Source organism: Moraxella sp. CTOTU47579, assembly GCF_032004885.1.
GTDB classification, from domain to species: Bacteria; Pseudomonadota; Gammaproteobacteria; order Pseudomonadales; family Moraxellaceae; genus Faucicola; species Faucicola tetraodonis.
In genome coordinates, this window is sequence record NZ_DALZOJ010000008.1 from 8,860 (window position 1) to 110,208 (window position 101,349).

The 101,349-nt window shown below is 44.0% G+C and carries 100 protein-coding genes, 3 tRNA genes and 1 pseudogene; 37 read left to right on the top strand and 67 right to left on the bottom strand.

Going from position 1 to position 101,349, the window contains the following annotated elements:
* From RTP55_RS07200 to RTP55_RS07355, 32 genes are all read right to left on the bottom strand, one after another.
* Positions 1-2,791, bottom strand: a 2,791-nt coding sequence (locus RTP55_RS07200; RefSeq protein ID WP_312385233.1) for a TipJ family phage tail tip protein, incomplete at its 3' end; no start/stop codon positions are given.
* A gap of 2 nt (positions 2,792-2,793) precedes the next feature.
* The gene (locus RTP55_RS07205) at positions 2,794-3,372 is read right to left on the bottom strand and encodes a tail assembly protein (protein ID WP_312385234.1); all 579 of its coding nucleotides are present in this window, start codon (positions 3,370-3,372) and stop codon (positions 2,794-2,796) included.
* The gene (locus RTP55_RS07210) at positions 3,359-3,676 is read right to left on the bottom strand and encodes a C40 family peptidase (protein WP_312385235.1); all 318 of its coding nucleotides are present in this window, start codon (positions 3,674-3,676) and stop codon (positions 3,359-3,361) included. Before RTP55_RS07210 ends, RTP55_RS07205 begins: the two co-directional genes overlap by 14 nt.
* A gap of 8 nt (positions 3,677-3,684) precedes the next feature.
* Positions 3,685-4,485: a phage minor tail protein L gene (locus tag RTP55_RS07215; protein ID WP_312385237.1), complete on the bottom strand. Its 801-nt coding sequence runs from the start codon at positions 4,483-4,485 to the stop codon at positions 3,685-3,687.
* Complete coding sequence (locus tag RTP55_RS07220) at positions 4,475-5,314, bottom strand: phage tail fiber protein (RefSeq protein ID WP_312385239.1); 840 nt, start codon at positions 5,312-5,314, stop codon at positions 4,475-4,477. Before RTP55_RS07220 ends, RTP55_RS07215 begins: the two co-directional genes overlap by 11 nt.
* A gap of 9 nt (positions 5,315-5,323) precedes the next feature.
* Positions 5,324-5,662 carry a phage tail protein gene (locus RTP55_RS07225; protein WP_312385240.1) on the bottom strand — a complete coding sequence of 113 codons (339 nt, stop codon included), beginning with the start codon at positions 5,660-5,662 and terminating at the stop codon, positions 5,324-5,326.
* Complete coding sequence (locus RTP55_RS07230; RefSeq protein WP_312385242.1) at positions 5,662-9,006, bottom strand: lytic transglycosylase domain-containing protein; 3,345 nt, start codon at positions 9,004-9,006, stop codon at positions 5,662-5,664. The genes RTP55_RS07225 and RTP55_RS07230 overlap by 1 nt, the downstream gene beginning before the upstream one ends.
* Before the next feature lie 66 nt (positions 9,007-9,072).
* Positions 9,073-9,765, bottom strand: a complete 693-nt coding sequence (locus RTP55_RS07235; protein ID WP_312385243.1) for a zinc ribbon domain-containing protein — start codon at positions 9,763-9,765, stop codon at positions 9,073-9,075.
* A 52-nt stretch (positions 9,766-9,817) separates the two neighbouring features.
* Entirely contained in the window at positions 9,818-10,123 is a 306-nt protein-coding gene (locus tag RTP55_RS07240; RefSeq protein ID WP_312385245.1) for a phage tail assembly protein T, read from the bottom strand.
* A gap of 35 nt (positions 10,124-10,158) precedes the next feature.
* A complete protein-coding gene (locus tag RTP55_RS07245; RefSeq protein WP_312385247.1) occupies positions 10,159-10,518 on the bottom strand; it encodes a hypothetical protein in 360 nt (119 codons plus the stop codon).
* A 55-nt stretch (positions 10,519-10,573) separates the two neighbouring features.
* Positions 10,574-11,014 (bottom strand): hypothetical protein, encoded by a 441-nt coding sequence (locus RTP55_RS07250; protein WP_312385248.1) that lies wholly within the window; start codon positions 11,012-11,014, stop codon positions 10,574-10,576.
* 10 nt (positions 11,015-11,024) lie between these two features.
* Complete coding sequence (locus RTP55_RS07255; protein WP_312385249.1) at positions 11,025-11,384, bottom strand: hypothetical protein; 360 nt, start codon at positions 11,382-11,384, stop codon at positions 11,025-11,027.
* Complete coding sequence (locus tag RTP55_RS07260; RefSeq protein ID WP_312385250.1) at positions 11,381-11,845, bottom strand: HK97-gp10 family putative phage morphogenesis protein; 465 nt, start codon at positions 11,843-11,845, stop codon at positions 11,381-11,383. The genes RTP55_RS07255 and RTP55_RS07260 overlap by 4 nt, the downstream gene beginning before the upstream one ends.
* Positions 11,842-12,162, bottom strand: a complete 321-nt coding sequence (locus tag RTP55_RS07265) for a phage head closure protein (RefSeq protein ID WP_312385252.1) — start codon at positions 12,160-12,162, stop codon at positions 11,842-11,844. The genes RTP55_RS07260 and RTP55_RS07265 overlap by 4 nt, the downstream gene beginning before the upstream one ends.
* Before the next feature lie 110 nt (positions 12,163-12,272).
* The gene (locus RTP55_RS07270; RefSeq protein WP_312385254.1) at positions 12,273-12,569 is read right to left on the bottom strand and encodes a head-tail connector protein; all 297 of its coding nucleotides are present in this window, start codon (positions 12,567-12,569) and stop codon (positions 12,273-12,275) included.
* Complete coding sequence (locus tag RTP55_RS07275) at positions 12,566-14,101, bottom strand: phage portal protein (RefSeq protein ID WP_312385257.1); 1,536 nt, start codon at positions 14,099-14,101, stop codon at positions 12,566-12,568. Before RTP55_RS07275 ends, RTP55_RS07270 begins: the two co-directional genes overlap by 4 nt.
* A gap of 4 nt (positions 14,102-14,105) precedes the next feature.
* Positions 14,106-14,306 carry a hypothetical protein gene (locus RTP55_RS07280; protein ID WP_312385259.1) on the bottom strand — a complete coding sequence of 67 codons (201 nt, stop codon included), beginning with the start codon at positions 14,304-14,306 and terminating at the stop codon, positions 14,106-14,108.
* A gap of 137 nt (positions 14,307-14,443) precedes the next feature.
* Positions 14,444-15,787 carry a phage major capsid protein gene (locus RTP55_RS07285; protein WP_312385260.1) on the bottom strand — a complete coding sequence of 448 codons (1,344 nt, stop codon included), beginning with the start codon at positions 15,785-15,787 and terminating at the stop codon, positions 14,444-14,446.
* A complete protein-coding gene (locus tag RTP55_RS07290) occupies positions 15,784-16,434 on the bottom strand; it encodes an HK97 family phage prohead protease (protein WP_312385261.1) in 651 nt (216 codons plus the stop codon). The genes RTP55_RS07285 and RTP55_RS07290 overlap by 4 nt, the downstream gene beginning before the upstream one ends.
* 6 nt (positions 16,435-16,440) lie before the next feature.
* A complete protein-coding gene (locus RTP55_RS07295; protein ID WP_312385262.1) occupies positions 16,441-16,722 on the bottom strand; it encodes a hypothetical protein in 282 nt (93 codons plus the stop codon).
* Positions 16,723-16,792: 70 nt separating this feature from the next.
* The gene (locus RTP55_RS07300) at positions 16,793-17,002 is read right to left on the bottom strand and encodes a hypothetical protein (protein ID WP_312385264.1); all 210 of its coding nucleotides are present in this window, start codon (positions 17,000-17,002) and stop codon (positions 16,793-16,795) included.
* A 65-nt stretch (positions 17,003-17,067) separates the two neighbouring features.
* Entirely contained in the window at positions 17,068-17,577 is a 510-nt protein-coding gene (locus tag RTP55_RS07305) for a hypothetical protein (RefSeq protein ID WP_312385266.1), read from the bottom strand.
* Between the two features lie 82 nt (positions 17,578-17,659).
* A complete protein-coding gene (locus RTP55_RS07310; RefSeq protein WP_312385267.1) occupies positions 17,660-19,381 on the bottom strand; it encodes a terminase large subunit in 1,722 nt (573 codons plus the stop codon).
* A gap of 16 nt (positions 19,382-19,397) precedes the next feature.
* Complete coding sequence (locus tag RTP55_RS07315) at positions 19,398-19,874, bottom strand: terminase small subunit (protein ID WP_312385268.1); 477 nt, start codon at positions 19,872-19,874, stop codon at positions 19,398-19,400.
* A 98-nt stretch (positions 19,875-19,972) separates the two neighbouring features.
* A complete protein-coding gene (locus RTP55_RS07320) occupies positions 19,973-20,278 on the bottom strand; it encodes an HNH endonuclease (protein ID WP_312385270.1) in 306 nt (101 codons plus the stop codon).
* A 138-nt stretch (positions 20,279-20,416) separates the two neighbouring features.
* The gene (locus RTP55_RS07325) at positions 20,417-20,824 is read right to left on the bottom strand and encodes a hypothetical protein (RefSeq protein WP_312385272.1); all 408 of its coding nucleotides are present in this window, start codon (positions 20,822-20,824) and stop codon (positions 20,417-20,419) included.
* A 137-nt stretch (positions 20,825-20,961) separates the two neighbouring features.
* A complete protein-coding gene (locus tag RTP55_RS07330) occupies positions 20,962-21,087 on the bottom strand; it encodes a hypothetical protein (protein ID WP_312385274.1) in 126 nt (41 codons plus the stop codon).
* On the bottom strand, positions 21,087-23,096 hold the full coding sequence (locus tag RTP55_RS07335) for a DUF5906 domain-containing protein (RefSeq protein WP_312385276.1): 2,010 nt from the start codon (positions 23,094-23,096) through the stop codon (positions 21,087-21,089). Before RTP55_RS07335 ends, RTP55_RS07330 begins: the two co-directional genes overlap by 1 nt.
* Positions 23,097-23,099: 3 nt before the next feature.
* Positions 23,100-23,435, bottom strand: coding sequence for a hypothetical protein (locus RTP55_RS07340; RefSeq protein WP_312385277.1), 336 nt, complete (start codon positions 23,433-23,435; stop codon positions 23,100-23,102).
* Positions 23,432-23,953, bottom strand: a complete 522-nt coding sequence (locus RTP55_RS07345) for a hypothetical protein (RefSeq protein ID WP_312385279.1) — start codon at positions 23,951-23,953, stop codon at positions 23,432-23,434. The genes RTP55_RS07340 and RTP55_RS07345 overlap by 4 nt, the downstream gene beginning before the upstream one ends.
* Positions 23,950-24,444: a phage regulatory CII family protein gene (locus RTP55_RS07350; RefSeq protein WP_312385281.1), complete on the bottom strand. Its 495-nt coding sequence runs from the start codon at positions 24,442-24,444 to the stop codon at positions 23,950-23,952. Before RTP55_RS07350 ends, RTP55_RS07345 begins: the two co-directional genes overlap by 4 nt.
* Before the next feature lie 41 nt (positions 24,445-24,485).
* A complete protein-coding gene (locus RTP55_RS07355; RefSeq protein ID WP_312385283.1) occupies positions 24,486-24,752 on the bottom strand; it encodes a transcriptional regulator in 267 nt (88 codons plus the stop codon).
* A 139-nt stretch (positions 24,753-24,891) separates the two neighbouring features.
* On the opposite strand from RTP55_RS07355, the gene RTP55_RS07360 reads away from it, so the two are divergent.
* The 13 genes from RTP55_RS07360 to RTP55_RS07420 all read left to right on the top strand — a co-directional run bounded on the left by RTP55_RS07360 (position 24,892) and on the right by RTP55_RS07420 (position 30,841).
* Positions 24,892-25,674 (top strand): XRE family transcriptional regulator, encoded by a 783-nt coding sequence (locus RTP55_RS07360; protein ID WP_312385284.1) that lies wholly within the window; start codon positions 24,892-24,894, stop codon positions 25,672-25,674.
* 7 nt (positions 25,675-25,681) lie between these two features.
* Positions 25,682-26,545: an exonuclease domain-containing protein gene (locus RTP55_RS07365; protein WP_312385286.1), complete on the top strand. Its 864-nt coding sequence runs from the start codon at positions 25,682-25,684 to the stop codon at positions 26,543-26,545.
* Between the two features lie 92 nt (positions 26,546-26,637).
* A complete protein-coding gene (locus RTP55_RS07370; RefSeq protein WP_312385289.1) occupies positions 26,638-27,003 on the top strand; it encodes a hypothetical protein in 366 nt (121 codons plus the stop codon).
* Between the two features lie 4 nt (positions 27,004-27,007).
* Positions 27,008-27,631 carry a hypothetical protein gene (locus RTP55_RS07375; RefSeq protein ID WP_312385291.1) on the top strand — a complete coding sequence of 208 codons (624 nt, stop codon included), beginning with the start codon at positions 27,008-27,010 and terminating at the stop codon, positions 27,629-27,631.
* Positions 27,624-27,983 carry a hypothetical protein gene (locus tag RTP55_RS07380; protein WP_312385295.1) on the top strand — a complete coding sequence of 120 codons (360 nt, stop codon included), beginning with the start codon at positions 27,624-27,626 and terminating at the stop codon, positions 27,981-27,983. Before RTP55_RS07375 ends, RTP55_RS07380 begins: the two co-directional genes overlap by 8 nt.
* Positions 27,983-28,471 carry a hypothetical protein gene (locus RTP55_RS07385; protein WP_312385296.1) on the top strand — a complete coding sequence of 163 codons (489 nt, stop codon included), beginning with the start codon at positions 27,983-27,985 and terminating at the stop codon, positions 28,469-28,471. The genes RTP55_RS07380 and RTP55_RS07385 overlap by 1 nt, the downstream gene beginning before the upstream one ends.
* Positions 28,462-28,722, top strand: coding sequence for a hypothetical protein (locus RTP55_RS07390; RefSeq protein ID WP_312385297.1), 261 nt, complete (start codon positions 28,462-28,464; stop codon positions 28,720-28,722). Before RTP55_RS07385 ends, RTP55_RS07390 begins: the two co-directional genes overlap by 10 nt.
* A 5-nt stretch (positions 28,723-28,727) precedes the next feature.
* A complete protein-coding gene (locus RTP55_RS07395) occupies positions 28,728-29,186 on the top strand; it encodes a hypothetical protein (protein ID WP_312385299.1) in 459 nt (152 codons plus the stop codon).
* A gap of 9 nt (positions 29,187-29,195) precedes the next feature.
* Positions 29,196-29,753, top strand: coding sequence for a hypothetical protein (locus RTP55_RS07400; protein WP_312385300.1), 558 nt, complete (start codon positions 29,196-29,198; stop codon positions 29,751-29,753).
* On the top strand, positions 29,750-29,968 hold the full coding sequence (locus tag RTP55_RS07405) for a hypothetical protein (RefSeq protein ID WP_312385301.1): 219 nt from the start codon (positions 29,750-29,752) through the stop codon (positions 29,966-29,968). The genes RTP55_RS07400 and RTP55_RS07405 overlap by 4 nt, the downstream gene beginning before the upstream one ends.
* Complete coding sequence (locus tag RTP55_RS07410) at positions 29,961-30,212, top strand: hypothetical protein (RefSeq protein WP_312385303.1); 252 nt, start codon at positions 29,961-29,963, stop codon at positions 30,210-30,212. The genes RTP55_RS07405 and RTP55_RS07410 overlap by 8 nt, the downstream gene beginning before the upstream one ends.
* Positions 30,199-30,558 carry a hypothetical protein gene (locus RTP55_RS07415; RefSeq protein WP_312385304.1) on the top strand — a complete coding sequence of 120 codons (360 nt, stop codon included), beginning with the start codon at positions 30,199-30,201 and terminating at the stop codon, positions 30,556-30,558. Before RTP55_RS07410 ends, RTP55_RS07415 begins: the two co-directional genes overlap by 14 nt.
* Complete coding sequence (locus RTP55_RS07420) at positions 30,551-30,841, top strand: hypothetical protein (RefSeq protein WP_312385306.1); 291 nt, start codon at positions 30,551-30,553, stop codon at positions 30,839-30,841. Before RTP55_RS07415 ends, RTP55_RS07420 begins: the two co-directional genes overlap by 8 nt.
* A gap of 22 nt (positions 30,842-30,863) precedes the next feature.
* Here RTP55_RS07420 and RTP55_RS07425 read toward each other — a convergent pair whose 3' ends face one another.
* Positions 30,864-31,934, bottom strand: coding sequence for a tyrosine-type recombinase/integrase (locus RTP55_RS07425; protein ID WP_312385307.1), 1,071 nt, complete (start codon positions 31,932-31,934; stop codon positions 30,864-30,866).
* 113 nt (positions 31,935-32,047) lie between these two features.
* Positions 32,048-32,124, bottom strand: a tRNA-Val gene (locus RTP55_RS07430).
* A 223-nt stretch (positions 32,125-32,347) separates the two neighbouring features.
* Between RTP55_RS07430 and RTP55_RS07435 the strand changes: the two genes are divergently transcribed.
* The 4 genes from RTP55_RS07435 to RTP55_RS07450 all read left to right on the top strand — a co-directional run bounded on the left by RTP55_RS07435 (position 32,348) and on the right by RTP55_RS07450 (position 35,473).
* Positions 32,348-32,623, top strand: a complete 276-nt coding sequence (locus RTP55_RS07435; RefSeq protein ID WP_007117114.1) for a PepSY domain-containing protein — start codon at positions 32,348-32,350, stop codon at positions 32,621-32,623.
* A 112-nt stretch (positions 32,624-32,735) separates the two neighbouring features.
* A complete protein-coding gene (locus tag RTP55_RS07440) occupies positions 32,736-33,275 on the top strand; it encodes a cytochrome b/b6 domain-containing protein (RefSeq protein ID WP_312385309.1) in 540 nt (179 codons plus the stop codon).
* Between the two features lie 43 nt (positions 33,276-33,318).
* On the top strand, positions 33,319-33,996 hold the full coding sequence (locus RTP55_RS07445) for a response regulator (RefSeq protein ID WP_007117116.1): 678 nt from the start codon (positions 33,319-33,321) through the stop codon (positions 33,994-33,996).
* Positions 33,997-34,030: 34 nt separating this feature from the next.
* Positions 34,031-35,473 (top strand): ATP-binding protein, encoded by a 1,443-nt coding sequence (locus RTP55_RS07450; protein WP_312385310.1) that lies wholly within the window; start codon positions 34,031-34,033, stop codon positions 35,471-35,473.
* Between the two features lie 93 nt (positions 35,474-35,566).
* Here the strand turns inward: RTP55_RS07450 and ppk2 are convergent, their stop codons facing one another.
* On the bottom strand, positions 35,567-36,580 hold the full coding sequence (ppk2, locus tag RTP55_RS07455) for a polyphosphate kinase 2 (RefSeq protein ID WP_312385312.1): 1,014 nt from the start codon (positions 36,578-36,580) through the stop codon (positions 35,567-35,569).
* A gap of 57 nt (positions 36,581-36,637) precedes the next feature.
* Between ppk2 and RTP55_RS07460 the strand changes: the two genes are divergently transcribed.
* Complete coding sequence (locus RTP55_RS07460; RefSeq protein WP_312385313.1) at positions 36,638-37,141, top strand: hypothetical protein; 504 nt, start codon at positions 36,638-36,640, stop codon at positions 37,139-37,141.
* A 1-nt stretch (position 37,142) separates the two neighbouring features.
* Here the strand turns inward: RTP55_RS07460 and RTP55_RS07465 are convergent, their stop codons facing one another.
* Entirely contained in the window at positions 37,143-38,384 is a 1,242-nt protein-coding gene (locus tag RTP55_RS07465; RefSeq protein ID WP_312385316.1) for an NnrS family protein, read from the bottom strand.
* Between the two features lie 275 nt (positions 38,385-38,659).
* Here RTP55_RS07465 and metH point away from each other — a divergent pair, with 275 nt between their 5' ends.
* Both metH and RTP55_RS07475 read left to right on the top strand, forming a co-directional pair.
* Complete coding sequence (gene metH, locus RTP55_RS07470; RefSeq protein ID WP_312385318.1) at positions 38,660-42,427, top strand: methionine synthase; 3,768 nt, start codon at positions 38,660-38,662, stop codon at positions 42,425-42,427.
* A gap of 17 nt (positions 42,428-42,444) precedes the next feature.
* Positions 42,445-46,344, top strand: a complete 3,900-nt coding sequence (locus tag RTP55_RS07475) for a restriction endonuclease subunit S (RefSeq protein WP_312385319.1) — start codon at positions 42,445-42,447, stop codon at positions 46,342-46,344.
* A 109-nt stretch (positions 46,345-46,453) separates the two neighbouring features.
* Here RTP55_RS07475 and RTP55_RS07480 read toward each other — a convergent pair whose 3' ends face one another.
* The 7 genes from RTP55_RS07480 to epmB all read right to left on the bottom strand — a co-directional run bounded on the left by RTP55_RS07480 (position 46,454) and on the right by epmB (position 56,541).
* Complete coding sequence (locus RTP55_RS07480; RefSeq protein ID WP_312385321.1) at positions 46,454-48,520, bottom strand: transglutaminase TgpA family protein; 2,067 nt, start codon at positions 48,518-48,520, stop codon at positions 46,454-46,456.
* On the bottom strand, positions 48,517-49,533 hold the full coding sequence (locus tag RTP55_RS07485; protein ID WP_312385323.1) for a DUF58 domain-containing protein: 1,017 nt from the start codon (positions 49,531-49,533) through the stop codon (positions 48,517-48,519). The genes RTP55_RS07480 and RTP55_RS07485 overlap by 4 nt, the downstream gene beginning before the upstream one ends.
* Before the next feature lie 106 nt (positions 49,534-49,639).
* Positions 49,640-50,599: an AAA family ATPase gene (locus tag RTP55_RS07490; protein ID WP_312385325.1), complete on the bottom strand. Its 960-nt coding sequence runs from the start codon at positions 50,597-50,599 to the stop codon at positions 49,640-49,642.
* A 125-nt stretch (positions 50,600-50,724) separates the two neighbouring features.
* On the bottom strand, positions 50,725-51,165 hold the full coding sequence (locus RTP55_RS07495; RefSeq protein ID WP_312385326.1) for a c-type cytochrome: 441 nt from the start codon (positions 51,163-51,165) through the stop codon (positions 50,725-50,727).
* A 42-nt stretch (positions 51,166-51,207) separates the two neighbouring features.
* The gene (locus RTP55_RS07500; protein WP_312385328.1) at positions 51,208-53,397 is read right to left on the bottom strand and encodes a GGDEF/EAL domain-containing response regulator; all 2,190 of its coding nucleotides are present in this window, start codon (positions 53,395-53,397) and stop codon (positions 51,208-51,210) included.
* 223 nt (positions 53,398-53,620) lie between these two features.
* Complete coding sequence (locus RTP55_RS07505) at positions 53,621-55,384, bottom strand: hypothetical protein (RefSeq protein WP_312385329.1); 1,764 nt, start codon at positions 55,382-55,384, stop codon at positions 53,621-53,623.
* Positions 55,385-55,539: 155 nt separating this feature from the next.
* Positions 55,540-56,541 (bottom strand): EF-P beta-lysylation protein EpmB, encoded by a 1,002-nt coding sequence (gene epmB / locus RTP55_RS07510; protein ID WP_065253445.1) that lies wholly within the window; start codon positions 56,539-56,541, stop codon positions 55,540-55,542.
* 155 nt (positions 56,542-56,696) lie between these two features.
* Here epmB and efp point away from each other — a divergent pair, with 155 nt between their 5' ends.
* From efp to RTP55_RS07530, 4 genes are all read left to right on the top strand, one after another.
* Positions 56,697-57,269, top strand: coding sequence for an elongation factor P (efp, locus tag RTP55_RS07515; protein ID WP_065253446.1), 573 nt, complete (start codon positions 56,697-56,699; stop codon positions 57,267-57,269).
* Between the two features lie 291 nt (positions 57,270-57,560).
* Positions 57,561-58,790 carry a toxic anion resistance protein gene (locus tag RTP55_RS07520; protein ID WP_312385333.1) on the top strand — a complete coding sequence of 410 codons (1,230 nt, stop codon included), beginning with the start codon at positions 57,561-57,563 and terminating at the stop codon, positions 58,788-58,790.
* Between the two features lie 86 nt (positions 58,791-58,876).
* Positions 58,877-60,562, top strand: coding sequence for a VWA domain-containing protein (locus RTP55_RS07525; protein ID WP_203172349.1), 1,686 nt, complete (start codon positions 58,877-58,879; stop codon positions 60,560-60,562).
* A 35-nt stretch (positions 60,563-60,597) separates the two neighbouring features.
* Positions 60,598-61,233 (top strand): hypothetical protein, encoded by a 636-nt coding sequence (locus RTP55_RS07530; protein WP_203172350.1) that lies wholly within the window; start codon positions 60,598-60,600, stop codon positions 61,231-61,233.
* A 25-nt stretch (positions 61,234-61,258) separates the two neighbouring features.
* Here the strand turns inward: RTP55_RS07530 and RTP55_RS07535 are convergent, their stop codons facing one another.
* The 4 genes from RTP55_RS07535 to RTP55_RS07550 all read right to left on the bottom strand — a co-directional run bounded on the left by RTP55_RS07535 (position 61,259) and on the right by RTP55_RS07550 (position 65,784).
* Entirely contained in the window at positions 61,259-62,416 is a 1,158-nt protein-coding gene (locus RTP55_RS07535) for a 5-(carboxyamino)imidazole ribonucleotide synthase (protein WP_312385369.1), read from the bottom strand.
* Between the two features lie 155 nt (positions 62,417-62,571).
* Positions 62,572-62,877: a hypothetical protein gene (locus RTP55_RS07540; RefSeq protein WP_095356629.1), complete on the bottom strand. Its 306-nt coding sequence runs from the start codon at positions 62,875-62,877 to the stop codon at positions 62,572-62,574.
* Between the two features lie 324 nt (positions 62,878-63,201).
* On the bottom strand, positions 63,202-63,840 hold the full coding sequence (locus RTP55_RS07545; protein ID WP_007117140.1) for a MarC family protein: 639 nt from the start codon (positions 63,838-63,840) through the stop codon (positions 63,202-63,204).
* 132 nt (positions 63,841-63,972) lie between these two features.
* Positions 63,973-65,784: an ABC transporter ATP-binding protein gene (locus RTP55_RS07550; RefSeq protein ID WP_409418427.1), complete on the bottom strand. Its 1,812-nt coding sequence runs from the start codon at positions 65,782-65,784 to the stop codon at positions 63,973-63,975.
* Positions 65,785-66,152: 368 nt separating this feature from the next.
* Here RTP55_RS07550 and RTP55_RS07555 point away from each other — a divergent pair, with 368 nt between their 5' ends.
* Positions 66,153-67,973 (top strand): acyl-CoA dehydrogenase C-terminal domain-containing protein, encoded by a 1,821-nt coding sequence (locus RTP55_RS07555; RefSeq protein WP_312115789.1) that lies wholly within the window; start codon positions 66,153-66,155, stop codon positions 67,971-67,973.
* Positions 67,974-68,074: 101 nt separating this feature from the next.
* Entirely contained in the window at positions 68,075-68,980 is a 906-nt protein-coding gene (locus RTP55_RS07560; RefSeq protein ID WP_260856510.1) for a polyprenyl synthetase family protein, read from the top strand.
* On the opposite strand, the gene RTP55_RS07565 is transcribed toward RTP55_RS07560, so the two are convergent.
* The 3 genes from RTP55_RS07565 to RTP55_RS07575 all read right to left on the bottom strand — a co-directional run bounded on the left by RTP55_RS07565 (position 68,981) and on the right by RTP55_RS07575 (position 70,170).
* Positions 68,981-69,607, bottom strand: a complete 627-nt coding sequence (locus RTP55_RS07565; protein WP_227715564.1) for an RDD family protein — start codon at positions 69,605-69,607, stop codon at positions 68,981-68,983.
* A 293-nt stretch (positions 69,608-69,900) separates the two neighbouring features.
* Positions 69,901-69,977, bottom strand: a tRNA-Arg gene (locus RTP55_RS07570).
* Between the two features lie 103 nt (positions 69,978-70,080).
* Positions 70,081-70,170: transfer RNA gene (locus tag RTP55_RS07575), tRNA-Ser, on the bottom strand.
* Positions 70,171-70,505: 335 nt separating this feature from the next.
* On the opposite strand from RTP55_RS07575, the gene RTP55_RS07580 reads away from it, so the two are divergent.
* Both RTP55_RS07580 and RTP55_RS07585 read left to right on the top strand, forming a co-directional pair.
* Positions 70,506-71,315: a hydroxymethylpyrimidine/phosphomethylpyrimidine kinase gene (locus RTP55_RS07580; RefSeq protein ID WP_312385372.1), complete on the top strand. Its 810-nt coding sequence runs from the start codon at positions 70,506-70,508 to the stop codon at positions 71,313-71,315.
* A 10-nt stretch (positions 71,316-71,325) separates the two neighbouring features.
* Positions 71,326-72,963, top strand: a complete 1,638-nt coding sequence (locus RTP55_RS07585; RefSeq protein WP_312385344.1) for a phospholipase D-like domain-containing protein — start codon at positions 71,326-71,328, stop codon at positions 72,961-72,963.
* A gap of 32 nt (positions 72,964-72,995) precedes the next feature.
* Here RTP55_RS07585 and RTP55_RS07590 read toward each other — a convergent pair whose 3' ends face one another.
* The 5 genes from RTP55_RS07590 to RTP55_RS07610 all read right to left on the bottom strand — a co-directional run bounded on the left by RTP55_RS07590 (position 72,996) and on the right by RTP55_RS07610 (position 78,933).
* Positions 72,996-73,628 carry a YggT family protein gene (locus tag RTP55_RS07590; protein WP_050324582.1) on the bottom strand — a complete coding sequence of 211 codons (633 nt, stop codon included), beginning with the start codon at positions 73,626-73,628 and terminating at the stop codon, positions 72,996-72,998.
* 105 nt (positions 73,629-73,733) lie between these two features.
* Complete coding sequence (gene proC, locus RTP55_RS07595; protein ID WP_312385345.1) at positions 73,734-74,573, bottom strand: pyrroline-5-carboxylate reductase; 840 nt, start codon at positions 74,571-74,573, stop codon at positions 73,734-73,736.
* A 236-nt stretch (positions 74,574-74,809) separates the two neighbouring features.
* Positions 74,810-76,309, bottom strand: coding sequence for a tRNA lysidine(34) synthetase TilS (gene tilS / locus RTP55_RS07600; protein ID WP_312385347.1), 1,500 nt, complete (start codon positions 76,307-76,309; stop codon positions 74,810-74,812).
* 165 nt (positions 76,310-76,474) lie between these two features.
* On the bottom strand, positions 76,475-77,284 hold the full coding sequence (locus RTP55_RS07605; protein ID WP_100274079.1) for an acetyl-CoA carboxylase carboxyltransferase subunit alpha: 810 nt from the start codon (positions 77,282-77,284) through the stop codon (positions 76,475-76,477).
* Positions 77,285-77,409: 125 nt separating this feature from the next.
* Positions 77,410-78,933: a Ppx/GppA phosphatase family protein gene (locus RTP55_RS07610; protein ID WP_312385350.1), complete on the bottom strand. Its 1,524-nt coding sequence runs from the start codon at positions 78,931-78,933 to the stop codon at positions 77,410-77,412.
* A 494-nt stretch (positions 78,934-79,427) separates the two neighbouring features.
* On the opposite strand from RTP55_RS07610, the gene trxA reads away from it, so the two are divergent.
* Entirely contained in the window at positions 79,428-79,751 is a 324-nt protein-coding gene (trxA, locus tag RTP55_RS07615) for a thioredoxin (RefSeq protein WP_036589854.1), read from the top strand.
* 414 nt (positions 79,752-80,165) lie between these two features.
* The gene (gene rho, locus RTP55_RS07620) at positions 80,166-81,434 is read left to right on the top strand and encodes a transcription termination factor Rho (RefSeq protein WP_060994528.1); all 1,269 of its coding nucleotides are present in this window, start codon (positions 80,166-80,168) and stop codon (positions 81,432-81,434) included.
* A 123-nt stretch (positions 81,435-81,557) separates the two neighbouring features.
* Here rho and ypfJ read toward each other — a convergent pair whose 3' ends face one another.
* Entirely contained in the window at positions 81,558-82,442 is an 885-nt protein-coding gene (gene ypfJ, locus RTP55_RS07625) for a KPN_02809 family neutral zinc metallopeptidase (RefSeq protein WP_100270536.1), read from the bottom strand.
* 576 nt (positions 82,443-83,018) lie between these two features.
* On the opposite strand from ypfJ, the gene RTP55_RS07630 reads away from it, so the two are divergent.
* A complete protein-coding gene (locus RTP55_RS07630; protein ID WP_312385355.1) occupies positions 83,019-83,324 on the top strand; it encodes a hypothetical protein in 306 nt (101 codons plus the stop codon).
* Between the two features lie 220 nt (positions 83,325-83,544).
* On the opposite strand, the gene ccmE is transcribed toward RTP55_RS07630, so the two are convergent.
* The 5 genes from ccmE to ccmA all read right to left on the bottom strand — a co-directional run bounded on the left by ccmE (position 83,545) and on the right by ccmA (position 86,680).
* Positions 83,545-84,030 carry a cytochrome c maturation protein CcmE gene (gene ccmE / locus RTP55_RS07635; protein WP_040404183.1) on the bottom strand — a complete coding sequence of 162 codons (486 nt, stop codon included), beginning with the start codon at positions 84,028-84,030 and terminating at the stop codon, positions 83,545-83,547.
* 84 nt (positions 84,031-84,114) lie between these two features.
* Positions 84,115-84,324 (bottom strand): heme exporter protein CcmD, encoded by a 210-nt coding sequence (gene ccmD / locus RTP55_RS07640; protein ID WP_062332181.1) that lies wholly within the window; start codon positions 84,322-84,324, stop codon positions 84,115-84,117.
* A 116-nt stretch (positions 84,325-84,440) separates the two neighbouring features.
* Positions 84,441-85,232, bottom strand: coding sequence for a heme ABC transporter permease (locus tag RTP55_RS07645; RefSeq protein WP_312385360.1), 792 nt, complete (start codon positions 85,230-85,232; stop codon positions 84,441-84,443).
* A 105-nt stretch (positions 85,233-85,337) separates the two neighbouring features.
* Positions 85,338-86,006: a heme exporter protein CcmB gene (locus RTP55_RS07650; protein ID WP_007117161.1), complete on the bottom strand. Its 669-nt coding sequence runs from the start codon at positions 86,004-86,006 to the stop codon at positions 85,338-85,340.
* Between the two features lie 11 nt (positions 86,007-86,017).
* Positions 86,018-86,680, bottom strand: a complete 663-nt coding sequence (gene ccmA / locus RTP55_RS07655; RefSeq protein WP_312385362.1) for a heme ABC exporter ATP-binding protein CcmA — start codon at positions 86,678-86,680, stop codon at positions 86,018-86,020.
* A gap of 285 nt (positions 86,681-86,965) precedes the next feature.
* Between ccmA and RTP55_RS07660 the strand changes: the two genes are divergently transcribed.
* On the top strand, positions 86,966-87,748 hold the full coding sequence (locus tag RTP55_RS07660; protein ID WP_219332185.1) for a YbjN domain-containing protein: 783 nt from the start codon (positions 86,966-86,968) through the stop codon (positions 87,746-87,748).
* 67 nt (positions 87,749-87,815) lie between these two features.
* Here the strand turns inward: RTP55_RS07660 and RTP55_RS07665 are convergent, their stop codons facing one another.
* On the bottom strand, positions 87,816-89,921 hold the full coding sequence (locus RTP55_RS07665; RefSeq protein ID WP_219332184.1) for a 2,4-dienoyl-CoA reductase FMN-binding domain-containing protein: 2,106 nt from the start codon (positions 89,919-89,921) through the stop codon (positions 87,816-87,818).
* Positions 89,922-90,226: 305 nt separating this feature from the next.
* On the opposite strand from RTP55_RS07665, the gene RTP55_RS07670 reads away from it, so the two are divergent.
* The 4 genes and pseudogenes from RTP55_RS07670 (at position 90,227) to RTP55_RS07685 (ending at position 95,105) form a co-directional block, all read left to right on the top strand.
* A complete protein-coding gene (locus tag RTP55_RS07670; protein WP_050324569.1) occupies positions 90,227-91,063 on the top strand; it encodes a DegV family protein in 837 nt (278 codons plus the stop codon).
* Positions 91,064-91,217: 154 nt separating this feature from the next.
* A pseudogene (locus RTP55_RS07675) lies at positions 91,218-92,849 on the top strand (acyl-CoA synthetase); the annotation flags it as partial.
* Positions 92,850-93,311: 462 nt separating this feature from the next.
* Complete coding sequence (gene recA / locus RTP55_RS07680) at positions 93,312-94,367, top strand: recombinase RecA (RefSeq protein WP_007115617.1); 1,056 nt, start codon at positions 93,312-93,314, stop codon at positions 94,365-94,367.
* Positions 94,368-94,472: 105 nt separating this feature from the next.
* Positions 94,473-95,105, top strand: coding sequence for a regulatory protein RecX (locus RTP55_RS07685; protein ID WP_312385363.1), 633 nt, complete (start codon positions 94,473-94,475; stop codon positions 95,103-95,105).
* A gap of 8 nt (positions 95,106-95,113) precedes the next feature.
* Here RTP55_RS07685 and RTP55_RS07690 read toward each other — a convergent pair whose 3' ends face one another.
* Both RTP55_RS07690 and ffh read right to left on the bottom strand, forming a co-directional pair.
* Entirely contained in the window at positions 95,114-96,202 is a 1,089-nt protein-coding gene (locus RTP55_RS07690) for a sulfate ABC transporter substrate-binding protein (protein ID WP_312385364.1), read from the bottom strand.
* 180 nt (positions 96,203-96,382) lie between these two features.
* Complete coding sequence (gene ffh, locus RTP55_RS07695; protein ID WP_219332179.1) at positions 96,383-97,849, bottom strand: signal recognition particle protein; 1,467 nt, start codon at positions 97,847-97,849, stop codon at positions 96,383-96,385.
* Positions 97,850-98,014: 165 nt separating this feature from the next.
* On the opposite strand from ffh, the gene RTP55_RS07700 reads away from it, so the two are divergent.
* A complete protein-coding gene (locus RTP55_RS07700; RefSeq protein WP_172460484.1) occupies positions 98,015-98,812 on the top strand; it encodes a cytochrome C assembly family protein in 798 nt (265 codons plus the stop codon).
* Positions 98,813-98,895: 83 nt separating this feature from the next.
* On the opposite strand, the gene acpP is transcribed toward RTP55_RS07700, so the two are convergent.
* The 3 genes from acpP to fabD all read right to left on the bottom strand — a co-directional run bounded on the left by acpP (position 98,896) and on the right by fabD (position 101,015).
* Positions 98,896-99,138, bottom strand: a complete 243-nt coding sequence (gene acpP, locus RTP55_RS07705) for an acyl carrier protein (RefSeq protein ID WP_007115622.1) — start codon at positions 99,136-99,138, stop codon at positions 98,896-98,898.
* Positions 99,139-99,321: 183 nt separating this feature from the next.
* Positions 99,322-100,050: a 3-oxoacyl-ACP reductase FabG gene (fabG, locus tag RTP55_RS07710; RefSeq protein ID WP_312385367.1), complete on the bottom strand. Its 729-nt coding sequence runs from the start codon at positions 100,048-100,050 to the stop codon at positions 99,322-99,324.
* Between the two features lie 17 nt (positions 100,051-100,067).
* Positions 100,068-101,015 carry an ACP S-malonyltransferase gene (fabD, locus tag RTP55_RS07715; RefSeq protein ID WP_312385374.1) on the bottom strand — a complete coding sequence of 316 codons (948 nt, stop codon included), beginning with the start codon at positions 101,013-101,015 and terminating at the stop codon, positions 100,068-100,070.
* Between the last annotated feature and the right edge of the window lie 334 nt (positions 101,016-101,349).

A 101,349-nucleotide genomic window follows, 5' to 3' on the forward strand; every position in this document is an offset into this window, starting at 1 on the left:
GTATTTCTTGATTAATCGCATCAGCATTAGTTTTGATATCAGCAATACGCGCGTCGCGCTCAGCAGTAATCGCATCTGTGTTGATTTTAACCGCGGCAGCACGATTTTGTATTTCTTGATTAATCGCATCAGCATTAGTTTTGATATCAGCAATACGCGCGTCACGTTCGGCAGCAATCGCATCTGCATTGATTTTAACCGCAGCAACACGGTCTTGGATTTCTTGCGACAAGCCTGTCTCAATCGTAGCGATTTTATCAATCTTTGCGCCTAAATCTTGATAAAGCTGTGATTCGGTGATTTTACCGTTAAGTAAATCAAGCACTTTACTGGCATCAGCACTGGTGACACCTTTTACCCAATTAGTCCAAGGCGATACATTGCCCAATTTATCAACGATACGACCACGATAATATTGCGTTAAATTGCCTTGCAAGCCGTTAATTGTCGCGGTATTAGTTGGGTAGGCATAAGTACCTAACAACGCCACATTGGTATCGGGCGCACTTGCTACTTGTATCTCAGTGTAGTTAGTGTCGCTTGAGCCTTGAGCAAATAGCCAATCTAGCTGCATACCAAATAAAATACCTGTGGCTTTAAGGCTTGCAAGGCTAGGTGGCGTGCCTAATTTACCCACCACTTGAGTAAGCATCGATGTTTTTGGCATCGACTGTAAGTCATACGCATTGACAGCCGTTACACGCGCTAAATAATTGCCCGCATACACCCCTTCAACATCGACTGATAAGCCGCTTTGTGGGGCAAGTTTGACCCAGTTGCCATCATCTCTTTTAAACTCGACAATATAGCTAACCGCATCTTTAACCTGCGTCCAGCCGATAGTCATTGTGACAACAGTTTGCCCTTGAATTTGTCGCTCAAATTGACCGATAGCTACTGCTTCGGGAGCAGGGACAATATTAGGCTCAACAACGCTGACTCTTTGCGGCTGCACATACGCACCACTATCGACAGCCGCGTATTTTTGCGGCTCGTGTTGTATCGCAGTTACTGTGTGCGTTAAATCATCGTTTTGCTTAATCGAGATGATTTTAAATAGCATTAGGCGCAAATTAGGACTATCAATCGCCCATATATGCTGCGCTTCGGGCTTGTCAAATGCCACAGACACGGTAATATCTGCGCCATTAATCGCACTGATACTTTGACGCTCTGCCACGCCATCGCTATTGTTAATGACAAGCGTATCACCAACATTTGCCGTAACCACCCTATCTAACGTGATAGTTTTTTTATCGCCACTAATCGCAACAATACGCCCACCATTTGCGCGACCTGCAAACACTTCGTCACTAATGGCAATAATCGCGCTAGGCTTGATACGCTCAAGCATACCATCTAAACCGATACTAAATGATACTTGACGGTTTTCTAGCTGCTCAGATTTTAACGCCCACAGTCCTGCTCGCTGCGCCTGTCCTTGTGACGTGCAGCCCATCATATTAATGTCTAGCTGATTAATGCCGTATTTAGCAATGGCGTATTCATCGCGCACAGGCTCATATTCGGTTTTAAAATCACTTTTTGGGTTATCCCATGCCACCTTGGCAACTGTGTGTCTATCACGCGCACGAGTGCCAGTGTAGTTAAAAATACCATCGACCACGTTTGCACGGCTAAAGGTATAAACAGGCGTTTGCGGTGCGTCCATCGCGACAGTGACTTGCTCACCGTTCCAATATGCCATGCCACGAAAGATACTAGACAGGCTTTGCAGCACGGTAAATGCGTCTTGCTGTGACTGTAGATAGACGTTGACAGCAAAGCGCGGCTCTTGCCCGCCCAGCCCATCAGATACCATCTCATCACAATAACGTGCGATTTGGTACAATGCCCATTTATCAATCATTGACGCATCTAAACGTCTGCCAAGACCATACCGCCAGTTTAGGCAAATATCATAAAACACCCACGCAGGGTTATTTGAGTAAGCCGTCTTAAACGTGCCATCCCAAATGCCGTTATAGGTGCGGTTAGCAGGGTCATAGTTGCTAGGGATTTTTAATAGCTTGCCACGACAACGCACTGCCAATTTAGCGATATTTGAAAAAGTGCGAGCGTCATACTGAATACCAAGCATGGCAGTATTAGGGTATGCCAATTTAACGTCAATAATCTCAGTGATTGCTTCAATGCTCATGGCATTAGACAATAAATCACTGGTGCTATCGGGCGTAATGCGCGTCACTTTGACTAACCAGCCGTTTTTAGCTTTGGGTAAGTCAATACGATGGCTGCGCTCATACTTAGCCGAAGTTTTAGCCGTGACATCGCCATCAATGACGGTTTGGTATGCACCGTTATCCGTCATCAAATCAATGCGATATTTGACGGTTGTACCTGTGATATCGCCATTGGTTTTTTGGTTTCGCAATGCACCAAACGACACGCGCACGACAATAGCAGATAGATTGATATCGTTAATTTGCTTAACGTAAGGCGTGGCTTGTCTTAGCTGTACGTTGACAGGCTTTTCATTCGATACATCGGGGAAACCTTGTATGTATTCTTGGCTGTTTGAGCCACTACGAAAATCCCATTTGACTGCTAGATTTGCTTTATCGTCAACAAAGTTTGGCTGTCCTGCGTCATTGAGCAGTGGCGTATCATCTAGCTTGATTGACTTTGCGCCATCAACTAAGCCACTGATTTCACCTTCTGCCAAGCCATACAGGATTTTAGCGGTTGAGATGGATGCAAGGCTGTCTTTTTCTATTTTTGGCTGTCTTGGTTTGCTGCCGCCACCGAGCAATTTACTCAAAAAACTCATGCTTACCCCTTGTCATCCTCGCTATAAATACCTGCACTGGCATAAAATCCGCCAATATCCCGCTCACCGTAAAGTATCGGTACAGGATTGCCCTGCGCCACGGTAGTAATTGCCCCGCCAAATCCTTTATTTGCCCTATTGCCGTCACGGTCTTGATTATCAAGCGTTGGTGTTGGCATCAAAAGCCCTGCAATACCGCCAACCATTAGTCCAATACCCGCACCTGTCAAAGCTGTTGTTGTTGCAACCGCCCAGCCTAACGGATTGAGCATACCCATACCGATTAAGATAGCCCCTGCTACCAACTGAAAAATATCACCCAAGCCGCTACCGATTAGGCGCGGCACAATATGGATAACTTCGGCATCGGTGATACAGTCAATATCATCTACCGATAAATTATCGTCATCAGCAAAGACCGCAAACGCCATGCCGTTGTCTTCTGCATCTAGCATAAACTGGCGAAATTCGGGCAACTGACAGCCTAGCGCATAGGTCGCTTCATGAGCTGTCTGCACATCAAGGGTAAAGTATTGACCGAATTTATCACGCAACACGCCATGCAGCTCAATAATTTTCATAAATACTAAACTCCCCGTCACTACCCACAATCACCCACGGCTTTTTGTGATAACTCATCTGTATAATATCCATCGGTGACGCTTCACTTGTCCCCTGTGGGTGGCTATGCACAATCGCTTGTATTTTTCCTAGACGCTCAGCCTTTACCGTGTCTTTTGGGTCAATCTCAAAACTGCCATCATCAGTGCTAATATTTCGACATGGCACATAAGCATTAGAAACGATAAAGCCGCAACATTCGCGCGGCTTTTCTTGGTTGGCATGGTTGAGTATGGCTTGTTTGAGTTTTTTAGTGAGCTTCATGATTACCCTTAATTTAAACTACTGCTTGGAAATCCGCCAAATCTAGCCGTGTTATCTCTTAACTTGCAATCAGCCAAACTGCCGCCACAATAGTCTAAACTTGGGTCATCGGTAGGCTTACCGTCTTTGGTAAACATCGCAGAGCCGCTATACAAACAAGGGTCTTGACGATACCGCCCACATACCGCCCAATGGCAGTAGTTTGTGATTTCACGGCAGGGTATTTTCATACCTTCAAAATCAACTGGGTTAGACAATTCAAACGTCACTTGACTGGCATTTTCAGCCGTTTTTTGCTCAACAAACCACACTTGTTTTTTATACTCATTGCGTGCTTGTGGATTGCCATTAGCAAAATTAGCAGCGTCTAAGTATTTAGCAAGGGTGGTGATAACAGTGAGCTTTGCCCCTGCAAAGTCCGATAACTGCAAACATAAAGCCGACATCGCGCCATTGATGCCATTTAACGTATTAGCAATCGCTAGGTTAGGCATTGACGCTTTGCCATCACCACGCAACTCTAAGCCGTCCGATTGTATGGCAATCGGTGAGTAAACTTGCCCTTGCCAAATGATATCGCGCATGATGACTTTATCTGTGCCAACCGTGTAAGCGTGGTCTGCTTTGAATTTATTACTATCGGCTCGCCACTTATTGCTATCAGCCGTCAAGTCATAGATGCGCTGCCAATCTTCCCATGTTATATGCCCATGCCAATAAAAAACGCCACCGCCTAAGCGTGTAGCGTCTAATTGATACAGTGTGACGATACCAGCCACACTTAACTTTTGAAAATCGCTATTCAGCATTGGTGGTTACCGTATTTTCTTCAGTGGCAAAAGGCTCGATATCAGATTGCGGCAAAGCCTGTAAACGTAAATCAATCCAACGAGTTGATGGAATATCACGAGGTTTAGCGGTGTTTGCTACCACATCCCCTGTTTCTTCGTCAAGCTTTTTAGCGTACGTTTTAACGCTGATATCATTGTTTGCAAGTTGCTCATAGATAACTGCGACAAGAACATTACCGTTGGCGTCTTTTGGCATCTCGATATACCAGCCTTCTTGAGCAAATCCAAGCGAGCCTTTAACGAGATAGTCTCCTACGCCCAGTTTTTCAAACGTGATGGGTTGTAACTCGGCTTCATCGTTTAACTCAATTTTATCAGCAAATAATTCAACAATTGGTGAAGCATTTTTGATAAAGCCGTTTGCGTCAACTGATGTATTTGCTGTTGTTCTGACAATAATTCTATCTGTGTTTTGACCGATTGTAGTGCTGGTATCACCTCCAATCCTAGATACGCTTATCTCACTTTGTCCACTAGTAGGCAATCTAAGTATACCGTTATACGCTGGTCCATAGTTCTGCCCATACACAATCGCGGGTTGGGTACCTATCGTAATAAAGCCTTTTCTCAACGCAGATAACAAAGTATCATTAGTAACTCTCACTGCATTCTCGCCAAGCCCAAACGCCCCAACTTCCATGACGTTGCCTGTAGCTGTACCTACTAAGCGACTAGCGGCATTGGCATTATCGGTAAAGTTTTGGTTAATCTTAGTGAATGCGGTGCGTGCGTCATCGCCGGTGCCGTCATTGACCGCCGCGCCTGTTTTAACTGTTTGAATTGCCATGAGTTATCCTTAGCCAAAAAATGGCTCAAATTTAAGTGAGATTTGCCAAAAATTGGCTTTTCGCTGTGGTGTTGAGTAACCGCCACAGGTGTATTGTTTGGTTTGTCCGTGTGGGTCGGTCCACAAAAACGGCATGGCGCCATGGTGCGCGTCGATAAAGTCCATAATCGGCTGTATCACACTTGCCAAGTCGCCTGTCTTTGTGCCTGACCATGATTTGCGTTTGTTGTTGATGCCGTGTGTCGATAGCTGAGTGTAGCCATCACCAAATTGCACTTTATTGACGGCAAACTGGGTGTCGCTACCGGCACCCATATCCATCCGCCAATTAAACACTTGTAATGCCATTATCGTCTCCGGATTTCTTTGTAAATCATTCCATTTTGTCCAAGTTCGGTTTTCACGATTTTAAGCGCCACTACCGCCATTGCATCACCAATATTTTTACCAAATTGCTGTTGTGACTCGACACTGCTTGTACCGTCGCTGTTGACAGTGACGTTGACATTGACATTTGTATCACCGCCAATGCCTTCGCCTTTGCGGATACGGTCAAGATTTTTGACGCCAATCGCTTTGGTGGATGGGGCATCAAAGACGTACTCTTGACCATGCACGTAACCTGCACGGGCATTAGTTGGGATGTTGCCTGTGTAGCCGCCGTCCATAAAGCCTTGCATTTTGATTTGCTGGGCAGCCGTAATGATTTTTAGCATTTCAGCGGCGGCAATAGATGCAGCAGCTAACTTCTGTGGCAAGGTTGCGCCCTGTGCCCAGCCGTCTGAGATAGCTTTGTGCATATTTAAGCCCGCTTGCGCCATGACAAACGATTGCGACAAGGCGAACAGACGCTTGTAGCTGCTCGATGTTTCGCCAAACATGATTTTGCCCATGTTGGCGACACTATCGATAATGTTTGCTGATTGTGTCGCTTGCAGCTGATAACTCGCGTACCAATAGTTTTGCTCAGCTTTGGCTTTGGCTCTTTCCGCTTGCTCAACGGTGGCCACCTCCTCAGCTTTGGCTTTTTTGATAATTTCAAGGCGCTGATCAAGCTGATTTTTTAAATTTAACAGCTCAGTCGTGCCGTTAAACTCCGCCATCATGCTGTTGTATGGGTCGGCAGCACTTTTACGGGCAATGCGGATGGCATCGTTTTGCTGACCGGCTAAGGCATTGCGCAAATCTGATTTTTGGGCATCATTGATATCGGTACGCATATCAATCGCACTGCGGCGCGCAGTAAAATCATCGCGGATTTTTTGCACTTCTGACTTGGCGTATGATGTGATGCTTGATAATTCAGACTCAAAATCACGTCGTGCTTTATCAAGTGCCACTTGCTCGGCTTGATTAATCGCATCAACTTTGGCTTTGCGCAAATGGACGTCGTTAGTCAGGGTTAATGCTGCTTCACGCCGCTCAAGCTCGGCATTGGCGTGGATGCGCTCCGCGTCGGTCTGCTGCCATTCTGTCGCTTTTTGAGTTTGCTTGTCAGACTCCAATTGCAACAAATCAACTTTGTTTTGATAGCGAGTTGCTTCAGTTTTTAGCAACTGCTCGCGCAATGCTGCATCGTTGATTTTACCGATTTCTGTCTCTTTTGCAGTATGCTCAAGATACAGTTTGGTTTTTTCGTCAGCAAACTCAGTGACGTACTTCATTTGCAAGTCATATTGCTCTTTGGCTTGACGCTCGGCTTCAGTTCTAGCGCGTTCCGCTTCTTGGGCGTCATTAGCCAATGCGCCTGCCACATCATAGCCACTACTGATTGCTTTGCCGCCATTCATGAATGACAGATAGCCACGGACTCCTTTAACGTAGCCTTTTGTCTCTCTAAATGGTGGGATGCCGCCATATTTTTTGACATTACCCTCACCAGCGTTATAGGCTGCGATGGCTTTATCCAAATCGCCAAACATGCGTAGATGCTGTGACAAATACTTGGCTGCGGCAACGGCGGCGGCGGCAGTATTGCGTTCTTGTCCTGCGATGCCAAAACGAGCTGCCGTGCCAGGCATAAACTGAAACTCACCTTTAGCACCGACTGGACTTGTCGCGCCAGGATTACCGCGGCTCTCTTGCATGCTTACTGCTGATAAAAGCCCTGCTGGCAGTCCGTAGCGTTTTTCAAGGTCTGCATAGTTGTATTGCGATGCGTGAGCCAAAACCTTGCTATTGACAGGGATGGGTGCATATTTGCCACTATCAGCCAATGCTTTATTGGCTTTTGCCAATCGCTCGGTTTCTTTAGCGTTCGCTTTTTTGGCTTCAGCTTCATCTTTGAGCGCTTTGCCCGTTTTGCCCGTGGCATTTTTTAGTTTTTCGGATTGGATGTTTAAGTTAGTTAAAGTGCTAACCAAATTACTACCAGTCGGATTTGTCCCTAGTTTATTAACTTTTTCCATCAGCCCATTGGTCGCATCGATACGCTGCTGGATTTGTACCGCAGTAAATGCCACGTCAGCGCCCATTCTGACGGGCGTAAAAAACGCATTTTTTGCAAGCTGTAATGTGGCAAATGGGCTTTTAAAATCCACACCATCGGTTATTTTGCCTAACTCCGAAAACGCTGTATGTAACCCGCGTACCCCGTCAATCATAATGCCAATGATGGACACAGCGGCTATACCGGTATTGGCAATTAACTTAAAGCCATCAGCCATGCCTTGTCCGGCTTTTGCGGCTTGCTCTTTAAACTTGGCATCTTTGACTAACTCAACTGCCAAATCGCGCAAAACTGGCATAAATGCTTGGGCGATTTGGTTTTTTGCCCCTTGTACAGATAAGTTTAAAAGCTCAGTTGAGGTTTTTAATTCTTGGGTCGCGCGGATGGTTTTTTCATCCATCATGGCACCCGCATTTTCGGCGGCAGTTGCCCAAAGGTCGAAGCCTTTGCCGCCGTCTTTAAGGTATGGGATTAGTGCCGATGCTTCATCCGCCACAGACTCCATGTAAAAAATCATTTCAGACTGTGATAAATTGGCTTTTTGCAAGCTGTCAAAATACAACTGCAACGCATCGGGACCTGACAAATTGCGGAATTGGTCAGCAGTAACTTTGACTTGCGGCGCAATATTGGTGAAAAAGTCTTGCATCTCACCGCCGCCAGTGGTGAGAAAATCACCGACTTTATCCTGCGTATCTTTAAAGATGTCGCCAAGCTTATCGGTCTCAATACCCATGCCCTTGACAGCGACGACATATTTTTGGATATTTTCGACGGTAGTGTTAGCGATGTAAGATGTTTTTGTCAGCTCAGCGGTCATCTCGATTTGATTGCGTACCAATGCACCGATGGCTGCACTGGCGACGCCAACGGCAATGGCAACATAGCCATAGGCAGCTTTGGCTTTATCTGCAAAACCTGTTGTTGCGCGCTCTTGCTGCGCGATTAAATCAACTTGCGCTTGTGCGCGTTCACGTGCTTGAGCCAAATATCGTTGCTCATCAGCACTGTTAAACCGCGCGGCACGTATACGTTCAACCTCGTCAGTCAATGACATCTCGATGCGGCGATGCTCTGACGCATATTGACGCTCGATTTGCAGACGTGACTGGGCTTGTTGTTGCTGGTCACGTTGTAATTGTGCGGCAGCTCGTCGACTGGTAGTGCTGACGTTTTGAATTTCTTGTTGAAAACGGGCAGAGTTAGCACTGATTTCAATGTCTAGACGTGATAAGACAGCCATTTTCAACTCCTTAAATTTTGGCAATAAAAAACCCACTGCTTGAGTGGGTTTTTTACAATGTGTTTTTCAATGTTTCCATTCGAGTCCAGCAATATCAAAATCAAACTGAGTGCGAGGCTCTTGGAAAAATGGCGCTTCAATAATCACTTTTTTGGATGTTTTTAACTTTTTAATAAAGGCATCTTCACCCGACGCCAAAAAGACGACGTCATTTTTGCCAGCATCTGCTTCATTGACCGTGTAAGTTTTCACAGCTTCATTATCAAATTTAACCGATATTTCGCATCCATCATAGCTGCAATGAAATTGCCCCTTATCAATGCTAAACATCACATCATTACCCTCGCCTTTATTGCGCAGGATGATATGAAGATGCGACTCACCCTGATAAGGGAATTGGAAATTTGCGCTATTTAACGATGTTGCATTAGCAAAATAGCTAGTATTGCCACGCATTTTGTCAACGTCGCTGTCATAGCGCCAATTTGATGCCGTCGTTGGCTTTTCGGTTGGTGTTGCTTGGGCAACTGACGCATTATCTGTTAATGGTTGAGCAGTGTTTTGCGTAGTTGTTGGCTGTGTGGATGTTTCGCCACTACATGACTTAACCATTGCCCAAACAATCGAAAATAAAATAATACCTACAATGATATTCAAAATCGGTGATGAGCGTTTTATTTTTGCCCCACAGTTTGGGCATTGTGTGGCATTTTTACTTATTTGATGACCACAATCTTTACATGTAGTTAATTTCGCCATGCTGTAATCCTTTCTAGCAACAATTGTGTAAGATTACAGCATAAAACAAAAATCAACTTTCATCAAACAACATTTTAGTCATTGCCTCGGTTTCAGCTCTTAGCCGTTCAATCTCAGCTTCGCGCTCACGTTCAGCAGCGACCTCAGGTGATACTGGATGTGGATCAACAAACAGATAGTCCTTTAGCGGCATTGACTCGCCACCCATCCACTGTGTTGCCAATTGCAATAGTTTTGCAAACTGGGCATCCATCCGATAATTGCCAAACGGGTCAATGCGGTCATACGCTATCCACTCTATCAACTCATCGTTTGATAACTCATTGGATAGCTCATTGACCGTCTTGCCCAATTGCATGGCTAACTTAAACAAAAACCGCCGATTAGGGCGGTTTAGGAGTTTTTTTCGGCTTCATCCACTTTCTCAACGGTGATGCCGTTGTACTCGTTGTATGCGTTAAACACGGGCATCACGATACTAGCTGGATAGTTGGCGATGGCAGCGATGTCTTCGTCTTTATACAGGCGCTCGCCTTTTTCATCGACCACGGCATTGGCAAAAATCACTGCGCGAAATGGCTGCTTGTTTTTGTTTTTACCAAAACTTGCATCTTCCATCGCTTCACGCTCAGCGACGGTTTGGATTTTGACATTGACGTCGCCGCCCAATGCGGGTACATACACAGACTTAAACGACACTTGAGAGGCGGCAGCGATTGCCGATGCGATAGCAGCTTTTGATAATAGAGCCATGATAATATCCTTGGTGTTTAGTGGGTTGAAAGATTGAAAGGTCAAAAACCCAGCGTTATGGCTGGGTCAATGATGTGGTGATAGGTGCAACATTTGAGATGGTAAGCGTGCCTTTTTTACGCAGTTTTTGCGTTTTGGTTTCGGTCACTTCTTCCCAGCTCATTAACTGTGCATCAAAAGTCTTACCTTGTTTTGCTTCGACCAGCCAATATTCAAAATGCCCGTAGCTGTTGTCTTCAAACATTTGGTCAAGTTTTAAGTGGGTTGGGTCTTTTGGGTCGTATGCCACTTCAATTTCAATATCGCCATTTTTCTTAAAGCCGACAATCGCATACTCTTCCTGACGACTATTAGTATCGGTGATTTCGTCTTTGACTTTCTCTTGAGTTGGCGGTGCAGCTTTTTGCAAGTGAGGGATTTGTTTATAACCGATTTTGTCGCCGACAGTGTCGAGACCAAGGGTATAAAAACTATCAACTAAATTTTCTTTTGCCATGTGTTAGCTCCTAAAAGGTTGTACCCCAGACATGGACGTCTAAGGATTGGCGGAAAATCTTTGGGTTGGGGTCGGGCAGAGATTGACGGCTGCCAATCTCGGCTTTAATGTTGTTGAGCGCATTGATGACTTGTAGCATCAACACGTCAGTATCGCTATACGATGGGCTATACACATCAATTTGCATCAATGCATATTCATGCCCTTCAAAGCCATCATTACTGTTTTCTGGGTTGCTAGATACTAACGTATAGACAATATAGCTTTTCCCAGCAATGGTTTTGGATTGGCTTTCAGGGACAATGACAGGATAGACGCGCCCAACAACAAGTGGACTTAATGTCTGAAAAATCAATTTGCTTGCGTTCATGGGCTGCCTGTTAATTTATCAATGCGCTTGTGCATTTCGTCCTTAAAGCGCTCAACTACTTGCTGCCAAGTCTGCTCAAAGGCGGGTCGTAAAAACGGTATAGCTGCCATGTTTGAGTTGCCATGCTCGACAAAATGCCAATAGTACGGGTAAGGCGCTGAGCGGTTTTTCTTGCCGACACGGATAGTGACAGTTGGGTCAAGCCTGTCTTTAAGTCGTTGGCGCTTGACGCTGTTTTTCATGGTACCCGGTTGGATAAGCGTGTATTCACCGGTCTTGTTGTTGCGTAGATTGTGCGCGGCTTCAGACACCGCTGCATTTTCTTTGGCTTTTTTCATCATGGGCAAAGATGCCGCCATCAATGACTGCTCAATGACTTTGCGCTTCATGACGTCGGTCAGCTCAGCAAGTTTATCGTCCAGCTCATCAAGTCCTTGGATTTCAAAAGTAGTATCAATCATGATTTGGTCAACATTAGCGTTAGATATTCTTTGCCTGTCTTGTCGTCAGGTAATGGCATACCATCAATGTTATAAAGCGTGTCTTCGTGTAGTACCTGCATCGTTTCGTCAATATCGCGGCGGTACCGGATGACGCAGCGAGCGATAACTTTACTACCCTCTGCTTTTGACGATACGATTGCATTAACTGACAACGGCTTAAAATCCGCCCAGAGCGTAAGATAGTCTTGCCAAGCGTTGGTTCTTTCGCCGTAGTCATTGTTGGCATTGTCCATCTTGCGGATGGTAATCCGATGCCGCAATTTACTTGCTTTCATTGTTTTTAGCCTTTAGCGGTGCCAATAGTAAATAAAATGGCAAAATGCCAATTAGCCCCGCAATGCCGCAAGCCAAACAAACTTGGATAAAATAGTAAATGGCTTGCATGTCACACCACCGTTGGCGCGCGATACGGCTGCAATAGCATTTGTACACTATGCGGCAATCCGCTAAATGTGGGGCTAAAGTTTTGCACCGTCTCACTATTGCGGTCATCATCAAGATAACCGCAAAGTAATAAGGTGGCTGCTCTTAGCGCGGGCTGCATATCATCAGTGACCGCGTCGGTGATAAAGCGATTAATCACTTGCTCACTGGCATCTAGATAGGCTTGCAAAACCGTATCATTGCTATTGTCGTCATAGCGCAAATGCTGTTTGACGTCATCAAGGGTGGCGTAACTCACTGTTCACCCCCATTTTTAGAGACCAATTTCCAGTTTTGATGGTCGAAAACGCCTTGGCTAGCCGCTGTAGCCACCCAAAGACCGCCTTTTTTACTGACAAAATCGCCTTTTGCATAGGCGACATCGGCGTCAAACTTGCCTTTATACAGGTCATCAAATTCAGGCTTTGTCGCTGATTTTGCTGTATCGTGTGGCGTTTCTGGTGTATTTGGCGGTTGATAGTGGTTATGGATAACCGTTTTTGCGGCATCGTTTGCATTTTGCGACGTGGTCGATAAATCCTTGCTAAATGGGTCATCTTTTGCATCCCTTTTGGCCAATGCTTCAAGTGAGTAGTTTTGTTGTTGTAAGTACGCTGTATGGCCGCCTACAATAGGAAGCTTTCTTAGATCTGCCCTAGCCTCGTTTATTGTGAAAAGACCGCTGCTTGTACCTTTGGTTAGATAGTCGATTTTACTGCTACTATTCATGCGGATAAGTGTGTCTAAATCCGCTTCAATCTCGACACCATCTTCAAGTTCAAGGTGGGCATCGAGTAGATTTTCGATGGACTCAATGTAATGCTGCAGACAGTCGCTATAGTAGATTTCGTTCAAATCCTCAATCTTGGTGCCTGTTGGTATTGAGCCAATGCCCACCTTAAACGGCGGTACGTGAAATACGCTACAAACGATTTCGCCTGTAAGTTTCAACTGATCAATCAGCTGCGCATCATCGGCTGAGATGCTAATAATTTCATATTTCGCGCCATCGCCCAATACTGCCACGCCACCTTGGTTGACACCGCTATGAGTTGCTTGCCATTGTGCTTTAATTTCTTTGGCTTTATCCCCGGATATTGCTGCTGGTACTGATAGCACCCCGTCAGGGCGACTACCATTTTTAAATAAAACGGTTTGATTGTTTTGGATGGCTATTCCTTGTGCTGCCGATATCGCACACGCAGTGATGGGCGAAAGGCCAACCAGAGGATGATACAAACAATTAAAACGGTCATGGATAATCTCGCTTGCTGGCATTACTGTGTCAGTATCAATGTTAAATAACTTGTCACGGGCGATTTGATAAAACACGTCACCATTGTCAGCGACAAGCGTTTGTACGCGGTCTGGATTGAGTACATGCAATTGATACACATCGCCAAAAATATCGCGTTGTTTCCAAACGTAGGTATTGCCGCGTTTGGTTTTTGAGTTAATCCACTGCTCAGCAAACTGCTGCCAAGTTTGTAGATTGTTTGGCTTTTTAAAAATCCGTGTTGCCTTGGATTTGGTGATGGTTAAGACACCATCTTTAAGGCGCTTGGGATAAAACCGCAATTTACCCACATCGCCACTAATCAGCGTGACACAGGCAAAAACCGCGTGATAGGAAAATAAATCCGTGGTCTTAAGCTCTTGGTTGCTTTGCCATGCCACAGTAAACGGCTCATTGACCGTTGTTGTACCGATGTTTGTCCAGCCACCGCCATTATTGACGGGCGTTGTCGATTTTATGCCTAGCCAATGTTTAGCGGTGTCAAAAAAGCCCATGGTTTTACTCGCTGTCAGTATCGGTTGGGGTTAAAAGGTCGTTTTGGTCAGCGGCTTTATCCGATTTGGTACGTGCCTTTGCTTCTTTTGAGGGGTGCTCTTTGGCATAGCCGGTTAAAATCAAGACTTTTGCTTGCTCATCTGGGATGTCTTTGATATCGCCTGCATAGGCATTTGGGGCGTTTTTAAGGTATTTAATTAGCATAGTGTTATCCAAAAATCGGCTATTTGTTTATGCGTTAACGCTGATAAGCAGGAGATAGGAGGGACCTTACCAACGCCAACGCATAAAAAAACAGCCCTGCGGTTAAGTAGGACTGTTTTTGGATAATTCGCTTCAGATTAAGCAGCAAAGCGTAACGCGGCTGCCACTTTTTGACGACGTTTTGCCCAAGTGATAAAGCGCTCAGCACGTATGGCTTCTTTATTCTCTTGGAATAGATGTACCAGTTTGCCATCAGGCATCGTGATAGTCGCGTCTTTGCTGTACGCCACCTCGACTTGACCTTCATCCGCCAAGTAAAACTCGCTGGCTTTAACCAGTTCAACGATGGTACCTGCACTTTCAGATTCGATAACTGGGATACCGTTAATCGTTTTTTCACCTTTTGCCGCTTGTAAGCCTGGGAATACTGGCGCACCGAGTGGCGTTTCAAGTTCTGCCCATTCATTGGCCCGTGTTTCAGACATGATATAAGCCGCATCAGACAATGATAAATTATCAGAGATAAACTGCTTGCGTAGTCCCGCCAATGCAGCCTTGATAGTGGTTGCATCTGATGCAGCTACATCGGTGATGGTTGCGCCATTTAGTGAGCCTGCTGGGCGGCGGTCATTTTCTGGCTGATCATCGATAAAGGTCAAATCAAGCAGCATACGATTTGACTCAATCAAATCATTTAAAACAATTTGATCATTGCCATACAGGTTAAAACGGCTTAGCTCATCGGTGAGCACTGAGATACCTGCAACTTTGTGGCGTTTTATCGTCACGCTGTTGTAAGTCGCATTGGTCACAGGTTTAGCTTCGCCTTCACCCACCCATTGAGATGTCGCACCAGTTGCCATACCTGCGATGGTACTATTAAATTTACCTTTGCGCATTTTGCTGGCCAACTGGTCAACGATACTATCGGCGCGCAACAACTCGACAAACTCATCAGTCAGCGGTGTAGTTGGCACCAACACACCCGCGTTGGTTGTTGACATAACTTCAACGGCTTTTTGTAGCTCTTCAACGACTTTTGGGTGCATGCCCGCTGATTTGGCAATTTCAACAGCGGACACATAACTGCCCTGCGTGGCTAGTTTAGCTGACAGGGCTTTCGCCTTTGCCATTTGCACAAAGCCGATACCTGGTGCAAGTTTTGGTTCGGTTACTGTCACGTTTTTACCTACATTTTGAGGTTCTTTTTCGCCATCGGCGCTGGCACCTGCCTGCTCTGGATTCTCACCTGCGACAGGAGTTAGGTTTTCAGCGGCATTGAGTGACTTAATCAACCCAATTAAACGCTGCTCATTGCGTTCAAGCTGTTTGATTTCGTCTTCAAGGGCTTCAATTTGGCTGTTTTCATCAGCGTTTGGGGTGCGGTCTTCTTTGGCGGCTTTGGTCATTACATCGCCCATTGCCTTGCGTTTAGCGGTTAATGTGGCTTTGACACGCGCTAGCTGTTCTTGATAAGTCATAATAATTTAACTCCCCCGCTTGGTTGCGGAATAAGGGTTACAAAGGATTGCTGTTTAGCAGTTTCTTGCCCAGTCGTAACGCCGACAGGAGCGGTTTTTGTGGCATCGGTGTGTGATGGTGTTTTATTGGCATCACTCCCAAGCGCGGGAGCTTTGCTTGCACCATCGGCAAATGCCTTTTTAAAGTCTTTAACAGATGTGATGACGGCATCGGAGTTGGCAGGGACGGTCACGACTGACAGCTCGTACCATTCCCACTCTTTGACGTCTAGCCCGTAATCATCTTTGTGATAGGCGTAATCAAGCAGGCGAAACCCCACCGAAAAACACTTCACAAGCCCAGATTTGATGGACTGCCACGCTTCATCAATGCGGTTTTTAAGCGTGCCATCTTCTTCGATTTTGGCGATTTTTGCGGTTATTTCGATACCTGCATCGGTAACGGTCGCTTCAATCACTTCGCCAATCGGTTGGTTGTGGTTGTGTTGCCATAGTAAAGGGATTGGTAAGGCGAATTTTGCCCCTTTTGGGTCAATGATGTCGTTGTCACGGTCAGGCGTTGGGGTTGATGCGATGCCTGTGATGATGCGTTCTTCGCCGTTATCAGTGGCGGATTTGATTTTAAATGTTGAAAATGCTCGGCTCATGGTTTGTTACCTTGATTTTGGTAGTTTATTGGTTTTTACATCGCCCTTAATAGTTGGTTGATACCCGCCATATTGCTCTAGCTGTAAGTCGGATTGTTCTTGAGCTTTTTTAATCAAATCTTCCACTTCGCAAGTCGATAAAAATACTGGGTAAACTTCGCCATTGATGGTTGAGATTTTGCAATATCGGTCAGTCACGTTGGCGACAATGGTTGTAATACAATCAATATTGATAATCGCTGATTGATTGGCGGTTGTGGTGACTGTGATAAAACCGTGTAAACTCATAGTGTTTTCCAAAATTTAGGCATTAAAAAACCCACTCATTGAGTGGGCTTTAAATTAAATACGGGTAATCTTATAAGACAACGATTCGTGCTTTATTAGCAAACTGTCTAATATCGCCTTTTACAAATAACGTATCTTCTTCATCGCCCAAGTTAACAATGAAATAATCAGCGCCATTCACTGCTCTAATATATTTAATTTGGTTAATATTAATCATTGCTTCATTCCCATTTTGAAGCATTACTTGTATAAATGGGCTGAAAGGTGTAGTGATATCCATTTTAATAAGCCTTAATAATTGTTTTAAAATAAATAGTGATCTGACAGAGATTTATTCAAGCGCTCTTATCCAACATTAGAATATAATGAAGGCTTTCTGTCAAGTTGATACTCTGATGGGGGTAAAGGTTTAAAATCATCAGTGAATTTTTCACCATTTTCTTTATCTAAAACAAATAAACCTCTAATTTCTTTATTATCACTACCAATAAATTTAAAATTATAAATATCATCCCTGTCATATGTTGCAGAATAAAACTCGCCTTTATCTACAACAAGAGTTTTTTCTCCATCATCTCCCACGCATTCTTTTACAAACCAATAATGTTCTTTAAGGTTACCAAATCTATGGGATTCATTCAGTTTATATCGATTAACTGCTCTCAAATCGATCCAGTTTGGATAAGTTTGAATTAAAATCTCATCCTTCTGTTTCTCAGATTCTAGCCAGTTAATCGCTAGTTTATAAGACTTGCTTACCAAGTCCCGATTTTCTATGTCAGGATTATTTGAAACAATACTTTTTGCAAATTCAAATGCAATTGGTTCTATTTGTGATTTAATTAGTTTTTTCACAGTTGATACCTCCTATTTAGTTTTGACCGCCTTATAGTGATGCGGTCAAAGTAAACATATTTCAACTAAACGAGAGTAAATGCTAGAAAAATACTTGCACTTGAGATTTATCCGTTGGAGGCGCTGGATTTTCACTCATCAACGCCACAGCGTTTAACAAGCCAATCAGCGGGTCAATCTTACCGGTGCCAGATTCAGCTTTGGACAACATGGTACCGCTACCCTTCATCAGTACGCGGGCATTACCCACACACCAATCCATCATAGGCTGCCCACTGTGCGTCATGTATTTACTAGCAATACGGCGCTCGGCAGTTTTTTGATACCCACTGATTTTGTAACCTTGGGGTACGCCAACGATTTTGTCTTCAGGGATGCCCGCTGCAATCAAATCATCGACTAAATCGCCGACCATCAATGGGTCAAGCCCAACACGGTCAAGCTTATTGGCTTTATATATTTTGACTGCGATATCAGCAAACTGTTCTGTATCCTGTCCGACATACTCAACCACTGTCAAATCGCCATCTTTTTCAAAATCGCGATAGCGCGGCTCATCTTGTTTGCGACGTTCAAGCGCAATTGGATGACACCATGCGTGCGTCCATACCTTCCACGGTTTAATTGGGCGCCGCTCGCGAGTGATTTCATCCATCTCATGACCAATGACAATTGGTAAGCGTCCAAGCACTGCCCCGCCTAACAAGTCATCCAAGCCACCGCCATCACCACCCATTGTAACGACTTCAGATTTTTCAATAATATCGTCTAGGGTAATGGTTTTGTCGCTTGCCGCCTCCCAAAATTCTGCACCTGCCCAACGATTGGCTCGTAGGCTGATACCAATTGGGATATTTAGGTGTTTGGCCAATGCGGTTTGCAGTGTGTTTTTATCATGCGATTCGCCAGCTTTGCGTAAAATATCCGCTAGCTCTTCAAGCCCAACACTAGCGCCCAAGTTAGGGTTAGTGATGTACCAATTTTCAGGCAATATATAGCTGCCATCTTCGATATATTTTTGCGGAAACTCATACAACACACCCAAAAAGCGCGGGTCGATGATTTCACCGTCACGGACACCACGGGCATAATCAAGCTTTTCCTTCATCACACCGGCGGGCGCTTCGTCTGGCATTGTCGTCAAACTGATGACAAAGCCTTCTGGGCGTGAGATTAGGCCACCCGTTGCCTCTTGCAACATAGCCGAGGCATTAGCCCGTTTGCCAAACACCCACAGCTCATCAATAAGTACATACGTCGCCTTGATACCAGCGGCACTGTCATTTTCGGCGGCGACCACTTTGAGCGTGGCATTGGTACCGCGGTGCGTGATAGTTTTGGTATGAGGGCTGACGTTAAACATGACGCCCAATTCTGGGTCAGCGCGTATCATGTCATGGATAGGATTAAATGAGTTACCCGCCACTTCTTTTGTCGGTGCAATGATGGCCAGCTCACATGACTCACGCTCATTTAAGATTAGCGCTGTCATCATAATGGCAGCTGCCAGCGTGGACTTAGTGTTTTTCTTGCTGATTAGCAAAAAAAACTCTTTAATCAATCGCTTTTTGGCAGCTGGGTCATACGCACCAAACACGGCAGCAACAAAATCATAAACCCATTGCCGGGTGACTTGCCCAATCTCTGGTTTGCCAATGACGTCAACCAATTTGAGCTGTTTAAAAACCTTGAGCGCAATCTCAGCTGATTGTTTAAATAGCGGCTCACAAGGCACCAGCGACTCACCAGCGACAATACGCGATTCCCAATCTGGCAAGGCTGTTGTCCAAATGGGTGCGTTCATAGTCGTGATCTTTGGTTTAACTTACAGTTTGTGTCTCAAAAAAATCTTGTTGATTGCTAAAGGTGGCAAATTTGCCAGATGTGGTTTTGTCTTTGGCATCATCAATAGCACCTTCTTTTTTGCCAACTGGCGCAACCTTGGCCTCCTCGAATGGGATGACGATGGCGGCTGCTGAGATGCGGTTGCCAATCTTATTTGCCGGGTTGCGATACACGGCCCGCAAAAACTCTATAGACGTCATCGTTTTTAGCAGCTGAGGATTGCAGTCATCTGGTAAACCTTCGACCGGTTCGCCGTTTGACTCACTCACCAGTTTGGCTGCCTTTAGTTCAACGATACGCTTTTGCACCGCGGGATTGTTTTGAAGCCTGGTAACTTGAATAGTCACGCTGCTGCCCTTTGTGCTATAGCCAGCTTTGCGTACTGCATCAGTTTCTGCCATGCCGTCAGCGACATACTGGCAAAAAAGCTCTTGTCGTTGCTTATTAGACATAGTAAACCTTTGTTTATACTTACATTTTTACAATTTTTCGCCCAAACAGGAAATTTTTTTATAAACGAGGTGGGGCGAGGTGTCCGCTGACCATCGGTTTACAATTTTTTGATACCCCCCGCCATGCTCTCGGCATGAGTTTTTTTGTCATGGCATGGATTGCAGAGGGTTTGTAGATTGGTTGGCTCGTCAGTGCCGCCTTGGGCAGTGTTGACAATGTGGTCACATACCAGGTCTTTAGAGTCAAAGACTTTCTTGCAATGCTGACAGGTATATAAGTCACGCAATAAGACTTGGTCGCGTAAGCGGCGCCAAGGTCGGCCACCACGTCCACTGCCCCAACGGGATTTTGGTTGATGGTTTTGGCTTGGCTTTAATCGTGGCTTTAACTGTTGCAGTGCCATAGTTGCCCCAAATAAAAAAGACTCATAGCGATTAAACTACGAGCCATAAAAAAGCCACCGAGGAGAATGCGGTAGCTTTGATAGAGTTTCTGATTATGAAAAAATCATATTAGTTTTTAACCGGAAATACAATAGACCCTATTGATGCGTCATCATTTGTAATTGTATCTCACGGCTTGCTGTGTCTGCATTTGAACGCACTGTATCAATGATAAAATTAACACTTTTGCATAACTTGTTATCACTCCAAGTAGATTGTGAAATACCAGCATAAGCAGCTCGTTGACAGCCTGACCAAGTATATTTATCACCATTGGTAGGGATTGGATAAGATAACTCCGCCAATGCAGTCGCTAAAACTTTGTCAATGTACTTAGCTTTAGCACCTTGTTTAATTAATTCATTAGTAAAGTACTCGCGCAGTACTGCTTTTGGGATGTCGGTAAAGCCATCGTTAATGTAGTGATAGCTTGCTGATTGGATTGGTGATAATTTGGCAAAGGCTTCAGCACCAGCCATATCGAATTTTTTGCGTTGTGATGTCATATTGTTTCCCTTTTAAATTTAATTTTGCTTATGACAGCATGGTTTTTTGCTGTCATCGTTGCAGTCATAACTTAAATTATTGATTTATTTAGATATATAATTGTTTATGACAGCAATGACAGCAATGACAGCATATTTTATGTTTTGTACGTGCGCGCACATGGAAGTAGTTGAGTTTTGGTGTCATTGCGGTCAGTGCATTGATAACACTGGGTTTTTGCGGTCATCGCTGCGGTCATCGTTGCGGTCACTGCGGTCATCATTATGATGTAGCCCAGTATGGCGCATCATCACCCATGGCTTTGCTAGTTGGATACAAAGCTTGGTTAAATGCGATAGCTTCGCGCGTCACGTGATCTATAGCGTAAGGGTCTTGCTTATCAAACAAAGCCTGAGCTATGGGCGTCAACCAGACGCGGTGCGTGGTCTTTGGAGTCTTAAATGTGGGGAAACACATATTTTTACGTGAGTTTATCATAATTCTGTCAATCTCTGCATTAAAATCTCTATCGCGTTTTGGGTACTCGTTGCGCTCATTACACCAATTGCGATATGCCTTGAATAAATCCGCCTTTACACAGCAGCCATATGGTACTGATAAATCGCCCGCTGACCACTCATCATAAAAAAGCACAGGATTGGGCTTACTCGCGTCAATCAATTTTTGCTTATCATTGTTTAGCGGTGGCTTGGTATGTGGGTTAAAGCCATCCATAGGTAGTGCCATTAGGTAATGATAAAAACTGGCCACACCATTGCCATTGATTTCGGCAAACAAGTCGTCAAAGTACTGCTTATCTGGCACGTCATCGATGCGCAAAACAAAGTAACGACGGTCACCCATGTCTAACTCAAGCGGTATTGGTGAGTTGGATAAAAAGACAAAGTTCGCGTGATTAGTCTCTTTATACGCGGGTAGCATTTTCTCATTGATGATAAATTCTTTGCCCGTCACGAGATGCTTGAGTTGACCCTTATGGTGGTTACGCTCTGCTCGACTGACAACCTCTTCACATTGTGCGAACAAGATTTTTGACAACCACCCGTTAAACTGGGATTCAAGCTGCTGTTGACCAATAGTGCGATGGTACTCACTGCCATAGATTTTACCTAAGACTTTTTCCCAGAGAATTGACTTACCTGGTCCCTCGCTGCCATACATGATGACAGCCGTGTCCATCTTGGCGCCTAGGTTTTGCAATGGATAAGCCATCCAGCGCAATAGCCAGTCATACTCATCCTTACGAAACCCACAGAGCCGATCAATATGTCCAAGTATTTTTTGACATTTGTCTGTTGATACGTCGACTTGTGGCGGTAAACCAGTAAACAAATTTATGGTGTTTTCTGGGATTTCACCTGACGGCTCAAAGACTAAGTCTTTGATAGTCTTGCGCATTGGATGGGTTTGCCATAGTTTAAAGTCGTCATTGTTGCCAACGGCATGGCGTAATGCACTTAGTCGCATCCGTGTCTGATTGAGATTATCCCAGACATTATCAGTGCCATAAATCAAAAACAGATGCTCAACCATCCCGTCCAGTGTCCATCGCCCGTAACCGTCGGTAAGGTTGACCTTACAAGCCGGGGTAGAGTCTTTAGCATTTAACGGGGTGAGGGGTTTTATTTTATTTAACCAGTCATTAAGCGGGTTAAAACACTCATTGAACATCTCATCATCAAAGCCAAGTGCATTGGCTGGGTCAATACGCATGGGTATCTGTTTGACTTTGCCTTTGTCATAAGTACTTTTGCCCAGCCACTCAACCAAGTCATCATGTACCAAAATCGCCATAATGCGTGTCTTGTATTGCTCAACAACATATCTAAGTGATGCGCGCTCAAAGTAGACCATCGCTTGCACGGGTGTTGAGACTTGCTCAAGTACTGCATAAGCTTCAGGTACTGTGCGACACAATACAATTGGTGCGTCACCTGTGACATCACCAAAGCTGGCTGTGCCACGTGGATAACCAAGCGGGGCATAGTGTAGCTGCTGAAATGTTGGTGCAAGCCCGTAAGACTCGGTAAAGTACACTAAATCCGTGACTTCACCGTCTTTGCTATGCAATTGCATGACAATGTGGTCTTTGAGTGAGATGTCTTTAGCACCATCATTGATGGTTGCGTTATCATGACATTGACGTAATCGTCCTGGCTGCCAGTTGCCCCAAGTGTAAAATTCGTGGTCATCTGGCAATGGTATACTGTCTTGCCACATTTGCTGTAGCATTTGTTTTTGCTCAGGCGTATTGATAGATTTTTTAGCCATTTCTCAAACTGCCTTTTTATCAGATAACTCATACTTAATGCCTAATTCATCTAAAAGGCTGAGTAAAATTGTGTTGGCTTGATTGTTTAATTGTTGCTTAATAATAGTTTGGCGGCAAATTCTAAACGCCTCTTCAATGTCATCAATAATCGTTGCTGTCACATCACTAGGCTGCATGTTGAAAATTAAATCAACATAACCCTTATACATTTCTAATTCGCCTGACTTGTCGGCTTGGATTGCAGCCTTGGCAAACAAAGCAATAAATTTATAATGCGGATAAAATTCCAAAAGATTGATGTATCTTTGTTTTGGGCGACGCACTCGGTAACTACTCATGCAACACACTCCAAAAACTTGGCTGGATTTCCGGCTTCAGGCGATTTGATGATGCGCAAAATACCCATCTTTTCAAGTTGCTTGGCTGACTGCAAAAATGTGGTGCGATTTAATTTATGCTCGTTTATCACTGCATCAATATCTACATAGTCATACTGCGTCAGTAGCGCAATAATTTTTTCGCGCATGTTGGTGCCTTTGAGTGCGCCATATTTGCCACGATAAGGTTTGTGTTTACCAATACGATCAATATTCTGCTTGTTTGTCGGTGCTTTTTTGCCCTTAGTGGTTGGCTTTTTAACCGCGGTCACTGGTTTGGGTAATTCTGTAACAGTCACTCCAGCTTTGGGTGCTGATACAGGGTTTGCACTAATAGAAAAACAGCGCCATGGTTTTGGTTTGATTTGGCTGTTGGGCGCAGTTACATCGGCACTGGTTAAATTATGTTGCGCCATCCAATCCGCGATGATGCGCTCTTGCTCGTCAAGGTTTGTTTTTGCATATCCTGATGTCATCATGATTTGTTTGCCTCCATGTTTTTGCGAGCTGATTCAGTCAATGCTTTAATTGTCGCCATCAGTGCATTACTAACTTTGGCAATCTCATCATATTCAGCAGGGGTAATCACCGCATCGGCATGGGCATTAACAGCAGTATTTAGCATTTCGCCAAACTTCTGACCCAATTCGCCTAGGTTTTTCATATATTCGGTTTGGTCGTTGGTATCATCATCCGGCAGTAAAAACCAACCTGCATTGCCATGTGCCGCACAGATTGAGTCTAAGATGCCCGTGTCTTTGGTGTAATCAATGACCATCTCTATCGTTTCAGGCGATAGAGTATGTCCATCACGATTTGGATTAATTTGCAGTGATAGCGTGTGAGGATTGCATCCAAAGGTGGCAGCAATTGCAGCAATAGTGCCATGCTCTTTTTTGCATGCTTGATATACGGCTTGTTTTAGTGGTAGTACGCAGGGCGAAATATTTCTTTGTTTTGCTTGTGACATTTTATAGCTCACTTTGTCGTTCAAATTAAACCGTTAATCTTTTATGCTGATTGTGTTGATTGAGCATCACACTCGTTAGCGGGGACTGGGAAAATGTCAGGGCGCAACTCATAGCATGGCACCCCAGTCACTTCGCTGATTTTTACAACATACTTTGCTGAGGCTTTTTTATCGCGAGCAACCATGACATTGACATTTGACGAGGTGCGTGAAAGACCGATTTTTTCGGACAGTTCTGCGTTACCGCCTGCAATAGTTATGGCTTTTTTTAGAGCATCTAGCATTGATGGCTCATGAGTATTTGACATTGTAATTACCTTTGTATTTAAAACTTAGGCATATAATTACATTTGTAATTGAATATGTCAATTACTTTTGAAACTGGTAAATTATTACATTTGTAATTATTATCGCGGAAAATTGACACTCAAAGTTACTGGAGTTCGCATGTACGCTGAATTAGACACATTAGGGAAACGGGTAAAATATTTTCGTGAGCAAAAAAAATTAAGCCAAGCCCAACTTGCTAATATGGTTTTAGCCAAAGATAAAAACACCGGTGAGCTGCGACCGATTGATCCGTCTGTGATTGGTAATATCGAAAATAGAGACAGTAAAAAAAGCCAACATACAGCAGGGCTTGCAAAGGCATTGGGTGTGAGCATGGAATGGCTTGCGACTGGCGAAGGCGAACCTGTCCAGACGCCAGTGCGTGATGCGCCAAAAAAAGATGTTGTATCTGAAGAATCAGCATTTGACTATGTTGTCATTGGTGGTAGCACGGATTACCCACTTGTTTTGGTTGATTACCTGGACAAAAAAGCAAGCTGTGGCGGCGGTTATGTCAATGGTGAATATGAAGAGAAAAAAGGACAAATAGCCTTTACGGTTGAATTTTTGCGTGAGAATAAATTACCAATTGACGGTGATGGCTTAGTGCTAATGCACGCATGTGGCGATAGCATGGGTTATACCATCCCAGATGAGACCATGATGCTGGTCAACCGCAAAGAGTGTCATTTTGAGAACATGATTAGCAAAGAAGTCTATACCTTTAATGCAGATGGTGAAATGATTTGTAAGCGCGCCTTTAAAAATTTGGACGGTTCAATCACGCTGGTATCAGACAATACGGATAAAACCCGTTATCCCGACCAAATTGTTGATAAAGACAAGTTTAATCATTTTGATATTTTTGGGCGTGTACGGTATACCTTTAACAAGATGTGAGGCAGTTATGGATTTTGTCGCATTGGATGTAGAGACGGCAAACTTTGACATTGGGTCAATTTGCCAGATTGGGATTGCGAAGTATCGACAAGGCAAACTCATTGATACGTTTGAGAGTTTGATAAATCCAAGATGTTCGTTTAGTCAAAAAAACATCGACATACACGGTATTACAGCCAGTACCGTCAAGGATGCACCCAACATATTTGATATCTATGGCAAAATCCTACAATTTGTAGGTGATGATGTAGTGGTAAGTCATACTAATTTTGACCAAAAAGCAATTATCACTTGTTTGTCCAATGCCAACTTACCGTTACCCAACTGGCAATGGGCGGATAGTAGCGTGATGGTGCGCTCAGCAGTTGAGAAATGGGCAAATAATGGTTATAGCCTTGCAAATGTATGCCAAGCTTGGGGTTATCAATTTGAGCACCATAACGCGCTAGAGGATGCCAAGGCGTGTGGTTTTATCGTCAATACGATTTTGCGTGAAAAGCAGTCATCTATTCATGATTGGATTGATAAGCCATTGACCAAAGCCGCCAAATCAATAAAGCCCTACCCTAATTCTGGCCGCTCAAAACAAGGCAATACTGATGGCCGTTTTTATGGCATGGCGATTTGCTTTACTGGTGAGCTGAGCATGAGCCGTGAGCAAATTGCCAATTTAGCAGCAAAACATGGCTTTGATGTTAAAGCAGGCGTCTCTAAAAAACTACATTATCTGGTAGTTGGTACACATGACGTCAGTTTGCTTGCAGGGTATGATAAGAGTAGCAAGCACCGAAAAGCAGAAGAATTAATCAGTCAGGGCATCGAAATACAAATAATTACAGAGAGAGATTTTATAAAAATAATTCAAATGTAATTAAATTTTGCCCTATTAACTACAAAAGTAATTGACATTATAAATTACAAATGTAATTATATATCTATGCTCAACAACATGGATATATCGTTATGCTCATTATCACCACCGCCGATCCAAGCAACACCCCAACCAAGCTAAAAAGAATTATCGAAGTGCCGCGCTGCAATGGTAAATCTCGGCTTGCCAAAACCATCGTCAACATCCCCACTGATACCGCACCTCATCAGCTTGATGCCCTTTATGAAGCAATGCTTGATGACGATATCGACCTTTACAACCCGCATCTTAACGTCCGTGACGCGTATATCCGTCATGTCGAACAGCAAAACGCTGGACTCAAGAGTCAAATCAACGACCTACAAGACCTATTAAGCCAGTCGGACCGCGTTATTCTTGCGCTAATCGCCTCACTACTCGTATTTGCGGTCATTGCTGTCGCAATGGTTTGGAGATAGTGACATGACTCAACAAACCTATACGCCCGACTGGTCAAAAGCCCCTACCGATGCCAATTGGCACGCGCGCGATAGCGACGGCTGTGGATTTTGGTACAACAAGCGCCCCGCTCAAAGCCGTGATTTTTGGGCGGCAGGTTGTAGCTTAACCATTGCCGACAACGATTGCCCTGTTTTAGACCATGATGCCGCGCTGGATAACTGGCGCGACACGCTGACAGTGCGCCCATTTCAAGACCGCGACATCCCACAAAATCTATCTGATTATTTCTCTGGCAAAACGCCCTTTATCATTGCGTATGTTGATTTGCTTTTGGCGCGGATGGCGAAAGAAGACAGATATAGTGATGACGATTGCGTTGGTGAATTTCCAGCGCCAGATGCGCCTGATGTATGTATTTATTCTCGAGATGGAGAAAGTGAGCATTTTGCAATCATCTTAGGCAAAGAAACTTCTGGATATAGCACTCGTTTATTTACTTGGGTTTTGGGTAGTAGAGATAACTCTTTTGGTTTCTTTAATTTAGACGACACCGATTTTTCATCCGAATCCGAATCTTGGTTACGCACCATCACCGAACTTGAAGCCGTGGAATTTCGCAAAGCAATGGAGGCAGTTTATGGCTAAAACAGCTACCCAACTACTGCGTCGATTGATGACCAAAGCTGACTTGAGTAACCAAGTTAGCGCCCTTGCTTTATTAAATGCCCGTCAAACCTGGTCAGACTATATTGATACGCCAGATAACCATCGTAATTGGACTGACGTTCAGACTGTTTTAACTGAACTCAGCATCATTGTTAAACAAATATGCGCGGGCGATTGTCGCATCAATCCAGAGACGCGCAAAGATTTGGCAGATTTGGTCACTATGCTACGCCATAGCATGGCAACAGGCGAAATCCTTGAGCCAAAACCAGTGCCGATGCCAATGCCTGAACCAGCCAATGATGATGACGATGGTAAGGAGGCCGCCTAATGCCTTTTATTATCAGTATAAGCGGTGCTGAAAAAATCGGTGTGAGCGTGGCTTGTCAACGGCTCTATCATGCACTGCGCCACACGCACACGGTCAAAATTGTTGACATGAAAACTCGCAACAATGTCATGGCGTTTGAAGATGACCTGCTAACCGATGAATACAAAGACTTTGACGTGCTGATCATCGACAAGCACCCGTATATCAGCTCTGCCCTGCATCGCAATCTGCGCTCATCGTTGTTTGATGATGACAGCGTCAAGCCTGACATCAGTTTTGTCATGGTTTGCCGTTTTGACACCTACAAACAGCGTCGACCACAAGCAAAAGTCTCTTATCACTTGCTTGATAGCTATGCCACCAGTGCCCCCAAGTACTTTGGCACAGACAATCATCACCGCATTGCTTGTGACGGCGCGGATGGTCAGCTTGCTTGTGCCGGGAAAATCATAGCAAAAGTGCGTAAGGAGTTAATCCGATGCAAATGACGTTATCACTCAATCGCCGAACTCACCTATTTATCAAAGATGGCAGATTGTTTTTTAAGCTGTACAAACAAAGTCAGTTTACTGACAAAAAAGATTGTGCAGTTTTAAGCGATGTGACAATTGAAGATGCCAAGCGCATCCATCAATGGCTTGGCGATGTGATTGCCCAATGCAAACAGAGTAAGCCGGCCCCTAGCGGCAAATCTATTGATGAGCATCTTGCTCAGATTAAACAACTTTTAAATGGATAATTAATATGGCTGATAAAAATAAAATTGAGTATTGGTTTACTTACGAAAATGAAGAGCGTTTTCACCATGGCGGCTTTGCTACTTTTGATGAGGCAAAAAATGTGCTTTTCAATATGCACAAAAGCAACTTATCTGAACGTGAATCTATCGAAAATTTACCGACTGAATCAACAATCGGTGAAATGGTACATCCAACCGTTGCTGCAAAAAGACACATTCCGACTTTGGTAGAAACTATAAAAGAGCAAATCATAGAATCGCTTATTTTCGATTTTGGTATTGAGGATGAGCCTTGCTCATTCGATGCAGATGATGACAAGCTTATCACTGATATGTTGCACAAACTTTTTGATGCTGATAGATGGCATTACGTTGGAGTTGCTACCAACTGTACTATTGTCAATCTAAGCAATATTAAAACTGATACTGCTGAATCTGATAGCTGGGACGATTTGCCTTTTTGAGTAACTTTTATGACTAACCGCAAAATATCAAAGTCAACTGCTGCCGCCAAGCGCAAATCACGGTTAAAAACACACAAAGCACAAGCCATCATGGATGTGTACGAAATGGCAGTAATGACGCCAGAACAGCGCGCGTTTGAAGATGAATTAATCAGGGTCAGTCAGTACGTTAAGACGCATCATGCTCACCCCGGCGTACTTAACAAACGCGTTGGCTGCAAATACCGTGGCTGGGTAAAAATATCGGCTTGTGGACGTAAAGGCAATGAGTACATGCTCAATCGTATCAAAGCCATGCAGTTTTATGGCGATTGGTGCCCAAGCACAAAGCTTGATGAGATTATCCCAGATGAGTTTATCGATGACGGAGTCAAACGCTGCTATCACGTTGATTTTTTTATGACGGATATCGCGGGTAATGAGTACGAGATCGATACCCAAAAAATTTATAACCCCAAGTCGATGACTGATTTGCAGCTGCAAGTCGCTAGCTTAGTGCGTAGCATTGCTGAACAAGACGGCTATTTGTTTGATTTTGATAAATCGTATGTCGAGATACGCGCATGAGTCGGCGATTGCGCCATCCAAATCACCGCATCACTGATAACGGTCACTATGTTTGCGGTTTTAAACGCAAGACCGATGGTTACTCAGGCAGAGTGATTGAAGATGAGCAAGGCAATTGGCTACAAGTAGCGCAGTACGTTAATTGGGACAAACAAGGTCAAGCGATTGACCATGAATTTGGCAATCTAGTAAGAAGGAAAAATAGTAATGACTGATAATAAAGAAAGTAAGTGGACAACAATACATTTAAGTCACGGTATTGATGGTCTGTTGCGTTACAAAGATTTAACGGATGTTTGTGAGTCTGACGAATTTAAAACAGACAAAGACATCCGCAATGAGTTGTTAAGGCGTAAAGCTGCGGGTGAGCTTTATATATCGGTTGGCGAATGTGATAACTTTGATCCCAAAACAGGTTGCCTTGGGCATCCAAGTGAGGCACCAAATGTCATTGATTAAAGAATTGGAAAAGGAATTGGCTAGAAATTGCCGTCTCAACAATTGGGATTTAGGGTTTCAAGCAGCTATTGATATTGTTAAGCAGCATAGCGATTGGCAAAACCTATCAAGCGATACACAGCTACAAGATGGTCAGACTGACGCAGTGATTGAGCGTCCGCAAACGCTGATTGAGAGGATACAGCCAATTTTAGATGATTTGATGATGGAATGTTTTAAACATGGATTTCATCAAAAAGAAATGACTGAAGCGGAGTTTATTGATTATTCGCGCAAAAATTGTGTCCCACTGAAGCGCGAAATTATTGGTATTCTGAAGCAACAGAGCGAGGTGCAAAATGTCTAATCGCTACACAATTGAAATTATCGCCGATGCGCCGCCAAGATTATGCCTTGGCGATGTGATAGCGGGTGGGCAAATTGTCGGCATCAACTGCGCCAATGATGGGCCTGATGTCGTATCTGCTGCATGGCTTGCCGATAGGCTGACACTGAGTAAATCCACTATTGTCAATCGCTGCATCAATATCAACATCGGCACAAATGGCAAACATCTCTATAATCGTGAGCAAGCGATTACCCTGCTCACTACATCCGCACCCAAACGAGGCAGGCGCCGCGCAAGTTAAAAAGACCCGCTAATGCGGGTTTTTATTTGTCCCCATACATCGCATCATACAACTCATCCGCCGTTGGGTTGTAATACACGTTTAGCAATGTCTCAATCTTTTTATGACCTGTGATTTTTGCTACAAGCTCGACGGGCAATTTTTGCGTTTTAACAAATCGACTGATTGCCTCATGCCGTGTATCTCTAAACTGCAAATCTTTGATACCCGCTTTGATACACGCTCTATCAAATGCAGTTTTAAACGATTCAACATTGATAATAAACAAATTATCCTTTTTATCATGCTTGTCAAAACTTGACAGACAAGCAAGCAACTCACGCATGATAGGTGATAAAGGTACATCGCGCGGATCATCTGTCTTGGTTACGGGCAAATGCACATGATTTTTATGCACATCGCCCCACGTCATACCAAAAATTTCACCTCGTCGCATCGCTGACTCAATTGCCCAGACAAGACACCAACCAACATAATGTTTACCCAGCGTTGGGGTTTGCCCAACTTGATAATCACAGGCTATAAGTAGCGCATCAATCTCATCTTGAGTAATGCGGCGATAGCGGTCTTTATTTTTGCTTGGCTTATGTACGTCAAGGCATGGGTTTTTATCAATGATAAATAGATTTTTGACTGCATAACTAAAAACAGATGACAGATAACTAAAATCACGCAGCACGGTCGAGGATGCCACTTTTTGCAGCCGCATATCACGGTACCTGGTCAAATCTTGGGCAGTGATATCAACGACGCGCATTGATGTGAGCCAGCTATAATCACGGATAATCATGCGTTGATAATCCAAATCCGTGCGCTTGCCCTTGGATTGACGTCTTGATGACTCATACTGTATTGTCATCAACTCATCCAATTTGATCTGTGAGCGCGTCTCAGCTGCGGACAGTTGACCAGCTTTTGACTCAAGCAGTTTACGACTTGCCCAAGCATGACACTCTTTGACTGTGTCACGTGTGGCAGACATGCGCTGTCCGTCTATCATAATCTCGATGCGATAGGCATCGCCGCGTTTGCGGGGTGTTGGTAGTTTCATTGGCAAAATCTTGGCGTAATTGTGGCGTAAATTAATACGCATTTTACGCATTTTTTGCTTAAAATGGACAAAATAAAACTAATTAAGCGTAACGATTTTTGACCGCGAAAACAAAGAAAAACCCCACAACCGCTATGGCTGTGGGGTTTCGTATTTGGTAGGCATAATCTGACTCGAACAGACGACCCCCACCATGTCAAGGTGGTGCTCTAACCAACTGAGCTATATGCCTAAAAGGGTCTAACAACCTACTTGCGTAAGTAGGAGTGCCATTTTACCAAAAAATTTCGCTTTTGCAAGTGGTTTTAATTTTTCGCTTCAATTTTTATTGCGCCATCTTCAGCTAAGTTTTCGTTAAGGTTAGGTTGTTTCAATACACTCAGCCACTCGGATATACCTCAGTATCAACCTTATCCCGTGACCTGACAACTTTATCAAAAACTTAGGATGGCATTATGAAAAAATCATTAATTACTTCAGGCTTATTGGCACTCGCTATGTTATCAGCTAGCAGCGCATTTGCCGAAGCCAACTGCCAAGCACACCCAAAAAACGAACAAATCCCGCAAGCCGATTTTCAAAAAGCACTAGAAAAACATGGCTTTACTATCAAAAAATTCAAAACTGATGGCAACTGCTTTGAGATGTATGGCAAAAGCAAAGGTGGAAAAAAAGTCGAAATGTACTTCGATACCAAAGACGGCAAAATCGTTAAATCAGAAATCGACTAATGATAGGATAAGCAAACCGTCCAACCAACGCAATTTGAGGTAGGTTTGCCAATGTTATGCCTTCACACGGCTAACTTAGCCGTGTTGATATTTTAGACAATGGAAAATAACAATGTTACCACAACCACAATCTGCACAAACCATCAAAGTCTGGGATATTTGGGTGCGCATCACTCATTGGGCAGTCGCTGCGGGTATTTTTGCCAACCTTATCGTCACTGAAGGTGGTAGTGATGTGCATGAGTACATAGGTTATGTCGTCGTGGCGCTGGTAGTGTCTCGTTTGATTTGGGGATTGGTGGGTAGCCAATACGCCAGATTTAGTAATTTTTTCCCTACCCCAACCCGCATTCGCGAGCATATGACCGACATCAAGCAGCATAAATTTCAAGATCATCTGGGTCACAATCCGTTGGGTGCGCTGATGATGTTTGCGCTGTGGGCCGTTATTATCGCGCTGGGGGTCACAGGCTATCTGCAAACCACCGACCAATTTTGGGGAGAAGATAGCATCCAAGCGATTCACGAATTTTTAGCCAATAGTCTTTGGGTACTAGTCCCTTTACACGTGGCAGCCGCGATTATAATGGGAAGACTACAACAGCAAAACTTGGTAAAATCGATGATAACGGGTGAAAAAACCGTTCAATAAATACCTTTGCTAAAAAATAAGATAAAACCTACGGAAGACTCTCATGACCCGAATTTTACTGATTGAAGATGATGCCACCATTGCCGATGGCATTGTCAAAGGCTTGAGCCAACAAAACATGATGGTGGATTGGTTTGCTGATGCCAAACTCGGTGAAATGGCCATTCATGAAGGGGTGTTTGATGCCGTGTTATTGGATTTGACCTTGCCACGTGGTGATGGAATGACCATTTTAGCCAATTGGCGACAGCAAAAGATTGACACGCCTGTCTTGATTATTACGGCGCGTGATGCCATTGCCAACCGCGTGGCAGGTCTCAATGCTGGCGCAGACGATTATTTGGTCAAACCCTTTGCTTTAGATGAAGTGGTTGCCCGTTTGCAGGCTTTGATTCGCCGTAGCCAAGGGCGCAGTCAAACCGAAATCCGTTATGGGGATGTCAGCTATTTGCCACAGCAGCAGCAAGTTTTTTATCAAGGCAAATGGGTGGATTTGACTGCCAAAGAAATCACTGTCCTTGAGCAGTTTATCAGCTATCCCAATTTGGTACATAGCCGTGCCAGCCTTGAGGATAAGCTATACGGTTGGCAGCAAGATATTGAAAGCAATGCGATTGAGGTACATATTCATAACCTGCGAAAAAAACTCGGCAATGATTTTATCCTCACTCGGCGTGGTATTGGCTATTATCTCAATCCTGCCTTGCAGCGCCCTGAATGATTCCCCCGATATCCTGCTTTAAGCTGTTACCATTATGACCCCTACCACCCAAAAAGCTTATAGTATCCAAAGGCAGCTACTCAATTCCCTGCTCATCGGACTACCGATTATTTGGCTATCGATTACCCTCATATCGGTATGGCGGCTTTCGCACGAAATCAACGAAATCAATGACACCCAAATCACCCAATTAGCCCGCTATCTGATTGGTATTTCTCAAGACGTTAAGCTTCATCTCACCAACCCTGCCAATGAGCCTAAAATTTTAAATCTTGAAAATGGCTTGCTATCAGGCGATTTAGGGGATGCCGAAGAAGACTATATGGGCTTTGCGATTTGGGATCAAAACGGTAAATTACTGATGGCTGATAAAGACGGTCAGCATTTTACATTTTTGCCCAAACAACATGGGTTTTTGGAAAACAACAGTGCCTATCAAGAGCTCAATCCCTTTAGTCACTCGTGGCGCCTGTTTTATGCGCATGACGACGCTACCAACCATCTCATCGCTATCGGGCAAAACCTTAATTCGCGTCAAGAGATTATCTATAAATCATTAACCATTCAACTCGTTCCCTCGCTGATTGGGGTGCTGCTATTGATTATGCTGACATGGCTGTCAGTGCGACGAGGGTTTGTTCCACTTAAACGGATTAGTGACTTGTTGAGCACTCGCAGCCCTGAAGATAAAACCCCATTATCGGTCGATACACCATTAGAAATTCAACCCTTGCTAAACGCGCTTAATGAGTTATTTGATAAAGTCGCGGATACCCTTGAGCGTGAAAAACGCTTTACCGCAGATGCCTCTCATGAATTACGCAGCCCGCTCACTGCCATCAAACTACAGACCGATGTACTACAACAAACCATTTTGCAAGCCAATTTAACCGATAGTCAAACCGATGCCCTCCTGAGTCACTGCCGACAAATCAGTCATAGTAATGAGCGCGCCAATCGACTGGTCGAACAATTGCTGATTTTGGCAAAACTGGCGCCACAGCAAGGGCTCGACCCGCAGACCTTTGCACCGATTGATTGGATAGCCCTATCCAATGATATCCTCTCAGAAGTCAACCGTCGTGCCCGCGAAAAAAACAGCCAATTACGCCGTGATGTGTTAGTGGATGCCAAAGCTATTTTGCCTTTGACAGGTAACGCCACGTTAATCGGCATTTTGCTGCGTAACCTATTGGACAATGCCATTCGCTATAGCCCTGACCATACCACGATTCGGTTAGTGTTAGATAGCGAGGTGATTTCAGTCATCGACAATGGCAACGGGGTTGCACCTATCGACCTTGCTCGGCTATCAGAGCGGTTTTTTCGTCCCGCAGGTCAAGCTGAGATTGGTAGTGGCTTGGGTCTGTCGATTGTGCGCCGTATCGCTGAGCTGCATGGTTTGCAAATTACCCTACAGAACCTAGAACACGATGGGCAGATTTGCGGTTTTCAAGTCAGTCTCTTTAAGCGCTGACTTGCCCACTGCTGAAGCTTACTTTACCAACAACAGGGGGCATTTAAAAAAGGATACATAGCGTATCCTTTTTGTGGGAGTAAACTAAAAAAATTAGTACACGTTGGGCACATACATATCTTCAGCGATAGGCTCACGTTGGTAATTGTCGTGATGCTCGCGTTCTGGCAATACCACTTCATCCCGTTGTATTTCTTGGTAGGGAATTTGTGAGAGCAGATGGTTGATGCAGTTTAGCCGCGCTTTTTTCTTATCATCCCCCTCAACCACCCACCAACGAGCTTCTGGAATATGGGTGCGTTCAAACATCACTTCCTTGGCTTTGGTATAATCCTCCCAGCGGCGACGCGATTCTAAATCCATCGGCGAGAGTTTCCACTGTTTGAGCGGGTCATAAATACGGCTCATAAAGCGTGATTCTTGCTCGTCATCTGAAATAGAAAACCAATATTTGATTAAGCGAATCCCCGAGCGCACCAACATACGCTCAAATTCTGGCACTGACTCAAAAAACTCTTCGTATTGCGCGTCAGTACAAAATCCCATCACTCGCTCAACCCCTGCACGGTTGTACCAACTGCGGTCAAATAACACAATCTCGCCCGCCGCTGGCAGGTGCGCGACATAGCGCTGAAAATACCATTGGGTTTTTTCTCGGTCATTGGGTGCAGGCAGGGCGGCCACACGGCAGACACGCGGATTGAGCCGTTGGGTGATACGTTTGATAGCACCGCCTTTACCCGCTGAGTCGCGACCTTCAAAGATGACAACGATGCGCTCACCCGTTGCCACTACCCAATCTTGCAATTTGATCAATTCTTTTTGCAGACGAATCAATTCATTAAAATAAATATGGCGAGCGATTTTTTGGCTGTCGGTTAACGGCTGCCCGTCATACCGTAAATCTTGGATGTAGTCGTCCATTTCGGACTCAATCTCTTCATCATAGCTGTCAATCAAGTCGTCATGCATTTGTTGACGCAGTCTATCATTGTTTTTGAGGGTTTCATCATTTAAAAAATGTGATTGGGGTAAGTCATCAAGCATATCGGTAATATGATCGCTGATAGTGAGGTTGCTATGTGCAGTGGGCTGATTATTTGGCATATTGACGTTCTCTAATGAGCATTAAAAATGCTGATAATATGACAAAATTATGAAGGTATGATGATACAAAAGGTTAAAAACATCAGCTTATCTGCGCTGGCTGAAGCATTAAGTATTGTTGAGGCGTTAAAAACCAACCAAGTTGACAAACTGCCTTTGACAGCAGACATTCCGCCTACATCAGGTTTACAGCGTCCCGATCTTTGGGCAAGTCTGTTGACCATTAAACAAACGCCTGCGTTTACCCCGCTCGTCAAAACAGTAGCCGATAGTGAAGTCAAACTTATTTGGGCAGAAGCAGAATTTTGTGAGTTTGGTTGGCGCCATTCTCGCGAGCACTATAATACTGTTGACCGCTGGGTAGCTACGGCTGAATTAACCGCCTTAAATACATCGGGTGTGGATAAACAAAGCTTTAATGCGTTAAAAGCCCAGTATTTGGCGCGCTTAAAGCTGCTTGCTGCGACTAAAAATAGTAGAGAAAGTTGCCGTGGCGCTGTGTTACCTTATATCGAGCCACCCAAAGTTGCCATAGCTGATGAGCAGTTTACCGTTAAATAAACTAACCAAATAATTTATCTGTTCTTGGCAAAGTTAAGATAGGCGCATAACTCGCTACAAATACCAAGAAGGCGACAATCCAAAACGCTTGAGCCATTGCCAGCGTAGCAAAGTAATAATCAGGCAGTATCCAACCCAATACCGCCCTCGCCAACCAAGCCATCGTCATGCTAATAAAAATGACAGTAACGGTTTTGGGCGGCTGATGGATATTACGTCCGGTATGACCCAAAGACACCCGCGACATCATTGCCAGTGTCATTAGCCCAATACCTGATATCACAACGGCATGCAGCGCTAAGCTGTGATTGATGATACCAAAAGGGACTAATACAAATAGGAAAAACCCAATCACCATACCAAAAAAGCTTAGCCAAAGTGACCACAGTAGTGGTTTTGACCAAATTTCTGGCAAATACCAGTTTTTAAGTCGTATTAAATTGCTGATCGCAATGACTAGCGCTGCCGTACCGCTGGCACACACTGCCCAACGATAGCCCGTTAGAAACACATCACTCAGCATAAAGGCAAAAAATCCTAACAGACTGAGCCGATCCAGCAAATCAGAATTTTTAACTTTCTGTCGTACTTCCCCACCCGTAGCTATCCCACGCTCAATAAACATTGGCATCACGCGTCTACCGATGGTAAGCACCACGCCAACAATCAAATACAACCCAAATAACAGGGTCATATGCATGCCATTATTGTTTTGGGTAAATAGCGCAACATAAAACCAAACCTGTCCGATGAATAATAAAAGCAACTTAGCCACGATACCGATTTGACGTTTTTGCCGAACGCGATAAATCGGTAAGATAACAAAAGAGGCGGTTAATAACCAAAATATGATATCACTCGCAGCCGCTATCAGCGTGCCGGTGTTGATATTGATGCCGTTGGCCAAAAATAACACTCGAGCCAACGCCCAAGGTACAAAAATTACCAACAACTTATAACCGTAAGGCATAGACTGCTGAGTCCAAGCTTTCACGGCGGTCAACAAAAACCCTGCAATCACTGCCAGTGCGTAACCATACAACATCTCATGACCGTGCCAGTAAAACGGCATCATCTGATGCGTACCATCAAACTCAAACCGTGTGGCAAACGTTATGTATGCCCATTTCAGCATCGTCAAAATCGCAAACACTGCTGCACCTAAAAAGAAAATGCGAAAGCCTAAATTGAGTACAGGATGGGGAGAATAAGGGGGTTTGTTAGGTAATCTGATTTGTTGCATGGCTATGCTCACTTATTAGGGCAACCATCGTTTTAACATGTATTTAAAATATATATTATAGCAAAGTGTATATGAGAATAGCCGTTAATCTACATATTAAAGATTAACGCTATTTTCATTCTCTCTGCCTCATGCTTTTATACACAAATTAGGTTTTAGCTAAAATTTTCATTCAACAGGTTATTCCACAAATCTAACGATTGAGCGGCGACAAAATGTTATAATCGACTTATTAACAGATACCTATGACAATTTGAATCAGGACAAGCCTTTCGATGAGTATCAGCACCAGTAACGCACCTACCAGTCACAAACCCCACGACCCAACCAATTTTCAACTTACACCCCCTGCCAGCTTTCCGTTCAAAGCCATACAAGCGACCAATAAAGCGCGTTTAGCTGACCTGTTAAAACAGCGGATTTTGTTCCTTGACGGGGCGATGGGGACAGAAATCCAAAACTATAAACTCATCGAGGCAGACTACCGTGGTGAGCGATTTGCCAATTTTGGACGTGACGTCAAAGGCAACAATGACTTATTGGTACTGACCCAGCCGCATATCATCCGTGATATTCACCGCTCGTATCTTGAGGCAGGCGCAGATATCATTGAAACCAACAGTTTTAATGGCACGCAAATTTCGATGGCAGACTACGGCATGGAAAATCTCGTTTATGAGATTAACAAATCCGCCGCCGCCCTCGCCCGTCAAGTGTGTGATGAAGTCACTGCGATAAACCCAGAAAAACCTCGGTTTGTGGCAGGCGTGATTGGTCCCACCTCTCGCACTTGCTCGATTTCACCCGATGTCAATGACCCCGCCTTTCGTAACGTCACCTTCGATGAACTGGTTGATAACTACACTGAGGCGACTTACGCTTTGATTGAAGGCGGTGCGGACATTATCTTGATAGAAACCGTGTTCGATACCCTAAACGCCAAAGCAGCGATTTTTGCGGTGACGGGCGTGTTCGAGACCATTGGGTTTGAATTGCCGATTATGATTTCGGGCACCATTACCGATGCGTCGGGACGTACGCTGTCGGGGCAAACTGCCGAAGCATTTTATAATTCAATCCGCCACGCCAAGCCGATTTCGATTGGGTTTAACTGTGCGCTGGGCGCAGATGCGCTAAAGCCGCATATCAAAACCTTGTCGGATGTGTGCGAAACTTTTGTGTCCGCTCACCCCAATGCAGGCTTGCCCAACGAGTTTGGCGAATATGACGAAACCCCTGAACAAACTGCCACCATGGTTGCCGACTATGCCAAATCTGGCTTGGTCAATATCGTGGGCGGTTGCTGTGGTACCACCCCCAAACATATCGCCAAAATTGTCGAGATGACGTCACCCTTTGCCCCACGCCAGCTGCCAGACTACAAGCCAGCTTGCCGGTTGTCGGGACTCGAAGCATTCAACATCACCCGTGACAGCCTGTTTGTCAATGTCGGTGAACGTACCAATGTCACAGGTTCAAAGAAATTTTTGCGTCTCATCAAAAACGAAGAATACACCGAAGCGCTGGACGTGGCTCGTGACCAAGTCGAAGGCGGCGCCCAAGTCGTTGATATCAACATGGATGAAGCCATGCTAGATAGCAAGGCGGCGATGATTCACTTTGTCAATTTGGTCGCCAGTGAGCCAGATATCAGCCGTGTACCGCTGATGATTGATTCGTCAAAATGGGACATCATCGAAGCGGGTCTTAAATGCACGCAAGGCAAATCTGTGGTCAATTCGATCTCGTTAAAAGAAGGCAAGACAGAGTTTGTGGAAAAAGCCAAGCTATGTCAGCGTTATGGGGCGGCGATTATCGTCATGGCGTTCGATGAAGACGGACAGGCGGACAGTTTTGAGCGTAAAATCGAAATCTGCAAACGCTCATACGATATTTTGGTTGATGAAATCGGTTTTCCGAGTGAAGATATCATCTTTGACCCCAATATTTTTGCCGTCGCCACGGGGATTGAAGAGCATAACAATTACGGCTTAGACTTTATCAATGCCACCCGATGGATTACCGATAATTTGCCCAACGCCATGGTATCAGGTGGTGTGTCCAATGTGTCGTTCTCATTTCGTGGCAATCCCATTCGTGAAGCCATTCACGCCGTGTTCTTGTACCACGCTATCAAAAACGGCATGACCATGGGGATTGTCAACCCCGCCATGCTAGAGCTGTATGACGATATCGAGCCAGACGCTAGAAATGCTATTGAAGACGTGATTTTGAACCGCAACCAAGGCGAGTCAGGTCAAGACGCCACCGACCATTTGATGCAAGTGGCAGAAAACTATTTGAGCGGTAAGAAAAAAGACAGCACCGTCGATTTGTCATGGCGTGAATTGCCCGTCGAAAAACGCATTGAACATGCGTTAGTTAAAGGGGTAACCACTTATATCAATGAAGACACTGAAGAAGCACGGCTAAAATTCTCGCGTCCCTTAGACGTCATCGAAGGACCTTTGATGGACGGTATGAACGTGGTCGGTGACTTGTTTGGGGCAGGCAAAATGTTCCTACCGCAAGTGGTAAAATCCGCCCGTGTGATGAAGCAAGCGGTGGCATGGCTTAATCCGTATATCGAAAAAGAAAAAGTTGCAGGCGAAACCAAAGGCAAAGTACTCATGGCAACGGTGAAAGGCGATGTGCATGACATCGGCAAAAACATCGTTGGCGTAGTGCTTGGCTGTAATGGCTATGACATCATCGACTTAGGCGTGATGGTGCCTTGTGAAAAAATCCTACAAGTCGCCAAAGATGAAAACGTCGATATCATCGGCTTGTCAGGCTTGATTACCCCAAGCCTTGATGAAATGGTGTACGTCGCCAAACAAATGCAGGAGCAAGGCTTTAATCTACCCTTACTGATTGGCGGTGCAACGACTTCAAAAGCCCATACCGCGGTAAAAATCGAGCCCAACTATCAAAACGATGCGGTTGTCTATGTTGCCGATGCCAGCCGCGCAGTGGGCGTAGCGACGACTTTACTATCCAAAGAAAAACGCGTCGATTTTATCAGTGAGCTGCGTCAAGAGTATGGCGAAGTCCGTGAACGTCTTGCCAATCGCCAACCCAAAGCGGCGAAGCTATCATATGCGGAATCGATTGAACAAGGTTTCCAATACGACTGGGCGAACTACACGCCCCCTAAGCCCAACCAATTAGGACAAGTTATTTTGGACGATTATCCGTTACAAAATTTATTGCCTTATATCGACTGGACACCTTTCTTTATCTCTTGGGGATTGGTCGGTAAATATCCCAAAATCTTTGATGATAGCATCGTCGGGGAGGAAGCCAAAGACTTATTTGCCAATGCCCAAGCCATGATTGACAAATTAATCAAGGAAAAATTGGTCACAGCTAAAGCGGTGTTTAGACTAAGCCCTGCCCAACGCCCAAGCTCAGACACGGTGCAGGTACTAGACGACCAAGGCAATGTCACGCATACCTTTGAGCATTTACGCCAGCAGTCTGATAAAGCCAGTGGTAAACCTAATTACAGCCTAGCGGATTTTATCAGTCCTGAAAAAACCGATTATCTCGGTGGTTTTACCGTGTCATTGTTTGGCGCAGAAGCACTTGCCAATGACTATAAAGCCAAAGGTGATGATTATAGTGCCATCATGGTACAGGCGCTTTGCGACCGCTTTGCTGAAGCATTTGCTGAGCATTTGCATGAGTTGATTCGTAAACAGTATTGGGGCTATCAAGCGAATGAAAGCCTAACCAATGATGAACTCATCAAAGAAAAATATGTCGGCATTCGCCCTGCGCCGGGTTATCCTGCCTGCCCTGACCACACCGAAAAAGGCAAGCTGTTTGACTGGCTTGATACCACCAATGCCATTGGGACGTATTTGACAGAAAGCTATGCCATGTACCCTGCGTCTAGCGTGAGTGGGTTTTATTATAGCCACCCAGAGAGTGATTATTTTAATGTCGGTAAAATCAGTCAAGACCAGCTTGAAGATTATGCAGCGCGTAAAGGCTGGGATAAAGCTACAGCAGAAAAGTGGCTAAATCCGAATTTATAAGTTAAAGAGTGAGCTTTATGATTGACCCTGATAATTTTAAACAAGTCCTAATTTATCTAGGATTTACTGAAACAAATAATATTTTTACTAAGTCTTTTAACAATCAAGTTTTTTTAACTGCAGACTTCAATAACAATACCCTTATTTACCCTGAAGATAAGGGTATGACGATTAACGAAAGGCAAACTTGCAACTTTTCACAAAAAGAGAATTTCGTTGTTTTTGAATGTGTGCATCGTTTGCTCAATCAAGGGTATAAACCTGAGCACATAGAACTTGAGCCAAGATGGCAATTGGGTCATGGGGCAAGTGGTGGCAGAGCTGATATTTTGGTAAAAGATAACAGCAACAATGCTTTGTTAATCATTGAATGCAAAACGGCGGGAACAGAATTTAATAAAGCATGGGCAAAAACCTTGCAAGATGGCGGGCAGTTATTGAGCTACGTTCAGCAAGAAGGTACAACCCAATTTGTCAGCTTATACGCCTCAGACTTAGTTGATAGTAATGTTCAAGCTAAATATTATCTAATTTCTCTAAAAGACAATGATGAATTGGTGGCAACGCTTGAGCAGGATAGTGATGCGTCAATTTTGACATTTAGGGAAGCCAAAACCCGTACCGTTGAAATGATTTATCAAGCTTGGAAACAAACTTATCAACAGGATTTTGCCACTAAGGGCTTATTTGAAGCAGGTTTGCAAGCTTATCAAATTGGCAAAACTGAATATAATTTGCAAGATTTAGCAGTAGTCTCAAGTCAAGATATTCAGGGCAAATATCATCAGTTTGCAACTATTCTACGTCAACACAACGTATCGGGGCGAGAAAATGCTTTTGATAAATTGGTAAATTTATTTTTATGTAAAATTGTTGATGAAAAAAATAACCCAGATAAATTACATTTTTATTGGAAAGGGATTAGTTATGACAATCCTTTTGATTTGCAAGACCGCTTACAAGCTTTGTACCAAATCGGGATGCTTCAATTTTTAGGCGAAGAAGTCACCTATATCAAAGATACGGACGTCGAGCAAGCTTTTCGATTTTATAAAAACGATCCGAACGAAACACAAAAAGCCATTCGAGAAATGTTCCGTAAGCTTAAATTTTTTACCAATAATGACTTTGCCTTTATCGACGTTCATAACCAAAAACTGTTTCAACAAAACTCAGCTGTCTTGTTAAAAATGGTACAAATGCTACAAGATATTCGCCTAACCACCGAGCAAGAAAATCAGTTTTTAGGCGATATGTTTGAGGGCTTTTTAGACCAAGGTGTCAAACAATCTGAGGGGCAATTTTTCACACCCATGCCAATTGTGAAATTTATCCTCAAGTCTTTGCCTTTAGCTGATGTCATTCATAACAGCGATGATATCCCCAAAGCCATTGATTATGCGTGTGGTGCTGGACATTTTCTTAATGAATACGCAACCGAAGTTAAACAGTTACTTGAGCAAACAAAGAGCGAACATATGCCTAGCGAATTTTATGCTCAAACCGTCGGTATCGAAAAAGAATATCGACTTTCAAAAGTGGCAAAAGTATCAGCATTTATGTATGGGCAAGATGATATTCAAATTGTTTATGCAGATGCTTTGGCAAAAAATGATGATATCAAACATCATACTTATCATATTCTCGTTGCCAATCCACCCTACAGCGTAAAAGGATTTTTAGATACATTATCACCCACGGACCGTAGGCAATACCGTTTAATTAATAGCATTGAAGAAAAAAGCTTTGACGTTAATAACGCTATAGAAACTTTTTTTATCGAACGTGCAGAACAACTACTCAAAACAGATGGGGTTGCGGGTATCATTGTCCCCTCATCTATTTTATCAAAAGGCAAAGCCAATAGTACTAGCCAAAGTAAAAACGTGTATGTCGCTACCCGTGAGATTCTATTAGAAAATTTTGATATCGTGGCGATTGCAGAGTTTGGCTCAGGTACATTTGGTAAAACTGGGACTAATACAGTCACACTATTTTTACGCCGTAAAATGGTGGCAGACCCAACTCAAGCCAATCATTATCGTCAGCGAGTGAATGATTGGTTTAATCCGTTTGAAAATCCACAAAACTCAACTATCTATGCTGATGAGCATTTTATTCGTGAGTATTGTGAACATTTGGATTTGAATTTCGAGGACTATAATACGCTATTACAAGGTCAGCCCAATGATGATTTGCTCACAACAGAATACTTCACTGCTTATCAATCTGCATTTGATAAATCGACAGAAATTAAAAATCTAAAAAAATCAAAACTATTTAAGCAAAAATCCGAAACTGAAAAAAAATATGAATTATTAAAACGGTTTGTCAATTATTTGCAAAAAGTTGAAAAAGATAAATTGTATTATTTTGTGTTGGCTAGCACCAATCCGCAACCTGTTTTGATTGTCAAAAGCCCAAACACGAATAAAGAGATGAAAAAGTTTTTGGGTTATGAATGGAGTAGTGCCAAGGGTAATGAGGGGATTAAGTATCTTGGCGGTGTCATAGATTTGCCTGTATTAGAAACAGTAGATGAAGAAAATGCAAGCGAGGTTGAAGATGAAGATAGTCGAATTTTGCAGAATATGTTTAGTTTAAATTCGATTAATACGCCCTTATATGACCCAAAAAATAATGATAATCCTGAAAAAATCAATTACTTGATTCGTGAGAATTTTCTCAAAAACCCTGTGGAAATTCCAGAATCTTTGAAAGATTTTGTCACGCAGGTAAGATTGATTGATATGCTTGATTTTTCGATTGTAGATTTTAATAAAGCTTTAAGTTTAACGCCAAAAACTAATTTTAATATTGATACAAAATGGCAAATTGTTAGAATTTCTGATATTGCAGAGACATCGTCAGGTGGCACACCTAAATCTGATAATGAGGCTTTTTATTATAAAGGTACAATACCTTGGATAAATAGCGGTGAAGTTCGACAAGGTTTAATAACTAGCACTGAGAATTATATTACCGAGCTTGGATTAGAGAACTCATCAGCAAAAATTTTTCCAAAAGATACTGTTCTTTTAGCTATGTATGGTGCAACGGCGGGGCAAGTCGGACTTCTAGGTTTTGAAGCAAGTAGCAATCAAGCAGTTTGCGGTATGATTCCTAAAGAGAATTGTTTGCCAAAATACCTTTACCATTATCTTGCAACTCAGTTAGATAATTTACTTAGTGTAAGAATGGGAACGGCTAGATTAAATCTTTCCCAAGATACGATTAAAAACTTCAAAATTCCTTTACCACCAATTGATATCCAACAAAAAATCATTGATGAGTGCCAACTAATAGATGATGAAGTTAATAAAGCCCGACAAGCCATTGACCAAGCGAATCAACAAATTAACCAACTATTTACTAACAGCCTTAATAATACAAGCACAGCAAAACGACTGAGCAATAATGAAGACTTTGAAATAGGAATCGGCAAACGAGTTCTTGCTAGCCAAATTGAAGAGCAAGCAAAAGACGGCTATCTGCCTGTCTATAGTGCCAATGTTTTCGATATCTTTGGTTACATCAATGATAGCTTAATTGACAACTTTGAATTACCTTCCGTATTATGGGGTATTGATGGCGATTGGATGACTAACTACTTACCTAAAAAATACAAATTTTACCCCACTGACCATTGTGGCTATATTCGAACTAAAACCGATGAAATCAACCCAAAATTTTTAACATGGCTACTTTATCAAGCAGGTCAAAGAGAGCGATTCTCAAGAAGTCATCGAGCTTCAATTGAACGCATTAAAAACTTAACGCTATCTTTCCCTAGTATAGATATTCAAAATGCAGTCGTTGAGCAAGTTATCATTTTTGAAAATCAAATTAAAGATTTACAAAACGTTATCAATGAAGCACATGATAAAAAACGGGTGATAATCGAATCTTATCTTTAACTATAAAAAGGGGGTAACGATTTTTTCTCGCTCCCTATTTTATAGACAATATCGCATAAATTATTGCTCAATCGCATAATCAATGGTGACAACGAGCAAATATTGAATATTAATGTTTTTTTAGCGCGATGGTTTTCGCCAAATTGTCTAATTGCCGCATGGACTGTTTGTTATCCGTAGGCTGCTGATAGCGGATTTGTCGATATAGCGCGGCAAGTGCTTGAAGGGCTGCCTTATCGGTGACTTTTGGCTCAAGTCGAGTAAGCCAAGCCAACACCCCTTCACTATCCTGCCTTGCAAGCGTTTTGTCTTTTTTTGCCAAGCGATTGGATAACTGTACCATAATCCAATCATGCTTATCCCACACCCGGCGGCGGCGCCACCACAGCCACAATCCCAATAACGCAAGGACGCTCACAAGGGTGACAAACATCACCATCACTTGCTGATAGACAGATTGGATATTGAGCCATTTAAACAGCGATGACCGCTGGCGGTCTTGGTCATAGCCGACCACATCGCGTTGCCAATAGTAGCTAGCTTGGTCAAACAAGCGGCGCGCTTGCTGCAGCATTTGAAACTGCTGATAGCTAATTTGCCCTGCCACGCCCTCACCAAACATTTTTGCGCCAGCGTCTTGGGTGACAGTGTCCATACCCTGCTCGACCCGATTGGGTGCGACAAAGCCCGTAGGATCTACACGCACCCAGCCGCGCCCTTGCACCCAAATCTCGCTCCATGCATGGGCATCCATTTGCCGTACTTCCCAGCTTTTGCCATCACGCCCTAACCGCCCACCTTGATACCCGGCTACCACCCGAGCCGGCACACCTGCCGCTCGCATGAGGTAAGTAAAACTTGACGCATAATGCTCACAAAACCCTGCACGGGTAGCAAATAAAAAATCATCGATGCGATTACTACCCAAGGCAGGGGGTGATAAGGTGTAGCGAAACTGCTGGCTACGCATCCACTGGGCGATGGCGTTGGTATAAGCAATCGGGTCATCGCCTGCTTGGTGATAGAGTCGCTGGGCAAATTGGCGACTTTGCGGATTACCGCCTGCTGGCAATGCCAAATTGACCTGACGTTGCTGAGTAGATAAGGCTAAATTGATAGGCGCATCATCTAACCAATGCACTTGATAAGTAAACCGCTGATTGACAGTGTCCCAATACCGCAGGGTAAAATCCGACGTCAGCCCAATGCCTTGTTGGTTGGTTATCGGATAATCAAGCCCAAACAACCAATTTTGTCCCGTCTGCTCCAAAATCACCCGATAGTCAGGGATAACGGCTAAGGTAAAGCGTTTACTGAGCTTCAACGTCGGCAACAACCAATCAGCAAACGGCTGATCGGGCGTCCAAAGCGAGGTGCTAGGATTGGCTCGCCAGGTGGTGCCATCAAAATCAGAAAATACCAAACCGCGCCAATATAAATTTTGTTGGCTTGGCTGCTGATTGCCAAATTCCACCCGAAACGCCAATTCAGTCGATTGACTGAGGTTGGCAAAATCGCCCGGTGACATACTATCTGACATGCCCGTCTTTGCTTGCGCGCCGCTCAAATGCACCGACCATAGCGGCGGCAATCGAGGGAAAAATAAAAACAGAATAATGGTCAAAGGAATGGCTTGACCGACCAACAAGCCAAGCGTGCGGTAGCGTCCTGTACCATCATCATTTTGCGCAATCATGGCAAACAGCACGACCATCGTGCCAATCGCCACTTGTAGCGTTGTCATCAAATCTTGGTTGATTAAGAGCAGCCCTGCCAATACAAACAGTGATAAACTCAGCACCACATAGCCATCACGCCTGGTATGCAATTCAAGTAGCTTACTGACGGCACACAATAGCAAAAACGCGATACCGATATCCAATCCAAAGGCGGTACGATAGGTCAAATACAGCCCCACCAAACTTGCAATGAATCCTGTGTACTGTATCAACTGTAATGAGCGCGGACGATACAAAGCGTTAGGCAACCAACGTCGCAGGGGTTGCAATTGAAAGATGATAATAAAAAAGGCATACACCGATAGCCAAATGGGTAAATTTTTGACGTGAAAAGCCACAATCAACAGTTGAGACAGCAATATCCACTGAGTCGCCGAGATTTGGTTTAGGCGCTGAGATAAGGTTAAGCTAGGACGATTTGCGTTAGGGCGACTCATGGCGTTTTTGCCAATCTTAGCAAACATTGCTGACGAAATGCTTGTCCTTCACCTATTGCGCCTTCACCATCAGGCAGTCGCAATTGAAAAGCGATTTGGCTCTGGCTCAAACTCTCCACCCCGTAGCGCAGCTGGCTGAGTTTTTCTTCATGCGTTACCGCAGGCATTTGATAGTAATCAAGTAATTGCTGCTGCCCCACACTCTCCACAAAACGTTTTGACATGAGTCCTTGCCCGCGCGCGACATGCGCCCACGAAATACGCGCCAATGATTCCCCTGGGACATAATTATCCAACTGGTCAAAATCTTCCTGCCCTGCTTGGGTGTGTAAGGCAGCGGTTTGCTCATCATCGGATGGCACAAACTGACTGGCTTTCATCTCATAGCTCAGTGGCGCAGGATACACCCACGCGTGTCCTTCAAAAAACACATACGACCAAGCTTGCAAAATCCCTAAGGGATATACGGTAGTCACCGTGAGTCTGGGTAACACAAATTTGCCGCGTTTGTCGGCTGTTAACCATAAGCTCACCTGTTGCGGCGCTTGTATTTGACTGACCAACAGCCAACCATTTGGTGCGGACTGTGCATTGGGTTTGCGATGTATCGGCTGTTTAAAATCGAAGGCATTGTTGGCAAAACTTAACCGAATTTGCCGATGCGGCTGCCTTGACTCACTACTAATTTGCAATCGCACTTGCACCTTGCCACCCACTTGTGTATCGCTGATATCCACCAGTTTGATTTGTAACCCTGCCAAGTGGGCAAAGGTATAATGGATGGTCACCACGAGTAGACTACCTAGCAAAAAGCACAAACCCAATACCAAATTATTGGCATAATTAATCCCTGCGACAAAGGTAATGATGAGTAAAAAAGCGTACAGCAATCCTTCTTTACTCAAAAAAATATATACGTTGCGCAGGTTGAGGGTGATGTCGCGGCTAATCGGCGCTCGACGCTTAAACCATGTTTGCAAGTAGTTTTCAAGTCGCTGGCGAATGGCAAACATGATAGGCGCGGGCTCTTAATTGGGATAATTTAATCGGATAATAAAAATACAGCAATGAGAAAGTTTTTAACGCTAAAATACTTTATACATCATGATACATCATGGTTTACACCAGTACCGGCACTTGGCGTAACAACTGGGTCGCAATCGATTGCGGCTGCTCACCGCCCAAATGATTAAATGGTATAAAAGCTTGCCCCAAGCGATGATCGACGACGGCAGCAAATACCGCTTGGATATCTTCTGGCGTCACTTCATTGTAGCCACCCAAATAAGCAAAGGCTTGTGCCGCTTGCTTGAGCGCTAGGACACCACGGGTAGATAGACCATGATAGTCTCGGCTCTCACGCGTTTTTGCTACCAATCGCTGTAAGTAGTCAATCACAACATCTGCGATATATATATCTTTGGCTTGCGCTTGTGCCTGCTGCAATGACTGGGTATCTAACATCGGGGTAATTTGACTCAGCATTTGACGTCTATCTTTACCCAGTAGCAACTCTCGCTCTGCATTAACTGAGGGATAACCCAGCGATAAACACATCAAAAACCGATCGAGCTGTGACTCAGGTAAAATAAACACACCCGATTGCTGCGTCGGGTTTTGGGTAGCAATCACAAAAAAAGGTTCAGGGAGTTTTCGTGTTACCCCATCTTGCGACACTTGCCGCTCTTCCATCGCCTCTAACAGGGCAGATTGGGTTTTTGGGCTTGAGCGATTAATTTCATCGGCAAGTAACAACTGACAAAATATCGGACCTGGCTTAAATTCAAACGTGCCAGTATCGGTTTTATACAGCGAAATTCCTAAAATATCGGCAGGTAGCATATCGCTGGTAAATTGTACCCGATTAAACGATAACCCCAAATGGTTGGCAATCGCGTGCGCTAGCGTGGTTTTACCCATTCCTGGTAAATCTTGAAGCAGTAAATGACCGTTGGCTAACAAACAAGCGACCGCCAACTTCACTACCTCAGGTTTATCCAACACGATCTCATTAATACTCACTAACATGGCTTGCAATCGTTGTTGTAACGGCTGATTGTCTAAGTTACCCATCACCATGTGGTCTATCCTTTAAAGGTTTAAATGTTGTTTATCAATCATGTTAACTAAAAATATCACTAAAAGGCATAGGCTGCCACTGCCCTAGCGAAATCATTGTGGATAAGGCATAGCCACAAAGCAATTTAACGAAGCGTCGAAATATAAGCAATAATATCTTGGCGGACTTTGGCATCAGCAATCGGGTCAGAACGCATACGCGTTCCTGCGATAGTTTGTTTTGGATCGGCGATATATTTATCCAAATTTTCCGCTGTCCACGTCATATTGCTGTTTTTCAGTGCGTCTGTGTATTGATAATCGGTTAACAAGGCGGATTTTGCCCCATAAATACGCAGCAATTGTGGGCCTTTCTCGTTATTTCCTGGCTGTAGCTTGTGGCATTTTAGACAGGCTTCTTCGTATTGCTTTTTACCGTTATCGGCATCCCCTTGGCTATAAACGGGCAAGGTAACCGCTGGGCGCTCGGCGGGTGGCTGATGTTGACAACCTGTCGCAATGACGATACAAAGACCCAATCCTAGCATAGGCAATCGGTTTGATTTATGAATGATTGTTTGGTGCATTTTGGCTAACTCGTTTTTACTTTATAAATTCAGCGCTTGGATTTAGCTGGTTTCATTCTCGATGTGCATGGTGTCACTCGCTTTTTGCAAATATGCCCCTTGCAAATAACGCGCACCGACTGTCCACGCCGCTGACATGGCGGCAGGGTCTTCAATAAAGGGCATCAAACAACTGGAGCCGCGCTCAGTGATTTCGCGCACCACCGTTGCCACGGTATTGACATTGTCATTGTTGCTCAAATCTTTGATATAGCTGCGATCGAGTCGTACCAGCTGTGGTTTGACAAATTCTAATACTTCCATCGCATTGACTGCTGAGCCAAAGTTATAGATACCTAGGTGACAACCTATTTGGTTAAGCGCATTACTTTGTTTGGCTGCCACCGCCAGATGATCCATTACCATGGTCTCATTAAACTGTAAGGTCAATATCCCTTGCTCGCTGGTCTCTAACGCTTGCATCAATCGACTCATAAAGCTTGGCAAGGTGGCATCTGCTAGTGATATCTGGCTTAAATGCACTAATAATCGGGTACTGGCATCGACCTCATGACGGTAACGTTTTAAATCTTTACAGGCTTGAATTAACACCCAACGGTCGATTTTATCCATCAACTGATGTCGGGTCGCCACTTCTAAGAATTTATCAGGTGCCATTAAGCTGCCATCTGCCAGGGGCAGGCGTAAAAACACCTCAAACATGTTACTGACATCGTTTTCAACGTCATAAATCGGCTGATATAATAATTTAAATTTGCTGTGTTCTAGGGCATCACGTAGCGATTCGTACAGCGCACTGTCATCACTGCTGGCAAAACTACTTGGGTCATATAGATAGAATAAATCTTTATCGTCGTTACTGTCTTTATTGGCTTTGGCTGCCATGCCGACGGCTTGGATGACACGGTTAATAATACTATTGGTATCAGGTGCACTGGCGTTGACTAAGGTTGCACCAATTGTTACTGTGGTTTTAACCGTACGATGACCAATTTCAATAATGGTGCTATTAATATCGGCAACCAATTTTTGTCCCAATGCTGTCAAATCTTGTTGCCGCATATTAGGGACAATCAGCATAAACATGCTATCATTAAAACGGCTCAAATAGCCATTTTTCACCCGCTCTACCCCAATAATCTCAGTAAGATGTTGCTCAAGAATATTGGCAACGGCAACCACCACCCCATCAATTCCTTCAATCCCCACACTGGCATGGATTTTACCAATATTATCGACGCGTAGCGCCATCAAACCCACCGATAGGTTGTTCTCAACAATCACGTCACGCAGTCGGTTAAACAGTCTTTCAAAACCATGACGATTAAATAGCCCTGTGATTGAGTCAATGCGTTCCATCGCCTCAAGTTTTTTGGCAAGCTCAGCACTATTGGCTTGTTCATTGGGCTGGATAATGACTTGTAGGCACGGCTGACCGTCATAGGTAGCAGCCGCTAACTGCAGTTTAGCGGCGAAGGTGGTATTATCTTTTCTCACACTTTCAAATTCAAATTCGACGTTTGTACGGTTGCCTTTTTCAAAGTCTTTTAAAAACGTTTTGAAATCTTGGATATTATTGCTCGCAATCAAGTCAACGACCGGCACCCCCATCAGTTCATCGAGCGTTTTAAACCCAAACATTTCAAGATAGGGCTCATTGGCATAAATATGTAAACCATCTTCAATATAAGCCACTGCACTCTTGGAGTTTTTGATAAGAATATTGGCACGCTGTTCGGCATCGCTCAACACCATTTTTAGCCGCTCAAGCTCGCGCCCTAGTTTATGATGCTCGTGTTCACGGCAGATACGAATGGCCATGCGCAGTAACTTATTTTTGCGCAAAGCATCCGCTGCACCCCAATAGGTATATAAAGGTAATAACTTATGGGTTTTATCAGGGTCGCTAACAAGCTGGGTCTGGGCTTGCTCATTGGCAGTTAATGCCTCTGGGTAATGAGTAGCATCATCAGACAACAGAGCGATGACGGGGATGTGAGCATCGTGGGCTTTTAAAATCTCTTTGACGTCTTTAAACGATAAATCATACGCATTCCCCATCAAAATAATGTCCCAAGACTGGCGCAATAACTTTATCAGCTCGTCTTTGGCATCCAAAAATCCTAAATTAACCTGTCTATAATAATGTTTTTCTAATAACCCAACCAACTGCTCGGCATACAGCTGGTTATCATCAATGATTAACAGATTGAGTTGGTTGTGTTTTTGCATCGATTCACTATCCCATTAAACGCTTGCCCATTAACGCTTGGTTTATAGAGCCATGTGCAAGCTATTATAAGCGAACTGTTTGATAAATTATTTATAATATTAGATTCAATTTCTTATTATATGATTAATCTTTCAAAACGGCTACAAGGATATGAAAATCTTTTATTTTTAATGAGTTAGAGTTAAAATGGCAGATTTTGTTGCCATTTCTTAGCGGTTAAGTTTACGGAATTTTTACAAAAGCGTATTCTTCGATATCATCAGTCATATCAAGTAGCTCAGTCAGACGCACGTTAATTTCCTTGCTCTCAATACGCACCACTAGCTTGTCTGCCACTTGGTAGCCAAAGCGTGCCATCAGCAAACGGGGCTGGGTATCAGCGTTGTTTGGATCGCTAGAGATAATAAATGCCGCAACAAAATGTGGCTGACGGCCACCCGCATTTTGAAAGCGCACGCCACAGGGAATGGCATTTTGACAATGCACTCGCACTTGTGCCTCAATTTCTAAGTAGGTCTTGTTGGTGGGTTGACCGGTTGGCGTATCGATAAAACCTTGACGGTTATCTTTAATGTAGCCGAGCTGCCAAGTTTTTGCGCCATTAACCTTTCGCAGCGCAATTAAGCAATTGACTTGCAATTGCCTCAGCGGATGATAGCTATCGCCACGGCTGCTGCTTGGATATGGGTCAACGATTTGATTGGCGTAGCTAAACACGTGCGACAGGCACATGGATTGGGGATTTTCTTTGTTCAGCTCCACAACGGTAGATTTTTTAAGATACGCCGTATGTTGAGTTTTGGGTTTTAACCGCTCAGACAACTCATTGGCATGAATGAGATTGCCCAAACTGGTTTTATTCGCAAGCATGTAATGGATATTATTGAATCCAAGTACCACTTCACATTTTGAATGGTTCTGATGATAGTCTGCCGCTGGTTTTAACCCATCTTGGATATTATTCAATACCAATTTGGCCTGACGCGCGCTATTTTTTATCTCAGCCTCGCTACTGTTTTGACCTTGGCTAATGGTTTGATGTAAGTGTTTAAATAACCGACTAAACATCACAAACAGGCAATTGCTGGTTACTGCAAAGGGATTGAATGTATCATCGATTTCTAGCAGTTTGGGCGGCTGCTTACCTTCTAAATCAATATATAGGTAAGGTTTTTCAACCAAATCTTTACTGATAATGAGCTCTTCAATCCACTGGGTACTTACTTTTTGAATGGCCAAAATATCGGCACGCCGACAAGCATACGGATTGGTGACTGCCACCATCAAGCAGTGAAAATAAATATCCTCAATCGATAGCGGTGCGCCCTGTTTGCTATACTCATTGGCAGAATGCAGTTTGATTGGCAAGGAGATAGACTGCCAATCATTAGTGACCGCAAATCGATAGCAGGCATTCAGATATTGCCAAATCACCTGTGTATCTTTACGATAGCCGATATATTTTTCAAACAGCGATTGGCGCAGTAATAGCATGGTACTGTAGAGGGAGCGCTGAATGACTTGAGTGGAGGTAAGTGATTGAGGTGTTTGGCGAAATAGGCTAATGATGCCTTTTTTCTCAGCCACTTCAGGTCGAGCCGCTGCCCGTTGCCAGATGACATGGTAAAACATGATGCCTAGATAAAGCACTGATAGCACGGTATCTAAGCCTTGCTGTTTTTCTTCATCCAAAATCCCCGGCTGGGTTTGGTAATTCACCCGCAATTTGCCAAGTAATACGCTGACGGCTTTATTAACCTCATCAAATAATGCAAAGCGTTTGACATCATCAATATCGGCAAACATCAACTGGTTTATCACGAATTTATATTCGTCATACATCTCACACGCCGACATACGATTAAATTGTATCTGCCAATCGGTCGTATCCTGCAATGAACTCTGCGTCACTTTAAGTTCAATAGGACTGGTCGGTGTATCGTTTATGCGCTGTAAGAAATCGTCTAGTGTGAGATCCGTAACCATTTTTTTGCACCAAAATGCACAACATTTTTCGACTTATTTAACAACAATAAATAACATAAAAACCAAATTTTATCTAGATATTTTAAGATAATTGTACTATTTATCAGATAAGTAACAGATAATCTTTTATTTTAGTTGTTGTTTTTCAACAAATTTTAGTGGTCATACAAATCAATGGGTGTCTTAAATGGCTTATTAGGTAATTCTCGTACTAACTTTGGCACCAAGTAGCCAGCACATTTGGCGAGTAATTCCCAGTACAGAGAGACTGCTTGCTCATCTGAAATATAAAAATGGCTCGCCCCGGCAACTTTATCAAGCACATGCAAATAATAGGGTAATACGCCCGCTTGCCATAATTTTTCGTTTAAGCTTGCAAGCGTATTTGCATCGTCATTAATCGACTTGAGTAGCACGGTTTGGTTAAGTAAAGTAACACCTGCTTTTTTTGCCTTAGCCAAAAATATTTGTGTTTCTTGGTCGATTTCATTGGGGTGATTGGCATGAATGACTATGACGATGTGACAGCGGCTGTTAGCAAATCGCGCAAGTAACGGCTCATCTAAGCGCTCAGGAATCATCACAGGTACACGGGTGTGGATACGAATGGTCTGCACTTGCGGTAGTGCTTCAAGGGTGGTGAAAATCTCCAATAAACGACGATTGCTCAGCGATAACGGGTCGCCGCCACTTAAAATCACCTCATTGATGGCGGGGTGCGCTGTGATGTAGGCACTGATGGCTTGCCAATCGTTTTGGGTTGGTAGATTCTCGTGGTAGTCAAAGTGCTGGCGAAAACAATAGCGACAATTGACCACGCAAGCCCCGGTGACAGGAATCAGCACACGTGATGCGTATTTATGAATGATGCCTTTGACCGGATTGGCGTGTTGTTCATCGAGTGGGTCGGTGACAAAGCCGGTGACTTGTACCGTTTCTTGAAACGTCGGCAACACTTGCTTAAGCAGAGGGTCATTAATATCGCCTTTCCCCATTTTTTGCACAAAGCGACGCGGCACTTTTAGGGGAAATTGACCGACCTGACTATCAAAACTATCTATCGGCAAATCCAACGCTTGCGCTAATTCAGCAAAGCTCGTGATAGTGTCAGAAAACGCATTTTGCCAGTTTTTTTGTGTCGCCAAATAGTTTATCATATAGTGTTTATCCAATTGTCAATGCCGCTTGCTGATAACGCCTGTTGCGGATAGGGTTACCCCGTAGGCAGCGCGTTTTTAGCAAATTGGCTATTATACAAAGATTTGATTTACCTCGGTTATTTTTTAGTCGCAACACCTTATTAGGAAATTTTATGGCAACTTACTCAACCAATGAATTTAAAGCTGGCTTAAAAGTCATGCACGAAGGCAACCCCTTTGCAATTTTAGAAAATGAATACGTTAAACCAGGTAAAGGTCAAGCATTCAACCGCGTCAAAATGCGTAACCTAAGAACGGGTAAAGTATTAGAAAACACCTTTAAATCTGGCGATAGTCTTGAAGGCGCTGACGTTGTTGATACTGAAATGAACTACCTATACAACGATGGCGAATTCTGGCACTTTATGCACCCAGAAAGCTTTGAGCAGCTACAAGCCGACAAAAACGCGATGGGCGATGCGGCGAAATGGTTAAAAGAAAATAGCAACGAAGAATGTACCATTACCCTATTCAATGGCGTGCCTTTAAGCGTTGCTGCGCCAAACTTTGTTGAGTTAGTGATTACCGAAACTGACCCAGGTCTAAAAGGCGATACATCAGGTGGCGGCGGTAAACCTGCAACTCTTGAAACAGGCGCGGTAGTACGTGTGCCATTATTTGTCCAACAAGGCGAAAAAATCAAAGTCGATACCCGCACTGGCGAATACCTATCACGGGTACAATAATATATTCTATTACCAAGAATTTTGAAAAAATAAAAGCCCAACTAACTGTTGGGCTTTTATTTTTTAACATGTGATTGAAAAATTTTTTGTTACGCTGTCACACTGACGTAGCATCATAAAAAAATCATTCGTCAAACGCGCATGGAAAAAATGATTACCCAAATAGAACAACAAATGAAATAATTCACCAAGATAATCAAACTAGCGTTAGCTCAAACCGCTAAAATACCAAGACAAACTAAAAGGCAAGTTAATATACAAATACCAATATAGACAACTCAAGGATATATCATGCCAGAACTCACCCCGCCAGAAACCAGCCCTGTCATCACCCTTGAAGCGCCGCAACCCGTTGCCGTTGTGCCACAAGACGAAGCCGACCAACTGGTCAAACTTGACCTAACCAAAGTGCCTGAACTTGATGCCAAAGTGAACGATTTTGTGATGCATGTATTACAAACCCCTGTCAACACGTCTGTATTCGATGAGAAAGTCAAAGCCATTCATCAGCTAGGTAGTGCCGAAATTCGCGCTTCCGCGCAGATTGCAAATCGCATGCTTGATCGTCCTGCCAAAAGCATGGATAAAGCCTTATTTGACAACTCCCCGATTGCCAAATCCTTGACTGAGCTACGCAGCGTGGTCGAAGACCTAGATCCAAGCCGACAAGGTTCGCTGTCAAGTCCACGCAAATTTTTGGGCATCATCCCAATGGGCAAATCCGTACAAGATTATTTTCGTAAATACCAATCTTCGCAAAACCATATCAATGCCATCATCGAAAGCCTGTATCACGGCAAAGATGAACTGATGAAAGACAATGCCAGCATTGAGCAAGAAAAGGTCAATATGTGGGCACTGATGCAGTCGCTCCGTCAATATATTTATGTCGGTCAAAAAATTGATGAACGTCTAGAGCAAAAAATCGGTGAGCTTGAAGCCACTGACCCTGAAAAAGCACGCGTAGTCAAAGAAGAATTGCTGTTTTATCTCCGCCAAAAAAACATGGATTTTTTGACCCAACTGGCGGTGAACATCCAAGGGTATTTGGCGCTTGATATGATTCGCAAAAACAACTTAGAGCTTATCAAAGGTGTTGACCGTGCCACGACGACAACGGTTGCTGCGCTGCGTACTGCGGTGATGGTGTCACAAGCGCTGAGTAGTCAAAAACTGGTGCTCGACCAAATCAATGCGTTAAATTCGACCACAAGTAGTTTGATTGAATCAACCTCAGTGCTATTAAAACGCCAAACCGCACAGGTACACGAGCAAGCCAGTAGTAGCTCAGTAGATATGGAAAAACTGCAAAAAGCCTTTAACCATATCTATGAAACTATGGACGCGATTGACGACTTCAAAGTCAAAGCATTGGGTAATATGCAACAAACAGTCAACGTACTAACCCAAGAAGTCGATAAAGCCCAAACTTATCTTGACCGCGCCAATCGCCAAACGGTGATTGATGTTGCAAACAACTTGCAAATTGACGATAAAAAATTGGGTGAGGTTAAAATCTAGCCAATCAATATGACTGGCAAAAACAGGGATGTTTGTGATTTCACCTTATCTCAAAAATGCCCCTTTTTATCACAAAAGGATATTTGATGACTTACTACTATAATAAACCATCAAAGTATTTCAACACTTATCTAGCACTTGGTGTTGGCTTCGCTGCGATCATTAGCCTTTCTGCTTGTAGCAAATCTGGTAACAGCACCGCAAAAGATGAGGCACCTGCAACTGTCAACATTACCAGTGAACAAGCCATCAATAACCCTGATTCGCTATATATCTTGGCAGGTTCAGAACTCAAAGATATTGAGCCTTTTTTGGATGATATCAAAGCCAAAACTGGCATATCTATCAAACTTGACTATACTGGCACAATTGATGGTGCCGAAGCCATCGCACAAGGTAAAAAAGCCGATGGGGCTTGGTTTTCACATGGTAAATATCTCAGCCTTATCAATGGCAAACAAATCATCACCCAAACTCCGATTATGCTGTCGCCCGTGATTATGGGTGTCAAACAAAGCAAAGCCCAGCAGTTAGATTTGGTTAGTGCTGATGGCAAGACCGCCAAAACAGATATCACTTGGCAAACTATTGCGCAGAAAGCCAACAATGGTGAACTTAAATATGCTATGACCAACCCCGCATCTAGCAATTCGGGTTTTACTGCACTCATGGGTGTGGTTTCTGCTTTTGCTGGGACATCCGATGCGCCAACTGAAGCTGATATTGCCAAAGCACAACCTAAGCTAAAGCAATTTTTTAAAGGTCAAACCTTGACTGCTGGTAGTTCTGGCTGGCTTGCGGATGCCTTCGTCAAAAATTTGGATACTACCAACAACCTGGACGGCATGATCAATTACGAATCCGTATTGATGCAATTGAACAAAAGCAGCAAGCTCAAAGAGCCTTTAGTTTTGCTATATCCTAAAGAGGGAATCATCACCGCTGACTATCCGCTTATGTTATTAAATACCAGCAAACAAGCCGCGTATGACAAAGTTGTTTCGTATCTTAAAACAGCAGAATTTCAAACCAAATTAATGCAACAAACCTTTCGCCGTCCAGTCAATAGTAGCGTCAAACTTGATTCAAGTTTTAATCAAGCGATGATGGTTGAGTTACCTTTCCCAAATGCCAAGACGGTAATTAACAGCATTCTTGGCTCATATATGAATGAGTTACGCTTGCCCGCTCGTCCGATTTTTATCATTGATACTTCAGGCTCGATGTCTGGGAATGGCATGGAGCAGCTAAAAAAAGCATTGATGACATTAACCGATGGCGATGGTACTACAATGGGCGATTTTGCCAAATTCTCTGAACGTGAGCAAGTCACTTTTATTCCATTTAATAGTACACCAGAGGCAGAAAAGCAATATACCATCGGTAAAGATGCCAAAGCCCGTGAACCAGTACGCCAATTTGTGAAAGACCTTACTGCAGGTGGTGGTACAGCGATTTATAGTTCACTACACAAAGGCTATCAAGAAATTGTCGCGCGACAATCCAATGCTGCCATTGCCCAACCGTACTACGATACTATTGTCCTTATGACCGATGGCCAAAATACCAACGGTGAAAATTTTGAAGCATTTGAAAAGTTTTACAACACACTACCTGCCAATGCCAAGAATGTCAAAACTTTTACTGTGCTATTTGGCGATGCCGATCCGACCGAAATGCAAAAAATTGCCGATTTGACGGCTGGTAAAGTATTCGATGGACGAAAAGAGAATTTAGCCAATGTATTCAAGCAAATCCGTGGTTATCAATAAAACTTAGACAAAATCACAAGGAAAACGAAACCGCTATGCAACGTTTTTGGTTATTTTTTTATGGATTACCCAATATATTTGGCTTAGCTTTTTTGTTGATTGCGCTAATAAGCTATGTTTGGCTGGCTTTGACGACCAATGATATCAGCTCGACAATGGTATTTTTAGTAGCGGTCATATTGGCTTATCCGCTAGGGTGGTTATTCGGTTTTCTAATCCGCAAAAAAGATGACATGTTGCACTTTCAGCAGACCTTAACTGCCGAGCAAATTACCGATGAATTAAACCGCTTAATGCATAAAGTCAAAAACCGAATCTCGCCAGATTCCTATACGCATTTGCAAAATATTCAAAGTTCAATCATGTCGGTATTGCCACAATTGGTCGCGGGTCGCTTTGCCAATCAAGATTTATTTACTATCAAAAAGACAGTATTCGATTATCTGCCTACCACCCTTGAAAACTACTTAAAATTACCATCCGTCTATGCCTCTATGCATGTCGTTCAGGATGGTAAAACACCTAAAATGCTACTCAATGAACAACTCGCCTTGATTGATAATAGTATGCAACAGGTGGTACACAGTATCTACAATGAGGACGCACAAGCTTTATTAGTCAATCAGCGATTTTTGGAAAACCGCCTGCAACAGCCCAATTTTTTGGGTTAGCAATTGGAATTTATCAAGTTGTCGTTTAAAGAGTAACTTCACAAGGCAGACAAGCGATGACTTTTGCAACCGCCGCTTCGAGCTGACTGCTATCGCTCGGCATGACAGTGATATGACCAATTTTTCGACCTTCGCGCTCTTCTTTATCATAATTGTGCACGTGCACGCCAGCGATGGATAGGACTTCCTCCAGTTTTGGGTACTCTCCGATGACATTTAGCATGACAGAGGGTTTGACAATGGCTGTGTCTCCCAATGGCAACCCCGCCACCGCACGCATATGATTTTCAAATTGACTGGTTACCGCGCCTTCAATACTCCAGTGCCCTGAGTTGTGCACGCGGGGTGCGATTTCATTGGCAAGCAATTTTTCAGCGCCGCCTTCAGAAGTCACAAATAATTCTAACGTCAACACGCCCACATAGTTTAAATGTTCGAGCAATTTTTTGATATTACTTTGGGCTTGTTCGGTCAATTGCTCGACTTTCGGTGCTGGTGCGGTTGATTTGGCTAAAATACCATTGCTATGCTCATTTTGCACGAGCGGATAATAGCGGATTTCACCGTTTTGGGCGCGCACGGCAATGATAGATACTTCACGCTCAAAGTGAATAAAGCCTTCGGCAATGAGCGGCGCTGTTTTGGTTGCGTCGCCAAGTTCTGCCCACGCGGTGTCAATTTGGTCAGCGGATTTGACCACAAACTGCCCTTTGCCATCATAGCCCCCGCGTGTGGTTTTGAGTACCAAAGGCAATCCCAATTTATCGGCGGCGGCTTGGATATCGGCTTTGCTATGCACCGCCATAAAAGGCACGGTGGCGATATCTAATTGGTTAAACAAGTTTTTTTCATTTAACCGATCTTGTGCCACTGATAGCGCAAATGACGATGGGTATAAGGTTTTGGTCGATTCCAAAAACTGGGCAGGTTTGAGTGGGGTGTTTTCAAATTCTAAGGTAAAAATATCGCAGCTTTGGGCAAAATCTTCAAATTGCTCGCTACTAAACACTTTGCCCAGTAAGCGTGCAGGGCAATTGGCACTATCCTCCAAAAACACGCAGCGGATGCCGAGTGGCAACGCCGCTTGCGCCAACATCATACCTAGCTGTCCGCCACCTAAAATCCCAATCGTTTTGACAGAATAATTGGAATGATTGATGGTATAAAAATTGGCGGTTTGCATAGGCATGGTGGCGGCTCTTTTTGATAAGTGAAACACAGAAGAAAAATTATGGCTCATTATAAAGGATTTGCCCACAAATAAAAAATCCAAGCACAAAAAAACCCATAAGTCTTTAGTCTTATGGGTTCAACAAATCAATGAATAGGCGTTACGCATTAACTGTAATGCACGGGTTCTTCGTCATACACATTGGCATGCCACTGCGAGAGCTGCTTTTGCATTAAGGTTTGAATGGCAGCATGAATCATGCTTTGACCAATCAACTGGGTATCATCCCCCAACAGTTCTTTCACTTTGTCAGAAAATTCAATACTTACCAAGTCTTCTGACTCGTCATTCGAGGTACGTAGTACCATCTTGCCATCATCTTGCTCGACAAACTCCAGCATCATCGCTTCTGCTTTGGCATCCTTTGCTGCTTGCAGTAGGCTGTGGTAATCTGATTTTGTATCTTTTTGCATCGTCGCTCCTCAATCTTTTATCCGCCCCAGTGACTACTTTGGTTACTACCTTAATAACTATCTTACGAGCTAGGGTAATCAACCTTATGGTCACCCTGTGATATCGCTTTCATCAACGTAAGCATGGTTTAACGCTTGCATCTTTTTAAAAGCTTGTTAACAGCTTATTAACAGGGTTTGGCATATTGCATGATGATTAAAATGGCGGCTTTAACGGTAAAAATCAAGCATAATTTGTGATATTAACACAGCGACTACAATGCATAATGCTTAAGGGTTGCTGTGATAAATTATTGAGCGACCCGATTTAGCGACCCGGTGAACTTACAACAACTGCGGAAATACACTTTTTAAGCCGCCAACAAAAATCTCTACCGCAACGGCCGCAAGTAGCATCCCCATGATACGATTGAGCACATTAAGCCCGGTATCACCTAAGAAACGACTCACCTGCCCCGCTGCCATAAAGCTTAGATAAGTAATAATACTGATAATCAAACCTGCGGTGATAATCGCTAGCATATTAAAATAACTATGCCCGCTCGCGGCATAAATAATCACGGTAGAAATCCCACCAGGACCAATCACCATCGGAATCGTCAATGGCACCACGGCAGATGCCGCCCCTTGAAACGCCACGCCATTTAAATCCCCGGATTTACCGACATGCGGTTTGGCAACATTGCCAGCGCCATTCATCATGCCAATAGCAATAATCAATACCAAGATACCGCCTGCGATACGAAATGACCCAAGCGAAATCCCCAGCACCTTTAAGATAGGCTCGCCTGCCAACGAAAATATCGCGATGGTCACAAACACGGTAATGGCTGAAATCAGTGCAACTTTGCGAGTTTGTTGTCGATTGGCGTCTTTGGTGATATCAATAAATAACGATAACGCGGCAAATGGATTGACCAGTACCACCAGTGCCAAAAATATTTTTAAGACTTGAGATTCCATGAGTATTGACTAACTTGTTGGGTGAATATGACAAAACAGTTATGGTAGCATAAATTTAAGTAAGCCAGGTTACGGCGTTAATCCGCTTAGCGCTACCAGTACGCATACCAAGCCTACATCATGAACCCGAAATTAATGACTCTCTAACGTTTGGGTGATTTTATCAAGATTTAAACTATCGGACATGGCATTAAAAATCTCATAGTATTTGCCTTGCTTGCGGTATAGTTCATCATGCGTGCCTGTCTCCACCACGCGCCCTTGCTCGATGACCACCAAATCATCAGCGTCAATAATCTGCGCGATATTGTGCGACACGATAATCACCGTGCGATTTTGTTTGATTAAATCCAAACTGCGCTTGATTTGCTGGCTGGCAATGGCATCTAGACTTGCGGTCGGCTCGTCCAAAAAGACAATTGGCGGATTTTTGAGAAACATACGTGCCAGTGCAATACGCTGCTGCTGTCCACCTGACAAGGATTTGGCTTCGCTTTGATAGCCTTTGGGCAGCTGGGTGATTTGTTCATGAATGGAGGCTTGTATTGCTGCCTGCTCAATCTGGGCTTGACTGGCCGTTAAATCGCCATAACGAATATTTTCTTCAATAGTCCCGCCAAAAATATGGTTTTTTTGCAACACCAAACCGATTTGTTGGCGTAGCTCATGGGTATCATAATCTTGCAAATCCTTGCCATCGAGCAAAATTTGCCCTTGCGTGGGCTGATAAAATTTTACCAACAGATTGATAATGGTGCTTTTACCTGCGCCACTCAGCCCGACCAACGCGGTAATTCGGTTGCGCCGAATGCGAAAGCTGACATCCTGCAAGGCTTGGTTGCCGTTGGGATAGACAAAATCCACGTGCTGAAGTTCGATATCGCCCTGCACCGTCGCAGGATTGACACCGCCTACCACTTCGATTTGGCTATCATCTTCTAAGATATCAAAAAACCCTTCGGCATAAGTCAGCGCATCATTGACCTCATCGTAGATACGATGCAACTGACGAATCGGCGATGCCACGTTTTGAAATAACAACACATAAAACATAATCATGCCAATGGTCATCTGCCCATCAAGCACAAAATACGCGGTTAAAATAATAATCGCCACAACACCAATCTGCTCGATAAAGCTTTTAAGTGCATCATAGCCAAAGCCAATACCGCGCGTTTTGAGTTGGTTATCGGTCATCTCTTTTTGAATGGCAAAATGTTTTTGCGCTTCAATCGGCTCGCGGACAAAGGATTTGATCACAGTGATAGCGTTAATCAGCGAAATGATTTGCTCGCTTTTGCTCTCCCGGTAGTGGCGCATCTGCCGACGAAAGCCTTGCAAGCGCGTGGCTTGTTTTTGACTGATATAAAAATAAATCGGCACAATCACCAGCCCTACCATCCCCACCCACACATTGGCGCTAAACATCACTACCAACGCTACAATCGCATTGGCAAATAACGGCAACATATCAATAAAAAAGTTTTGCACCAAGCGCGTGAGACTACTGACACCCAAATCAATGCGCGTCTGCAGCTTACCACTGTCGTTATCAGGATGGGTATAAAACCCCATGCGGTAACTTAAAATGCGCTCTACGACTTTTTGCGATAAATCCCGGGATAAATTAATACGGATTTTTTCACCAAAATAGCGCTGTCCAAAGCTGATTGCCGCGTACAACAGTTCTTTGAGCAGTAGCACGATGCTAATAGTCGTGAGCAATTTTGCACCTTCCTGCCACGGCTCGCTGATCTTGAGAATCTCGGTCAAATGATCGACCGTATAACGCAGTACAAAAGCATTGACCTGTGCGGCAAACGAACCAATCACCGTGAGCAGCAGCGTCGCTATGATTAGTGAATGATAAGGTTTTGCAAAAACGGATAATTTTTTGATAATTGACCACAGCACGGCGCCGCGCTCGCGTTTGTTGAGTGATATCGGTGCAGGTTTGGCTGGCAGTGTCGATGTATCAGGGAGCGATGGACTAGGCGATTGGTTGGGAGATGGGTTGGGAATATTTGGCAAGAGTGGCTCACAAATGATTTTTCAATACGTTTGGTTGTTTAATATCTTTGGCAAAGTGTAAATAAAACGAGTGAGTTTAAGGTAGTTGGTAATTGTTGCATTCTTGTCCATGCGAAGCTTTGCCCTACAAATCATAAAATAATTTTATGATAATTAGTATTATTTATGAATATTTATTATGATTTGAAGCTTTTAGCGGCAAATACCTTTATACTGAGCGGACTTATTTTTACCTTTCCCTTTTTATCTTAGTTCATAGCCTATTAAAAGGATTTCAGCGTATGCCATTATCATATAAAGCTCCCCTACGTGATATTCGCTTTTTAACCAATGAAGTATTTAATTACCCCGAACACTACAAAACCTTAAAATCTGGTGAAAATGCCGATCCGGAAACCGTGGATATGATGCTTGAGAGTTTTGCGGATTATTGTAGCAATGTGTTGATGCCACTATACCAATCAGGCGATGCTGAAGGCTGCCATTTTGACAAGGGTGTTGTCACCACGCCAAAAGGCTTTAAAGAAGCTTATGATATGTTCGTTGAAGCTGGGTACCAAGCCATACCGTTTCCTGAAGAATTTGGTGGCTTGAATATGCCAATGTCTGTCAACCTCATCAAAAGTGAAATGATGGGCACAGCAAACTGGGCATTTTCCATGTATCCAGGACTGTCGGTAGGCTGTATGAATACCATCATGCAATACGGCACCCCTGAGCAAAAAGCCACTTATATGCCAGCCTTGGTAGAAGGTCGTTGGTCGGGCACCATGTGTTTGACTGAGCCACAATGTGGTACCGACTTGGGTCAAGTTAAAACCAAAGCCATCCCACAAGACGATGGTACTTATAAGATTAGTGGTACCAAAATCTTTATTTCATCCGGTGAACATGACTTAACGGAAAATATCGTGCATATCGTTTTAGCACGCCTACCCGATGCGCCTGAAGGTACCAAGGGTATTTCGTTATTTATCGTGCCAAAATTCTTGGTCACAGAAAACGGTGAGATTGGTGAGCGCAATCCCGTTAACTGTGGCTCAATTGAGCACAAAATGGGTATCAAAGCTTCAGCAACTGCAGTACTCAACTTTGATAATGCCACAGGCTATCTAATCGGTGAGCCGAATAAAGGCTTAAAAGCCATGTTTACCTTTATGAATACTGCTCGCTTAGGTACAGGTATGGAAGGCTTAGCGCATATGGAATTGGCTTTCCAAAACTCATTGCCCTACGCCAAAGAACGCCGCTCAATGCGTACCCTATCAGGTACCAAAGAGCCAAACCAAGTGGCTGATGCGATTATCCATCATGCCGATGTTGCGCGTATGTTACTCACCCAAAAAGCCTTCTCAGAAGGCGCGCGCTCAATGATTTATCACGCATCACGCTATGCTGATAAAATGTTTGAAGGAGCGATGCTCGGTGACGATGCTGAATTCCACAAATGGGATGATAAATTGGGCTTTTATACCCCAATACTCAAAGGCTTCTTAACTGAACTAAGCATTGAATGTGCCAAACATGGTATGCAAATCTACGGCGGTCATGGCTACATCAAAGAATGGGGCATGGAACAAATCGCCCGTGATGCGCGCATCTCAACCTTGTATGAAGGTACCACAGGCGTACAAGCGCTTGACCTACTAGGTCGTAAAGTGTTAATCCAATCAAAAGGCAAAGTGCTACTGGATTACACCGCCAATATCATGAAATGGTGTAGTGAATATGCATTAGATAAAGGGATGCGTAAATTCGTTTGGGAATTGACCAAATACTGTGCAGAGTGGAATACCCTTACCACACGTATTATGCTCACGGCTCGTAAAGACCGTGAAATCGTCTCAGCGGCATCCGATGATTACTTAATGTACTCAGGCTATGTCATCATGGGCTATCACTGGGCACGTATGGCAGCAGTAGCGTACGACAAACTCAAAAATGGCGGCAGCGAAACCAAAGAATTCTATGAAGCCAAAATCAAAACCGCTGAGTTCTATTTTGAAAAACTATTGCCACGCGCATCAGGTCACTCAGAGAGCATGTTGGCACCAAGCGAGTTAATGGCGATGGATTTAGATAGCTTTAATTTCCTAGACTAATGGGTTAAACTTGTTGCGCCATTTTACAAAAAGGCTGCTCAACCTTAATGGGGGCAGCTTTTTTATTGCTCAAAATTTTAACACATACAAAAGAATTGATTATGGAATTTACTGCTTTTTCGCGCCAAGTCATTGACCAACTAGAATCGGATATCACAGCCTACCTCCAAGTCTGCAAGTTACCCTCACCGCTGCATGAAGCAAGCCTATACGCGATGAGCAATGGCGGCAAACGGGTACGTCCTTTACTGGTTGCCGCAACTTTTGCCACGGTAAAAACCGACAACAGTCTTGCCAACCCATCCCATCAATTATCTAATGACGTGCGCCGTGCCATGATGGCGGTGGAGTGTCTACACGGCTATTCGCTAGTGCATGATGACTTGCCTTGTATGGATGATGATGCGCTGCGCCGAGGTCGTCCTACTACCCATATCGCCTATGGTGAAGCCGCTGCCATGCTTGCCGGTGACGTGCTACAGACCTTGGCATTTGAAGCCCTGACCCATACATATTTTGGTGAAAACAGTGAGTTTGCTACCCCACTATCTGCCACGTTTGCGCCACGGGCACGGCGGATGGTCATGGGGCAAATGCTGGATTTAAATGGCGAACACCAACAGCTTAGCCAAACTGAGCTTGAAGCCATTCACCGTGACAAAACAGGCGCGCTCATTGAAGCGTCAGTATTGATGGGTGCCATCTGTGCCAACGCAACTGACAGCGAGCGGCAAGCACTCAGTAGCTTTGCCGAGCAGATTGGGTTGGCTTTTCAAGTACAAGATGATATTTTGGATGTGACTGCCGACACCGAGCAGCTTGGCAAACCTGCGGGGAGTGATGAAAAATTGGATAAATCCACGTATGTGAAATTATTAGGCGTGGCAGCTGCCAAAACCTACGCGCAAAGCTTATTTGATACCGCTAAAAATGCGGTGATCGCTGAATTTGGCAATGATAACTATTTGGTCGATTTGGCGGACTGGTTGTGGGCGAGAGACAAGTAATTATTTCTTTCTAAACCCAGCAAACAAGCCTTCATGGTTAATTTTTGGCATTTTCATGGTCACGGTGTTTGACAGCAAATCATGCAGCGCCAAGCCTTGCTTATTGACCCATGCGAACCAATAATTAAACAATAGCCCAATAAACATACTAAAATACAGCGCACCCACCGACTGATGAATAAGATAGCCTATCATCCCGCATACCACAGGCAATAAACACGCGGCTAATATCCGCATCATCGATTGCCGCCAACTTAGCAATGAGCCATCACGGTTCATGGTTTTAAGCCGCCAAGTCTGCATGCCAAGCGTCTGCCCTGCCTTACGCCAAAATACCCCATAAAACCCAACCAAGATAATCACGAAGGCGGGGATTTGCACAATATTACGATACCATAGCGGTAATGTCGCCGCTTGCTTCATATCCGTCCCTGCCAAACCTAGCAGTTTAGTCCCCAATACAATCAGCAACATCTGCACAAAAAATAGCATCGCCAAAATCAACATACCATCATACAGCATAGCAATCAGCCGAGTAGCCGCTTTTGCCATCACCGGTTGTTGTTCTGGCAATGGCGCTGATGGCAGAGATTGCGGCTGGCTGTTGGTTTTAGCTGTTTTTAACATTAGGGTTTCGGTCTTAGGCATAGGTATGGCGGGCGAATGATGGTAGCAATTAATAAGCGAAATTGTAGCCTAAATACAACCAAAACGCTATGACTCAAACACCAACTACAGACCCATCAGCGCATGGCTCATATAAACATAACTGGAATGAAAATGCTTTAGGCAATAGTGAGGCAGTGGTGAAACAACAGAACGGCAAAATAGCCTGCTGAGTAATTCGGGGCAAAAAAATAAGACATAAAAAAAATCGCCTGAACTCAAAGAGTGGCGATTAATTTTAACAAAGTAATTAGTGGTGCGCTTGGAGGGAGTCGAACCCCCGACCCTCAAGTTCGTAGCCTGATGCTCTATCCAACTGAGCTACAAGCGCTTAACTAATGTCTTCGTTTGAAGTGGGCGCTATTATAAGTTAGAATATTTATTTTGTCAAACTTTATTTTAAATAATTTTAAAACTAATTTTGCTTCAATAAATGGCGGTGACGGAGGGATTCGAACCCTCGATACAGTTTCCCGTATGCAGCCTTAGCAGGGCTGTGGTTTCAGCCACTCACCCACGTCACCGAATTGGTCTTACTTATCTATAACACCGTACAATAGTTTTAGTCAATGTCGCCATTAACCTCAAGTATTGTGGGTGGGCATTATAACAAACCAATCCAAATTTGCAAGACTTTTTAAAAAAATTATGTGAGAATAATTGCAGCACCTTGGCAGTGGCACCCTGCCTGCCTATGACCTAGTGGCTGTTTATGGCTCAGTCGTTATGTGATAATCTGTTTGAAATTAATGATTAAAAAAACCATTTAACTAATCCTTATAAGGATTGATAACCAGCCTGTGAGAATCTTATGTCAACCCCTGCTACTCTTGCCCCTATTCTAGTACCCAGCATGACACTGCGCCCCACTGTATTGTGTTTTTCGGGGTTAGATCCCTCAGGCGGCGCAGGCTTGCAAGCGGATATTGAGTCGATTGGGCAAGCAGGGAGTCATGCAGCGATTGCCTGTACCGCAGTGACCGTTCAAAGTTCACAGCAAGTTTTTGGGTTTGAGGCATGCGCAAGTGAGCTGTTAAGGGCGCAAGCACTGGCGGTGCTCAATGATTTGCCTGTCAAAGCCATCAAGTCAGGGATGCTTGGCACCACTGACAATATTGCGATGCTCGCGCAGCTTTTTACCGATGGCAGTATTGCAACAGGTACGCCGTATGTGCTTGACCCGGTACTGGTGGCCAACAGTGGCGGTGCGTTAGGCGACAAAGACACCTTGGTGACTGCCTTTGCCCAGCTAACCCCTTTTGCGACCCTAATGACCCCTAACAGCATTGAACTGCGTGATTTGACAGGCATCGACAATCTCCACGCCGCCGCCAAAGATTTGTGTCAACAAGGTGCCAAAGCAGTGCTAGTCAAGACGTCTCACGATAACCAAGCCTCTGGTATCGAGCAGTATTTATACGTTAATGACAACCAAACCTGCCGACTGGCATACCAAGCGATTTTGCCAAGACTGGCGGGTGAATATCATGGCTCAGGCTGTAGTCTGGCAAGTTATATCGCAGGTCGCTTGGCACTGGGTGATGAGCTTGTGACAGCGGTACAATGCGCAGATATTTGGACGCAACACGTGCTCAAAGTCGCTGATATTGTCCACCCTCATGGTCAAAGAATTCCCAAACGCTTTCATTACACCTCAATGCTAGGTTAGGCAAGCTACTATGGGGTTATTATTGGAGTGGTCGATTGTCAAGACGTTGCTATTGCAGCTAGGTGTGATCGCCCATTTTCTCATCACGCTTTGGCTAGTTGTGCGGGTTATTCAACAGCAGCGCCGCCAAAGCGTAGCAATTGCTTGGATTGCGGTATTATTTGCCCTACCTGTTGTTGGCATCATCGGTTATATGTTATTTGGTGAAACTAATATTGGGCACCAGTACCGTAAGCGTAGTTTGATGGTGCAAAAATTACTGCGTGACTTTGCCAATGCTCATCAGATTGATTTTAATAAAATTTCCGAAAACTTAGACACCGAAGCACGGCAACTGAGCAATATCGCCCTATTAAAAACTGGGCTTGGCGTGTACGACAATCATACGCTGACGCTGATAACAGACGCTGACCATATTTTTGCCAGTTTATTGGCCGATATCCGTGCGGCAAACACGATGATTTTGCTAGAGTTTTATATTGTTTCGCCACAAGGCCGGGTGATTGAGTTATTAGAAGCTTTGATGGCGGCTACCCAGCGCGGCGTATCCGTGCATTTGCTCGCTGATAGCGTTGGCAGTCATGCGTTTTTTCGCAGTTCGTGGGTGCAAAAATTGAGAGACGCTGATGTTTTTGTGCATGAGTCGCTGCCCGTGGGTTTGTTCAAAACTATTGTCAAACGCATTGATATCCGCAATCATCGTAAGCTGGCTATTTTTGACAGTTGCTATGGCTATACGGGAAGTTTTAATCTAATCGACCCCGATTTTTTCAAACAAAACGAGCATGTGGGTAAATGGATTGATGTCATGATACGGGTGGAGAGCCATGATACCGTCAATTCGGTGAAAGCCATGTCACTTGTCACGACCACGGATATCAGCGCAGAAACCAACGCCAATTTTTCAAACCTTGAAAAAATCGTTAATCGCTTTACCAAGTCGCTGTATATTGACACCTCAAAGCTGCATCATCGCAAATTACAACACGAGGCTAACGCTCGCGGGGCAGGTCAAAACGCTAACACGCGTGTCGCTCAGCCGCCCCTGCTTAAAATTTTGCCGCTGCAAAGCAGCCTACAAGCTTACCCATCGGTGAGTCAAGTCAGCTTGCAGCTGATTCCATCGGCGCCAGAATTAACCGGGCATGTCATCTACGAAACCTTGGTGTGTGCAATTTTTGCTGCCAAAAAACAAGTGGTTATTACCACGCCTTATTTTGTGCCAGATGATGCGCTGCTGCTTGCCATGACTACCGCTGCCAAGCGTGGGGTCAAGGTTATTTTAAATGTACCCAAAAAAGTAGATTCGCTGTTGGTGCAGTTTGCTTCACAGGCTTATTTTGAGCCGCTGTTGTCAGCAGGGGTGCAGATTTATTTGTTCAATGCCGGCTTGCTACATGCCAAGATTTTGTGCGTGGATGACGATTATTGCTTGTTTGGTACCGTGAATATGGATATGCGCAGTTTTTATCTGAATATGGAGGTGAGTATGGCAATTTATAATCGTACCATGACCCAGCAAATGCTTACTTGCCAGCATGAATACCTGCAACAAAGTGAGCCATTACAGCGCGATGGATGGCAGCAGCGTAGCTTTGGGGCAAAATTCTTGGACAACGCTATTCGCCTGTTTAGCCCACTGCTTTAAAGCTTAATCATTTAATCGTCGTTTGGGAAAGACTATAGAGTTAATAGATAAACACCTACGGTTTGCACCAAGGTTTCTAACAAAATAATCAAGAAAAAACCCAGCATAGGTGCCAAATCAAGCATGCCTGTGGCAGGTAATACTTTGCGAAACGGCTGAATAATTGGCTCACTAAGCAGGGTGAGAAGGCCAAAAATCGCTGGCATTTTTTGGGTAAAAAGCATCACCCAACCCCCGATAAACGAGCCAATAATGATGTACTGACACATTCTTAAAAAATCAATCAGCAAGGTCACGGCCGCTACAAAAAACATCATGACAGGTGAAAAATGCCGCGATAGATAATCAACCATGGCTAAGTTCACCTCTGGCATATAGAACAGCCCAATATTTTGACTATCAATGCGCATCATGCCAAGCACGCCCCAAATAAAAATCATCCGCAGCAAAAACAGCAACACCAAACTTGCGGTATTGATTCTGCCATCGCCAAGGGTTGGGAAAATACGTCCAAACACATCGACAATGCGTGTCATACGATAAATGGGTTTGGCAAACGCATCTTTTGCAGTAATGCCAGCAAACTGCAGCATAAATCGAAAGAAAACCAGTATCATCGCCGCCGCGACGACGATATCAAACAACCCTGCCAAAAGATTAGTCATGCCCTGTTTTTATCCTTATTTGCTGCTTACACACTTGTTAACGATGAGCCGTTAAGATAGTTAATTAAAATTTGCTGTTGTAGCCAATGTTATAGCCAAATCGAGTTATTTGCCAAACGCTTGGCTTAGCTCACGCGAGCGCTGCTCACATGCTAGCATGGCATCGGCAATAATTTGATGCATTTTTTTCCCATCCATCACTTCAATTGCCGCTTGGGTAGTGCCATTGGGCGAGGTCACTTTGCGACGCAGCTCAGCTGGCGTATCATGACTGGTCAATGCCATTTGCGCTGAGCCCAGTGCCGTTTGCATCGCCAAAGCCGTGGCTTGGGTTTGAGTGAGCCCCAATTTTTCACCCGTGGCAATCATGTTTTCTAACATATAAAAGAAATACGCAGGCGCTGACCCTGAGATAGCGGTCACGGCGTGCAGTAGCTCTTCGTCATCGACCCATAACACCAGTCCTGCCGCGGACATCACTTGCTGCGCAAGTTGCTGCTCCGCCTCGCTCACCCCGGCTGTCGCGTACAGGCCTGTGGCACCCATTTGAATCATCGCAGGGGTATTTGGCATCGCCCGCACTAGCTTGACTTGCGGTCCCAACCACTCGGCTAAGCTATCAGTACCAATCCCTGCGGCAATTGAAATAACCACTTGCTCGCCCCAGATGTCTTTGACTGGCAGTAACACATCTTTAATGACCTGCGGTTTGACAGCGAGCACAACCACATCAGCTTTTTCGATGGCGTGCTTGGTATCGTCGATGTTGCTCGCATCGTAGGTATTTAAACCTTGGGCTTGAAAATCCGCTAACTTCTCGGCATCGGTTTCTACCACATGCAGTAGGCTAGTTGGTTGACCCTTTGCTAATAGCCCTGCAATGAGTGCCGATGCCATATTACCGCCACCAATAAAGGCGATATTAAGAGAAGTTGTGGTTGCCATAGATGTCCTTTGTAATCATTTTTTGTGGGGTGACGAAAGCAGTTAGACGAAAGTAGTTAAAGGGTTCGCCCTCGCTATTATTCGCAAATAAGTCTACCATACCTACTGCAAATTTTGATGACAAATTTTGATGACAAATTTACAGCGTAAATTGGTGTACATGGCGCAAATTCAAGCGATTCATGCCCGTTTGATAGTCTAAGTCCATGACAGTCTTAGCCCATGACAGGCTTAAATCAATGAGATTCACTATCAAGACTGTCTGTCCAAACCAAGTGCCACGGACAAGCTGCTTGGGTAGCCAAATTCAGCTCACCGGCATCTGCCAGCCAAACACTGATATTCGGCAATAATAAAGCAAACCGTTTTGGTGTTTGAGATGCAATGGGTGCCTTTTCATTGTTGTCATCCATAATGACCACTTTGGCAAATTGTCGCTCCCAGCTAGGAATATCAAATCGTTGGCACAGTTTTTTAAACGATTGGTGAAAAGATTGTGACAATAATTGAAAAGACTCATTGGGCAACACGGCTCTGATAGCAAGCGCCAATTCTAGAGATAGCCCCACAGATAATTCCTCAGATAGCCCCACATCAGCAGTCAAATTGGCTAATACCTTGTTATCTGACTTGCCATGAATCGCCTTCACATAATCGGCATCAAGACGGTATAACGTATCGCGGTATTTTCTAATCTCAATCCCCTGCCACTGCAAAATCGCTTGCTGGTCTGTTTGCGCTGATTGTAGTAACTGCTCAATTTGTACAATCAATCGCCGAGTGGGGGCAAATTTTTGTGAGCCTTTGACCCAATGATGCAATAGATTAAAGCGTCTTGCTTGGCTCAATGATTTTAGATTGGGGATATGCAAACATTGCTGATGACTTGTCCAGCCATTTGAGCGCTGACATAGCGCCAAATCTTGTTGATATTGGTCATCGACTATGTGATGCGCTTCGGTTAGGTTTTGCTGGGTGCGGGTGATATTTTGCACTACTTTATGAAAGCGCTCATCAAGGAGTGGCAAAATCTGATTACGTAAAAAAGCGCGCTGATTAGCTACGCCAAAATTGGTAGGATCATCGACATGAGGGATATGTTGCGCCACTACAAAGTCGCTAATCTCATCACGCGTTACTCCAAGCAACGGACGCCATAACCAAATGGGTGTGCCAAATTCGTGTTGCACCGCAAACGCCGTCATCCCTGTCAGTCCTGCCAATCCTGTCCCTTGGCATAGGTTCATCAACAAGGTTTCCACCTGATCGTTGGCGTGATGCGCCAAGGCAACAATGGCATTTTCGCCTGCAATCTGTATGATGGCATGATAGCGGGCGGTTCTGGCTTGTTGTTCATTGACTTGCTGTTCATTGGCTTGTTGCTTGCTAACTTGTTGTTCGTTGACTTGTTGTTCATGGCTGATTGGGCTATCGGCTGCATAAACTTGCTGCGATTGCCACTCGATACAAACGCTGTCATAGTCGATGTGGTGCTTGTGGCAATAGCCTTCTACCAGTTGTTGCCAGTCATCACTGACTTTTTGCAATTTATGGTTGATATGAATCACATGAATGGGTAGTTGTAGCTGCTGACAGGCGAACAGTAATGCCATCGAGTCTCGCCCGCCACTGCACGCAATATAAATTTTAGTGGCAGCCTTGGGGTGCGGGTTGATATGGGTTTGATAACTTTGCTTAATCGCCTCAATGACAGGTGACAAAGGGACAGATGACATAAGGATAGACGACATAGGGATAGACGAAATAGTGCTCAAGCTCATGCGGCGAGAGAAAAACCAGGAGATAAAACAAATGAGATAAAACAAATGGGATAAAATAATGGGCGCATAAATAAACGCCCATAAATCATTAAAAATTAAAATAGGTTAAATCACTGACAATCAAGCAGAGGCTTTTGGTAAGGACACCGTAGAATTAAAGCTCATCAGTTTTTCATAGCGTTGTTGCAGACGCGTTTGCTCATCAAGCTTTATAAGCACCGCTAGCTGTTGCGCCAGCGTGGCTTTAAGGTTGGTCATAGCCACATCGCTGTTGATATGTGCGCCCTCGCCTTCCCCGATGACTTCATCAATTAAGCCAAGGGATTTTAAATTTGCTGCACTGAGTTTCAACGCCTCACTGGCTTGCGGTGCTTTTTCAGCCGTTTTCCACAAAATCGATGCACAGCCTTCAGGCGAAATCACGGAATAAATGCTGTTTTCTAGCATATTGATACGGTCAGCGACGCCAATCGCCAGTGCACCGCCTGACCCCCCTTCACCGATTACCGTGGCAATCACAGGCACATTCAAGGATGAAAATACCGCAATACTTTGGGCAATCGCTTGCGCTTGACCACGCTCTTCTGCACCCACGCCAGGATATGCGCCTTGGGTATCAATAAAGGTCAACACCGGCAATTTAAACCGTTCTGCCATTTGCACCAGTCTAACTACTTTGCGGTAGCCTTCTGGGTTTGCCATACCAAAATTGTATTCAATACGCTCACGGGTGCTGCGACCACGATGTTGACCAATCAGCATGACAGGCTGGTCGTTAAACATCGCCATACCCCCCAAAATCGCTTTGTCATCGGCATACGCGCGATCCCCTTGCAGCACATCAAATTCCGTGAAAAGCTGGTTGGCATAATCCAAAAATAATGGTCGTTTTGCATGACGTGCAAGCTGTACTTTTTCCCAAACACTCATTGTCGTTATTCCCTTGTTTTACTGCGACTGTTGTCATCTTAATATCGTATGACAGACCTAAGCTCTTAATTTAAAATTTAAAAATTTGCTTAGCTATTTACTTAGCTGTTTATTTAACTATTTACTTACGCAATAGCTGGCTCATAAGTAGTAACGGATAAGCTCATGCCCCACTTTTGCCAAATATCAATTTCATCTTGCAAATCTGACAGCACAAGACTTGCGTTATCATCCGCTAAATTTACCAAAACTTCCCAAGTATGGTTATCTTTAGCCGCTAGCTGAATCGGTAGCGTATCATGTTTGCTACGGCTGTGATGCACCAGTACCGCTAGGCGTAAAATCAGGGTTAAATACACCAGATTGTCACCGCCCACCATTTTGACTTCATCCAAACTATCAGGTTTTAATTTACGGCGATGGTGCATGACGAGCTGCGACAAGCGTGTTTTATCGACTTGTGAGAACCCATCAATATCCGAATTTTCCAGCAAATAGGCACTGTGCCTGTGATAGCTACTATGGCTGATGGCAAGACCAATTTCATATAGATAGGCACCACGGCGAAGTAAATCCGCATCCTCTTCATCAAGCCCCAAACGATTTCTCACTTGGTCAAACAGCTGCTGCGCGGTACCTACCACACGTTTTGCTTGTTTTCTATCCACCGAATAACGCGTCATCAAGGCTTGTACACTGCGATCGCGCACATCTTCACTGGCAAAACGCCCGAGCATATCGTACATGACGCCTTCGCGCAGCGCACCATCTGAATAAGAGATGGTATCAATGCCCAAAACATTCATCGCTGCCAACAGCACCGCGACACCAGCCGGCAGCACTGCTTTACGAGTGTCTTTAATATCGGCAAAATCAATATTGTCGATATGTTTTGCTTTAATCAGTAACTTTTGGATTTCTTTGACACCGCTGTAGGTCACCCGAGCATTTTCATCGGCAAGCCCAAGTTGCACCAAAATTTGATTGACCGCTTTAATCGTGCCGCTTGAGCCCGTGACACTGTCCCAGCCCGTTTTTTGGTACAAACGACTAATACCCAGCATTTCTTTTCTCGCCGCAGCAATCGCTTTTTCAAACGCTTTTTCGGTGATAGCGCCGTCAGTAAAATAGGATTTGGTAAAGGCAACACAGCCCATCTGTAGGCTTTCGGTCAAAATTGGGTCGAAGCCTTTACCAATAATAAACTCCGTCGAACCACCCCCAATATCAATCACCAAGCGTTTGTCGGTACTGGCATTGGTATGAGAAACTCCCAAATAAATTAGACGCGCTTCTTCTCGCCCAGCAATGACTTCTAAGGGTTTGGGTAAAATTAAATTGGCTTGTCGAATAAATTCATCCGCATTCTTGGCTTGGCGCAGGGCATTGGTAGCCACAATCCGTAACCGCTGTGGGGAAACAGCGTCTAGTCGTCCAACAAAACGGGTCAAACAATCCAGCCCGCGTTTTTGTGCCTCAAGCGACAAATAGTTGTTTTCATCAAGTCCAGCGGCAAGCTGCACTTTTTCTGACATTGATGCTAATTTGCGTACTTCCCCATGGTCTAACCGCGCGATGGCAAGATGAAAGCTATTTGAGCCAATATCAATGGCGGCCATAAGTTCGTTGTTAGCAAGTAAGTCAGGCATATGTCACTTAGTGTCGGTTAAAGTCAATAATTCGATTAGACACCATTTTACGCATTTTCACCCCTGAGTAAAAGCCATTTTATTGCAACTGCAACTTTTGCCTCCCGCGATACCTGTCCATTGATGAAAAAAATTGACTTTAATATTTTCTAAAAAATTCTATCGTTACAATCATTTAGATACGATTAGTTAGATACCATTAATGTTTCTTATCATAACTATCAAAACAATTAACCATAGCCATACCCTGTTTTGGGGTTGTGTTATGCTAAGATGACCCTATCATAATAATCACTATAAATTAATTTGCCGTTGGGTGTCTGTTTAATAGATTTCATTATCCTATCATTGTTTCTATCACTGTTTGATTGTATCCAATATTAAGATTTTTTTATTAGGCAAAAACAAGCACTGGGCAAAAACAAGCGTTTGGGTCATTACTTAACCGTAATCCAAAACCTAACAGTTAACAACATCAACACGTAGGAGTTACTATGTCTTCAGTTATTCATGCCGATGAAGGTACTTTTGAAAAAGCAGTATTACAATCAGATACCCCAGTATTGGTTGATTTTTGGGCAACTTGGTGTGGTCCATGTAAAGCCATTGCCCCTGTATTAGACGAGCTTTCTTCAGAATATGAGGGTAAAGCGCGAATTGTTAAAATCGACGTTGACCAAAATCCAAACCTAGCTGCACAATATGGTATCCGTAGTATCCCTACCTTATTTATGTTCAAAAACGGTGAAAAAGTGGATGCTACTATGGGTATGCAACCAAAAGCCCAATTGACTGCTCTTATCAACAAACACTTATAATCGCTAGGGTAAGAATCATTAGCGTAGGTTAATAGGTTAAATTGAATTTTTATATTGGTAACGGTATATTTTTTTGATAATTACCAGTGAGATTCGCCGCGATTTTGATACTTGTGAGTAAAAAAATCGCGGTTTTTTATGCCCATACATTGACAAATGAATATGTCAAGTCGTATAGTGTGTCTCACAAAATAACTATCTTATCGATATGCTTAACGTTACGTTAGCAGGCATTTACTATTATTTGGTTTAGTACTTGGTATTGTCTGTTTGCAACGCTCAGTTAATCATTTCAAACGTTTCTATTTTTTTCTCTTTATATTCTCTTCACACCCTACTGTCTTAAAACGATGCAGCGCCTTTGCTCGACTCACGTTTTGAGGTGGTTCAAAATTAGTTATTGATGATTTACCTATGAATTTGACTGAACTCAAGAAAAAATCGATTGCTGAATTGTTGTTGATTAGCGAGCAAATGGGTCTAGAAAACATGGCCCGTAGTCGCAAACAAGATATCATTTTTGCCATTTTAAAAACCCACGCCCGAAACGGTGAAGCTATCTATGGGGATGGCGTGCTTGAGATTTTGCCCGATGGCTTTGGTTTTTTACGATCGTCGGAAGGCTCTTACCTAGCGGGTCCCGATGATATCTATGTGAGTCCGAGCCAAATTCGCCGTTTCAATCTCAAGACGGGTGACTCAATCGCAGGGACGATTCGCCCACCCAAGGATTCTGAGCGTTATTTTGCCCTATTAAAAGTTAACGAAATCAACTTCGATACCCCAGACCGCTCTCGCCACAAACTGATTTTTGAAAATTTAACCCCACTTTTCCCCACCCAGCAGCTTCGCCTAGAACTGGGTAACGGTACCACAGAAGACTTAACCGGCCGTATCATTGACTTGATTGCCCCGATTGGTAAAGGACAACGCTCGATTATTGTCGCCCCACCAAAAGCGGGTAAAACTGTACTGCTACAATCTATCGCGCAATCCATCACCAAAAACAACCCAGAATGTTATCTCATCGTGCTGCTCATTGACGAGCGTCCTGAAGAAGTGACCGAAATGCAGCGTACGGTGCGTGGTGAAGTGGTCGCATCGACCTTTGATGAGCCGCCAACCCGTCACGTACAAGTCGCCGAAATGGTGATTGAAAAGGCCAAACGCTTGGTTGAGCACAAACAAGACGTGGTGATTTTACTCGATTCCATTACGCGTTTAGCCCGCGCCTATAATACGGTATTGCCTTCATCGGGTAAGGTATTGACTGGTGGGGTGGATGCCAATGCACTAGAACGCCCAAAACGCTTTTTTGGTGCCGCACGTAATGTCGAAGAAGGCGGTAGCTTGACCATTATTTCAACCGCTTTGATTGACACAGGCAGTACCATGGATAAGGTGATTTATGAAGAGTTTAAGGGGACAGGTAACCAAGAAATTACCCTTGAGCGAGACATTGCCGAAAAACGGGTATTCCCTGCCATCAATATCAAAAAATCGGGCACTCGCCGTGAAGAGCGTTTGATGGATGAAGCGATGCTACGCAAAGTATGGATTCTGCGCAAACTGCTACACCCCATGGATGAACTACAAGCTACCGAATTTTTGCTAGAAAAACTTAAAGACTCAAAAACCAATGATGAATTCTTTGAGCAAATGACGCGTAAAGATAAATCTTAATCATGTTACCGCTTAATCCTGTTAATTAGCTGACTCATAGAAATGAAAAAGCTCAACCTGGTGTTGAGCTTTTTGTTGGTGTCTTTTTTATTGGCGTCCTTTGGGCTTAAATCGCAACGCTACTTAAATTGCACCACTAAAAGTATCGCATTGGTTGATATCACCCGATTTTAAACCGCGTGAAAACCACGTCATACGTTGTTGACTGGTACCATGGGTAAAGCTATCAGGGACAGCGGCACGACCACTGGCTTGGGCCAAACGGTCATCACCGATTTGCTCCGCCGCATTAATCGCTTCTTCAATATCGCCTTGCTCTAAGAATTGAACACGTTGTTGGTTACGGTTTGCCCAAACACCCGCAAAACAGTCCGCTTGTAGTTCTTGACGCACTGATAAATTGTTGGCTTGCGCTTGCGTGGCACGGCGACTGGCTTCATCTACTTTTTGGCTAATACCTAACTGATTTTGTACATGGTGACCCACCTCGTGAGCAATGACATAAGCCTGTGCAAAGTCACCTGCTTTACCTTGGTTTTGTGCATCACCTGAACCATTTTGGTCACCTGTGATACCCAGTTTTTGGCGCATTTCTTGGAAAAAACTGGTATCAAGATAGATGCGTTGGTCAGCAGGACAGTAAAAAGGCCCTGTCGCTGAAGACGCATTACCACAACCCGAACGTACCATACCATTAAATAACACTAATTTAGGCTGTTGGTATTGCATATTGTTTTCACTAAAAATCTGACCCCACACTTCTTCCGTGTCTTTTAACACCACTGAGACAAATTTTTGGTCGCGGTCAGCCGTTTGCTGGTCAAGGGTTTGTTGACCGCTACTATTGCCACCTGTGATTGCAGAACCTGTTTGCATCGCAGTCATAGGATTCATACCAAACACCAGCCATAAAATCAAACCAATGATAATAGTACCAATACCGCCACCCACGGCTTTACCGCCGCTGACTAATACATTCGAGCTACCATCACGATCTTCCCACTTCATACCAATACCTCCTTAAATACTATCTTGCTTTTATAATATGCTTATTTTGGCATTGTAGCATTTTGCCTAAAAATTACTGTGTGAAATCGTAGTTTTATACAGATTTTTGACAATAAACCCTAACAATATACCACTAATGTAACTTATTATTACCTATCTAAAATCTGCCAAACCTGATTAAAATTAACCATTTATTGCCAAAAAAAAATTATTTTTTTGGTATTATTTAATACAGTACGGGAAATAGAAAAAATTTTGTAAATTTACAAAAATAAAGATATCTTTGCCATATTTTTATGCGTATAATACGTCATTTTCCGCGAAAAGCTAAAAAAGATATCTTTCTCGTGCGATATCAATAAATCTAAAAAGTTGTATTTGTGATTGCGGTGTTATTTTGTTACAACCTTTTATCAGATTTATTATATTTTTTTATGCGAAAGTTATTCTATCTTGACTAAGTTTCCGCTACAATATTGCCAGTTTCATGTCCCGTGTGTCTTTAATTCTAAATAAACTCTTTATTTAGAGTATCGTCGAGTGAATACGGGGTTATTTTCTTTAGGAGAACACGTAATGAACGTTAAATTAATCGCTGTATCAAGTCTAGTTGCTGCATCTTTAGCTATGACTGCATGTAGCAAAAAAGAAGAAGCTGCACCAGCTGCTGCCTCTACCACTGCTTCAACTACAGTTGCTTCATCAACTACTACCACTGTTGAAGCTTCTGCACCAGCAGTAACTGCATCTGCTGCAACTGTTAACGCTTCTACTGTTGTTGTAGACACTGCATCTGCTGCCGCACCAGCTTCTGCTGTTGCTGACGCTGCCGCTTCTGCTGCTGCAACCGTTGCTGACGCTTCTGCATCTGCTGCAAAATAATCAGTTTTTTAAACTGAACAAAAAGGAAACCCGAGCGGTTTCCTTTTTTTATGCTTAAAAATTTTATGGTTAAAGATTTTGTATGGCATAAAATTTTTAACATTATTTAGATATTAAAAAAGTGGGTCAATGCCCACTTTTTTAGCTACATGGCTTTCTTAGCCCGCTGATTTTTTAGCTAATTAATTTTTTACCTAAGTGGCTTTTTAGCTAAGTGAATTTATTGTTTAACAGGGGTAGCTGGCATAAACTGCGCTTGGTTGACATCAGTGCCATTGGCTTGATGCTGCGTTTTTAGTGATTTTGCCACTTCAGGCGGCATATAATTCTCATCATGCTTTGCTAATACTTCGCTTGCTACAAAAGTATTGCCTTCAAGCGAACCCGTAGCTACCACGCCCGAACCTTCGGCAAATAAATCTGGTAAGATGCCTTTATAAGATACCGGTACGGTGGATTTAAAATCGGTGATTTTAAATTTGACATTGAGTGGGTCTGTGCTATCTCGCTCGACACTACCACGCACGACCATGCCCCCTGCTCGGATACGGGTATCTTCAGGTGCTTTGCCTTGACTAATGGCTGTGGGGTCAAAATAATAGTCGGTTTGTTGTCCTACCGCATAAATTACAAGGACGACGGCAATGATTGCGCCAAATAAGGTTGCCATTACCCACATTAATTTTTTTTGTCGTACTTTATTCATCGCTTTTTTTCATCTCACTTTTGATGAACCACACCCTATGGGGCTACTTGTCTATTATAACACTGATTAGGGCGATAAATACTATTATCCGCTGCCCTTAGCCGTACGTTGATGACGCTGTTGTTGGCGCGCCTGCTGGGTAGTGATATCTCGGTAGGTCGCTTTACGCTGACTACGACTAAAAAAGACGAGCGCGATAATGCCTAGTAAAGTCAGTAGCCAAGTTGACCACACATAACTACCATGCCCACCCATGGCGATAAACTCGGCAAAATTACGAAAATACGGGCTCATTGGTCACCTCAGGTTTGAATGTAGGTTTAGAGAATAGATTGATGGCATAGGATTAAAGCTATCGCTAGTTAAATGGCGATACTTTATGTCAATAAGCAGGCTCTAACGATAACACTTTAACGATATAGTCGTTTGCACTCATCAATCACCCACTGTTTGCTACTTTCGCGTTGCAAAATCAAGGTGTTGGTACGATAGATGGTAAGCGCAGCCACCAAAAAATAACTGCCTAACATCATCAGCAACAGCGGAATATACATATCAGGCGGCATTTTTGGACGCTCAGTTACGGTAAATGTCGAGCCTTGGTGTAGGGTGTTCCACCAATTGACAGAATATTTGATAATCGGCAAATTAACCGCACCTACAATCGATAAAATCGCCGCCGCTTTACCACGACTAGCGGTATATTCAAATGCAGCAAATAGCGCCATCACGCCTGCGTATAAAAACGCCAAAATCAGCATAGAAGTGAGACGCGCATCCCATACCCAGTATGTGCCCCAAGTAGGCTTTGCCCAAATAGAGCCTGTAAGTAAACTTAACACACAAAGCATGAAGCCAATCGGCGCAATCGCTTGGGCAACCAAATTGGCGGTTTTAATTTTCCAGACCAAAAAAATCACCCCTAAAATTGCCATGCCCAAATAAATTGACATGGCTAGACTGGCAGTGGGGACATGGATAAAGATAATGCGATAGCTATTGCCTTGCAAATAGTCAGGAGGCGCAAACGCTAATCCCCAAACGGCACCCACCGCTAATAGCAGCGCAGCAATGACAGCTAAATATCTCACCCAAGGGGCAAAAATACGATAAAACTCTTTGGTGCCAACAGTTTTAAGAAATCCTTGCCAAAGGCGAGAAAAAAAGCCATTTTTGCCAACGTTTGGGGTAATTTCTGCCATGGAATGCGCCTTGCTTTTTTTTCTAAAATGAATGTAAGCCATCAACAATAAGATATTTGTTCGCTTATTTTACTGGTATTTGGGGATTTTTTCATCTAAAAATCATCAGCTTAACCAAGCCAGTTTTAATGAAAATGCAATCACAAAAGGCGTGACGATGACTGCCAAAATACTGCCCGCCAGTAATAGTGCTAAAATCGGATAACCGTTCAGCCCCATGGCAAATTGCCCCACTGCCCCCGTAGCAAAAATCAGCACAGGGAGCTGCATCGGTAACGAAATCAATGGCACCAACACCGCGCCGTTTTTTAGCGATAATGTCAAGCTACTGGCAATCGCTGATAAGCACAACAAAATCGGACTGCCCACCAAAATAGAAGCACTCAGGGCAATGGCTGCTTGGCTCGTCAAACCAAAAAGCGGCATCGCCAAAAATGCGAGCAGACACACCATACCCGCACTGGTTAGCCAATGCACGATGAGCCGTACTAGTACCCAAGTGGGAATCGAGGCACGAGCGACAACCAATTGCGCCAGTGTACCGTTATCGAGGGCTGGGCGAAATAAGTTTTCCATACCCATAATCAGCGACAATAACGCTGCAATCCATACCGCAGGCACGCCCAGTTGCTGCAGTAATTTTGGCTCGGTGCCCATCGCCAGTGGAAATAAGGTGATGATAATTAAAAACAACACCAGTGGATATAACCACTGCACTTTGTTTTGCTGTTTGATTTGCCATTCGCGTTGCCACAGGGCAGAAAAATCAATCATTGCAGTTGCCCCTAAACCATATACAAAGTTAAATCTAATTGCTTGTTGGCGACGGCGACAGTTTGGTGGCTGGTCATGAGCACTGCCCCGCCGCGCTGAACGAATGTCTGCATCAAGTGTTCAATTTTGGCAATCATATTGACATCAAGCGCGGTCAGCGGCTCATCAAGTAGCCAGCAAGGAAATTGCGCTACATACTCCAGCGCAAACAGCAAGCGTGCCAAACCCACGCGGCGCGTCTGCCCTGCCGAGAGTTGATAGCAGTTGATTTTCTCATAACCTGCTAACCCAACCCAATCGAGTGCTTGCTCAAGAGCATCTGCGCTTGGTTTGATACCATACAAGGCTAACAAAAATCGCAAATTTTGCTCAACGGTGAGTTGCAAATGAATACCCAATTGGTGCGCCACATAAAATGGCTGCACAGGTAGCCCTGCCTTGCCCTGCCAGCTAATATCACCGGTTAAAACAGGAATCAACCCTGCAAGCTGCATCAAAAATGTAGTTTTGCCAGTGCCATTTTCACCCACCAAATGACAAATATCGCCACGGTTTAGCACCAAATTCACCGCTTCACACAGCGGAAATTCGCCACGTTGTATAGTGACATTGTGACAGTTTAGCAGCGAACTGGTCGTTAAGGTAGGTATAGCAGTGGGTGTTGGATTTGGCATAGCATTGGTTAAAATTTGCAAGTCATTAAATAGATAACAGATTAAATTGATAAATCACAGCCCTATACCCATTGTATAGATAATTGGCTAAAGTTGTGTAGAACGCTTATTATATACTAACTTGCGACAGGTCTTTGCTATTATCAATATAAAGTATCCATATAAAGCTTGGTGATAGCGTCAAAGTTTTACCAACCTGTTTGTTAACTTTTTTTATTTTTTAACTGTTCTGCTTTTCGTTTTTCTTTCTATTTTTAGCTATTTTTTGTTGGGTAAGTGAAATCAATGTCCAAAAATCCGAAGCGTTTATGGCAACGCCTAAAACTGTTCTTTACTGCTGAAAAATCAGCGCCGCTCCCTGTAGCCGATAAAACAACTGACCCTAGTCATTGTGCTGAGTCAGGCGAGCATACCGAAGCTACTGGCTATCAGCCTTTTACTAAAAATCGAATCAATCCAGCGTTTGATGAGGATAGCCATTCACAAGATGAACCGATTTTAGCCAGTGACGCGCTAAATGCAGATGACGAATTCGAGCTACAACCGATTACCCCCGATGACATAGAGCATATCTTAGCCAGTATGGGTTATCAATTTATGTATCACCCTGCCAGCGAACAAGATGAGCAAAGCATTCATCATTATACGATGCAAGTGTCAGATAAAGAGCGGCATTGGGGTTGTATGATTCGTTTTTTTAGTGAGCAGCAATTGATTGCGGTGTACAGTATTTATCCTACGGCGATTGCTGAAGCCAATCGTCCTGAGATGCTCGCCATGCTGGCTTATCTAAATTATGATTTGATGATTGGTAATTTGGAAATGGATGTGATGGACGGCGAGCTGCGCTTTAAGACGTCGCTTGATTTGGAGGTGACGGGGGTGAGCGAGTTAATTATGAGTTATTTGATACAGAGTAATTTCTCGTTGTTTTCACGGCTGTATGACACCATTCGCGAGATGATTGAGCAGCCCCATACTACGCATGATTTGCAAGGTGCGGTAGACAAGCTGATTGACTCTCAGCAAGCCCGCAATTTTTTCTTGGCGTCTGATGCCATTCAATAATAAGCGGCCAACATAAAAAAGGCGATGACATTCATTCATCGCCTTTTTTATGAGATAGTAAAAGCTGCTACAACATGGCAGCGACTTCCGCGCCTTCGCGAATGGCACGTTTAGCGTCCAATTCGCCTGCCAATTTTGCCCCACCAATCAAGTGATATTGGGCTGTCAAGTCATCACCCACCGCAGGCATCAAGTCATTGACCGATTCTTGCCCCGCGCAGATAACGATACTATCAACGCGCAATAATTGGCTATGACCGTCTGGGTTAGTAATCCAAATGCCTTCATTGGTAATTTTCTCATAGCCAATGCCGCTCACCTGTTTGACGCCATGCTTATTGATATGAGCACGGTGCACCCAGCCTGAGGTTTTATTGAGACCTGCCCCCAAGCGACCTTTTTTACGCTGCATCAAATACACTTCACGGGTCGGGGTAATGGGCTCTGGTTTTACCAGTCCACCTTCGCTGTCATAGTGTGGGTTGGTGTCCACACCCCACTCACGTTTCCATGAGGCTACGCTTTGCGGATGGGGTTGATAAATCACCTTGCCTTGCGCATCTTTTTCAAACGGTTTCACATGGGTGGAGGTCAAATATTCGCTAACATCGAAACCAATTCCGCCTGCACCGATTACCGCGACTCGCTTACCTGCGACTTTTTGACCCGATAGCAATTCGGCATAGCTCATTACTTGCGGTAACTCCACCCCTTCAAAGTCAAGCGCCCGTGGAACAACGCCTGTCGCAATAATCACATCATCAAACTGACCTGACTCTAGTTCCTCTTTGCTTACTTTATGATTGAGTTTGAGCTCAATGTCTAAACTGTCCACCAAATTGGTAAAATAGCGGATGGTTTCAAAGAACTCTTCTTTACCTGGAATCACTTTGGCATAGTTAAACTGTCCGCCGATTTTATCCTGTGCTTCAAACAAAGTGACCTGATGACCGCGTTTGGCGGCGACCGTCGCCGCTGATAGCCCTGCCATGCCTGCGCCCACTACGGCAATTTTTTTGGCTTTTTTGGCAGGTTTATAGACCAGTTCGGTTTCATAACAGGCTTGGGGGTTGACCAGACAAGTTGAGCGTTTATTGTCAAATGTATGATCTAGACACGCTTGGTTACAGCCAATACAGGTATTAATTAAGTCAGTTTGTCCTAAACTGGCTTTTGCCACCCAGTCTGGGTCTGCCAAGAACGGACGCGCCATTTGTACCAAGTCAGCTTGGTTCTCTGCTAGCAGCTGCTCGGCAGTCTCTGGCATATTGACACGGTTGGCAGCAATCACAGGAATAGTCACGTGGCGTTTGACTTCAGCAATCACATCGGCAAACGCTGCGCGTGGCACTGACGTGACGATGGTCGGGATACGTGCTTCATGCCAGCCAATCCCCGTATTTATTATGGTCACGCCAGCTTTTTCGATGGCTTTGGCGATAGTAATGACTTCATCCATGGTGTTGCCATCGGGCACCAAGTCAATCATCGATAAACGGAAGGTGATAATAAACGCTTCTCCCACCGCCTCGCGTACCGCTTTAATAACTTCAAGAGCAAAACGCATACGGTTTTCTAGACTACCGCCCCATTGGTCAGTGCGCTGATTGACGTGATTGCTTAAAAACTGATTGAGTAAATAGCCTTCTGAACCCATGATTTCGACGCCATCATAGCCCGCCATTTGTGCAAGTTTGGCAGTTTTGGCATAGTCTTTGATAGTCGCCAAAATATTTTTTTCACTCATTTGACGAGGTTTGAAGGGTGAAATAGGCGATTTGATGGCACTGGCTGATACCGCCAATGGATGATAACCATAGCGACCGCTGTGAAGAATTTGCAAGATGATTTTGCAGTCATATTGGTGCACAGCTTTGGTGACTTTACGATGATTGACTACATCGCCTTTGTGATTGAGCGTTCCGCCTGCCGGCACTAACCAACCTTCATGATTGGGCGAGATACCGCCCGTGATCATCATGGCAACTCCCCCTTTGGCGCGCTCGGCAAAATAAGCGGCTAGCTTTGGATAGTTAAAGAACCGATCTTCAAGCCCTGTATGCATCGAGCCCATCACAATACGATTTTTTAACGTGGTAAATCCTAAATCCAGGGGTTCAAAAATATGCGGATAATGGGTGTTATGAGTAGATATCTGGCTGTTATTTGACATAAATAATCCTTGGCAGTAATTTCCTTTCACTATTTGGTCACATTAAGCAACTAATCTTGTCATTTTGTAAATGAGTTCGTTATCATAATCAATTCGTCAATGTGGTCACGCAATGTAGCTATATCAACATACCTTAAGCATACATCAAACCAAAATTAGGTCAACCTATTATAAATAGTCATCTTTGAAAGCATAAGGCAAATTTTGTCCCGATGAGTCTACAAAAAAATCATGCTTATTTTTGCGACAATGTTAATATCACGCTAGGATAAAAGTACAACAGGAGGGAAATTACTGTGAAGAAAATGATTGTTAGCACGTCCACGTCATGTCTAGACGACCTTGGCATTCCAGACAATGTCAAAATGTTGCCGATGAATATCCATATGGGCGGTGCCAATTATCTAGATGGACAAGACCTAAGCCTAGATAGGCTGTCGCGTGTTCTACTCGATAACCCCAATATCGAAATCAGTACCTCAGCGCCCACTGAAAATCAGCTCATTGAATTCTTTTATCAACTCATCAAAGAAGATGTGCAAGAAGTTTTAATCATCTGTTTATCCTCTTCTTTAAGCCAAACCTACAATAACTTGCTCAATATTAGCTCGATGTTTAGTCATCGCATGAAAATTTATCTCTATGATTCACGCACGATTTCACATGGCGAAGCGGTTCTTGTACAAGAAGCCTCACGCTTACTCAAACAAGGCATGGAAGTCCCACAAATCATCACCGAAATCAACCGCCTGCGCGATAAAATCCATATCTATTTGGCAGTTGATAACCTTAAAGGTATGATTCGTACCAAGCGTATTTCAGCGCCAGTCGGCTTTTTCGCCAATTTATTCGGTATTAAACCGATTGTAAAAATGGAAGACTCAGGTCAAATGGTCGCCTTTGAAAAGGTGCGCAGTTTTGAAAAATGTATTGAGCGACTCGCGGATGCTGCCATCACCGCCGCCAATGGTAAAAAAGGTACAATGTATGTGCTTAGCGGTAATTTAAACCCTCATACTAAATCACTACTTAACTATTTATCGTCACGCGGTTACGTTAACACCGAAGTTCTTCCTGCCGCCAGTGTCTCTATAGCAAATATCGGTGTGTTCACCCTTGGCTGCGTATTTGTCGAAGACTAAACCCTGACTGGGTTTGCTAGCTTATAAAATAACAGGCGGGCTGTCTGTTTTTGTCATTTTTTTATATTTGTGAAAAAGCAGATTGATATATAGGATTTGGTCAAAATCCTTGTTATGATAAAGGCGTTTATTTATTAACTACAGGGATGTCGTTATGCCAAACTTCCATACAGGGCTGGAAAAAAATCCTGCCAACTATACCCCGCTTACTCCCATTGATTTTATTGAGCGTACTGCTAGCATCTATCCCGATCAAACGGCGATAGTGTATAAAGATTATGAGCACAATGACCTACGTCAAAGTTGGGGCGAAACCTATAATCGCTGCCGCAAAATGTCGGATGCCCTAAAAAAACTGGGCATCGATAAAGACGATACTGTTGCAGTGCTACTGCCCAATACCCCACCCATGGTTGAAGTCGCGTTTGGCGTACCGATGTCTGGTGGTGTGCTATGTACCTTAAATACCCGTTTGGACATCAATGCTTTGGTCTTTTGCCTACAGCACAGTGAAGCGAAAGTATTGATTGTCGATACTGAGTTTGAACAGCATATTGCGCTGGTTCAAGAGTCATTTCCCAACTTAATTATCATTCATGCCACCGACCCTGCTGTCACGCCCACTGAACAGTTTGGCAACATGACGTATGAAGAATTCATCGCCTCAGGAACCGACTTAGACAACTGGGAAAAACCAACTGATGAATGGGATGCCATCGCGCTCAACTACACATCAGGTACCACAGGCATCCCAAAAGGCGTGGTGTATCACCATCGTGGTGCGACCTTAAATGCTGTCTCTAATATTTTAGATTGGGATATGCCAAAGCACCCTGTGTATTTATGGACGCTACCCTTGTTTCACTGTAACGGCTGGAGCTTTCCTTGGAGCATTGGCGAGCGCGCGGGTACCAATGTGTGCTTGCGCAAAATTGATGCTGATTTGATTTTACGGTTGATTGCCGATGAAAAAGTCACCCATTATAGCGCCGCACCTATCGTGCACAACATGATTGCCAATGGTAATGAAGCGCTGAAAAAAGCCATCAAACATGAAGTACGTTGTAATGTTGCAGGCGCGCCACCCCCTGAATCTTTGCTTGCCAAAATGGAAGAAATGGGCTTTAAAATCACGCATGTCTACGGTTTGACAGAAGTATATGGCCCCGTCACCTTGTGTGTTGAGCGCCCAGAATGGGATGATTTGACTGTCAGTGAACGCGCGCAAAAAAAATCCCGCCAAGGCATGAACTCACATCTGCTAGCGGGGTTTGATGTATTCAAACAAGGCACCACCAACCCAGTTGCAGCTGATGGTAGCGAAATTGGTGAGCTGGCTATCCGCGGCAATATGGTGATGAAAGGCTATCTAAAAAACCGTAAGGCCACCGCAGAAGCCTTTAACGGTGGCTGGTTTAAGACCGGTGACTTGGGCGTCAAATACCCGGATGGTTACATCAAAATTATGGATCGGCTCAAAGACATCATCATCTCGGGCGGTGAGAATATTTCAAGTATCGAAGTAGAAAACGTGCTGTATCGTATGCCCGAAGTGGAAAGCTGTGGGGTGGTTGCTGCTCCCCATGACAAATGGGGTGAAGTACCGGTAGCCTTTATCGAAATCCGCGAAGGCTCGACGCTAGATCGGGAAGATATCATTGCCCATTGCCGTAAATATTTGGCAGGTTTCCAAGTGCCCAAACATATTATTTTTGCGCAAATTCCAAAAACCTCGACAGGTAAAGTGCAAAAATTTGAGCTACGTCAAGCGGCGCGCTCACTGGCACATGAAGAAGCAAAAATCACTCACCATCATCCGCAAAGCTATTTGGCAGCGACAGCCGACTCAAATCCGAGCACTGCCATGCCTAGCTCCGCCATACCTAGCTCTGTCATACCTAGTAACACCCAACCCCTGCCCGATGATTCACCAGAAGATGCGGCGTACTAAGCCTCAATATTGGCGACGCGCATTGCATATCCTCACTTTGTTAGTGGGGATTTTTGTTGCAAAATATGCCTTGAAAACACCCAAAAAACATCCATTTATTTAGAGATTTTCTCATGTTATTTTTAATTAATTATTAACAATCATAAGCGACAATATATGTCGTATATCAGTGATTTAATCCTATAATTTTTCGTATATTTTGTTATTATAGCCTTATCAATTCACTTCTTTTTTAACTTATCCCTACTTTTATATTTTTCCCTTTTTTATTAACTTTTTTTATGACAAGGAGTCCTTATGGACGACAATAAAGCCAAAGCTTTAACTGCCGCTTTATCACAAATTGAAAAACAATTCGGTAAAAATACCATCATGCGCCTAGGTGATGAGTCAGCAAAAATCAACGTGGATGTAGTCTCCACAGGCTCATTGGGTTTGGATATTGCACTGGGCATTGGCGGTTTGCCAAAGGGTCGTATCGTCGAAATTTATGGTCCTGAAAGTTCGGGTAAAACCACTTTAACCTTGCAAGCAATCGCCCAATGTCAAAAACAAGGCGGTACCTGTGCTTTTATCGATGCTGAGCATGCGCTAGACCCTATTTATGCCAAAAAATTGGGCGTTGATGTCGACGCTTTACTTGTCACGCAGCCTGACAACGGTGAACAAGCGCTTGAAATCACCGATATGCTAGTGCGCTCAGGTGCGGTAGATATGATTGTTGTTGACTCGGTCGCCGCGCTTACTCCACGTGCAGAGATTGAAGGCGAGATGGGCGACAGCCACATGGGTCTGCAAGCGCGCTTGATGAGCCAAGCGCTACGTAAAATTACCGGTAACGCCAAACGCTCTAACTGTATGGTGGTATTCATTAACCAAATTCGTATGAAAATCGGTGTCATGTTTGGTTCGCCAGAAACCACGACGGGTGGTAACGCCCTTAAATTCTATGCGTCGGTACGCTTGGATATTCGTCGTATTGGTGCGGTTAAAGACGGTGAAAACATCGTCGGTTCTGAGACCCGCGTTAAAGTCATCAAAAATAAACTGGCACCGCCTTTCCGCCAAGCAGAATTTGACATCATGTATGGGACAGGTACCAATCATCTAGGTGAAGTGGTTGACTTGGGTGTCGATATTGATGCGGTCAAAAAATCGGGCGCTTGGTACAGCTACAATGACAGTAAAATTGGTCAAGGTAAAGCCAACGCCATTAGATTCTTGGAAGAAAACCCACAAATCGCCCAAGAGATTGAAGCCAAAGTGCGCGCTGCTAAGCTTGGTAATGTCGAACCTGTGCCAGAAGAAGCGCATGACGTTGAACCCCCTGAGTTTGTCGAAGGTATGCAATAATTGCTTGGCTACCCAAAACCCTAGTTTTTACTGGGGTTTTTGTTTTTAAACCGTCCAACTTGTTCCCCAGCCTGTTAGCTTTTTTTAGTCACGGTTAAAACCGCTATGCCAAATCCTAAATCCTTGTTAGAAACTATCGAAAATCAGTTAATGACTGATGAACAACGCCAAGCTTACCATGACAAGCTTAAAGCCGAGAGCTACATGCGTTGGCTCGCGTTTTATTATCTTGGGCGGCGTGAGCAGTCTAAAAAAGAGCTGCGGGATAAACTACTGGCAAAAGGATGTGATGCGGCGGCTATCGAAGCGCTTTTGAGCGAATTTGAAGCAGAAGGCTATCAAAGCGATGAGCGTATGACGTCTGCATTGATCAAAGAAGGTATCGGCAAGCAGCATGGTACCCAGCGGATTTTTCAAACGTTAAAAAAACATGGATTAACCACCGTCCGTTCGGTCAGTGCGATTAATGCATGGATTGAGACGCACAATGATTTTTTTGAGGATCTATCACTCAATGATATCGAATCAGACAAGCCAAATGAGCAGCTAGATGATGCCTATGAAGTGGATTGGCTTGCCCAAGCGGTGGCAGCACGGGTACGAAAATACGGTGATGCCATCCCGACAGAGCCTAAAGAAAAAGCCCGTCAACTGCGATTTCTGCAATATCGGGGCTTTGCTGCCGATGTGTGTTTTGATGCCTTAAAGTATGACTTAACCACCCTAGCCAATCGCTAGGGCAACGGCTATTTTTTTACCGCCAATTGGTCAAAAATTGCGCCATCTTTAAAAAACTTGCTCATAATCTCATCCCAGCTACCAAAAACTTGATTTGGCTCAAACGTGGCAATTGCAGGAAATTGGCTTTGGTATTTTGCCAAAGTCGCCGCATCCACAGGACGCAAATAATTCTTGGCCATAATCTCTTGGGCAGGTGTATCCCACAAACCTTTTAAATAGGCTTTGGCCAATTCAGTGGTACCTTTTTGCTCGGTAACGGCATTCACCACAGCAACAGGGTTATTAATCTTGACCGAATAACTGGGATAAACAATCTGTAAGTTTTTATCAGCAAATTCTTTTTTGGTGATTTGTGCTTCATTCTCTGTGGTAATCAGCACATCGCCGATTTCTCGTTGTAAAAAGCTTGTTGTCGCTGCCCTTGCACCACTGTCATACACTGCCACATTGCTCAAAATTTGCTTCACCAGCGCTTTGGTTTTGGCTTCGTCATTATTGAAGTGGTGCAAGCCATATCCATACGCACCCAAGAAACCATATCGCGCTGTACCACTGGTTTTTGGATTGGCAATCACGATACTGACACCGGGTTTTGCCAAGTCATCCCAGTCTTTGATTTGCTTGGGGTTGTTGTTGCGAACTAATAGTACCATGGTGCTGGTATAAGGTACCGCGTTATTGGGAAACGCTTGTTGCCAGTTTTTATCCACCAAGCCTTTTTTCACCAGCAGTTCTATATCTGAGGTTTGGTTCATGGTCACCACATCCGCTTTAAGCCCATTGGCAACGCTCAAGGCTTGTTTGCTTGAGCCGCCATGCGACTGCTGGATAGTGACGGTCTGTTTTTGCTGCCCCGTAAAAATCGGGTTGTATTCTTTATACAACTCGCGGGACACATCGTAAGATACGTTTAGCAAAGATACACCATTGCCGTTAGCGGCTGAAGCGCTGGCCGTGCTATCGTTTTTGGGCGGGGCTTTTTGGCAGGCAGTTAAGCTTGCCACTGCCATCACTGAGATGCCGGCTAATGCAAAGATTTTACCTTTAGATTGCGTACGGGTAATTAATGGGTGATTTTGGGTCGCGTTTGTCATGTTTTCCTCATAAGTTTTCAAAGTGCCAAGCTAAACATCCAATGGCTTAATGATTGAAAATATAGTAAGGATTTTTAATTATACTGTCTTGGAATATTTAATACTTTCATTATTCCTTAGTTGAATAAAAAAGCCCGTAATGCATACGGGCTTTGAAAGTACAATCCTGCGATTAAAATTTTAAAAACGGGTTTTGAATTTTGGCGCAACTGGATTGGCTTGACCATTAACTGTCGTGGTATTTGCGCCTGCTTGGTTGTTTTGTCCAAATAATGGACCACCGCCACCGCCCATGCCTTTGGTCAACCCTTGCACTGCTTTCATCATTTTGCTGATGCCCGATGGGTCAGATAGCATCTTCATCATTTTTGCCATTTGCTTGTGCTGCTTTAACAGCTGATTGACGTGCTGTACGTCTTTACCCGCGCCTGCCGCGATACGGCGTTTACGGCTTGGGTTGATTTTATCGGGGTTTTTACGTTCAAATGGGGTCATGGAATGAATGAGTGCTTCCATTTCTTTGACCTTTTCTTCTGGTTTGGCATCTGATACCGCTTTTTGAACATCCGCACCGCTCATGCCTGGCATCTTATCCAAGAAGCCCGCCATGCCGCCCAAATTCTTCATTTGTTGGAATTGGGTTAGCAAATCCTCAAGGTCAAACTCGCCGCCTTTTTGGATTTTTTTCGCCATTTTTTCGGCTTTTTCGCGGTCAATTTTTTGCTCGACTTCTTCGACCAGTGACAACACGTCACCCATGCCCAAGATACGCTGTGCCACACGCTCAGGGTGGAAGGGCTCAAGCGCATCAAGTTTTTCACCACGACCCAAAAATTTGATCGGTTTACCGGTGATGGCACGTACCGACAACGCCGCACCACCGCGCGCATCGCCATCAGTCTTGGTCAAAATCATGCCGGTCAAAGGTAGCGCATCATTAAAGGCTTTTGCCGTATTTGCCGCATCTTGACCGGTCATTGAGTCAACGACAAACAAGGTTTCTGACGGGGTGACGGCTGCGGTTAAGGCTTTGATCTCGTCCATCATGGCTTCGTCGATGTGCAGACGACCTGCGGTATCGATAATCAAAATATCTTGAAACTGTACTTTGGCTTGTTCGATGGCGCGTTTGGCGATATCAATCGGGTTTTGGTCAGCACTTGATGGCACAAAATTGGCTTTGACTTGCTCAGCGACTTGCTCAAGCTGCTTGATTGCTGCGGGGCGATAGACGTCGGCAGAGACTAGCATGACTTTTTTCTTATGGCGCTCTTGCAGATATTTGGCAAGTTTACCGGCTGTGGTGGTTTTGCCCGCCCCTTGCAAACCCGCTAGTAGATAGACTACAGGTGGTTTGCCTGTCATTTCAAGTGATTGGTTAGCACTGCCCATCATCTCGGTCAGTTCATCATAGACGATTTTAACAAAGGCTTGACCTGGGGCGAGTTCTTTAAGGACTTCTTGACCTAGGGCTTTGTCTTTTACCCGTGACACAAAATCGCGCGTCACTGGCAAGGCGACATCAGCTTCTAGTAGTGCCATACGCACTTCACGCAAGGTGTCTTTGATGTTGTCTTCAGTTAGCTGCCCTGTACCAGAGATACTACGTAAACTCGTCGACAGGCGTTCGGTTAAGGTTTCAAACATATAATTTCTCTAATCTATTGCTATCAATTTTATAATCTTACTATTTTATGCTAAATTAGCTAAAACTGCTAATATAATACCGATAAAATCGCGATTTGTTGCATGGGTCATGCTAGTATAACCATCGCATTTTGCACGTATTTGATGATTTTTGATGAGGCTAGGGTGTTTGTAATCTTTGTACTTGCGTTAGTCTGTTATGGCTTAACTACCGTCTATTTGATGTGGGCAGTTACGCAACAAAAGCCCATCCGTAAAAGCATGGTGCTTGGGCAATTGCTGATTGGGTTATTGGGTCATGCGGTGGTGTTATATCCTGATATCATTACCCAAGGCGGGCTAAACTTTAATATTTTTAATGTCGTGTCGTTGACGACATTGTTTATGCTGTTATTTTATTGGGGGTTTTGTCTTTATCGCCAAATTTTGCCGCTTGGGATTTTGGCAACGCCGTTGGCATTTTTGGGCATGATGATTGGTTTTTTTGGCGATGCACCCTATCACCCGCTATCAACCATCAGTCCTATCTTACAAGCCCATATCATCATGTCTTTGGCTGCCTATTCGGTACTATTTATGGCAGCGATTGCCGCGATTATGCTACGGCTACAAATCAGCGAACTCAAACGTCAAACCTTTCACCGTGTCTGGGTCGATAAACTCCCTTCACTCCAAAGCATGGAAGCCTTGCTGTTTGATATGATTACTGTCGGTTTTGGCCTATTGTCGATTTCGCTGTTGTTGGGCTTTATCGATACTACCAATTTACTGGCGCAGCATTTGGTACACAAGACTGTGTTTAGTCTGTTGTCTTGGCTGGTATTTGGGGCGTTATTGGTTGGACATTGGCGCTTTGGCTGGCGAGGTCAACGCGCGGCTAATATGACGCTATATGGTGTGATTTTGCTTGGCTTGGCGTTTATCGGGACGAAGTTTGTGTTGGAGCTGATTTTAAACAAATAAAAACCCCAATTTTATCGCTAAAACTGGGGTAAAATGCCGCTTAACTAAGTGATAAGTAAGCGGCTAAATTAAATAACTAGCAATTAGTTAGCCAATTTTGATTGTACGTAGCTGATAGCACTTTGCACCGTGGTCAATTGTGCGCTGTCTTCGTCAGGAATGGTAATACCAAATTCGTTTTCAAAAGACATCACCAATTCAACAAGGTCAAGTGAATCTGCACCGAGGTCATCCATAAATGAAGATTCATTTTTGATGTCTTCTGCATTCACGCCTAATTGCTCAGCTACTGCGGCTTTTACTTTTTGTTCGATTTCGTTACTCATGCTTCTCTCCTTGCATTGGGGTATATGATATATCGAGTAAACTACATATTAGAGCATATTATCATGCTCATTGCCTATTTCAAAATAAAATAATGCAACCTGTTACTATTTCAAAAACTGTATTTTAAGTTCAAAAACTGCATTTTAACGCTCGTTAGGTTGGTGTTTGGCAGGCTAAACCATTTACATGTACATGCCGCCATTGACGTCAAGCACGGTACCGGTAATATAACCTGCTTCTTCACTTGCCAAGAAATTTACCGCAGCGGCGATGTCTTCAGGTTTGCCCAATCTGGCTAGCGGAACGGTATTAAGCATGGATTGAATCAATGCTTCATCAAGCTCGCTGGTCATGTCAGTGTCGATAAAGCCCGGTGCCACGCAGTTGACGGTGATTTGGCGTGACGCAATCTCCCGAGCCAGTGAGCGGGTAAACCCTTCAATGCCTGCTTTGCTTGCCGTATAGTTGGTTTGTCCGGCATTGCCCATCGCAGCGACTACGGAAGTGATATTAATGATACGACCTTGCCGCGCTTTCATCATGCCTTTCATGGCGCGTTTACTGGTACGAAATACCGAGGTCAAATTCACGTCGAGCACGCGCTCCCAGGCATTGTCATCCATCCGCATGAGCAGACCATCTTGGGTAATGCCGGCATTGTTGACTAGCACCTGCACATTGCCAAATTCTTTTTCAATGCTATCAAATAACTGGTTGATTTGCTCGGTATCTTGCACATTGAGCACGCGACCTGCACCACCCAATTCCTGTAGGTAATCATTGACTGCCGCTGCGCCTTCTTCACTGGTAGCAGTGCCGATGACAAGATAGCCTTCATTTGCCAGACGTTTGGCGATTGCTTGACCAATCCCACGGCTAGCGCCTGTCACTAATGCAATACGTTGAGTCATATACTTCCTTGGTTTTTTTATTGGGCTGATAATTGTTGTTTTATATTGTCTAGTTTAGCCACTGTATCGGTCGCTAGTGTGGTAATTTTCTGCGCTTGGCGTTTGGCTAGTCCTGTCAGCACACTACCGCTTCCACATTCGATTTGTAAGGTGACTTGTGCGTCTGCTAAATTATTCTCAATAGTCGACCATAGCACGGGCATATTGAGCTGCTCAATCAAGGCGTGTTTGATTGCAGTGACATCGGTTTCTACCCGTGCATGGCGATTTTGTATCACCGGAATACTGGGTGGGTTAAATGTCACGTTTTCTAATTCTGCGGCAAGCTTATCGGTGGCAGGTGTCATCAGTTGGCAATGTGACGGTACACTGACTTTAAGCGGCATGCTTTTTTTACCGAGTGAAGCGATTTTCTCTGACGCTAAATCCACGCCTGCCACATTACCTGCAATCACCACTTGCCCTGGCGCATTAAAATTGGCTGGGCTGACCACTGCCTGCGTATGCGCCGCTACCACAGCCTCACATATTTGTTGTACATCTTCATCGGGCAGACCTAAAATCGCTGCCATTTTACCTGTTTGTGATTGCATGGCGGCGCTCATATACTGACCGCGTTGATGCACCAGCTTTACAGCATCTGCCAAACTCAATACCCCAGCGGCACACAGCGCACTGTATTCGCCCAGTGAATGCCCTGCAACATATGCCGGCTGTAAATCAAGCTCATCACGCAGCACTCGCCAAATCGCCATACTAGCGGTCAATAGTGCAGGTTGGGTATACGCGGTATCATCCAAAGACGCGGCACCTGACGCCCCTTGGCATATCGCCCACAAGTCAAACCCAAGCGCCTTTGAGGCTTCATCAAACGTTGCTTTGACAGTAGGATACTGGGCTGCCCAATCTTGTAGCATGCCCACACTCTGCGAGCCTTGTCCTGGAAAAATCACAGCATATTTCATAGATGCAGCATTGTGTTGGGATGAAGTGGCTGGTTGATTTGCGCTGGCTTGGCTTTGCATTGGGTTATCCATAATGTCCTAACTTATTATCTTGTACTGCTTATGTTGTACCGCTTATGTTGTATTGCGTCTACTAGACCGCTAAAAAACATGGTCAAAAAAATTTGCTTAGGCGATTTTTTGGTCGATTACTTTACCAAAAGTTATCAGCAAAATCAAAATGGGTCATCAGCTTGGATTGACGTTATAAGCTTATCAAACTTAACTGGCAATAATATAACTTATACCAAACCCATAAAATATAGTATTATAGCTATATGAAAGAATCAAACCC

Bases quoted from the DNA above. Each gene is read 5' to 3' on its own strand.
- ffh (WP_219332179.1), bottom strand. From the start codon at position 97,849: ATGTTTGAAACCTTAACCGAACGCCTGTCGACGAGTTTACGTAGTATC.
- RTP55_RS07230 (WP_312385242.1), bottom strand. From the start codon at position 9,006: ATGGCTGTCTTATCACGTCTAGACATTGAAATCAGTGCTAACTCTGCC.
- RTP55_RS07325 (WP_312385272.1), bottom strand. From the start codon at position 20,824: ATGACATCACAACGCAAAAAATTCGATATGGCTGGTGCTGAAGCCTTT.
- RTP55_RS07450 (WP_312385310.1), top strand. From the start codon at position 34,031: ATGACCCCTACCACCCAAAAAGCTTATAGTATCCAAAGGCAGCTACTC.
- RTP55_RS07365 (WP_312385286.1), top strand. From the start codon at position 25,682: ATGGATTTTGTCGCATTGGATGTAGAGACGGCAAACTTTGACATTGGG.
- RTP55_RS07670 (WP_050324569.1), top strand. From the start codon at position 90,227: ATGATTGTTAGCACGTCCACGTCATGTCTAGACGACCTTGGCATTCCA.
- RTP55_RS07440 (WP_312385309.1), top strand. From the start codon at position 32,736: ATGTTACCACAACCACAATCTGCACAAACCATCAAAGTCTGGGATATT.
- RTP55_RS07355 (WP_312385283.1), bottom strand. From the start codon at position 24,752: ATGTCAAATACTCATGAGCCATCAATGCTAGATGCTCTAAAAAAAGCC.
- RTP55_RS07495 (WP_312385326.1), bottom strand. From the start codon at position 51,165: ATGCACCAAACAATCATTCATAAATCAAACCGATTGCCTATGCTAGGA.
- RTP55_RS07590 (WP_050324582.1), bottom strand. From the start codon at position 73,628: ATGACTAATCTTTTGGCAGGGTTGTTTGATATCGTCGTCGCGGCGGCG.
- fabD (WP_312385374.1), bottom strand. From the start codon at position 101,015: ATGAAATATGCTGTGATTTTTCCAGGACAAGGCTCGCAGAGTGTGGGC.
- RTP55_RS07395 (WP_312385299.1), top strand. From the start codon at position 28,728: ATGGCTGATAAAAATAAAATTGAGTATTGGTTTACTTACGAAAATGAA.
- RTP55_RS07610 (WP_312385350.1), bottom strand. From the start codon at position 78,933: ATGCCTGACTTACTTGCTAACAACGAACTTATGGCCGCCATTGATATT.
- RTP55_RS07520 (WP_312385333.1), top strand. From the start codon at position 57,561: ATGCCAGAACTCACCCCGCCAGAAACCAGCCCTGTCATCACCCTTGAA.
- RTP55_RS07500 (WP_312385328.1), bottom strand. From the start codon at position 53,397: ATGCAAAAACACAACCAACTCAATCTGTTAATCATTGATGATAACCAG.
- RTP55_RS07390 (WP_312385297.1), top strand. From the start codon at position 28,462: ATGCAAATGACGTTATCACTCAATCGCCGAACTCACCTATTTATCAAA.
- RTP55_RS07205 (WP_312385234.1), bottom strand. From the start codon at position 3,372: ATGAAAATTATTGAGCTGCATGGCGTGTTGCGTGATAAATTCGGTCAA.
- RTP55_RS07630 (WP_312385355.1), top strand. From the start codon at position 83,019: ATGAACGTTAAATTAATCGCTGTATCAAGTCTAGTTGCTGCATCTTTA.
- ccmD (WP_062332181.1), bottom strand. From the start codon at position 84,324: ATGAGCCCGTATTTTCGTAATTTTGCCGAGTTTATCGCCATGGGTGGG.
- RTP55_RS07290 (WP_312385261.1), bottom strand. From the start codon at position 16,434: ATGAGCCGAGCATTTTCAACATTTAAAATCAAATCCGCCACTGATAAC.
- RTP55_RS07530 (WP_203172350.1), top strand. From the start codon at position 60,598: ATGCAACGTTTTTGGTTATTTTTTTATGGATTACCCAATATATTTGGC.
- RTP55_RS07275 (WP_312385257.1), bottom strand. From the start codon at position 14,101: ATGGGCTTTTTTGACACCGCTAAACATTGGCTAGGCATAAAATCGACA.
- RTP55_RS07295 (WP_312385262.1), bottom strand. From the start codon at position 16,722: ATGAGTTTACACGGTTTTATCACAGTCACCACAACCGCCAATCAATCA.
- RTP55_RS07490 (WP_312385325.1), bottom strand. From the start codon at position 50,599: ATGGTGATGGGTAACTTAGACAATCAGCCGTTACAACAACGATTGCAA.
- ypfJ (WP_100270536.1), bottom strand. From the start codon at position 82,442: ATGAAGTGGGAAGATCGTGATGGTAGCTCGAATGTATTAGTCAGCGGC.
- proC (WP_312385345.1), bottom strand. From the start codon at position 74,573: ATGGCAACCACAACTTCTCTTAATATCGCCTTTATTGGTGGCGGTAAT.
- RTP55_RS07240 (WP_312385245.1), bottom strand. From the start codon at position 10,123: ATGCAATTGGGCAAGACGGTCAATGAGCTATCCAATGAGTTATCAAAC.
- ccmE (WP_040404183.1), bottom strand. From the start codon at position 84,030: ATGAATAAAGTACGACAAAAAAAATTAATGTGGGTAATGGCAACCTTA.
- RTP55_RS07585 (WP_312385344.1), top strand. From the start codon at position 71,326: ATGGGGTTATTATTGGAGTGGTCGATTGTCAAGACGTTGCTATTGCAG.
- RTP55_RS07285 (WP_312385260.1), bottom strand. From the start codon at position 15,787: ATGACTTATCAAGAACAGCTAGCGCGTGTCAAAGCCACATTAACCGCT.
- metH (WP_312385318.1), top strand. From the start codon at position 38,660: ATGAGTATCAGCACCAGTAACGCACCTACCAGTCACAAACCCCACGAC.
- RTP55_RS07280 (WP_312385259.1), bottom strand. From the start codon at position 14,306: ATGCTAATTAAATACCTTAAAAACGCCCCAAATGCCTATGCAGGCGAT.
- RTP55_RS07445 (WP_007117116.1), top strand. From the start codon at position 33,319: ATGACCCGAATTTTACTGATTGAAGATGATGCCACCATTGCCGATGGC.
- RTP55_RS07505 (WP_312385329.1), bottom strand. From the start codon at position 55,384: ATGGTTACGGATCTCACACTAGACGATTTCTTACAGCGCATAAACGAT.
- RTP55_RS07605 (WP_100274079.1), bottom strand. From the start codon at position 77,284: ATGAGTGTTTGGGAAAAAGTACAGCTTGCACGTCATGCAAAACGACCA.
- RTP55_RS07400 (WP_312385300.1), top strand. From the start codon at position 29,196: ATGACTAACCGCAAAATATCAAAGTCAACTGCTGCCGCCAAGCGCAAA.
- RTP55_RS07345 (WP_312385279.1), bottom strand. From the start codon at position 23,953: ATGATGACATCAGGATATGCAAAAACAAACCTTGACGAGCAAGAGCGC.
- trxA (WP_036589854.1), top strand. From the start codon at position 79,428: ATGTCTTCAGTTATTCATGCCGATGAAGGTACTTTTGAAAAAGCAGTA.
- RTP55_RS07565 (WP_227715564.1), bottom strand. From the start codon at position 69,607: ATGTTAAAAACAGCTAAAACCAACAGCCAGCCGCAATCTCTGCCATCA.
- RTP55_RS07340 (WP_312385277.1), bottom strand. From the start codon at position 23,435: ATGAGTAGTTACCGAGTGCGTCGCCCAAAACAAAGATACATCAATCTT.
- efp (WP_065253446.1), top strand. From the start codon at position 56,697: ATGGCAACTTACTCAACCAATGAATTTAAAGCTGGCTTAAAAGTCATG.
- RTP55_RS07405 (WP_312385301.1), top strand. From the start codon at position 29,750: ATGAGTCGGCGATTGCGCCATCCAAATCACCGCATCACTGATAACGGT.
- RTP55_RS07420 (WP_312385306.1), top strand. From the start codon at position 30,551: ATGTCTAATCGCTACACAATTGAAATTATCGCCGATGCGCCGCCAAGA.
- RTP55_RS07265 (WP_312385252.1), bottom strand. From the start codon at position 12,162: ATGAAAGCAAGTAAATTGCGGCATCGGATTACCATCCGCAAGATGGAC.
- RTP55_RS07350 (WP_312385281.1), bottom strand. From the start codon at position 24,444: ATGTCACAAGCAAAACAAAGAAATATTTCGCCCTGCGTACTACCACTA.
- RTP55_RS07485 (WP_312385323.1), bottom strand. From the start codon at position 49,533: ATGTTTGCCATTCGCCAGCGACTTGAAAACTACTTGCAAACATGGTTT.
- RTP55_RS07255 (WP_312385249.1), bottom strand. From the start codon at position 11,384: ATGAACGCAAGCAAATTGATTTTTCAGACATTAAGTCCACTTGTTGTT.
- RTP55_RS07220 (WP_312385239.1), bottom strand. From the start codon at position 5,314: ATGGCAATTCAAACAGTTAAAACAGGCGCGGCGGTCAATGACGGCACC.
- ccmA (WP_312385362.1), bottom strand. From the start codon at position 86,680: ATGCCAAATCCAACACCCACTGCTATACCTACCTTAACGACCAGTTCG.
- RTP55_RS07665 (WP_219332184.1), bottom strand. From the start codon at position 89,921: ATGTCAAATAACAGCCAGATATCTACTCATAACACCCATTATCCGCAT.
- RTP55_RS07685 (WP_312385363.1), top strand. From the start codon at position 94,473: ATGCCAAATCCTAAATCCTTGTTAGAAACTATCGAAAATCAGTTAATG.
- RTP55_RS07435 (WP_007117114.1), top strand. From the start codon at position 32,348: ATGAAAAAATCATTAATTACTTCAGGCTTATTGGCACTCGCTATGTTA.
- RTP55_RS07245 (WP_312385247.1), bottom strand. From the start codon at position 10,518: ATGGCTCTATTATCAAAAGCTGCTATCGCATCGGCAATCGCTGCCGCC.
- RTP55_RS07415 (WP_312385304.1), top strand. From the start codon at position 30,199: ATGTCATTGATTAAAGAATTGGAAAAGGAATTGGCTAGAAATTGCCGT.
- RTP55_RS07645 (WP_312385360.1), bottom strand. From the start codon at position 85,232: ATGGCAGAAATTACCCCAAACGTTGGCAAAAATGGCTTTTTTTCTCGC.
- epmB (WP_065253445.1), bottom strand. From the start codon at position 56,541: ATGATAAACTATTTGGCGACACAAAAAAACTGGCAAAATGCGTTTTCT.
- RTP55_RS07555 (WP_312115789.1), top strand. From the start codon at position 66,153: ATGCCATTATCATATAAAGCTCCCCTACGTGATATTCGCTTTTTAACC.
- tilS (WP_312385347.1), bottom strand. From the start codon at position 76,309: ATGTCATCTGTCCCTTTGTCACCTGTCATTGAGGCGATTAAGCAAAGT.
- RTP55_RS07540 (WP_095356629.1), bottom strand. From the start codon at position 62,877: ATGCAAAAAGATACAAAATCAGATTACCACAGCCTACTGCAAGCAGCA.
- RTP55_RS07425 (WP_312385307.1), bottom strand. From the start codon at position 31,934: ATGCGTATTAATTTACGCCACAATTACGCCAAGATTTTGCCAATGAAA.
- rho (WP_060994528.1), top strand. From the start codon at position 80,166: ATGAATTTGACTGAACTCAAGAAAAAATCGATTGCTGAATTGTTGTTG.
- RTP55_RS07385 (WP_312385296.1), top strand. From the start codon at position 27,983: ATGCCTTTTATTATCAGTATAAGCGGTGCTGAAAAAATCGGTGTGAGC.
- RTP55_RS07225 (WP_312385240.1), bottom strand. From the start codon at position 5,662: ATGGCATTACAAGTGTTTAATTGGCGGATGGATATGGGTGCCGGTAGC.
- RTP55_RS07215 (WP_312385237.1), bottom strand. From the start codon at position 4,485: ATGCTGAATAGCGATTTTCAAAAGTTAAGTGTGGCTGGTATCGTCACA.
- RTP55_RS07475 (WP_312385319.1), top strand. From the start codon at position 42,445: ATGATTGACCCTGATAATTTTAAACAAGTCCTAATTTATCTAGGATTT.
- RTP55_RS07480 (WP_312385321.1), bottom strand. From the start codon at position 48,520: ATGAGTCGCCCTAACGCAAATCGTCCTAGCTTAACCTTATCTCAGCGC.
- fabG (WP_312385367.1), bottom strand. From the start codon at position 100,050: ATGACTCAACGTATTGCATTAGTGACAGGCGCTAGCCGTGGGATTGGT.
- RTP55_RS07315 (WP_312385268.1), bottom strand. From the start codon at position 19,874: ATGTCTAATAAGCAACGACAAGAGCTTTTTTGCCAGTATGTCGCTGAC.
- RTP55_RS07260 (WP_312385250.1), bottom strand. From the start codon at position 11,845: ATGATTGATACTACTTTTGAAATCCAAGGACTTGATGAGCTGGACGAT.
- RTP55_RS07370 (WP_312385289.1), top strand. From the start codon at position 26,638: ATGCTCATTATCACCACCGCCGATCCAAGCAACACCCCAACCAAGCTA.
- RTP55_RS07300 (WP_312385264.1), bottom strand. From the start codon at position 17,002: ATGGATATCACTACACCTTTCAGCCCATTTATACAAGTAATGCTTCAA.
- RTP55_RS07250 (WP_312385248.1), bottom strand. From the start codon at position 11,014: ATGGCAAAAGAAAATTTAGTTGATAGTTTTTATACCCTTGGTCTCGAC.
- RTP55_RS07235 (WP_312385243.1), bottom strand. From the start codon at position 9,765: ATGGCGAAATTAACTACATGTAAAGATTGTGGTCATCAAATAAGTAAA.
- RTP55_RS07210 (WP_312385235.1), bottom strand. From the start codon at position 3,676: ATGAAGCTCACTAAAAAACTCAAACAAGCCATACTCAACCATGCCAAC.
- RTP55_RS07690 (WP_312385364.1), bottom strand. From the start codon at position 96,202: ATGACAAACGCGACCCAAAATCACCCATTAATTACCCGTACGCAATCT.
- RTP55_RS07335 (WP_312385276.1), bottom strand. From the start codon at position 23,096: ATGGCTAAAAAATCTATCAATACGCCTGAGCAAAAACAAATGCTACAG.
- RTP55_RS07560 (WP_260856510.1), top strand. From the start codon at position 68,075: ATGGAATTTACTGCTTTTTCGCGCCAAGTCATTGACCAACTAGAATCG.
- RTP55_RS07525 (WP_203172349.1), top strand. From the start codon at position 58,877: ATGACTTACTACTATAATAAACCATCAAAGTATTTCAACACTTATCTA.
- ppk2 (WP_312385312.1), bottom strand. From the start codon at position 36,580: ATGCCAAATAATCAGCCCACTGCACATAGCAACCTCACTATCAGCGAT.
- RTP55_RS07660 (WP_219332185.1), top strand. From the start codon at position 86,966: ATGTCCAAAAATCCGAAGCGTTTATGGCAACGCCTAAAACTGTTCTTT.
- acpP (WP_007115622.1), bottom strand. From the start codon at position 99,138: ATGAGTAACGAAATCGAACAAAAAGTAAAAGCCGCAGTAGCTGAGCAA.
- RTP55_RS07310 (WP_312385267.1), bottom strand. From the start codon at position 19,381: ATGAACGCACCCATTTGGACAACAGCCTTGCCAGATTGGGAATCGCGT.
- RTP55_RS07460 (WP_312385313.1), top strand. From the start codon at position 36,638: ATGATGATACAAAAGGTTAAAAACATCAGCTTATCTGCGCTGGCTGAA.
- RTP55_RS07320 (WP_312385270.1), bottom strand. From the start codon at position 20,278: ATGGCACTGCAACAGTTAAAGCCACGATTAAAGCCAAGCCAAAACCAT.
- RTP55_RS07465 (WP_312385316.1), bottom strand. From the start codon at position 38,384: ATGCAACAAATCAGATTACCTAACAAACCCCCTTATTCTCCCCATCCT.
- RTP55_RS07375 (WP_312385291.1), top strand. From the start codon at position 27,008: ATGACTCAACAAACCTATACGCCCGACTGGTCAAAAGCCCCTACCGAT.
- RTP55_RS07360 (WP_312385284.1), top strand. From the start codon at position 24,892: ATGTACGCTGAATTAGACACATTAGGGAAACGGGTAAAATATTTTCGT.
- RTP55_RS07410 (WP_312385303.1), top strand. From the start codon at position 29,961: ATGACTGATAATAAAGAAAGTAAGTGGACAACAATACATTTAAGTCAC.
- RTP55_RS07330 (WP_312385274.1), bottom strand. From the start codon at position 21,087: ATGATGACCGCAGTGACCGCAACGATGACCGCAGCGATGACCGCAAAA.
- RTP55_RS07535 (WP_312385369.1), bottom strand. From the start codon at position 62,416: ATGCAAACCGCCAATTTTTATACCATCAATCATTCCAATTATTCTGTC.
- RTP55_RS07650 (WP_007117161.1), bottom strand. From the start codon at position 86,006: ATGATTGATTTTTCTGCCCTGTGGCAACGCGAATGGCAAATCAAACAG.
- recA (WP_007115617.1), top strand. From the start codon at position 93,312: ATGGACGACAATAAAGCCAAAGCTTTAACTGCCGCTTTATCACAAATT.
- RTP55_RS07545 (WP_007117140.1), bottom strand. From the start codon at position 63,840: ATGGAATCTCAAGTCTTAAAAATATTTTTGGCACTGGTGGTACTGGTC.
- RTP55_RS07380 (WP_312385295.1), top strand. From the start codon at position 27,624: ATGGCTAAAACAGCTACCCAACTACTGCGTCGATTGATGACCAAAGCT.